General features: G+C 67.4%; 107 protein-coding genes and 1 tRNA gene (2 of these 108 running past the window's edge). 60 read left to right on the plus strand and 48 right to left on the minus strand.

Annotated features, from left to right (window positions below):
* Both ACEN9N_RS02045 and ACEN9N_RS02050 read left to right on the plus strand, forming a co-directional pair.
* Positions 1-888 carry the 3' portion of a DMT family transporter gene (locus ACEN9N_RS02045; protein ID WP_413335173.1) on the plus strand. The gene continues 75 nt to the left of window position 1, outside the view, so the window shows 888 of its 963 coding nt (coding positions 76-963); the start codon falls outside the window, past its left edge; the stop codon is at positions 886-888.
* 10 nt (positions 889-898) lie between these two features.
* Positions 899-1,693, plus strand: a complete 795-nt coding sequence (locus tag ACEN9N_RS02050; protein WP_007835469.1) for an SDR family oxidoreductase — start codon at positions 899-901, stop codon at positions 1,691-1,693.
* Positions 1,694-1,809: 116 nt separating this feature from the next.
* On the opposite strand, the gene ACEN9N_RS02055 is transcribed toward ACEN9N_RS02050, so the two are convergent.
* Complete coding sequence (locus ACEN9N_RS02055; protein ID WP_495656440.1) at positions 1,810-2,718, minus strand: DMT family transporter; 909 nt, start codon at positions 2,716-2,718, stop codon at positions 1,810-1,812.
* 108 nt (positions 2,719-2,826) lie between these two features.
* Here ACEN9N_RS02055 and ACEN9N_RS02060 point away from each other — a divergent pair, with 108 nt between their 5' ends.
* The 3 genes from ACEN9N_RS02060 to ACEN9N_RS02070 all read left to right on the plus strand — a co-directional run bounded on the left by ACEN9N_RS02060 (position 2,827) and on the right by ACEN9N_RS02070 (position 5,501).
* The gene (locus tag ACEN9N_RS02060; protein WP_042674383.1) at positions 2,827-3,810 is read left to right on the plus strand and encodes a quinone oxidoreductase family protein; all 984 of its coding nucleotides are present in this window, start codon (positions 2,827-2,829) and stop codon (positions 3,808-3,810) included.
* Between the two features lie 113 nt (positions 3,811-3,923).
* Positions 3,924-4,325 carry a response regulator gene (locus tag ACEN9N_RS02065; RefSeq protein WP_007838447.1) on the plus strand — a complete coding sequence of 134 codons (402 nt, stop codon included), beginning with the start codon at positions 3,924-3,926 and terminating at the stop codon, positions 4,323-4,325.
* Between the two features lie 180 nt (positions 4,326-4,505).
* Positions 4,506-5,501: a bile acid:sodium symporter family protein gene (locus ACEN9N_RS02070; protein ID WP_007838449.1), complete on the plus strand. Its 996-nt coding sequence runs from the start codon at positions 4,506-4,508 to the stop codon at positions 5,499-5,501.
* Positions 5,502-5,507: 6 nt separating this feature from the next.
* Here the strand turns inward: ACEN9N_RS02070 and ACEN9N_RS02075 are convergent, their stop codons facing one another.
* From ACEN9N_RS02075 to ACEN9N_RS02120, 10 genes are all read right to left on the minus strand, one after another.
* Positions 5,508-7,169 carry a Na/Pi cotransporter family protein gene (locus tag ACEN9N_RS02075; RefSeq protein ID WP_007838452.1) on the minus strand — a complete coding sequence of 554 codons (1,662 nt, stop codon included), beginning with the start codon at positions 7,167-7,169 and terminating at the stop codon, positions 5,508-5,510.
* Between the two features lie 64 nt (positions 7,170-7,233).
* On the minus strand, positions 7,234-8,088 hold the full coding sequence (locus ACEN9N_RS02080) for a phosphodiesterase (RefSeq protein ID WP_007838454.1): 855 nt from the start codon (positions 8,086-8,088) through the stop codon (positions 7,234-7,236).
* Positions 8,085-9,146, minus strand: coding sequence for an ABC transporter ATP-binding protein (locus tag ACEN9N_RS02085; RefSeq protein WP_495655267.1), 1,062 nt, complete (start codon positions 9,144-9,146; stop codon positions 8,085-8,087). Before ACEN9N_RS02085 ends, ACEN9N_RS02080 begins: the two co-directional genes overlap by 4 nt.
* A complete protein-coding gene (locus tag ACEN9N_RS02090; RefSeq protein ID WP_495655268.1) occupies positions 9,136-9,936 on the minus strand; it encodes an ABC transporter permease in 801 nt (266 codons plus the stop codon). The genes ACEN9N_RS02085 and ACEN9N_RS02090 overlap by 11 nt, the downstream gene beginning before the upstream one ends.
* A gap of 13 nt (positions 9,937-9,949) precedes the next feature.
* Positions 9,950-10,771: an ABC transporter permease gene (locus ACEN9N_RS02095; RefSeq protein ID WP_495655269.1), complete on the minus strand. Its 822-nt coding sequence runs from the start codon at positions 10,769-10,771 to the stop codon at positions 9,950-9,952.
* A 307-nt stretch (positions 10,772-11,078) separates the two neighbouring features.
* On the minus strand, positions 11,079-12,089 hold the full coding sequence (locus ACEN9N_RS02100) for an ABC transporter substrate-binding protein (protein WP_495655270.1): 1,011 nt from the start codon (positions 12,087-12,089) through the stop codon (positions 11,079-11,081).
* A 43-nt stretch (positions 12,090-12,132) separates the two neighbouring features.
* On the minus strand, positions 12,133-13,152 hold the full coding sequence (locus ACEN9N_RS02105; RefSeq protein ID WP_495655271.1) for a LacI family DNA-binding transcriptional regulator: 1,020 nt from the start codon (positions 13,150-13,152) through the stop codon (positions 12,133-12,135).
* 143 nt (positions 13,153-13,295) lie between these two features.
* Positions 13,296-13,811: a signal peptidase II gene (gene lspA / locus ACEN9N_RS02110; RefSeq protein ID WP_007830246.1), complete on the minus strand. Its 516-nt coding sequence runs from the start codon at positions 13,809-13,811 to the stop codon at positions 13,296-13,298.
* Entirely contained in the window at positions 13,811-16,660 is a 2,850-nt protein-coding gene (ileS, locus tag ACEN9N_RS02115; protein WP_007830248.1) for an isoleucine--tRNA ligase, read from the minus strand. Before ileS ends, lspA begins: the two co-directional genes overlap by 1 nt.
* A gap of 131 nt (positions 16,661-16,791) precedes the next feature.
* Complete coding sequence (locus ACEN9N_RS02120; protein ID WP_007830250.1) at positions 16,792-17,829, minus strand: bifunctional riboflavin kinase/FAD synthetase; 1,038 nt, start codon at positions 17,827-17,829, stop codon at positions 16,792-16,794.
* Positions 17,830-17,994: 165 nt separating this feature from the next.
* Here ACEN9N_RS02120 and ACEN9N_RS02125 point away from each other — a divergent pair, with 165 nt between their 5' ends.
* The 3 genes from ACEN9N_RS02125 (at position 17,995) to ACEN9N_RS02135 (ending at position 20,625) form a co-directional block, all read left to right on the plus strand.
* A complete protein-coding gene (locus tag ACEN9N_RS02125) occupies positions 17,995-18,555 on the plus strand; it encodes an HNH endonuclease (protein WP_007830252.1) in 561 nt (186 codons plus the stop codon).
* A 143-nt stretch (positions 18,556-18,698) separates the two neighbouring features.
* The gene (locus ACEN9N_RS02130) at positions 18,699-19,865 is read left to right on the plus strand and encodes a DUF3182 family protein (protein ID WP_495655272.1); all 1,167 of its coding nucleotides are present in this window, start codon (positions 18,699-18,701) and stop codon (positions 19,863-19,865) included.
* A complete protein-coding gene (locus tag ACEN9N_RS02135; protein WP_007830256.1) occupies positions 19,849-20,625 on the plus strand; it encodes an alpha/beta hydrolase family protein in 777 nt (258 codons plus the stop codon). Before ACEN9N_RS02130 ends, ACEN9N_RS02135 begins: the two co-directional genes overlap by 17 nt.
* A gap of 34 nt (positions 20,626-20,659) precedes the next feature.
* On the opposite strand, the gene ACEN9N_RS02140 is transcribed toward ACEN9N_RS02135, so the two are convergent.
* From ACEN9N_RS02140 to ACEN9N_RS02160, 5 genes are all read right to left on the minus strand, one after another.
* Positions 20,660-21,091, minus strand: coding sequence for a hypothetical protein (locus ACEN9N_RS02140; protein WP_413314301.1), 432 nt, complete (start codon positions 21,089-21,091; stop codon positions 20,660-20,662).
* Positions 21,092-21,243: 152 nt separating this feature from the next.
* Positions 21,244-22,032: an enoyl-CoA hydratase gene (locus ACEN9N_RS02145; protein ID WP_007830261.1), complete on the minus strand. Its 789-nt coding sequence runs from the start codon at positions 22,030-22,032 to the stop codon at positions 21,244-21,246.
* Between the two features lie 13 nt (positions 22,033-22,045).
* A complete protein-coding gene (locus ACEN9N_RS02150; protein ID WP_495655273.1) occupies positions 22,046-23,407 on the minus strand; it encodes an alpha/beta fold hydrolase in 1,362 nt (453 codons plus the stop codon).
* Between the two features lie 182 nt (positions 23,408-23,589).
* On the minus strand, positions 23,590-24,705 hold the full coding sequence (locus ACEN9N_RS02155; RefSeq protein WP_495655274.1) for an acyl-CoA dehydrogenase family protein: 1,116 nt from the start codon (positions 24,703-24,705) through the stop codon (positions 23,590-23,592).
* A gap of 12 nt (positions 24,706-24,717) precedes the next feature.
* Positions 24,718-25,899 carry an acyl-CoA dehydrogenase family protein gene (locus ACEN9N_RS02160; protein ID WP_007830272.1) on the minus strand — a complete coding sequence of 394 codons (1,182 nt, stop codon included), beginning with the start codon at positions 25,897-25,899 and terminating at the stop codon, positions 24,718-24,720.
* Positions 25,900-26,030: 131 nt separating this feature from the next.
* Between ACEN9N_RS02160 and purN the strand changes: the two genes are divergently transcribed.
* Both purN and ACEN9N_RS02170 read left to right on the plus strand, forming a co-directional pair.
* Positions 26,031-26,627: a phosphoribosylglycinamide formyltransferase gene (gene purN / locus ACEN9N_RS02165; RefSeq protein WP_007830274.1), complete on the plus strand. Its 597-nt coding sequence runs from the start codon at positions 26,031-26,033 to the stop codon at positions 26,625-26,627.
* A gap of 37 nt (positions 26,628-26,664) precedes the next feature.
* Positions 26,665-26,982, plus strand: a complete 318-nt coding sequence (locus ACEN9N_RS02170; RefSeq protein ID WP_007830276.1) for an I78 family peptidase inhibitor — start codon at positions 26,665-26,667, stop codon at positions 26,980-26,982.
* 69 nt (positions 26,983-27,051) lie between these two features.
* Here the strand turns inward: ACEN9N_RS02170 and ACEN9N_RS02175 are convergent, their stop codons facing one another.
* The gene (locus ACEN9N_RS02175; protein WP_007830278.1) at positions 27,052-27,285 is read right to left on the minus strand and encodes a DUF1653 domain-containing protein; all 234 of its coding nucleotides are present in this window, start codon (positions 27,283-27,285) and stop codon (positions 27,052-27,054) included.
* Positions 27,286-27,335: 50 nt separating this feature from the next.
* On the opposite strand from ACEN9N_RS02175, the gene ACEN9N_RS02180 reads away from it, so the two are divergent.
* The 3 genes from ACEN9N_RS02180 (at position 27,336) to ACEN9N_RS02190 (ending at position 31,849) form a co-directional block, all read left to right on the plus strand.
* Positions 27,336-29,189 (plus strand): M48 family metallopeptidase, encoded by a 1,854-nt coding sequence (locus ACEN9N_RS02180; RefSeq protein WP_007830280.1) that lies wholly within the window; start codon positions 27,336-27,338, stop codon positions 29,187-29,189.
* A 41-nt stretch (positions 29,190-29,230) separates the two neighbouring features.
* Positions 29,231-30,502 carry an RsmB/NOP family class I SAM-dependent RNA methyltransferase gene (locus tag ACEN9N_RS02185; RefSeq protein ID WP_007830283.1) on the plus strand — a complete coding sequence of 424 codons (1,272 nt, stop codon included), beginning with the start codon at positions 29,231-29,233 and terminating at the stop codon, positions 30,500-30,502.
* A 132-nt stretch (positions 30,503-30,634) separates the two neighbouring features.
* Positions 30,635-31,849, plus strand: coding sequence for a DesA family fatty acid desaturase (locus ACEN9N_RS02190; protein ID WP_007830285.1), 1,215 nt, complete (start codon positions 30,635-30,637; stop codon positions 31,847-31,849).
* Between the two features lie 176 nt (positions 31,850-32,025).
* On the opposite strand, the gene rpmG is transcribed toward ACEN9N_RS02190, so the two are convergent.
* From rpmG to trxB, 3 genes are all read right to left on the minus strand, one after another.
* On the minus strand, positions 32,026-32,199 hold the full coding sequence (rpmG, locus tag ACEN9N_RS02195; protein ID WP_007830291.1) for a 50S ribosomal protein L33: 174 nt from the start codon (positions 32,197-32,199) through the stop codon (positions 32,026-32,028).
* An 11-nt stretch (positions 32,200-32,210) separates the two neighbouring features.
* Positions 32,211-32,444, minus strand: a complete 234-nt coding sequence (rpmB, locus tag ACEN9N_RS02200; RefSeq protein ID WP_007830293.1) for a 50S ribosomal protein L28 — start codon at positions 32,442-32,444, stop codon at positions 32,211-32,213.
* Between the two features lie 183 nt (positions 32,445-32,627).
* The gene (trxB, locus tag ACEN9N_RS02205) at positions 32,628-33,587 is read right to left on the minus strand and encodes a thioredoxin-disulfide reductase (RefSeq protein WP_007830294.1); all 960 of its coding nucleotides are present in this window, start codon (positions 33,585-33,587) and stop codon (positions 32,628-32,630) included.
* A 180-nt stretch (positions 33,588-33,767) separates the two neighbouring features.
* On the opposite strand from trxB, the gene ACEN9N_RS02210 reads away from it, so the two are divergent.
* The 8 genes from ACEN9N_RS02210 to ACEN9N_RS02245 all read left to right on the plus strand — a co-directional run bounded on the left by ACEN9N_RS02210 (position 33,768) and on the right by ACEN9N_RS02245 (position 43,034).
* Positions 33,768-34,442: a Crp/Fnr family transcriptional regulator gene (locus tag ACEN9N_RS02210; RefSeq protein ID WP_007830295.1), complete on the plus strand. Its 675-nt coding sequence runs from the start codon at positions 33,768-33,770 to the stop codon at positions 34,440-34,442.
* 100 nt (positions 34,443-34,542) lie between these two features.
* Positions 34,543-36,975: a DNA translocase FtsK gene (locus ACEN9N_RS02215; protein ID WP_413314297.1), complete on the plus strand. Its 2,433-nt coding sequence runs from the start codon at positions 34,543-34,545 to the stop codon at positions 36,973-36,975.
* Between the two features lie 162 nt (positions 36,976-37,137).
* Positions 37,138-37,770 (plus strand): outer membrane lipoprotein periplasmic chaperone LolA, encoded by a 633-nt coding sequence (gene lolA, locus ACEN9N_RS02220; protein ID WP_007830299.1) that lies wholly within the window; start codon positions 37,138-37,140, stop codon positions 37,768-37,770.
* A 10-nt stretch (positions 37,771-37,780) separates the two neighbouring features.
* Entirely contained in the window at positions 37,781-39,073 is a 1,293-nt protein-coding gene (locus ACEN9N_RS02225) for a replication-associated recombination protein A (protein WP_007830301.1), read from the plus strand.
* 240 nt (positions 39,074-39,313) lie between these two features.
* Positions 39,314-40,243 carry a branched-chain amino acid ABC transporter permease gene (locus ACEN9N_RS02230; protein ID WP_007830303.1) on the plus strand — a complete coding sequence of 310 codons (930 nt, stop codon included), beginning with the start codon at positions 39,314-39,316 and terminating at the stop codon, positions 40,241-40,243.
* A 10-nt stretch (positions 40,244-40,253) separates the two neighbouring features.
* On the plus strand, positions 40,254-41,462 hold the full coding sequence (locus ACEN9N_RS02235) for a branched-chain amino acid ABC transporter permease (protein ID WP_007830305.1): 1,209 nt from the start codon (positions 40,254-40,256) through the stop codon (positions 41,460-41,462).
* 20 nt (positions 41,463-41,482) lie between these two features.
* A complete protein-coding gene (locus ACEN9N_RS02240; RefSeq protein WP_007830307.1) occupies positions 41,483-42,256 on the plus strand; it encodes an ABC transporter ATP-binding protein in 774 nt (257 codons plus the stop codon).
* A gap of 16 nt (positions 42,257-42,272) precedes the next feature.
* Positions 42,273-43,034 carry an ABC transporter ATP-binding protein gene (locus ACEN9N_RS02245; RefSeq protein WP_042672979.1) on the plus strand — a complete coding sequence of 254 codons (762 nt, stop codon included), beginning with the start codon at positions 42,273-42,275 and terminating at the stop codon, positions 43,032-43,034.
* A 9-nt stretch (positions 43,035-43,043) separates the two neighbouring features.
* Here the strand turns inward: ACEN9N_RS02245 and ACEN9N_RS02250 are convergent, their stop codons facing one another.
* Positions 43,044-43,502, minus strand: a complete 459-nt coding sequence (locus tag ACEN9N_RS02250; RefSeq protein ID WP_007830311.1) for a (2Fe-2S)-binding protein — start codon at positions 43,500-43,502, stop codon at positions 43,044-43,046.
* A gap of 11 nt (positions 43,503-43,513) precedes the next feature.
* Positions 43,514-45,709 carry a xanthine dehydrogenase family protein molybdopterin-binding subunit gene (locus ACEN9N_RS02255; protein ID WP_007830313.1) on the minus strand — a complete coding sequence of 732 codons (2,196 nt, stop codon included), beginning with the start codon at positions 45,707-45,709 and terminating at the stop codon, positions 43,514-43,516.
* Positions 45,710-45,864: 155 nt separating this feature from the next.
* Here ACEN9N_RS02255 and ACEN9N_RS02260 point away from each other — a divergent pair, with 155 nt between their 5' ends.
* The gene (locus ACEN9N_RS02260; protein ID WP_413314294.1) at positions 45,865-46,641 is read left to right on the plus strand and encodes a Crp/Fnr family transcriptional regulator; all 777 of its coding nucleotides are present in this window, start codon (positions 45,865-45,867) and stop codon (positions 46,639-46,641) included.
* Here ACEN9N_RS02260 and ACEN9N_RS02265 read toward each other — a convergent pair.
* Both ACEN9N_RS02265 and ACEN9N_RS02270 read right to left on the minus strand, forming a co-directional pair.
* Positions 46,613-47,590: a Bug family tripartite tricarboxylate transporter substrate binding protein gene (locus tag ACEN9N_RS02265; protein ID WP_413314292.1), complete on the minus strand. Its 978-nt coding sequence runs from the start codon at positions 47,588-47,590 to the stop codon at positions 46,613-46,615. The genes ACEN9N_RS02260 and ACEN9N_RS02265 overlap by 29 nt on opposite strands.
* A gap of 17 nt (positions 47,591-47,607) precedes the next feature.
* On the minus strand, positions 47,608-48,672 hold the full coding sequence (locus ACEN9N_RS02270) for a CDP-6-deoxy-delta-3,4-glucoseen reductase (protein ID WP_495655275.1): 1,065 nt from the start codon (positions 48,670-48,672) through the stop codon (positions 47,608-47,610).
* Positions 48,673-48,748: 76 nt separating this feature from the next.
* Here ACEN9N_RS02270 and ACEN9N_RS02275 point away from each other — a divergent pair, with 76 nt between their 5' ends.
* The gene (locus ACEN9N_RS02275) at positions 48,749-49,690 is read left to right on the plus strand and encodes an NAD-dependent epimerase/dehydratase family protein (protein ID WP_495655276.1); all 942 of its coding nucleotides are present in this window, start codon (positions 48,749-48,751) and stop codon (positions 49,688-49,690) included.
* 123 nt (positions 49,691-49,813) lie between these two features.
* On the opposite strand, the gene ACEN9N_RS02280 is transcribed toward ACEN9N_RS02275, so the two are convergent.
* Positions 49,814-49,898, minus strand: a tRNA-Leu gene (locus tag ACEN9N_RS02280).
* 42 nt (positions 49,899-49,940) lie between these two features.
* On the opposite strand from ACEN9N_RS02280, the gene cysM reads away from it, so the two are divergent.
* The 3 genes from cysM (at position 49,941) to ACEN9N_RS02295 (ending at position 51,704) form a co-directional block, all read left to right on the plus strand.
* Positions 49,941-50,843 (plus strand): cysteine synthase CysM, encoded by a 903-nt coding sequence (gene cysM / locus ACEN9N_RS02285; RefSeq protein WP_007830323.1) that lies wholly within the window; start codon positions 49,941-49,943, stop codon positions 50,841-50,843.
* A gap of 68 nt (positions 50,844-50,911) precedes the next feature.
* The gene (locus ACEN9N_RS02290; protein WP_007830325.1) at positions 50,912-51,487 is read left to right on the plus strand and encodes an NUDIX domain-containing protein; all 576 of its coding nucleotides are present in this window, start codon (positions 50,912-50,914) and stop codon (positions 51,485-51,487) included.
* Complete coding sequence (locus tag ACEN9N_RS02295) at positions 51,477-51,704, plus strand: sulfurtransferase TusA family protein (protein ID WP_056586429.1); 228 nt, start codon at positions 51,477-51,479, stop codon at positions 51,702-51,704. The genes ACEN9N_RS02290 and ACEN9N_RS02295 overlap by 11 nt, the downstream gene beginning before the upstream one ends.
* A gap of 70 nt (positions 51,705-51,774) precedes the next feature.
* Here ACEN9N_RS02295 and galU read toward each other — a convergent pair whose 3' ends face one another.
* Both galU and ACEN9N_RS02305 read right to left on the minus strand, forming a co-directional pair.
* Positions 51,775-52,665: a UTP--glucose-1-phosphate uridylyltransferase GalU gene (gene galU / locus ACEN9N_RS02300; RefSeq protein ID WP_007830327.1), complete on the minus strand. Its 891-nt coding sequence runs from the start codon at positions 52,663-52,665 to the stop codon at positions 51,775-51,777.
* Positions 52,666-52,767: 102 nt separating this feature from the next.
* Positions 52,768-55,647 carry a valine--tRNA ligase gene (locus ACEN9N_RS02305; protein ID WP_495655277.1) on the minus strand — a complete coding sequence of 960 codons (2,880 nt, stop codon included), beginning with the start codon at positions 55,645-55,647 and terminating at the stop codon, positions 52,768-52,770.
* Between the two features lie 105 nt (positions 55,648-55,752).
* Here ACEN9N_RS02305 and yaaA point away from each other — a divergent pair, with 105 nt between their 5' ends.
* From yaaA to ACEN9N_RS02355, 10 genes are all read left to right on the plus strand, one after another.
* Entirely contained in the window at positions 55,753-56,535 is a 783-nt protein-coding gene (gene yaaA, locus ACEN9N_RS02310) for a peroxide stress protein YaaA (RefSeq protein WP_413314287.1), read from the plus strand.
* Positions 56,535-57,377 (plus strand): 2OG-Fe(II) oxygenase, encoded by an 843-nt coding sequence (locus ACEN9N_RS02315; RefSeq protein WP_007830330.1) that lies wholly within the window; start codon positions 56,535-56,537, stop codon positions 57,375-57,377. Before yaaA ends, ACEN9N_RS02315 begins: the two co-directional genes overlap by 1 nt.
* Before the next feature lie 11 nt (positions 57,378-57,388).
* Positions 57,389-58,291 (plus strand): alpha/beta fold hydrolase, encoded by a 903-nt coding sequence (locus tag ACEN9N_RS02320; protein WP_007830331.1) that lies wholly within the window; start codon positions 57,389-57,391, stop codon positions 58,289-58,291.
* On the plus strand, positions 58,288-59,154 hold the full coding sequence (gene queF / locus ACEN9N_RS02325; protein ID WP_495655278.1) for an NADPH-dependent 7-cyano-7-deazaguanine reductase QueF: 867 nt from the start codon (positions 58,288-58,290) through the stop codon (positions 59,152-59,154). Before ACEN9N_RS02320 ends, queF begins: the two co-directional genes overlap by 4 nt.
* A 124-nt stretch (positions 59,155-59,278) precedes the next feature.
* Positions 59,279-60,184, plus strand: a complete 906-nt coding sequence (locus tag ACEN9N_RS02330) for an SDR family NAD(P)-dependent oxidoreductase (protein ID WP_007830334.1) — start codon at positions 59,279-59,281, stop codon at positions 60,182-60,184.
* A gap of 79 nt (positions 60,185-60,263) precedes the next feature.
* Positions 60,264-61,154, plus strand: coding sequence for a LysR family transcriptional regulator (locus ACEN9N_RS02335; RefSeq protein WP_413314284.1), 891 nt, complete (start codon positions 60,264-60,266; stop codon positions 61,152-61,154).
* A gap of 17 nt (positions 61,155-61,171) precedes the next feature.
* The gene (locus tag ACEN9N_RS02340) at positions 61,172-62,059 is read left to right on the plus strand and encodes a LysR family transcriptional regulator (protein ID WP_413314283.1); all 888 of its coding nucleotides are present in this window, start codon (positions 61,172-61,174) and stop codon (positions 62,057-62,059) included.
* A gap of 99 nt (positions 62,060-62,158) precedes the next feature.
* Complete coding sequence (locus ACEN9N_RS02345) at positions 62,159-63,313, plus strand: mandelate racemase/muconate lactonizing enzyme family protein (protein WP_495655279.1); 1,155 nt, start codon at positions 62,159-62,161, stop codon at positions 63,311-63,313.
* Positions 63,314-63,395: 82 nt separating this feature from the next.
* Positions 63,396-64,400, plus strand: a complete 1,005-nt coding sequence (locus ACEN9N_RS02350) for a Bug family tripartite tricarboxylate transporter substrate binding protein (protein ID WP_413314280.1) — start codon at positions 63,396-63,398, stop codon at positions 64,398-64,400.
* A gap of 297 nt (positions 64,401-64,697) precedes the next feature.
* Positions 64,698-65,405 carry an arylmalonate decarboxylase gene (locus tag ACEN9N_RS02355; RefSeq protein WP_495655280.1) on the plus strand — a complete coding sequence of 236 codons (708 nt, stop codon included), beginning with the start codon at positions 64,698-64,700 and terminating at the stop codon, positions 65,403-65,405.
* Positions 65,406-65,411: 6 nt separating this feature from the next.
* Here ACEN9N_RS02355 and ACEN9N_RS02360 read toward each other — a convergent pair whose 3' ends face one another.
* Genes ACEN9N_RS02360 through ACEN9N_RS02370 form a run of 3 tightly spaced genes read right to left on the minus strand, consistent with a single transcriptional unit; the run spans position 65,412 to position 68,754 of the window.
* Positions 65,412-66,773, minus strand: coding sequence for an MmgE/PrpD family protein (locus ACEN9N_RS02360; RefSeq protein ID WP_413314278.1), 1,362 nt, complete (start codon positions 66,771-66,773; stop codon positions 65,412-65,414).
* 18 nt (positions 66,774-66,791) lie between these two features.
* Positions 66,792-67,955 carry an acyl-CoA dehydrogenase family protein gene (locus tag ACEN9N_RS02365; RefSeq protein WP_007830338.1) on the minus strand — a complete coding sequence of 388 codons (1,164 nt, stop codon included), beginning with the start codon at positions 67,953-67,955 and terminating at the stop codon, positions 66,792-66,794.
* 16 nt (positions 67,956-67,971) lie between these two features.
* Positions 67,972-68,754, minus strand: coding sequence for a citryl-CoA lyase (locus tag ACEN9N_RS02370; protein WP_413314277.1), 783 nt, complete (start codon positions 68,752-68,754; stop codon positions 67,972-67,974).
* 107 nt (positions 68,755-68,861) lie between these two features.
* Between ACEN9N_RS02370 and ACEN9N_RS02375 the strand changes: the two genes are divergently transcribed.
* The 4 genes from ACEN9N_RS02375 to ACEN9N_RS02390 all read left to right on the plus strand — a co-directional run bounded on the left by ACEN9N_RS02375 (position 68,862) and on the right by ACEN9N_RS02390 (position 74,480).
* Positions 68,862-71,189 carry an acyl-CoA dehydrogenase family protein gene (locus ACEN9N_RS02375; protein ID WP_413314276.1) on the plus strand — a complete coding sequence of 776 codons (2,328 nt, stop codon included), beginning with the start codon at positions 68,862-68,864 and terminating at the stop codon, positions 71,187-71,189.
* Positions 71,190-71,332: 143 nt separating this feature from the next.
* The gene (locus ACEN9N_RS02380; RefSeq protein ID WP_495656441.1) at positions 71,333-72,112 is read left to right on the plus strand and encodes a tripartite tricarboxylate transporter substrate-binding protein; all 780 of its coding nucleotides are present in this window, start codon (positions 71,333-71,335) and stop codon (positions 72,110-72,112) included.
* Positions 72,113-72,115: 3 nt separating this feature from the next.
* Positions 72,116-73,618, plus strand: coding sequence for a class I adenylate-forming enzyme family protein (locus tag ACEN9N_RS02385; RefSeq protein ID WP_413314274.1), 1,503 nt, complete (start codon positions 72,116-72,118; stop codon positions 73,616-73,618).
* 181 nt (positions 73,619-73,799) lie between these two features.
* A complete protein-coding gene (locus tag ACEN9N_RS02390; protein ID WP_007830343.1) occupies positions 73,800-74,480 on the plus strand; it encodes a hypothetical protein in 681 nt (226 codons plus the stop codon).
* Here ACEN9N_RS02390 and ACEN9N_RS02395 read toward each other — a convergent pair.
* Positions 74,423-75,610: a DNA topoisomerase IB gene (locus ACEN9N_RS02395; RefSeq protein WP_495655281.1), complete on the minus strand. Its 1,188-nt coding sequence runs from the start codon at positions 75,608-75,610 to the stop codon at positions 74,423-74,425. The two genes, ACEN9N_RS02390 and ACEN9N_RS02395, sit on opposite strands and share 58 nt — an antisense overlap.
* A 147-nt stretch (positions 75,611-75,757) precedes the next feature.
* Here ACEN9N_RS02395 and ACEN9N_RS02400 point away from each other — a divergent pair, with 147 nt between their 5' ends.
* On the plus strand, positions 75,758-76,804 hold the full coding sequence (locus ACEN9N_RS02400) for a purine-nucleoside phosphorylase (RefSeq protein ID WP_495655282.1): 1,047 nt from the start codon (positions 75,758-75,760) through the stop codon (positions 76,802-76,804).
* A gap of 6 nt (positions 76,805-76,810) precedes the next feature.
* Here the strand turns inward: ACEN9N_RS02400 and ACEN9N_RS02405 are convergent, their stop codons facing one another.
* Positions 76,811-77,494 (minus strand): TIGR02117 family protein, encoded by a 684-nt coding sequence (locus ACEN9N_RS02405; RefSeq protein WP_495655283.1) that lies wholly within the window; start codon positions 77,492-77,494, stop codon positions 76,811-76,813.
* A 7-nt stretch (positions 77,495-77,501) separates the two neighbouring features.
* Positions 77,502-78,719 (minus strand): DNA polymerase IV, encoded by a 1,218-nt coding sequence (dinB, locus tag ACEN9N_RS02410; protein WP_495655284.1) that lies wholly within the window; start codon positions 78,717-78,719, stop codon positions 77,502-77,504.
* 138 nt (positions 78,720-78,857) lie between these two features.
* On the opposite strand from dinB, the gene ACEN9N_RS02415 reads away from it, so the two are divergent.
* Positions 78,858-79,697, plus strand: a complete 840-nt coding sequence (locus ACEN9N_RS02415) for an RNase A-like domain-containing protein (protein WP_495655285.1) — start codon at positions 78,858-78,860, stop codon at positions 79,695-79,697.
* Positions 79,698-79,721: 24 nt separating this feature from the next.
* Here the strand turns inward: ACEN9N_RS02415 and ACEN9N_RS02420 are convergent, their stop codons facing one another.
* The 3 genes from ACEN9N_RS02420 to ACEN9N_RS02430 all read right to left on the minus strand — a co-directional run bounded on the left by ACEN9N_RS02420 (position 79,722) and on the right by ACEN9N_RS02430 (position 82,441).
* The gene (locus ACEN9N_RS02420) at positions 79,722-80,342 is read right to left on the minus strand and encodes a hypothetical protein (protein WP_495655286.1); all 621 of its coding nucleotides are present in this window, start codon (positions 80,340-80,342) and stop codon (positions 79,722-79,724) included.
* A gap of 86 nt (positions 80,343-80,428) precedes the next feature.
* Positions 80,429-81,919, minus strand: coding sequence for a TRAP transporter large permease subunit (locus tag ACEN9N_RS02425; protein WP_495655287.1), 1,491 nt, complete (start codon positions 81,917-81,919; stop codon positions 80,429-80,431).
* On the minus strand, positions 81,920-82,441 hold the full coding sequence (locus ACEN9N_RS02430) for a hypothetical protein (RefSeq protein WP_007830359.1): 522 nt from the start codon (positions 82,439-82,441) through the stop codon (positions 81,920-81,922).
* Positions 82,442-82,443: 2 nt separating this feature from the next.
* On the opposite strand from ACEN9N_RS02430, the gene ACEN9N_RS02435 reads away from it, so the two are divergent.
* A complete protein-coding gene (locus ACEN9N_RS02435; RefSeq protein WP_237726052.1) occupies positions 82,444-83,100 on the plus strand; it encodes a putative glycolipid-binding domain-containing protein in 657 nt (218 codons plus the stop codon).
* A gap of 35 nt (positions 83,101-83,135) precedes the next feature.
* On the opposite strand, the gene ACEN9N_RS02440 is transcribed toward ACEN9N_RS02435, so the two are convergent.
* Entirely contained in the window at positions 83,136-84,089 is a 954-nt protein-coding gene (locus tag ACEN9N_RS02440) for a GlxA family transcriptional regulator (RefSeq protein ID WP_495655288.1), read from the minus strand.
* A 109-nt stretch (positions 84,090-84,198) separates the two neighbouring features.
* Between ACEN9N_RS02440 and ACEN9N_RS02445 the strand changes: the two genes are divergently transcribed.
* Entirely contained in the window at positions 84,199-85,203 is a 1,005-nt protein-coding gene (locus tag ACEN9N_RS02445) for an SLAC1 anion channel family protein (protein WP_478178530.1), read from the plus strand.
* Positions 85,204-85,206: 3 nt separating this feature from the next.
* Here the strand turns inward: ACEN9N_RS02445 and ACEN9N_RS02450 are convergent, their stop codons facing one another.
* Positions 85,207-86,064, minus strand: coding sequence for a class I SAM-dependent methyltransferase (locus tag ACEN9N_RS02450; protein WP_495655289.1), 858 nt, complete (start codon positions 86,062-86,064; stop codon positions 85,207-85,209).
* 78 nt (positions 86,065-86,142) lie between these two features.
* On the opposite strand from ACEN9N_RS02450, the gene ACEN9N_RS02455 reads away from it, so the two are divergent.
* Complete coding sequence (locus ACEN9N_RS02455) at positions 86,143-86,568, plus strand: helix-turn-helix domain-containing protein (RefSeq protein WP_007830370.1); 426 nt, start codon at positions 86,143-86,145, stop codon at positions 86,566-86,568.
* Here ACEN9N_RS02455 and ACEN9N_RS02460 read toward each other — a convergent pair whose 3' ends face one another.
* Positions 86,569-87,351: an IclR family transcriptional regulator gene (locus ACEN9N_RS02460; RefSeq protein WP_007830371.1), complete on the minus strand. Its 783-nt coding sequence runs from the start codon at positions 87,349-87,351 to the stop codon at positions 86,569-86,571. It lies immediately after the preceding gene.
* Between the two features lie 188 nt (positions 87,352-87,539).
* Between ACEN9N_RS02460 and ACEN9N_RS02465 the strand changes: the two genes are divergently transcribed.
* The 8 genes from ACEN9N_RS02465 (at position 87,540) to ACEN9N_RS02500 (ending at position 94,953) form a co-directional block, all read left to right on the plus strand.
* Positions 87,540-88,427, plus strand: a complete 888-nt coding sequence (locus ACEN9N_RS02465; RefSeq protein ID WP_495655290.1) for an amidohydrolase family protein — start codon at positions 87,540-87,542, stop codon at positions 88,425-88,427.
* Positions 88,424-89,938 (plus strand): sugar ABC transporter ATP-binding protein, encoded by a 1,515-nt coding sequence (locus ACEN9N_RS02470; RefSeq protein WP_495655291.1) that lies wholly within the window; start codon positions 88,424-88,426, stop codon positions 89,936-89,938. The genes ACEN9N_RS02465 and ACEN9N_RS02470 overlap by 4 nt, the downstream gene beginning before the upstream one ends.
* A gap of 17 nt (positions 89,939-89,955) precedes the next feature.
* Complete coding sequence (locus ACEN9N_RS02475; RefSeq protein ID WP_495655292.1) at positions 89,956-90,993, plus strand: ABC transporter permease; 1,038 nt, start codon at positions 89,956-89,958, stop codon at positions 90,991-90,993.
* Between the two features lie 35 nt (positions 90,994-91,028).
* Positions 91,029-91,982, plus strand: a complete 954-nt coding sequence (locus tag ACEN9N_RS02480; RefSeq protein WP_495655293.1) for an ABC transporter substrate-binding protein — start codon at positions 91,029-91,031, stop codon at positions 91,980-91,982.
* 21 nt (positions 91,983-92,003) lie between these two features.
* The gene (locus ACEN9N_RS02485; RefSeq protein ID WP_413332391.1) at positions 92,004-93,281 is read left to right on the plus strand and encodes an L-fuconate dehydratase; all 1,278 of its coding nucleotides are present in this window, start codon (positions 92,004-92,006) and stop codon (positions 93,279-93,281) included.
* Between the two features lie 18 nt (positions 93,282-93,299).
* On the plus strand, positions 93,300-94,076 hold the full coding sequence (locus ACEN9N_RS02490; protein WP_413332389.1) for an SDR family oxidoreductase: 777 nt from the start codon (positions 93,300-93,302) through the stop codon (positions 94,074-94,076).
* 29 nt (positions 94,077-94,105) lie between these two features.
* The gene (locus tag ACEN9N_RS02495) at positions 94,106-94,435 is read left to right on the plus strand and encodes an L-rhamnose mutarotase (protein ID WP_495655294.1); all 330 of its coding nucleotides are present in this window, start codon (positions 94,106-94,108) and stop codon (positions 94,433-94,435) included.
* A 77-nt stretch (positions 94,436-94,512) separates the two neighbouring features.
* Positions 94,513-94,953 carry a helix-turn-helix domain-containing protein gene (locus ACEN9N_RS02500; protein WP_413314252.1) on the plus strand — a complete coding sequence of 147 codons (441 nt, stop codon included), beginning with the start codon at positions 94,513-94,515 and terminating at the stop codon, positions 94,951-94,953.
* Between the two features lie 85 nt (positions 94,954-95,038).
* Here the strand turns inward: ACEN9N_RS02500 and ACEN9N_RS02505 are convergent, their stop codons facing one another.
* Together ACEN9N_RS02505 and ACEN9N_RS02510 are read right to left on the minus strand one after the other, a co-directional pair.
* On the minus strand, positions 95,039-96,196 hold the full coding sequence (locus ACEN9N_RS02505; RefSeq protein WP_056586547.1) for an alpha-hydroxy acid oxidase: 1,158 nt from the start codon (positions 96,194-96,196) through the stop codon (positions 95,039-95,041).
* A 112-nt stretch (positions 96,197-96,308) separates the two neighbouring features.
* Complete coding sequence (locus tag ACEN9N_RS02510) at positions 96,309-97,193, minus strand: LysR substrate-binding domain-containing protein (RefSeq protein ID WP_495655295.1); 885 nt, start codon at positions 97,191-97,193, stop codon at positions 96,309-96,311.
* 119 nt (positions 97,194-97,312) lie between these two features.
* On the opposite strand from ACEN9N_RS02510, the gene ACEN9N_RS02515 reads away from it, so the two are divergent.
* Complete coding sequence (locus ACEN9N_RS02515; RefSeq protein WP_413314251.1) at positions 97,313-98,974, plus strand: L-lactate permease; 1,662 nt, start codon at positions 97,313-97,315, stop codon at positions 98,972-98,974.
* Here the strand turns inward: ACEN9N_RS02515 and ACEN9N_RS02520 are convergent.
* Positions 98,952-99,560, minus strand: a complete 609-nt coding sequence (locus tag ACEN9N_RS02520) for a TetR/AcrR family transcriptional regulator (protein ID WP_495655296.1) — start codon at positions 99,558-99,560, stop codon at positions 98,952-98,954. The genes ACEN9N_RS02515 and ACEN9N_RS02520 overlap by 23 nt on opposite strands.
* An 85-nt stretch (positions 99,561-99,645) precedes the next feature.
* On the opposite strand from ACEN9N_RS02520, the gene ACEN9N_RS02525 reads away from it, so the two are divergent.
* Positions 99,646-100,080: a nuclear transport factor 2 family protein gene (locus ACEN9N_RS02525; RefSeq protein WP_495655297.1), complete on the plus strand. Its 435-nt coding sequence runs from the start codon at positions 99,646-99,648 to the stop codon at positions 100,078-100,080.
* A 21-nt stretch (positions 100,081-100,101) separates the two neighbouring features.
* Positions 100,102-100,545: a cyanase gene (gene cynS / locus ACEN9N_RS02530; protein ID WP_007830404.1), complete on the plus strand. Its 444-nt coding sequence runs from the start codon at positions 100,102-100,104 to the stop codon at positions 100,543-100,545.
* Here cynS and ACEN9N_RS02535 read toward each other — a convergent pair.
* Both ACEN9N_RS02535 and ACEN9N_RS02540 read right to left on the minus strand, forming a co-directional pair.
* On the minus strand, positions 100,539-101,297 hold the full coding sequence (locus ACEN9N_RS02535) for an SDR family oxidoreductase (protein ID WP_413314248.1): 759 nt from the start codon (positions 101,295-101,297) through the stop codon (positions 100,539-100,541). The genes cynS and ACEN9N_RS02535 overlap by 7 nt on opposite strands.
* Before the next feature lie 249 nt (positions 101,298-101,546).
* Complete coding sequence (locus tag ACEN9N_RS02540; RefSeq protein ID WP_007830406.1) at positions 101,547-102,140, minus strand: nucleotidyltransferase family protein; 594 nt, start codon at positions 102,138-102,140, stop codon at positions 101,547-101,549.
* A 120-nt stretch (positions 102,141-102,260) separates the two neighbouring features.
* On the opposite strand from ACEN9N_RS02540, the gene ACEN9N_RS02545 reads away from it, so the two are divergent.
* Positions 102,261-102,821, plus strand: a complete 561-nt coding sequence (locus ACEN9N_RS02545; protein WP_495656442.1) for a nucleoside 2-deoxyribosyltransferase — start codon at positions 102,261-102,263, stop codon at positions 102,819-102,821.
* A gap of 56 nt (positions 102,822-102,877) precedes the next feature.
* Positions 102,878-103,750, plus strand: a complete 873-nt coding sequence (locus tag ACEN9N_RS02550) for an alpha/beta fold hydrolase (protein WP_413314246.1) — start codon at positions 102,878-102,880, stop codon at positions 103,748-103,750.
* 30 nt (positions 103,751-103,780) lie between these two features.
* On the opposite strand, the gene ACEN9N_RS02555 is transcribed toward ACEN9N_RS02550, so the two are convergent.
* The 3 genes from ACEN9N_RS02555 to ACEN9N_RS02565 all read right to left on the minus strand — a co-directional run bounded on the left by ACEN9N_RS02555 (position 103,781) and on the right by ACEN9N_RS02565 (position 107,469).
* Positions 103,781-104,116 carry a DUF1161 domain-containing protein gene (locus ACEN9N_RS02555; protein WP_042672985.1) on the minus strand — a complete coding sequence of 112 codons (336 nt, stop codon included), beginning with the start codon at positions 104,114-104,116 and terminating at the stop codon, positions 103,781-103,783.
* Positions 104,117-104,139: 23 nt separating this feature from the next.
* Positions 104,140-106,377: an NADP-dependent isocitrate dehydrogenase gene (locus ACEN9N_RS02560; RefSeq protein WP_413314245.1), complete on the minus strand. Its 2,238-nt coding sequence runs from the start codon at positions 106,375-106,377 to the stop codon at positions 104,140-104,142.
* 150 nt (positions 106,378-106,527) lie between these two features.
* A complete protein-coding gene (locus ACEN9N_RS02565) occupies positions 106,528-107,469 on the minus strand; it encodes a LysR family transcriptional regulator (protein ID WP_495655298.1) in 942 nt (313 codons plus the stop codon).
* A gap of 117 nt (positions 107,470-107,586) precedes the next feature.
* Here ACEN9N_RS02565 and ACEN9N_RS02570 point away from each other — a divergent pair, with 117 nt between their 5' ends.
* Complete coding sequence (locus tag ACEN9N_RS02570) at positions 107,587-108,453, plus strand: oxidoreductase (RefSeq protein ID WP_478178536.1); 867 nt, start codon at positions 107,587-107,589, stop codon at positions 108,451-108,453.
* A gap of 9 nt (positions 108,454-108,462) precedes the next feature.
* Here ACEN9N_RS02570 and ACEN9N_RS02575 read toward each other — a convergent pair whose 3' ends face one another.
* Positions 108,463-109,095 carry an ABC transporter ATP-binding protein gene (locus ACEN9N_RS02575; protein WP_495655299.1) on the minus strand — a complete coding sequence of 211 codons (633 nt, stop codon included), beginning with the start codon at positions 109,093-109,095 and terminating at the stop codon, positions 108,463-108,465.
* A gap of 76 nt (positions 109,096-109,171) precedes the next feature.
* Between ACEN9N_RS02575 and ACEN9N_RS02580 the strand changes: the two genes are divergently transcribed.
* Positions 109,172-109,360: the 5' end (the start) of a hypothetical protein gene (locus ACEN9N_RS02580; protein WP_413315923.1), read on the plus strand. 579 nt of this gene lie beyond the right edge of the window; the window shows 189 of its 768 coding nt (coding positions 1-189); it begins with the start codon at positions 109,172-109,174; the stop codon falls past the right edge of the window.

Below are 109,360 nucleotides of genomic sequence, written 5' to 3' on the forward strand. Positions count from 1 at the left end.
CTCGCCACACTGGGCGCCATCGCATTCAGCGGCAAGGCCATCATCGTCAAGCTCGCGTACCGCTACGGCGTGGACGCCGTGACGCTCATCATGCTGCGCATGCTGTTCGCGCTGCCGCTGTTCGCGCTCATGGCGTGGTGGGCGGGGCGTGGCAAGCCGGCGCTCACCGGCCGCGACTGGATCGGCGTGATCGGGCTCGGTTTCTCGGGCTACTACCTCGCGAGCTTTCTCGACTTTGCCGGGCTGGCCTACATCTCGGCCGGCTTCGAGCGGCTGATCCTGTATCTCAACCCCACGCTGGTGCTGTTTTTCGGCTGGCTGCTGTACCGGCGCCATCCGACGCGACCGCAGGTGCTGGGCATGCTCGTGAGCTATGCCGGCGTGCTGCTGGTGTTCGGCCACGAACTCTGGACCGGCGGTGGCGGCAAGGGCGGCGGCGCGGCGGCCTGGGGCGCATTCCTGGTCTTCCTGAGCGCGGTGAGCTATGCGGGCTATCTGATCTACAGCGGCGAGTTCGTCAAGCGCCTCGGGTCGCTCAGGCTCGTGGGCCTGGCGACCACCGTGGCTTGCCTGCTGTGCATCCTGCAGTTCGTGCTGACGCGGCCGATGAGCGCGGCGATGCAGGTGGCGCCCGAGGTGATCTGGCTGTCGGTGCTCAACGCCACGCTGTGCACGGCGGTGCCCGTCCTCATGGTGATGATGGCCATCGAGCGCATCGGCCCTGCGGTGGCCGCGCAAACCGGCATGATCGGGCCGCTGTCGACCATCCTCATGGGGGTGGTCATACTCGGCGAGCCGTTCACCGCGTGGATCGCGGCCGGCACGGTGCTCGTGATCGCGGGCATCTTCGTTTTCACACGCAAGGGGCGCGAAGCCCCTGCACGATAGGAGCGACAACATGGATCTGGGTATCGCAGGCAAGACCGCGCTGGTATGCGGCGCGAGCAAGGGCCTCGGCTACGGCTGCGCCGAAGCGCTGGTGCGCGAAGGCGTCAACGTGGTGATCGTGGCACGCGGTGCCGAGGCACTGGAAGCGGCGGCGAAGAAGCTGGCCGAAGCGGCGGGTGCATCGGGCGCTGCGTTCGTCAAGCACGTGGCGGCCGACATCACGACCGAAGCCGGCCGCGCGGCGGTGTTCGCACTCGGCCACGACTTCGACATCGTCGTCACCAACGCGGGCGGCCCGCCGCCGGGCGACTTTCGCAACTGGGACCGCGAGGCCTGGATCAAGGCGGTCGACGCGAACATGCTGACGCCGATCGAGCTCATCAAGGCCACGGTCGATGGCATGGCCAAGCGCGGCTTTGGGCGCATCGTCAACATCACGTCGAGCTCGGTGAAGTCGCCCATCGACATCCTCGGCCTGTCGAACGGCGCGCGCAGCGGCCTCACCGGCTTCGTGGCCGGCGTGGCGCGCACGCCCATCGCGGCGCAGGGCGTGACCATCAACAACCTGCTGCCGGGCTCGTTCGACACCGACCGCCTCAAGGGCACGATGGCCGGCGCCGCGCAGAAGTCGGGCCAGGACTTCGACACCGTGTGGGAAGCCCGCAAGAAGAACATCCCGGCCAGGCGCTTCGGCACGCCGGCCGAGTTCGGCGCCATCTGTGCCTTTCTCTGCAGCATGCAGGCCGGCTACATGACCGGCCAGAACGTGCTGGCCGACGGTGGGGCCTACCCGGGCACGTATTGAGCTCGCCCCCAGGCTTCGCGCACTTCGTGTCGCTACTCCCACCCCCTACCGGGGGCAACACCAGCGGCCCGGCAAAGCCGGTTCCGCGGTGTTCGCTTGAAGAGGGCGTTGTTGAATCAGCGCCGTGACGACACCGCGATCCCGGCCACGATCAGCAGGAACGCCGCGCCGTGGTACCAGTGCGGCGGCTCGCGCAGGAAGGCTGCCGAAAGCACTGCCGCGAACAGCGGCGTGAGGTTCAGGAAGATGCTCGCCGCCTGCGGACCCGCGCGCTGCACGCCGGTGCCCCAGCAACGGTAGGCCACCACCGCGGGGCCGATGCCGATGAACAGCATCGCGGCAGCGAGCGGCCAGCCCAGGTCGATGTGGGCGGGCGTCATCGTCCATTCGCCGGCGGCCAGCGCGCCCGACCACGCGAGGCCGAACACCAGCTGTGCCATCAGGAACGCGGCCCAGTCCTGCCGCAGGGCCCTGGGCTCGTTCGTGCGTGCCAGCAGCCAGCTGTAGAAGGCCCAGGCGATGGTGCCCAGGATCATGTAGAGGTCGCCCGGCACCAGCCGCAGACCGAGCAGCTGCCGCCACTCGCCGCGGCTGAGCACCAGCAGCACGCCCGCCATCGACAGCAGCGCGCCGAAGATCTCGCGGGTGCTGACGCGTGCGCCGAAGAACAGCGTGCCCACCGCGAGCATCCACAGCGGCAGGCTGGAGCCGACCAGCGTGACGTTGATGGGCGTGGAGGTCTGCAGCGCGAGGTACTGGAAGGCGTTGTACAGGCCGATGCCGAGCAGCCCGAGCACGGCGTAGCGCTTCCAGTGCGCCCACACCGGGCTGCCGCGACGCAGCACCGGTGTGGCCAGCGGCAGCAGGAGCGCGAACGCGACGACCCAGCGCACGAAGTTCAGCGTGAGCGGCGAAACCAGTTCTCGCACCAGCCGGCCGACCACGGCATTGCCGGCCCAGAGCAGCGGAGGAACGACAAGCAGGAGGACGGTGGAGGGGGTAAGGCGCCGGTGCTGTGTCTGCATGGCGGCCGACTCTACCCGGGCATTGATGTCCCGCGCCGCCACGGGAAACCCAAACATGGCAGGATTCCCCTCCCTCTTCTTTTCCTGTGCGTGGAGACTGCAACGATGATGAGCAAAGCCGTCCGTATCGACCGCCATGGCGGCCCCGAAGAACTGAAGATCGTCGACGTGGAAGTCGGCGAACCCGGCCCCGGCGAGATCCGCATCCGCCACAAGGCCGTGGGCCTGAACTTCATCGACACCTACCAGCGCAGCGGGCTCTACCCGTTCCAGATGCCGCTGCAGCTGGGCATGGAAGCCTCGGGCATCGTCGAGGCGGTGGGCGAGGGCGTGACGCACCTGAAGCCTGGCGACCGCGCAGCCTATGCCAGCCCGCCGCCCGGCGCCTACTGCGAGTTGCGCGTGATGCCCGCCAAGTGCGTGTGCAAGCTGCCCGACGACATCTCCTTCGAGACCGGTGCGGCCATGATGCTCAAGGGCCTGACCACGCAGTACCTGCTGAAGAAGACGCTGCCGGCCGAAGGCCTGCAGGCCGGTGATTTCATCCTGTTCCACGCGGCGGCCGGCGGCGTCGGGCTGATCGCCTGCCAGTGGGCCAGGGCGCTGGGCCTGCAGCTCATCGGCACGGCCGGCAGCGACGCCAAGTGCAAGCTCGCGCTCGAACATGGCGCGGCGCATGCCATCAACTACAGCACCGAAAACTTCGCGGCGCGCGTGAAGGAGATCACGGGCGGCAAGGGCGTGAAGGTGGCATACGACTCGGTGGGCAAGGACACCTACGAAGGCTCGATCGACAGCCTGCGCCCCTTCGGCCTGCTGGCGGTGTTCGGCAACGGCTCGGGCCCGGTGCCTCCGATCAACCTCGGCACGCTGGCGTCCAAGGGCTCGCTCTACGTGACGCGGCCGACGCTGTTCACGCACATGGCCACGCGCGAAAGCACGCAGGCGATGGCCGACGACCTGTTCGCGGTGGTGCGCAGCGGCGCGGTGAAGATTCCGATCGGACAGCGCTATGCACTGGCCGACGTGCAGCAGGCGCACCGCGACCTGGAAGCGCGCAAGACCACCGGCTGCACGATCCTGACGCTCTGAATCCGCGGGCGCGGGGGGCGCCGGCCTTGTCCTACCCGGCGTGCGGTGTCATGCCTTCGACTTGTGCCGGGTGCAGTTTGTAGGCTGTGAGCACAGCGCAGAGGCAAGCCTTCATGACCACCGTTCGCACTTTCATCGTGGAAGACAACCCCACCATCCGCAAGAACCTCATGGGCGCGCTGCGCGAGGTCGCCCGGGTCGATCCGGTGGGCGAAGCAGAGTCGGAAGAGGAGGGCTCGCGCTGGCTTTCATGCAACCTGTCGGAATGGGACCTGGCCATCGTCGACCTGTTCCTGAAGGACGGCACAGGCTTTCGCGTGCTCGAGGCGTGCCGTCACCGCGGGCCGGCGCAGAAGATCGTGGTGCTCAGCAACTTCGCCACGCCCGATATGCGGCGCAGATGCGCCCTGCTCGGTGCCGATGCCGTTTTCGACAAGGTCACCGAGATCGAGGACCTGATGGACTATTGCCTGCGCCGCCGTCAGGCGCAGTTCAGTTCACCGGCCGCACACTGAGGCAGGGGCATTCTTTCGCCGGCCGGCAGCGATGCCGGGCTTCGTCGAAAATTGCGCCCAGGGCGCGAGGAGCACGCGCCGGGCTCCGCGAAGTGGCGACGAGATTCATGCGCGGAAATCACACATTCCCTTGCTGAGTCGGCCTGCGCGCTTGCGGCGTGCGGCGCCCAGGTTCCATCCATGTCCCGCTCCCGCTTCCTTCCCGACAACTTCACCTTCGCGCTGCTCTCGGTGGTGACCCTTGCCAGCCTGCTGCCCGCGAGCGGGAAGCTGGGGCATCTCTTCGAGCTGCTCACGAGCGCTGCCATCGGCCTGCTGTTCTTCCTGCACGGTGCCAAGCTGTCGCGCGAGGCGATCATGAATGGCCTCATGCACTGGCGGCTGCACCTGCTGGTGTTCGGCAGCACCTTCGTGCTGTTTCCCGTGCTCGGGCTGGCGCTCAAGCCGCTGCTGTCGCCACTGGTGACGCCAGGGCTCTACACCGGCGTGCTCTATCTCTGCGTGCTGCCCGCCACGGTGCAATCGGCGATTGCCTTCACGGCCATGGCGCGGGGCAACATGCCCGCCGCCATCTGCAGCGCATCGGCGTCCACCCTGCTGGGCGTGTTCATCACGCCGGTGCTGGTCAACCTCGTGGTGTTGCCGAATGGTGGCCATGCGAGCTCGTCGCTGGATTCGATCGGCCGCATCCTGCTGCAGCTGATGGCCCCGTTCGTGCTGGGGCACCTGCTGCGGCCGTGGATCGGCAAGTGGATACAGCGCCGTGCCGCAGTGCTGAAATTCGTCGACCAGGGCTCGATCCTGCTGGTCGTCTACACGGCGTTCAGCGCGGCCGTGATCGAGGGCCTGTGGAAGCAGGTGCCTGCCCATGCGCTGGTCGGGCTGCTGGTGGTGTGCGCGGTGGTGCTGGGGCTGGCGCTGAGCCTCACGACCCTGCTGGCGCGCAAGCTGGGTTTCGACACGGAAGACGAGATCACGATCGTGTTCTGCGGCTCCAAGAAGAGCCTGGCCAGCGGGATACCCATGGCCAAGGTGCTGTTCGCCTCTCACGCGGTGGGCGCGATCGTGCTGCCGCTGATGCTGTTCCACCAGATGCAGCTCATGGTGTGCGCCGTGCTGGCGCAGCGGTACGCGCGGCGCGGGCGCGAGGCGGCCCTGTTGAAGACCGCCGAGTAAGAGGCGCTACCCCTCGATCTTCCCGAGCCGCGATTCCCTGAGCCGGCTGGGCGCCAGCGCCCCGGCCGATTCCAGGATCGGATACGCGATCGAGCAGATGTGCGAGTTGATGCGCTTCAGGTCGCTGATCAGGTCGATGTGCAGCGAGCTCGTCTCGATGCTCAGCGTGGTGCGGTCCGACAGCCGGTCGAGGTGGGTCGTCGCATAGGCCCGCTCCAGGTCGCGAAAGCGCACCTTCTCTTCCAGGAGCTTCTGCGCGTCCCGCACGTTGCCGTTCAGGAACACGCTCATGCTCAGCCGCAGGTTGGCTACCAGCCGCCCGTGCAGCTCGACGATCTCCGCCATGCCGGCCTGCGAGAAGTTGCGCTGCGGTTTGATCTTCTTGTCCTCCACATCGATGATCACGCGCTCGATGATGTCGCCGATCTGTTCCATGTTGATCGTGAAGCTGATGATGTCGGTCCAGCGCCGGCTTTCCTCCTCGCCCAGCGCCTCGCGCGAGATGCGGGTCATGTAGTACTTGATGGCCGAGTACAGCTGGTCCACCGTGTCGTCGAGCTGCCGCAGCTCCTGGGCCAGCCGCAGGTCGTTGTGGCGGATCACGTCGAGCGTGCCGATCAGCATGGTCTCCACGATGTCGGCCTGGTGCAGGGCTTCGCGCGCCGCATTGGAGATGGCGAGCGACGGCGTCGACAGCGCCGAAGGATCGAGGTGGTGCGGCCGCGTGGTGCCGGCCGGCTGTTGCGGCACCGGCAGGATGCGCGTCACCAGCCTGGCGACCCATTGCGTGAGGCCGATGAACCCCACGCTGATCACCACGTTGAACGCCAGGTGGAACAGCACCACGCCATGCGTCTGGTTCGGCAGCTCCGGCTGCACGTAGCGGATCCACAGTCCGATGAAGGGGGCGACGATGGCCACGCCCAGCGCCTTGAACAGCAGGTTGCCCACCGTCACCTGCCGCACCGACACGGCCGACTTGGCCGTGGTCAGCACCGCCAGCAGGCCGCTGCCGAGGTTGGCGCCGAGCACCAGGCCGAGTGCTACGTCCAGCGGCACCACGTTCGACGTGGCCATGGCCGCGACCAGCAGCACCACCGCGAGGCTCGAATAGGCCACGATGGCCAGCACCGCGCCGACGGTGATCTCGAGCAGCACGTCGCTGCTGATCGACGCGAGCAGTGCGCGCACGGCCGGCGAGGAGAACAGCGGCTCGGTAGCCTCCACCACCAGCTGCAGCGCCAGCAGCATCAGCCCGAGCCCGATCAGCACGCGGCCGATGCGCCCTGCCATGGAGGCCGAGCGGCTGATGAACAGCACCACGCCCACGAAGATGAACATCGGCGAGAGCCAGGACAGGTCCGCCGAGAACAGCACCGAGATCAGCGCCGTGCCCACGTCTGCGCCCCGCATCACCGCCAGCGCCGCCGGCAGCGTGACCAGGCCCTGCCCGACGAAGGACGAGGTCATGAGCGAGGTGGCGGTGCTTGATTGCACCAGCGCCGTCACGCCGATGCCCGAGAGGGCGGCCGTGAAGCGGTTGCGCATGCTCTGGACGAGGATCTTGCGCAGGTTGGCGCCAAACACACGCAGCACACCGGTGCGGACCAGGTGCGTACCCCACACCAGCAGGGCCACGGCCGCCAGCAGATTCAGGAGATGCTTCATGGGGGGCGGGTTCTGTCCTTTTCGTTTTGGTTCGTTTCGCCCCCATTTTCCACAAGCGGGCGCTTCAGTCGATCAGGGCTCCGTTGTCGTGGAAAGGATATGGCCCTTCGAAGCTGCCGGAGGCCGCCAGGTGGGTGACCAGCCGGCGTCCGCGAGCGGACCAGGCGTGCACCCTGAAAGAAGGCGGCTCCAGTGTCCAGGCCGATTCGGCGTCGGGTGCGAGGTCGAGGCAGACCTGATGGGCCGGCGCCGGAGAGGTCGAGGCAATGGTGCCGCCGAAGCGCACGTCGATGGCCCGGTGCAGGTGGCCGCAGATCACGCGTTCGACGTTCGGGTGGCGTGAGAGCAGTGCCTCGAGCGCGTCGGCGCCCTGCAGCAGGCCGATCTCGTCCATGTGGCCGATCAGCGTTTCGAAGGGCGGGTGGTGCATGGCGACCACCACGGGCTCGCCGCGGCAGGCGTCCAGCTGCGCTTCGAGCCAACCCAGGCGCTTCTCGCACAGCGAGCCATGGCTGGCGCCGGGCACGCAGGTGTCGAGCGTGAGCAAGCGAAGGTCGCCGACGCGCACCGAATACTGGATGAAGCCGTCGGTGTCGGCACCCGTGCCGAGATAGGCGTGGCCGGGAAAGCTGCGGCGCAACTGGTCGCGGTCGTCGTGGTTGCCTGGCATCAGGTAGACCGGCATGGTCAGCGGGGCCAGCAGCCGCGCCAGATGTTCGTATTCGGCGGCGCGGCCGAAGTCGGTCAGGTCGCCGGTGATGACCACGGCATCGGGCTGCTGGCGCAGCGCCAGCACCGACTGCACGGCGCGCTCGAGGTACGGCGCGGTGTCGATGCGGCCATAGGCCAGCCGGCCCGGCTCGCGGATGTGCAGGTCGGTCAGCTGGACCAGGAAGGTGTTCTCTGCTGTTGTCGTCATGCGCTGGTCTCCTGCGACGTCATCAGGCGGTCGGGGTGGATGCGCAGGCCCACCGCGTCGCCCGGTCCGAACGGATTGTCGCGCCCTACGTCGACCATCAGCACGGGCTGGTCTTGAACACGCAGGTGCAGCTGCACGCGGTCGCCGAGGAAGGTACGGCGTTCGACGGTGGCGGCGCCCCAGCCTGGCAGGGGCGCACCGACCTCGATGTCTTCGGGCCGTACGAGCAGCGTCGCATGGCCCCGCCACGCCGACGGGCAGGGCAGGGCTGACCCTCCGAGTCGGACAACGCCTTGTGCGATGGCGTCGGCCTCGCGTTCCAGCCGGTTGACCCGGCCGAGGAACTCGGCGACGAAGGGGTGCGCGGGCGCACGGTAGAGGTCTTCGCCGCGACCCACCTGCACGATGCGTCCGGCGCGCATCACGGCGAGGCGGTCGGCAATGGCCAGCGCCTCCTGCTGGTCGTGCGTGACGTGGATGGCCGTGATGTGCAGGCGGCGCAGCAGCTCGGCCAGTTCGTCGCGCAGCGACTCCTTGAGCTTGGCGTCGAGCGCTGCCAGCGGCTCGTCGAGCAGCAGCACGCGCGGGCGCACGGCCACCGCGCGCGCCAGGGCCACGCGCTGGCGCTGGCCGCCGGAAAGCTCGGCGGGGCGCTTGTTCTCCAGTCCGCCGAGGCGCACGAGGTCGACCAGCTCGCCGACGCTGCGCTTTTCTTCATCGGGCGCCACGCCGCGAATGCGTAGCCCGTAGCCGATGTTGGCCGCGACCGTCATCTGCGGAAAGAGCGCATAGCTCTGGAACACCATGCCCACGCCGCGATGCTCGACCGGGCGCTGCGTGACGTCCTGCCCGCCGAACACGATGCGGCTGCCCGCGTCGGGCGATTCCAGGCCGGCGATCAGCCGCAGCAGCGTGGTCTTGCCGCAGCCCGAGGGGCCGAGCAGCGCCAGCACTTCGCCGGCTTCCACTTGCAAGTCGGTGGGCTGCAGGCCGCGCGTGCCGTCGGCGTAGGTTTTCGCACAGTTGGCGATGTCGATGGGAATGCGTTCAAGTTCCATGGCGTTTCTGCATCAGGTTGGCAAGGTACTGCAGAGCCCACAGCACCGGAAGAATGACGGCGAAGAAGACCAGCGTGTAGGCCGATCCGATCTCGATGCGCATCGAGGCATAGCTGTCGGCCAGGCCCACGGGCAGCGTGCGCGTGAGCGGCGTGTGCAGCATCCACGTGAGGTTGAACTCGCCCACCGACAGCGTGAACACCATCAGGCTGCCGGCCACGATGGCCGGGAACACCGCGGGCACGAGGATGCCCATGAATCGCTGGCGGAAGTTCGCACCCAGCGAGCGCGCGGCCTCCTCGAGCGCGAGCAGGTCGTCGCGCTGGAAGGCCGAGCTCACGGTGCGCACCATGAACGGCAGCGTGAACACCATGTGGCCCACGAGAATGAAGGCGAAGCTCTGGCGGAAGGCAGTGAGCTGGCCATAGGCAAGGATCAACGCGAGCGCCGTCGCAAGGCCCGGCACTGCGACCGGCAGCGTCAGCAGCTCCTCGAAGATGCGCGCCACGCGCGAGCGGCTGCGTGCCAGCGCATAGGCACAGGGCACGCCCAGCAGCACGGTGCCGATGACGCAGGCCACGGCCAGCGCGAGCGACCAGCCGACGGTGCCGCCGTAGTTCTCCCACACCTCGCCGAGCCAGCGCAGCGTGAGGCCGCTCTTGAGGCCCACGCTGTAGTTGTTGACGAGGCCCGCCATCACCGACAGCAGCATCGGCGCGATCATGAAAAGGCTCACGATGACCGTGACGGCGAGCAGGAAGGGCGCTTTGGCCTGGGTGTTGGTTCGCATGGTGCGTGGGCCCTCAGCGTGCGACGGGATTCGCGCCAAAGCGGCGCGCCACGAACAGCACCAGCCAGGTCACGATGCCCAGCGAGATCGACAGCGACGCGGCAAGCGCGAAGTTGGCGTAGTTGGTGAACTCGTTGTAGATGGTGATCGGGATCACCTCGAACTTGCTGGCCAGCGTGAAGGCCGTGCCGAAGGCGCCCATCGAGGTGGCGAAGAGGATGGCGCCGCAGGCCAGCGTGGTGGGTGCAAGCTCGGGCATCCACACGTCGCGCGCGACGCGAAGCCGCGAGGCGCCGAGTGAACGCGCGGCTTCTTCGAGCTGCGTGTTCATCGATTCGGCCGCTGCCGCGTAGGTCGCGATGGCGCGCGGCAGCGAGAAGTACAGGTACGCAAGGAACAGCCCGAGCAGGCCGTAGGCGAAGGTAATGCGTTCGCCGAACAGGCTGTCGCTGAGGTCGGCCACCACGCCTTGGCGCCCGCCGAGCAGGATCACGAAGAAGCCGATGATCACGCCCGGGAACGAAAGTGGCAGCGTGAGCAGCGAAAGCAGCACGCGCTTGCCGACGAAGGCATGGCGCGCGAGGTAGATGCCCACGGCCGCGCCCAGCACCAGCGTGGCCAGCGTCACGGCCACCGAGAGCGCGACGGTGTTGGCCATGCTCGTGAGGTAGCGCGCGTCGGTCAGCACCGCGAAGTAGGTGGACCAGCCCTTGTCGGCGGGCAGCGTGAGAAGACGCACGACCGGCAGCAGCCAGAAGGCCGCGAAGAAGGCAACCGCGGGTGCCACGCAGGCCAGCAGGCGCCAGCGTGGGTTCCAAGAGGTGTCGGACTTCATCTCAGTTCTTCACGTGGGTTGTTTGGGTTGCGGGACAGAACGTTCAGGGCGCGTGCACAGGCCACCGGGTACTCCCCTCCGCGAATGTCCCCCGCCTTCGGCTCCTCCTTAATTTCGCTGCGGGGAGCACCCGGTGCCCTGTGCACAGGGCACGCGGCTGGTTTGCGGCCGATCAACCAGTGCTCTGAACGATCACGACGGCGGGGTGCCTTGCGCAGCGAAATAAAGGAGGAGGCCGCAGGCCGGGGGACATTCGCGGAGCAAGGTACCCCGTCGGCGTGATCGAGCCCCGAACGAGCGCCGAGGCTTAGCGCACTTCCTTCAAATACTCATCAGAGAAGGCCTTCTGCGCGGCAGCCATCCGCCCGTAGTCCACGTTCTTGGCGCGGGCGTATTCGCTCGCCGGCAGGAACTGCGCTTCGATGTCCTTGGGCATGGCGCTCGCGCGCACCGGCCGCAGATAGGCCTTGGCCCAGATCGCCTGGCCTTCGTCGGACAGCGTGAAGTCGAGCACCTTCTTCGCATCGGCCGCGTGCGGGGCCTTGGCGACCAGGCTCATCACGTAGGGCACGGCCAGCGTGCCCTCGCTCGGGATCACGAAGGCGACGTTGGCCTTGTCCTTGTACTTGGCGCGGTAGGCGTTGAAGTCGTAGTCGAGCAGGATCGCGATCTCGCCCGACAGCACGCGCGCGTACGAGGTCTGCTTCGGCACGATGGGCTCGTTCTTCTGCAGCGCCTTGAAGTAGTCGATGGCCGGCTTGAAGTTGTCGAGCGTGCCGCCGCGTGCTTCGTTCACCGCCACCGCGCCGACATAGCCCACGAAGGCCGAAGCCGGGTCGAGGTAGCCGATCAGGCCCTTGTACTCGGGCTTGAGCAGGTCGGCCCACGACTTCGGGATCGGCTTGCCCTTGAGCGCGTCGACGTTGACCATGAAGCCGAGCGTGCCCGAGTGAATGGTGAACCAGTTGCCGGCCGGGTCCTTCAGGCCGTCGGGAATGTCTTTCCAGGCGGCGGGCTTGTAGGGCTCGACCACGCCGTCTTTCGCGGCCTGCACCGCGAAGGTCACGCCGAGGTAGGTGACGTCGGCCACGGGGCTGGCCTTCTCTGCGACCAGCTGCGCGAGCGACTGGCCCGAGTTCTTGTTGTCGGCCGGCACGGTGATGCCGGTCTTGGCCTTGATGGCCTTCAGCTGCGTGCCCCAGTCGGCCCATTCGGTCGGGCAGTTGTAGCAAATGGCGGTCTGGGCCATGGCGCTGCCGGCGGCGAGCGCGGCGGCCAGGATGCCGAGGCGAGCCAGGCGGTTGAAGCGAAGTGACATGGTGGGACTCCTTGGATGGATGTGGTCGGAGAACGAGGGAAGGTCAGGGAATCGCGGCGTTGTTGTCCTCGCGCGCCGAAGCGCACGACTCGCCGTCTCGGAAGGCATGGGGAAGCAGCAGGCTCGCGTCGGGCTGCAGCGTCGCGCCCCCGGCGATGGCCGGGATCAGCAGCTCGACGCTGTGGCGGCCGATGTCGCTGTTGGGCTGCGCGATGGTGGTGAGCGCGGGCGTAAGGTCTTCGCCGAGCGCGATGCCGTCGAAGCCGATCACGCTGAGATCGTCGGGCACCGCGAGGCCGCTCAAGTGCGCGGCACGGATGCTGCGGATGGCCAGCAGGTCGTTCGAGCAGATCAGCGCGGTGGGACGGCGGCGCGCCTGCAGCTGGCGCGAGAGCGCATCGACCGCGGTTTCGACGAAGGGCACTTCGATCAGCGCGGGCGCGGCGAGCCCGGCTTCGGCCATGCCCTTGCGGTAGCCGCGATAGCGCTGCTGCGCACGGTCCGACGCGGCGAGCGTGCCGCTGACCATCGCGATGCGGCGATGGCCCAGCAGCACGAGGCGCGCGACCGCATCGGCCACGGCGCCTTCGCTGTCGACCGACACGCAGGGGTGGTCCGCGTGGCGGTTGTAGGCCAGCACATAAGGCACCTCCGCCGCCTGGAGCCGGGGCAGCGCGGCCGATGTCGAAGGATTCGACACCACGAGGATCAGCCCGTCGACATTGCCGGCCAGCAGCAGTTGCACCGCGCGTTCTTCTTCATCGAGCCGGTAGCCGGTGGTGACGGGAATGATCGCGTAGCCGCCCGCGATGGCCGCGCGCGCGATGCCCTGCAGGCACTCGGCGAAGGTCGGGTTGAGCAGTGTGGGGAGCACCACGCCGAGCACACGGCTGCGCTGGGTGCGCAGCGTGCGCGCGCTGGCGTTCGGCACATAGTTGAGCTCTCGCGCCACGCGCTCCACGAGTTCGCGGGTGACGGGCGTCACCTTGCCGGGAAAGTTGAAGGCCCGCGACACGGTGGCCACGGAGACCCCGGCTTTGGCTGCAACGGCTTGGATGCTCATCGTGCGGTGTTCATGTAATCGATTACATTGGACCGCCGCAGTATGACTTTGTTATGACATCGCGAGAAAGCGGGGAGAAACCCTCGGACTTTCGCGAGAGGCAGACCCAAATAAGAAGGGGCCCGTAGGCCCCTGAGAAAAAGTTACTTGCCCCGGCGAACCCGCCGGATCTCGTCCAGGATCAGGCAGATGGCGCCCAGCGTGATGGCGCTGTCCGCGGCATTGAAAGCAGGAAAGTACCAGTTGCCGGCGTGGAAGCTCAGGAAGTCCACGACATAGCCGTGCATCATCCGATCGACCACGTTGCCGATGGCGCCGCCCAGGATGCAGGCCATCGAAAACGAGAACAGCTTCTGCCCGGCGTGGGACTTCAGCATCCATACGATGAACACCGCGGCGCCCACGCCGATCACTGTGAACAGCCAGCGCTGCCACCCCGAGTGATCCGCTAGGAACGAGAAGGCCGCCCCGGTGTTGTGCGCACGCACGACGTTGAAGAAGCCCGTCACGTACGTTGCATCACCGAGCTTGTAGTAGCCCAGGATTAGCGTCTTGGTGAACTGGTCGATGATCACGATGATCACCGCCAGCCCGAGCCAGGGCCAGATGCTGCTGCCGCCGCGTGAACGCGATGCCGACATGGAACGTGCCGCCGCCATCAGGCAACGCTCCGCGATTCGCCGGCGCCGAACAGGTTGCTCGTGCAACGGCCGCAGATCGTGGGATGCGCCGGGTCGTGGCCCACGTCGTCGCGGTAGTGCCAGCAGCGCTCGCACTTCTGCGCGGCGCTCGGCGTGACCACCGTCGACAGCGCGTCGCCGGCCGCCAGTTCGATGGCCGAGGCGATGAAGACGAACTTCAGGTCCTCGCCCAGGGTGCCCAGCAGCGCGAAGTCGTCGGCCGGTGCCGTCAGCTGCAGGTTGGCCTGCAGCGACGAGCCGACCTTGCCTTCGGCGCGCACGGCTTCGATGTCCTTGTTCACCGCGTCGCGGATCTCGCGGATGCGCGTCCACTTGGCGAGCAGGGCTTCGTCAGATGCGGGGAACTGGCTGTAGGTCTGCGCGAAGATCGATTCGCCCGGCTTGCCCGTGCCCACGATCTTCCAGGCCTCTTCGGCCGTGAAGCTCAGGAACGGCGCCATCCAGCGCAGCATGGCTTGCGAGATGTGCCACAGCGCGGTCTGTGCGCTGCGGCGCGCCAGCGAACCCGGGGCCGTCGTGTAGAGGCGGTCCTTCAGGATGTCGAGGTAGAAGCCGCCCAGGTCTTCCGAGCAATAGATCTGCAGCTTGGCCACCACCGGGTGGAACTCGTACACCTTGTAGTGCGCGAGGATCTCGGCCTGGAACTGCGAAGCGCGCGCGAGCGCATAGCGGTCGATCTCGAACAGCTGGTCGAGCGGCACCGCATCCTTCTGGATGTCGAAGTCGCTCGTGTTCGCGAGCAGGAAGCGCAGCGTGTTGCGGATGCGGCGGTACGCATCGACCACGCGCGCCAGGATCTTGTCGTCGCCCGCGATGTCGCCCGAGTAGTCGCTCGCGGCCACCCACAGGCGGATGATTTCCGAGCCCAGCTTGTTGCTGATCTCTTGTGGGTCGATGCCGTTCTTGAGCGACTTGCTCATCTTGATGCCCTTGGCATCGACCGTGAAGCCGTGCGTCAGCAGGCCCTTGTACGGCGCACGGTCTTCCAGCATGCAGGCGATCAGCAGCGACGAATGGAACCAGCCGCGATGCTGGTCGTGGCCTTCGAGGTACAGATCGGCCTCGGGGCCGGTGTCGTGGTGCACCGTGGGGTGCGTGCCGCGCAGCACGTGATAGAAGGTCGAGCCCGAGTCGAACCACACCTCCAGGATGTCGGTGCTCTTGGTGTAGTGCGGCGCGTCTTCGGCGCCGAGGATCTCTTCGACCGTCACGCGGCTCCAGGCCTCGATGCCGCCCTTCTCGACGATGTCGGCGGCCTGGTCGAGGATTTCCATGGTGCGCGGATGCAGCTCGCCCGAATCCTTGTGCAGGAAGAACGGGATCGGCACGCCCCAGCTGCGTTGTCGGCTGATGCACCAGTCGGGCCGCCCGGCGATCATGTCGTGCAGGCGGGCCTTGCCGTTCTCCGGGTAGAAACTGGTCTGTTCGATGGCGTCGAGCGCGGTCTGGCGCAGCGTCTTGGGTGCCTTGTCCTTGGTGAACACGCCTTCGCCCTCGTCCATGCGCACGAACCACTGCGCTGCGGCGCGGTAGATCACAGGCGTCTTGTGGCGCCAGCAATGCGGATAGCTGTGGGTGATGGTCTCGGTGGTCAGCAGGCGGTTGGCATCGCGCAGCGCCGCGATGATGACCGGCACGGCTTTCCAGATGTTCTGCCCGCCGAAGAGCGGGAAGTCGGGGGCGTAGCTGCCGTTGCCCTGGACCGGGTTCAGGATGTCGTCGTACGCCACGCCATGGGCGATGCAGGAGTTGAAGTCATCCACGCCGTAGGCGGGCGAGGAGTGGACCAGGCCGGTGCCGTCGGTGGCGGTGGCGTAGTCGGCCAGGTACACCGGCGACAGGCGCTGGTAGCCGGCGTCCACGTCGTACAGCGGATGCTCGAATTCGAGCCCGCCGAGCGCCTCGCCCTTGACCGTGGCCAGCACCTTGCCGTCGAGCGCGTAGCGCGTCATGCACATCTCGACCAGCGAGTTGGCCAGGATCAGCAGGCCGCGCTCGGTGTCGACCAGCGAGTACTCCAGCTCGGGGTTCAGGTTGATCGCCTGGTTCGCCGGGATGGTCCACGCGGTGGTGGTCCAGATCACGGCGAAGATGTCGCCGAGGATCGTGTGGTCGGTGCCGAAGGCCTTGAGCACCTTCTCGCGTTCGTGCGCCTTGAAGGCCACGTCGAGGGTCTGGCTCTTCTTGTCGGCGTACTCGATCTCGAATTCGGCGAGCGAGGAGCCGCAGTCGAAGCACCAGTACACGGGCTTCAGGCCGCGGTACACGAAGCCGCGCTCGATCACGCGCTTGAACGCGCGCAGCTCGCCGGCTTCGTTGGCGAAGTCCATCGTCTTGTAGGGATGATCCCATTCGCCCAGCACGCCCAGGCGCTGGAAGTCGGCCATCTGCTGCGCGATCTGTTCCGTGGCGTAGGCGCGGCTCTTGGCCTGCATCTCGTCGCGGCTGAGGTTGCGGCCGAACTGCTTTTCGATGGCGTTCTCGATCGGCAGGCCGTGGCAGTCCCAGCCGGGCACGTAGAGCGCGTCGTAGCCTTCGAGCTGGCGCGCCTTGGTGATCATGTCCTTCAGGATCTTGTTCACCGCATGGCCCATATGGATCTGGCCGTTGGCGTAGGGCGGGCCGTCATGCAGGATGAACTTGGGCGCGCCGTGGCGGGCGTCGCGCAGGCGGTGGTAGCGGCCCTCGTCATTCCATTCCTTCACCCAACCCGGTTCGCGCTTGGGCAGGTCGCCGCGCATCGGGAAGGGGGTGTCGGGCAGGTTCAGCGTGGAACGGTAGTCGGTGGAGGTGGCAGCGTCAGACATGTTGGGGTGCGAAACAGGGGGCTTCGACAGGCTCGGCCCGAACTGCCCGGAAAAAAAGGAGCGCGTCGGTGCGGGAGGTAAAGCCGTTCGCCCTGAGCTTGTCGAAGGGCGGCAGCACGGTGCGTGCAGGGCTAAATTCGATCGCGCGTGGTCTGGCGGTGGGTTTCGGCGTGGGTCGATGCAAAGAACGCACGTGCGTCGCGCCCATCCTTCGCGATGCCCGCAGTGAGGGCCTCGAGGCTGGTGTAGCGCAATTCGTCGTGCAGTTTGTGCAGGAGTTCCACGCGGACGATTTTACCGTAGGCCCCTTCGGCGCCCAGATGCGAGGGCCACTCAAGGCAATGCGTCTCCAGCAGAACCCGACCGGCGTTGACGTCGTTGGCGTCGAGCGAGGGCCGCACGCCGAGGTTGGCCACGCCCGGCAGCGGTTGCTCGGCCAGGCCGTGGACCAGCACCGCGAAGATGCCGCTGGCAGCCGGCTTCCAGTGCTTGAAGCGCAGGTTGAGGGTGCGAAAGCCATCGTCCTTGCCCGGCGAGGAGGCGCCCAGCGCGCGGCCCAGCTTGCGGCCATGGACCACGTGGCCCGAGATGGTGTACGGGCGGCCCAGCAGGGTGTGGGCGTCGGCCATGCGGCCTTCGGCCAGCGCATCGCGCACGGCGGAGCTGGACACCCGCAGGCCATGCACTTCGTAGCTGTTCATGCGTGCGACGTCGAAACCGCGGGCCTCGCCGGCCGCGTCGAGCATGGCGTAGTCGCCGGCCCGCTTGGCACCGAAGCGGAAGTCGTCGCCGACCAGCACGTAGCGCGCGCCCAGGCCGTCGATCAGCACGTTCTGGATGAACGCCTCGGGCGATTGGGACGCCAGCCGGCCGTCGAACGGCAGCACGATGGTCTGGGCCACGCCGCAGGCCGCCAGCTCGGTCAGCTTGTCGCGCAGCGTGCCGATGCGCGCCGGCGCCAGGTCGGGTTTCCTGGTGACGGCGGCGAAATAGTCGCGCGGGTGCGGCTCGAAGGTGAGCACGCAGCTCGGCAGCCCGCGGTGGCGGGCCTCGGTCTGCAGCAGCGCCAGCATGGCCTGGTGGCCACGGTGGACGCCGTCGAAATTCCCGATCGTGAGGGCGCAGGCCGGAGCTACGCCCGGGTGCCGGAAGCCGCGAAAAACCTGCATCGGTGAGTATCTTTTTGATAGCGCCTTTCGCCCGTCGAATGGGCGAATCAGGCCGATTTGTCACAAAGCCGGTATATTGTGACGCAGTGCGTGGTCTGGCGTGAGTCGCCGATGCACCCCGAGTCTCTGGTCTCTGCGTGGTTTTCTCGTTTCGAGGAGTCGTGTGTGAAGGTCTTGAAGCTGTCGGCCCAAGGGCTGCCCCAGTCATGGATTTCGCTGGAACAGGCGGTGATCCACTACGCGGCGGACGAAGTTCGCTGGGAAGTGGGCGCGCAGGTGGCGGTGTTCCGCGGCGGCCACAACGCGATCACGGGCGAGCAGTCGCAGATCGCGATCAACAGCATCATCGGCACCAAGGGCGTGCCGCGCATCAATCCCTTCACGCAGCGGCCCGGGCTCACCAACAGCAAGCTGTTCTCGCGCGACCGCAACGTTTGTGCTTACTGTGGCGGGCATTTCCATGAAGATGAACTCACGCGCGAGCACATCATCCCGTTTGCCCAGAGAGGCATCGACACCTGGATGAACGTGGTTACGGCCTGCAAGCCGTGCAACCACCGCAAGAGCAGCCGCACGCCCGAGCAGGCGAACATGCCGCTGCTCTACGCGCCCTACGTGCCCAGCCTCTGGGAAGACTTCATTCTGCGCAACCGCCGCATCCTGGCCGACCAGATGGAATTCCTGATGGCGCACCTGCCACAGAGTTCGCGGCTCCACGACGGCTAGGCCGAGGCGCTTCGCGCCAGACTGCTCCCACGCGCATCCGCTGCGCCCTCCGACCGGGCGCAGCATCGTTTTGCCGATCATGGCGGAACTTCTTCCTCCGTCGAGGAGGGGTGCACATGCGAGGAGGCGCGATGAGCATCGCCGTGAAACCGCTCCCCGGCTCCGGCCCCGAGGTGTCGGGTTCGTCCCGTCTGCCGCCAGGCCTTCGCAGCGTCGTGACCTGGGATGTGGACCCGCACGGCTACTGCACCGAGCACGAGCATGCCACGCGCGCCCACTTCGCACGGCGGCTGGCGGCCCTCAAGAGCTGCACTTTCGCGGGCGTCTACGATCCTCGGCAAGCCTACGGCAGCGTGCCCTACTTCGTGCCGAGCGACACCCTGACCGATCCGGCGCTCGTGCGCGCGACGGGCATCACCGGCGTGGACGACCTTTTCGGCGGGGTGGTGCCATACCCCTTCGTCGCCACCAAGGCGCTCACCCATCCGTTGATCGGTGCCGATGCTTCGCGGCCGGCGGGCTGGTCCCTGCGCTTCGCGACCGAGGCCGCGGAGGCGGTACTCCCCGGCTATTCGTGCTTCTCACGCGAAGAGGCGCGCAAGGCGGGGCGCATGCTGCTCGACGGCGGCCTCGCACGGGTCAAGCCGGTGATCGCGACCGGTGGACGTGGGCAGGTCGTCGTGGGAAGCGTCGATGCGCTCGACCGCTGTCTCGATGCCATGGACGAGACCGAGATCACGACCCGAGGCCTCGTGCTCGAGGAGAACCTCGACCGGCCGAGGACGTACAGCGTCGGACAGGTGAGCGTGGAGCACCTTGTCGCCAGCTATTGCGGCGAGCAGCGTTCGACCCGGGACAACGCCGGGCAGGAGGTCTACGGTGGCTCCGACCTCATGCTCGTGCGCGGCGATTTCGACAGGCTGCTCGCCGTCGTGAATCCGGCGCCGCCGCTTCGCCGTGCGATCGAGCAGGCGCGGAACTACCACCGGGCCGTGTCCGGCTGCTACCCGGGCTTCTTCGCCTCGCGGGTGAACTATGACGTGGCGCAGGGCATGGGCAGCCGGGGCGACTGGCGTTCGGGGGTGCTGGAGCAGTCGTGGCGCGTGGGTGGCGCCACGGGCGCGGAGATCGCGGCGCTCGAAGCGTTCCACGCGCATCCGAAGTGCGACCGCGTGCGCGCGTCCTCCTTCGAGGTCTACGGAGCGGCCGCGCCGCCCGCGGATGCCATCGTGGCCTACCACGGCATCGACAGCGAGATCGGGCGGCTTTCGAAATTCACACTGCTGACGCGACATGCCGACACGCCATAGCCTCATCGACATTGCCGTGGACGGCCAGCACATCCAGGGCACGCTGTTTGCCGCGTCGACCATGGTGCCCGGTGTGCTCCTGGTCCACGGCTGGGATGGAAGCCAGGAGCAATACCTGAAGCGGGCCAATGAAATCGCGGCGCTGGGCTGCGTGTGCCTGACTTTCGATCTGCGAGGGCATGCGCGCCACGCGGCGCAGCGCCTGGAGGTGACCCGCGAAGACAATCTGCGCGATGTGTTGGCTGCGTACGACGTGCTGGTCGGCCATCCGACCGTCGACCCCGGCGCCATCGCCATCGTCGGCAGCAGCTATGGCGGGTATCTCGCTTCGCTGGTAAGTGCCCTGCGGCCGGTGCGCTGGCTCGCGCTGCGTGCGCCGGCGCTCTACCGCGACCGCGAGTGGGACACGCCCAAGGGAAAGCTGAGCCGGTCCGACCTCGTGGCCTACCGCCGCTCGCTCGTGGGACCCGGCGACAACCGGGCACTGGCTGCATGCGCGGCCTTTGCCGGCGACGTCCTCATCGTCGAGTCGGAGGACGACCAGATCGTCCCCCACCCCGTGGTGGAGAACTACCTGGCTGCCTTCAAGCGGGTGAAATCGGTGACCTACCGCGTGCTTTCCGGCGCGGATCACGCGCTGTCCAAACAGGAGTCGCGGCAGGCCTACGGCTCGTTGCTGGTCTCGTGGATCACCGAAATGACGCTCGGAGCCCGGGCGACGGCGACCATCACGAAGCCGGTTGCCAGCAGTTCGGCCTGAGCAGGCGCGCGCCGCCAAGCCGAAAGCCGGCCAGCTACTTTTTCATCGCCTTGACTTCGGCCATGCCCTTGGCCTCGTCGGCCTTGGCCTGCTTCACGCATGCGGACTTCGCATCGCCCTTCTGGTCGTCGCATTTTTCCTTCGCGATGCTGTAGGCCGCTTCCACCTTGGCCTCGGCCACCTTGCGTGCATTGCTGTCGCTGGGCTTCAGCTTCTGGTCGAGTTCAGCCTTGGCGATCTTTTCCTTGCCCTTGGCCTCTTCGATGCAGACGTCCTTGGCGTTGTCCTTCATGGCATCGCATGCCGCCCGGTCGGCCTTGTAGTCGGCGGCGATCTTGTCGCGGCCAGCCTTGAGTTCGGCGATGGCGGGGTCGACGGAGGCCGGCGGTGGCGTGTTCACTTGAGCTTGCGCGGGCAGCATCGCAAGGAATGCGATTGCCGCGCAGATCTGCATGAGCTTTTCCATGATCAATCTCCTTGACGTCGGCATCGGATCTCCAGCAAAAGGCATGGGGGATCCGACACCGAAAATCCATCTTAGGAATCGAGGTCATGTAGGCGGTAGGACGCCTTTCGGTGCGGCCGTAAGCGCATGCCGACGGGCAGTGGACTTTCTTCTCAGCGCTTCCAGTCTGGCGGGCGTTTGTCGATGAAAGCTTGCACGCCTTCGAGTGCGCTCTCGTCCATCATGTTGCAGGCCATGGTCTGGCTGGCATCGGCCAGCGCGGCCTCGATGCCGGTTTCGATCTGTCGGTAGAACAGGGCCTTGCCCAGCGCTAGCGCCTTGCGGGGCTTGGCGACGATGCTGGCCACCAGTGTCTCGACGGCCGCGTCGAGCTCCTCGGGCGGCGCCACGCGGTTGACCAACCCCTTCTCGCGCGCTTCCCGCGCGTCGATGAAATCGCCCGTCACCAGCATCTCGAAGGCTTCCTTGCGGCCGAGGTTGCGCGAAAGCGTGACGCTCGGCGTGGCGCAGAACAGCCCCACGTTCACGCCGCTGACTGCGAAGCGCGCCTCGCTCGACGCCACCGCCAGGTCGCAGACAGCGACGAGCTGGCAGCCCGCCGCCGTGGCGATGCCGTGCACGCGCGCGATCACGGGCACCGGCAGCTTCTGGATCGACAGCATCATCGCGCCGCAGCGTTCGAACAGCTGCCGGTAGTAGCCGAGCGAGGGTGCGGCGCGCATTTCCTTCAGGTCGTGGCCCGCGCAGAAGGCCTTGCCCGCCGCCGCGATGACGACCGCGCGAATGCTGTCGTCTGCCGCGATCTCGCCGAGCGCCTGCTCGAGCGCGCCGAGCATGCCTTCCGACAGCGCGTTGAACGAGGCCGGCCGGTTCAGCGTCAGCGTGGCCACGCCGCGGCTGTCGCGCGCCTGCAGGACGAAGGGCGTGCTCGCGTCGTTCATGGCCGGCCTCGCTTCAGTAGGTCAGTTCGAGCACGGTCGTGTGCTCGCTCGCGGCCGGCCACGTGAGGCCCGTGATGCGCTCGCCGTTGAATTCACCGGTCACCGCGCGCGGGGCGCCACCGCCCTCGATGCGCAGCCGCGAGGTCGAAACGCCCGAGCCCTGGGGTGGCACACCTGTCGGAGGGCTCTTGCCGTCGAAGCGCATGGTGTCGCGCTGTGCGTCGAAGTAGCCGCGCGGCCGCGTGAACACGACGACCGCGCTGGCTCCGTTGTCGGCCGGAATGATGCGTTCCGGCCGCAGGTTCACGACGCTGCTGCTGCGCGGAAAGGGGCTGCGGTAGATGTGCGTGGTGCCGTAGCTCGGCGTGGCCAGGACAAATTCGTAGGCCGCGTCGCCGCGCGCCTTGAAAGGCCCCCAGCGGCCATCGGCGCCGACCGATTTGGTGAAGACGGCCTCGCCGAGCCGCACGCCGGTGGCAGGGTCGACGGCGTACACGGTGACCTTCGCGCCGTTCAGCGGAAGATTTTCCGCGCCGAGCGCACGGCCGTTGAGCACGACATCCGCCTCGGCCGCGACGTCGGTGCTGCGCGGCGCCTGCCCGGTCAGGAACTGCCAGGTCGCCGCGAACGCCGCGGGCGAGAACGAGGTTTCGCGATGATCGACGCGCGGCAGCACCACATTGGTCGCGCCCTTGAGCGCCGGCCCGTCGAAGCCGACGTTCGTCGGCTTGCCGGGCGCGCCGATCCACACGCCATCGGGCTGCGCATACTTGTCGTTGTTGTCCGAGCGCAGGGTCATCCACTTCACGCCCGGCGTGACCTCCTCGCCGTTCGGCCCCTTCGGCGCATTGAGCTGCTGCATGAAGCCGGACAGTCCCGAGAACTCGTTGTTCTCGCGGAAGCCCTTCACCACCCAGATGCCGTGCGCCGGGTTGCCGCCCAGCACCACATGGCTCACCACGGCCGCGCCGCCGCCGTTCTGCACGTAGTTGCGGATGGTGTTGCCGCCGCGCGAGTTGCCGATCAGCACGACCTTGCTGGCGCCGGTGGCCTTCAGCACCTTGTCGACCTCGGCCTTCAGGAACACCGCCGAATCGCCGGTCGAGCTGCGCCCGGCCTGGGCCACGGCGTCGTCGTCGCGCGCGACCGGGTTCGGCTGGTCGACAGCGAAGAGCCGCTCGCGCGGCCAGCCGTTCGACTCGAAACGCCAGATCGTCGTCTGCCAGAGCGCGGCCGAGTCGCCGTTGCCGTGCATGAACACGATGGGCGGGCGCTCGGTGTAGGAAGGCGTGGGAGAGGTGGCGCAGGCGGTCAGCATGGCGGCAGTGGTTCCGGTGACGGCCATGGCGACCAGAAGAGAGCGGCGAGTCTGCATGTTTCGTTCCTGGGGTCCGGGAGTGAGGGGCCAAGTGAAAACGCCCGCCGGCGCGAAGCGGGCGGGCGTTGGATGCTAGCGGAACACCGCGGAACCGGCTTTGCCGGGCCGCAGGGTGTTGCCCCCGGTAGGGGGTTGACGCAGCGACACGAAGTGCGCGCAGCCTGGGGGCGAGCCTTGTCCTAGGCGAAGACGCCGGCGGTGTCCTGCATGCGGGCCGACACTTCGCCCAGGTGGTGCAGCGTGTCGCCGAAGGTCATTTCCATCTGTGTGAGCTTGCGGAAATAGTGGCTGCCGATGTATTCGTCGGTCACGCCGATGCCGCCGTGCAGTTGCACCGAGTTCGCGGCCACGAAGCGCATCGACACGCCGAGCTGGTACTTGGCGCGTGCCAGCGCCTGGCGGCGTTCGTCCGCCGGGGCGTTGAGCTTGAGCGTCGCGTAGTAGCTCATCGAGCGCGCGAGCTCGAGCTGCATCTTCATGTCGGCGACGCGGTGGCGCAGCGCCTGGAAGGTCGAGATGGCCACGCCGAACTGCTTGCGCTGGTTCATGTAGTCGACGGTGACGGCCATGGTCTTGTCCATCACGCCGACGGCTTCGGCACAGGTGGCGGCAATGCCGACGTCCACCGCGTATTCGAGCGCGGCCAGGCCATCGAGCGTGACCAGCGTCGCATCGGCCTTGTCGAACACCACTTCGGCCGCGCGGCCGCCGTCCTGCGTGCCGTAGCCGCGGGCCTCGACGCCGCTGGCACTGCGCTCGACCAGGAAGAGGACGATCTTGCCGCCGACCTTGGCGGGCACCAGGAAGGCGTCGGCTTCGTCGCCCACCGGCACCACGCTCTTGGCGCCGGTCAGCGCATAGCCGTCGCCCGACTTGGCGGCCGTGGCCTCGCACACGTCGAGGCGCCAGCGTGCCTTGCGCTCCTGGTACGCCAGCACCACGATGGCCTGGCCGCCGGCGATGCGCGGCAGCCAGCTGTCCTTGGTGTCTGCGCCGGCATAGCCGCTGAGCACCGCACCGGCGATCAGCGTCTGCGCAAAGGGCTCCAGCACGATGCCGCGGCCCAGTTCTTCCATGACGACCATGCCTGCCACGGGGCCCATGCCCAGTCCGCCGTCGTCCTCGCTGATGTACAGGCCGCCCAGGCCAAGCTCGGCCAGCTCGTCCCAGGCCTCGCGCGAGAAGCCGCCCTTGGCCTCGATGCCGCGGCGGCGCTCGAAGTCGTAGCCCTTGTCGACCCACTTGCGAACGGCGTCGCGCAGTTGTTCCTGGTCGTCGGTGAAGTTGAAATCCATGTTCTTGTCTCCTCAGCCCAGAACCGTCTGCGCGACGATGTTGCGTTGCACTTCGTTCGAGCCACCGTAGATGGTGGTCTTGCGCATGTTGAAGAAGGTGGACGTCAGCGGCGCGAGCGCCGGGTTGCCGCCCGGGAAGTTGCCCTGCCAGCCGGCTTCCATCGCCTCGCGGATCAGCGGCAGCGAATACGGGCCGCCGGCCAGCATCATCAGTTCGCTGTAGCGCTGCTGGATCTCGCTGCCGCGGATCTTGAGCAGGCCCGCGACGTCGAGCGAGTTCTTGCCCGAAGTGGCGGCCGACAGCACGCGCAGCACCATCATCTCGAGCGCGACGATGTCGACCTCGAGCTTGGCGATCTCGTCGCGGAAGCGCTGGTCGTCGTAGACGCCTTCGCTCTTCGCGATGCGCTTGAGGCGCTCGAGTTCGCGCTTGGCGCGATTCACGTCGGCGATGTTGGTGCGTTCGTGCGAGAGCAGGTGCTTGGCGTAGGTCCAGCCCTTGTTCTCCTCGCCGATCAGGTTCTCGGCGGGCACTTCGACGTTGTCGAAGAACACCTCGTTCACTTCATGGCCGCCGTCGAGCAGCTTGATGGGGCGCACGGTCACGCCGGGCGACTTCATGTCGAGCAGCAGGAAGCTGATGCCCGTTTGCGGCTTGCCTTCGTTGCTGGTGCGCACGAGGTTGAACATCCAGTCGCCGTGCTGGCCGAGCGTGGTCCAGGTCTTCTGTCCGTTGACGATGTACTTGTCGCCCTTGCGTTCGGCCTTGGTCTTCACGGACGCGAGGTCGGAGCCCGAACCTGGTTCGCTGTAGCCCTGGCTCCACCAGACTTCGCCGCTGGCGATGCCGGGGAGAAAGCGCTTCTGCTGCTCGGCATTGCCGAAGGCCATGATCACGGGCGCCACCATCACCGGGCCGAACGGGATGATGCGCGGCGCGCCGGCCAGCGCGGTTTCTTCCTCGAACAGGTGGCGCTGCACGGCGGTCCAGCCCGGGCCGCCGAATTCCTTCGGCCAGCCGTAGCCCAGCCAGCCCTTCTTGCCGAGGATCCTGGCCCAGCCTTGCAGATCGTCGCGCGTCAGCTCGAGCGCGTTGTGCACCTTGTGCGAAATCTCTTGGGGGAGGTTCTCTTTGACCCAGGCGCGAACCTCTTCGCGGAACTTCTGTTCTTCGGGTGTGAAGCTCAAATCCATGCGTGCCTCGCTGTGTTGATCGGTTCACCGCAGACGCGGTGTGTCTCCGGAACCGTGAGTTTTAGCACGGTCGTGCTGTGAAACGGTGTCCGCGCCGCGACAAGCGTGGGCACAGATAATCCCGCCTTCCCATGAAGAACATCGTGATCCTGATCTCCGGCGGCGGCTCCAACATGGCAGCCATCGTGCGCGCCGCCGAGCGCGACCGCTGGGCCGAGCGCTTCGGCGCACGCATCGCCGCCGTGGTGAGCAACAAGGCCGAGGCCGGCGGACTGGCAATCGCCAAGGCGCACGGCATCGACACCGCAGTCATCCCGCACAAGGATTTCGCCACCCGCGAAGCTTTCGACGCAGCGCTGGCGACGGCGGTCGACGGCTACGCGCCGGCCCTGGTGGTGCTGGCGGGGTTCATGCGCATCCTGACGCCGGGCTTCGTCGAACGCTACGCCGGCCGGCTGGTGAACATCCATCCCTCGCTGCTGCCGGCGTTCCCGGGACTCCACACGCACCAGCGCGCCATCGAGGCGGGCTGCAAGGTGGCGGGCGTGACGGTCCATCAGGTGACCACCGAGCTCGACCACGGACCGATCCTGGCCCAGGCCGTCGTACCCGTGTTGCCCGACGACACGGCAGTCACCCTGGCCGGGCGGGTGCTGGCGCAGGAGCATCTGTTGTATCCGTGTGCTATTGCCGGGTGGCTGGCAGATACATCGAGTCACAATCGGTAAAGTTGTTTATATTCGCGGGTTTTCGGGAGCTTAGAAAGTGAAAACCCAATCGTTGCTGCTGGCCGTTGCCAGCGCCGCCCTGATGGCGGCCTGTGCCGCTCCGGCGCCCGCGCCCGCCCCGGCACCTGCTGCGCCGCCGCCTGAACCGGTCTACCAGTGCAACGCCGATGGCGCCCGCTTTGCCGTGGGCCAGCCGCTGACGCCCCAGCTCGAAGCCGCCGCCCGCGTGCGTGCAGCCGCCGGCACGGTGCGCGTGCTGAAGCCCGGCGACGCGGCCACGACAGAACTCAATGGCGGTCGGCTCAATCTCGACGTCGACGCCCGCAGCCGCGTGACGGACGTCCGCTGCGGTTGATGGAACCGGAATTGCTACGAAAAATGTAGCAGTTCATTCAGGCAAGGCGGGCATGCACTGCCTGCCTGGCTAGATCGGGGTGAATCTTTGCCGGGGCGTACCGTCGATCTCGACGGTTTCGCCGAACATGGCGGCCGGCCGGACCCAGAGGCCATGGGCGCCGTACAGGGCGCGATACAGCGTCATCGGCTCCAGCGTCTCGCTGTGGCGCACGGTGCCGATCACTTCGTATTCGCCACCCTTGTAGTGGCGGTAGCGGCCGGGGGGCGTTTCGATCAGGGGCGGGAGGTCTTCGTCGTTCAACGGGGCTTCTTTCTTCAAAAACTGTCGGGGCTTGATTTGACGGGAGTCGGATGGATCGCGCTGATTTTGTTCACCTGGTTCGACTGAGCGAGCACGCCAGCGCGGACGACGGTGCGCGCTATCGACGCAGCGTCGCGGCCTTTGCCGCGCTCGGCTACCTGTGGGTACTGGGCTGTCTCGGGCTTTCGGTGGGCATCATTGTCTGGGTGGTTTCCTCGATCGGGGGAGCGCGCTCCAATTTCACGCGGGGCTGGCTGCTGCTGTTCGCCCTGGGGCTGCTGTGGGCCACGCTGCGCGCGCTCTGGGTGCGCTTCGACGAGCCCGAGGGCGTGGAAATCCGCAGGGCCGACGCGCCGGCACTCTTCGAGGCGCTGGACCGCATCCGCGGCAAGATCAAGGGGCCGCCGGTCCACCACGTCTATCTCGATGACGAATTCAATGCCAGCATCCGGCAGGTGCCGCGCTTCGGGCTGTTCGGCGGCGCCGTCAACTCGCTGAGCATCGGCCTGCCGCTGATGATGATGCTCGACCGGCGGCGGCTGCTGTCGGTGCTGGCGCACGAATACGGCCATCTGCGCGGCAACCACGGCAAGCTGAGCGCCTGGATCTACCGCACCCGCCTGTCGTGGCTCAAGCTCGATGCCGACCTGCAGCGCAACGAGGGCGTGATGGCGCTGTTTTCGCAGGCCTTCTTCCGCTGGTACTTCCCACGCTTCGCGGCCAAGACCTTCGCGCTGGCTCGCCAGGACGAGTACGAAGCCGACCGCATCTCGGGCCGGCTGCTGGGCGCTTCCGTGGCGGCGGCTGCACTGACCGAGATCGCGATCAAGGGCAACTGGTACGCCAACGAGTTCTGGCCCTGGCATTGGGCCCGCGCCGAGCATGAGCCGCAGCCTCCGGGCCCGTTCGAGGCCCTGCGCAAGCGCGTGCATACGCCGCCCGGCGAAGACTTCGCCCGCCAGGCGCTGCGCGAGGCGATGCGCCGCGTCAGCGACCTCGAAGACACCCACCCCGTCTTGCGGGATCGCCTGGAGGCGCTCGACCAGAAGGCGGTCATGCCCGAGTGGTCGATGCGCCCGGCACTCGAGCTGTTGGCCGACGAAAAGCAATGGATCGAGCATTTCGACCAACAATGGCGCCGCGCCCACGCCTCCGACTGGAAGCAGCACCATGCACACCGGTCGCGCATCCGCGAGCGCATCACCGTGCTGGCCGCGCGTGGCGAGCGCAATACGCCCGACGAGATGGTCGAGTGGGCCGATTCCGAGCGGCGGCTCGATCCCGCCGCCCCCGTGCGCGTGCGCTACGAGAGCGCCCTGCAGATCGCGCCGGAGCATCCCGGCGCGCTGCGCGGGCTGGCCCAGATGCTGCCGGCGAGCGATCGCGAAGCGCGCCTTGCCGTGCTCGAACGGCTGCACGGCTCCGGCGCCGCCAGCCGCTGGTGGGCGGCCAGGAGCGCCGTGGCCTCGCTCGAAGATCCCGACGCGGGGCCGCACGATGAAGAGGCGCTGAAGCTGTGGCGCGGCCGTCTCAAGGAGGCGGAAGAGGCCGAGACGCGTGCTTGGGAAGAGATCACCGGCACCCCGGTCTTCAGCCAGATCTCGCGGCACGACCTGAACGATTTCGAGCTGGGCGAGCTGCGGGCCGACCTGGTGCGCTGCCTGCCTGCCTCGCGGGCCTGGCTGGTGCGCAAGAACCTGCACGAATTCCCGTGGCGCCGAGCCTATATCGTGTTCGTCGAGCTACCGGGGCTCGACGACGAAGACCGCTGGAACCTGTGCCGCCAGCTGGAGCAGACCCTCACGCTGCCGGGCGCCGCGCTGGTGCTGTGGGCTGGCCATTCGCCCAAGCTGGAAGACGTCGAGCGGGAGGCCTTCGGAGCCGTCTGGATGCGCGGCGCATAGCCCTTCGGACTGGACGGGGCGGCGGCTGAGACAATCGGGGGATGCACCCCAAAGCCCTGTTGGAGGCCACCGCCGATCTGGTCGGCCTTGTCCTGAAATTCGATCACCCGGCCGACCAGGTCGTTTCGCGGTTCTTCCGCGACCACCGCGAGTTCGGCCCGCGCGAGCGCGCGACGCTTGCCGAAACCGTCTACACCGTGCTTCGCAAGAAGCTGCTGTTCGATCACCTCTCGCCCTCGGGCAGTGGCTCGAAGGAGCGCCGCATGGCGATCCTGGGCTTTCATGGCCCGCGCGATTTTCTGAAGAGCGCGCTCAACGACACCGAAAAGCGCTGGCTCGACAACTGCGACGCCGTCAAGCCGGACGACCTGCTGGAACGCCATCGCCACAACCTGCCCGAGTGGTTGGTGGCGCCGCTCAAGGCGCAGCTGGGCGACGGCTTCTGGCCGCTGGTCGAAGCACTGCAGCAGCCCGCACCGCTCGATCTGCGCGTCAATGCGCTGACCGACAAGCGCGCGGATGTCAAGGCGGAGCTTGCGAAGGCTGCTATCAAATCGGAAGCGACCCCGTTCTCGCCCTGGGGCCTGCGCATCGACGGCAAGCCGGCACTGACCAAGCTGGACGCCTTTGCCCGTGGCGCCATCGAGGTTCAGGACGAAGGCTCCCAGCTGCTGGCGCTGCTGCTGGATGCCAAGCGCGGCGAGATGGTGGTCGATTTTTGCGCCGGTGCCGGCGGCAAGACGCTGGCCATCGGCGCGACGATGCGCAACACCGGCCGGCTGTATGCCTTCGACACCTCGGCGCACCGCCTCGACGCGCTCAAGCCGCGGCTGGCGCGCAGCAAGCTCTCGAACGTCCATCCGGCCGCGATCGCGCACGAGCGCGACGACCGCATCAAGCGCCTGGCGGGCAAGATCGACCGCGTGCTGGTCGACGCGCCCTGTTCGGGGCTGGGCACGCTGCGGCGCAATCCTGACCTGAAATGGCGCCAGTCGCTCAAATCGGTCGAGGAACTGACGGTCAAGCAGACGGCAATCCTGCAAAGCGCGGCGCGGCTCGTGAAATCGGGCGGCCGTCTGGTTTATGCCACGTGCAGCGTGCTGCCGGAGGAAAACGAGGCGATTGCGGAGGCCTTCGGCGCCGCCAACCCCGATTTCGTGCCCGTGGATGCGGCGGAGTTGCTGCAGGGCCTGAAAGTCGAGGGCTCCGAGGCGCTGTGCGCCGGCGGGGAGGGCGGCCGCCGCTACCTGCGGCTGTGGCCGCACCGTCATTCGACCGACGGTTTCTTCGCCGCGGCGTGGAACCGGAAATAGAGGCGGAACTCCAAACTAGGGTTAATCTGCGCTTTTCTTGAAGGTTTAAAGGCTTTGCTTTAGGCCTGCCGCTTTAAAATCGCGGGCTATCTAAAGGCTGCACCTTCGTGTGGCCATGGAGTACCTGACTCAATGTTGCTTCCTGACTCGGCCGTCCTGAATGCGGCTATCCAATGGCTCGGACACGGCCTGTGGGACCTCGCATGGTGGCAAGTCGTGCTGTACACGCTTGTCACCACGCACATCACGATTGCCGCGGTCACGATCTTCCTGCACCGCACGCAGACGCACCGGGCCATGGATCTGGGCCCGATTCCATCGCATTTCTTCCGCTTCTGGCTGTGGCTCGGCACCGGCATGGTGACGAAGGAATGGGTCGCCATCCACCGCAAGCACCACGCCAAGTGCGAAACCGTCGACGACCCGCACAGCCCGCAGGTCAAGGGCATCGACGAAGTGCTCTGGCGCGGCGCCGAGCTGTATCGCGCCGAGTCGAAGAACAAGGAAACGATGGAGCGCTACGGCCACGGCACGCCCGATGACTGGATCGAGCGCAACCTGTATACGCGCTACAGCTGGCAGGGTGTGGGCTTGATGCTCGTGATCAACCTGGCGCTGTTCGGCACGCTTGGCATGGCCGTGTGGGCCGTGCAGATGCTCTGGATCCCCATCACCGCCGCCGGCGTCATCAATGGCATCGGCCACTACTGGGGCTATCGCAACTTCGAGGCGCCGGACGCCAGCCGCAACATCATGCCCTGGGGCCTGATCATCGGTGGCGAAGAGCTGCACAACAACCATCACACCTATCCGACCTCGGCCAAGTTCTCGGTCAAGAAGTACGAGTTCGACATCGGCTGGATCTACATCCAGGTGTTCCAGAAGCTCGGCTGGGCCAAGGTCAAGAAGGTGCCGCCGAAGATGCTGATGGGTGATATCCAGCCCGTGGCCAACGAGAAGACGCTCGAGGCCGTCATCGCCAACCGCTATGAAGTCATGGCTGGCTATGCGCGCGAAATGCGCCGTGCCACCAGCCAGGAGCTGGACGCGCTGAAGACCAAGGGGGCCGACCTGTCGGTGCTCAAGGCTGCCAAGCGCTGGCTGCACCGCGACGACGACAAGGTGCCTGCCGCGGCCCGTTCGCATGTGGTGCAGGCCCGCGCCGCCCACCCCGTGCTCGACAAGATGGCCACGATGCGCGAAGAGTTGCGCCAGCTGTGGCTGAACACCTCCCAGTCGCGCGAGCAGCTGGCAGCCGATCTGGCAGCTTGGTGCCACCGGGCGGAAGCCAGCGGCATTGCCGGCCTGCGCGACTTCTCGACCCGCCTGCGCGCTGCACGCGCCTGACGCGAGCCACGCGCCAATCAAAAGGCCGGCTTGATTGCCGGCTTTTTTACGCCTGTCGTTTCTTGCGGCATGCTCCGCATTTCCGATGAGGGGAGGGCGAGAGCGAAAACTGCAGGCAACAAAAAACCCGCTGGGTAAGCAGCGGGTTTTTTGTTTGGGAGAACCAGAGGGCCGAATTACTTCAGCTTGATTTCCTTGTATTCGACGTGCTTGCGCGCCTTCGGGTCGAACTTCATGATCGACATCTTTTCAGGCATCGTCTTCTTGTTCTTGCTGGTCGTGTAGAAGTGGCCGGTACCCGCGGTGGATTCCAGCTTGATCTTTTCGCGTCCGCCTTTGCTCGTTGCCATGTTTCAGCTCCTTAAGCTTGGCCGCGTGCGCGCAGGTCTGCGAGCACGGCGTCGATACCGTTCTTGTCGATCAGGCGCAGTGCAGCGCTCGAAACGCGCAGGCGAACCCAGCGGTTTTCAGTCTCGACCCAGAAACGGCGGTATTGCAGGTTCGGCAGGAACCGGCGCTTGGTTTTGTTGTTGGCGTGGGAAACGTTGTTTCCGACCATCGGGCCTTTGCCCGTTACGTCGCATACGCGTGCCATGTGGACACTCTTTCTTGAACAGCTGGCACCGGCGCAATCGTGGCGATTGCAGGTGTTTTGCAGCTTGACCTCGCCAGAAAACGGGTGGCGGTACCCCGGCTTTGCCTGTATGCCAGGAATCCCCATGAGAGGGCCCTGTTTCGGCAAAGCCTTGGATTATAGCCCTTTTGGGGCCCGCACCGGTTACAGCGTGCCGTCCTGCTCCAGGAATCGCTGAGCGTCGAGTGCCGCCATGCAGCCGGTGCCCGCGCTCGTGATGGCCTGGCGGTACACGTTGTCCTGCACGTCGCCGGCGGCAAAGACGCCCGGAATGCTGGTCATCGTGGCGAAGCCCTGCAGGCCCGAGCGGGTCAGGATGTAGTTGTCCTTCATCTCCAGCTGGCCCTGGAAGATGTCGGTGTTGGGATGGTGCCCGATGGCAATGAAGCAGCCCTTGAGGTCGATCTGCTCGGTGGCTCCGCTCTGTGTGTTCTTGATCCGGATGCCCGTCACGCCCGAGTCGTCGCCGAGCACCTGGTCGAGTTCGTTGTGCAGCTTCAGCACGATCTTGCCTTCGGCGACCTTCTCGTTGAGCTTGTCGATAAGGATGGGTTCGGCGCGGAACTTGTCGCGGCGATGCACCAGCGTCACCTTGTTCGCGATGTTGGCGAGGTAGAGCGCTTCTTCGACAGCGGTGTTGCCGCCTCCGATCACGCAGACCTCCTGCTCGCGGTAGAAGAAGCCGTCGCAGGTCGCGCAGGCGGAGACGCCGCGGCCCATGAACTTCTGTTCGGAATCGATGCCCAGGTACTTCGCGGAAGCACCCGTGGCAATGATCAGCGAGTCGCAGGTGTAGGTGCCGCTGTCGCCGGTGAGGGTGAAGGGGCGCTTGCCCAGGTCGACCTTGTTGATGTGGTCGAAAACGATCTGCGTCTTGAAGCGCTCGGCGTGCTCCAGGAAGCGCTGCATCAGGTCGGGGCCTTGCACGCCGTGGACGTCGGCCGGCCAGTTGTCGACCTCGGTGGTGGTCATCAATTGCCCGCCCTGGGCGATGCCGGTGATGAGCAGGGGCTGAAGGTTTGCGCGGGCTGCGTAGACGGCTGCGGTATAGCCGGCCGGGCCGGAGCCGAGAATCAAAACCTTGGCGTGTCGAGGAGCGGACATGAGTAGAAAACCTAAGATATACGCTGCTTCAGCGTGTACATTTTCAGGGTGGTAGCGATATATATGGAGTATCACTGCCCGGTTCAACACCGGGTAAACGGTGTTTTCAATGCGCGCGATTGTAGTAATCCATCGGCTTGCTCTTCGGACTGCTCTGCGCGCTGTATCAGGGATTGATAAATGTCGATGCTTTCCAACCTCGAATTGCTTCGGCGCGTTCCGCTGTTCGCGTCGCTGACGGCCACGCAGTCCGCCAGCATCGCGGACGCGATCATCAAGAAGCGCTTCAAGCGCGCGGAGGTCGTGGTGGAGCAGGGCAAGAAGTCCGATGCGCTCTACATCATCCTGACCGGCCGCGCACGCGTCACCAGCGCCGACAGCCGCGGGCGCGAGGTCATCCTCGCCACGCTGCACCCCGGCGACTACCTGGGCGAGATGAGTCTCATCGACGACGAGCCGCACTCGGCCACGGTGCGCACCGAAATCCAGTGCGACGTGCTCATGCTGGGACGCGACGCTTTCGCGCGCTGCCTGCCCGAGAACTCCTCGATGGCCTACAACATCATGCGTGGCCTGGTGCAGCGCCTGCGCCATGCCGACCGCAAGATCGAGTCGCTGGCGCTGATGGACGTCTACGGCCGCGTGGCCCGCTCGCTGCTCGAGTTCGCCGTCGAGGACGGCGCAGGCAATCTCAAGGTGCGCGACAAGATTTCCCGCCAGGACCTGGCCAAGATGGTGGGCGCTTCACGCGAAATGGTCAGCCGTGTGATGAAGGACCTCGAAGAGCGAGGTTTCGTGCAAACCCTGGATGACGGGTCGATGATCGTCAAGGAACGGCTCCTGTCGTTGGCTTGAACCTCCAGGGCCGGGTCCGCCGCTGCCGGCGGTCCTGGCCTTTTGTTGTAGTGTTCGTGCTTCCGGCCCCCGCTTTTCCGGGCCGGGCGCCGTGTTTTTCATGACCTATTCGCTCAATACGCTTCAATCTTCTTCCGCCGCCGAGGGGCAACCCGTGCGCATGCGCGCCATGCGCTTCGCCCATGAGATCACGCTGATCGCAGGATTCGCGGCGCTGTTGTTCTGGCTGCTCGCGATGCTGAGCTTCACGCCTTCGGACGCCGCCTGGTCGACCTCGGGCACAGGGGGAGAAATCAAGAACTGGGGCGGCCGCATCGGCGCCTGGCTGGCCGATGGCAGCTATTACCTTGCCGGCTATTCCGTGTGGTGGTGCCTTTTCGCCGGACTGCGCGCATGGCTCTCTTCGCTGGCCAACTGGCTGCGCGGCGGCGAGCCTGCATCCGCCGAGCAACCGGCGCCGCGTGGGCGCTTCAATCGCAGCCGTCTTGCCTTCTGGTTTGGCCTCGTCCTGCTGCTGTGCGCAAGCACCATGCTCGAATGGTCGCGCCTGTACCGGCTCGAGGCGCATCTGCCGGGTTCCGGCGGCGGCGCGCTGGGCTATCTCGTGGGGCCGGCCAGCGTGCGCTGGATGGGCTTCACTGGATCGGCGCTGGTGGCCATCGCCGGCGGCGTGATCGGCTCGGCGCTGGTGTTCCGTTTCTCCTGGAGCCTGATCGCCGAGCGCATCGGCGCGCGTGCCTACTCGCTGTTCGAGTCGCGTCGCGAGAAACGCGAAATGGCAGCCGACATCGCCATGGGCAAGCAGGCCGCCCGCGAGCGTGCCGAGGCCGACGAACCAGCGTTCACGCGCGACGGCGCGGCCAGGGCGGAGCCCTCGCTGGTTTCGTCGTCAGGTGGCGCCTTCGACGACGAGGACGAAATCCATATCGAGCCGCGCCCCAAGCGCCGCCCGCCATCGCCGCCGGTGCAGATCGAGCCCGCGATGACCGAAGTGCCCAGGAGCGACCGCGTCGTCAAGGAGCGCCAGAAACCGCTCTTCAAGGAACTGCCCGACAGCAAGCTGCCGCAGGTCGACCTGCTCGACGCTGCGCAGGCGCGCCAGGAAACAGTGTCGGCCGACACGCTCGAGATGACCTCGCGCATGATCGAGAAGAAGCTCAAGGACTTCGGCGTCGAGGTGCGCGTGGTGCTCGCTTCGCCCGGTCCCGTCATCACGCGCTACGAGATCGAGCCCGCCACGGGCGTCAAGGGCTCGCAGATCCTGGGTCTTGCCAAGGACCTCGCACGCTCGCTCTCGCTGGTGTCGATCCGCGTGGTCGAGACGATCCCGGGCAAGAACTACATGGCGCTCGAGCTGCCGAACGCCAAGCGCCAGTCGATCAAGCTCAGCGAAATCCTGGGCTCGCAGATCTACAACGAAGGCAAGTCGATGCTCACCATGGGCCTCGGCAAGGACATCATCGGCAACCCGGTGGTGGCCGACCTCGCGAAGATGCCGCACGTGCTGGTGGCCGGTACCACCGGTTCGGGCAAGTCGGTGGGTATCAACGCGATGATCCTGTCGCTGCTCTACAAGGCCGAGGCACGCGACGTCCGCCTGCTGATGATCGACCCGAAGATGCTCGAAATGTCGGTCTACGAAGGTATCCCGCACCTGCTGGCGCCCGTGGTCACCGACATGCGCCAGGCGGCGCACGGCCTGAACTGGTGCGTGGCCGAGATGGAGCGCCGCTACAAGCTCATGAGCAAGCTCGGCGTGCGCAACCTGGCCGGCTACAACACCAAGATCGACGAAGCCAAGGCGCGCGAGGAGTTCATCTACAACCCCTTCAGCCTCACGCCGGACGATCCGGAGCCGCTGCGGCGCGAACCGCACATCGTCGTGGTCATCGACGAGCTGGCCGACCTGATGATGGTGGTCGGCAAGAAGATCGAAGAGCTGATCGCCCGTCTCGCGCAGAAGGCGCGTGCCGCCGGCATCCACCTCATTCTTGCCACCCAGCGCCCGAGCGTCGACGTGATCACCGGCCTCATCAAGGCCAACATCCCGACCCGCATCGCGTTCCAGGTGTCGAGCAAGATCGACAGCCGCACCATCCTCGACCAGATGGGAGCCGAGGCGCTGCTGGGCATGGGCGACATGCTCTACATGCCCAGCGGTACGGGCCTGCCGATCCGCGTCCACGGCGCCTTCGTCAGCGACGAGGAAGTGCACCGCGTGGTGGCCTACCTCAAGAGCCAGGGCGAGCCCGACTACATCGAGGGCGTGCTCGAAGGCGGCACGGTCGATGGCGACGGTGAAGGCGACCTGCTGGGCAGTGGCGACGGCGAGAAAGACCCGATGTACGACCAGGCGGTCGAAGTCGTGCTCAAGAACCGCAAGGCCAGCATCTCGCTGGTGCAGCGCCACCTGAAGATCGGCTACAACCGCGCCGCGCGCCTCGTCGAGGACATGGAAAAGGCCGGCCTGGTCAGTGCGATGAGTGGCAGCGGCCAGCGCGAAATTCTGGTGCCCGCGCGCGCGGCAGAGTAATTCGCCGCGCTGTGGTTCTCAAGATTCAGGTTACGTGCTGAAAGGCAATTTGCAAAAACGCCCATCGGCATTGCAAATCTTCATGAAGCCCTGCTGCTGCCGCAATTCGCGGCGGTTAGGGTCGATGCCAATGCCACAGCTTTTCCAAGCGAGGAATCCAAATTGAAATTGCGTCATTGGCTGTTGATCGGCCTCCTGAGTTCCGCCAACGCCTGGGCCGGCGGGCTCGAAAGCCTTGAAACCTTCGTCAGGACGGTCAAGTCCGGCCGCGCCGATTTCACCCAGACCGTGACCGCCCCGGCGCGCGAAGGGCAACCGGGCCGCACCAAGACCTCGAGCGGCACCTTCGAATTCCAGCGCCCCGGCAAATTCAAGTTCGACTACCAGAAGCCCTTTGCGCAGGTCATCGTGGCCGACGGCAAGACGCTGTGGCTCTACGACGCCGACCTGAACCAGGTCACGCAGCGCGCGCAGGCGCAGGCGCTGGGCTCCACGCCGGCGGCGCTGATCGCCGCGGCGCCCGACCTGAAGGCCCTGCAGGCCGATTTCACTCTCGAGGCCGCGCCGGAGCGCGATGGCCTGCAATGGGTCAAGGCCACGCCGAAGAACAAAGACGGCCAGTTGCAGAGCGTTCAGGTCGGCTTCCAGGGCGAGGCGCTGGCAGCGCTCGAAATCCTCGACAGCTTTGGCCAGCGCTCGGTGCTCAAGTTCGGCAAGGTCGAGGTGAATCCTTCGCTGCCGGCGAGCGTGTTCGACTTCAAGCCGCCGGCCGGCGCAGACGTCGTCAAGCAATAAACCCACAGGCTTGGCCACCACCGCCCACCAACCCCTTGCCGAGCGCCTGCGTCCCAGGACGCTGGGCGAGGTCATCGGTCAGCAGCACCTGCTCGGCCCGGGCATGCCGCTGCGAATCGCGTTCGAATCGGGCCAGCCGCATTCTTGCATCCTCTGGGGGCCGCCGGGCACCGGCAAGACCACCATCGCGCGGCTCATGGCCGATGCGTTCGACGCGCAGTTCCTGAGCATCAGCGCGGTGCTCGGCGGCGTGAAGGACATCCGCGAAGCGGTAGAGCGGGCCACTGCCGCGCGCGACGGACTGGAGCAGCAGCGCACCATCGTCTTCGTGGACGAGGTGCACCGCTTCAACAAGAGCCAGCAGGACGCCTTCCTGCCGCATGTGGAGTCGGGCCTCTTCACCTTCATCGGCGCGACCACCGAGAACCCTTCGTTCGAGGTCAACTCGGCGTTGCTTTCGCGCGCCGCCGTGTATGTGCTGCAGTCGCTCGGCGAAGACGACCTCAAGCAGATCGTGGCGCGCGCGCAGGCCATCCAGGCCGTGCCCGCCATCGACGCCGCGGCGGTCGATCGCCTCGTGGCCTATGCCGACGGCGATGCGCGCCGGCTGCTCAACACCCTCGAAACACTCGCGGTCGCGGCCCGCGCCGAAAAGCTCGACCACATCACCGACGAGTGGCTGCTGCGGGTGCTCGGCGAGCGCATGCGGCGCTACGACAAGGGCGGCGAACAGTTCTACGACACCATCAGCGCACTGCACAAATCCGTGCGCGGCAGCGACCCCGACGCCGCGCTCTACTGGTTCGTGCGCATGCTCGACGGCGGCGCCGATCCGCGCTACATGGCGCGCCGGCTGGTGCGCATGGCCAGCGAAGACATCGGCCTGGCCGATCCGCGCGCGCTGCGCCTGGCGCTCGATGCGGCAGAGGTCTATGAGCGGCTGGGTACCCCCGAGGGCGAACTGGCGCTGGCCGAGTGCGTGGTCTATCTCGCCATCGCTCCCAAGTCGAACGCCGTCTACAAGGCCTACAACGCGGTGCGCGCCCTCGTGAAGACGGACAGCACGCGACCCGTGCCCATGCACCTGCGAAATGCGCCCACCAAGCTCATGAAAGAGCTCGACTACGGCAAGGGCTACCGCTATGCGCACGACGAGGAGGGCGGTTTCGCCGCCGGCGAGCGCTACCTTCCGCAAGGGCTGGAAGGCCAGGTCTTCTACGAGCCCGTCGAGCGTGGACTCGAGATTCGCATCGCGGAAAAGCTGCGCGATCTGCGCCGCCGGAACGCCGAAGGCAACGGCTGATACTTGCTTGCAGCACGCTTGCAAAGCGTGCATGGCCCCACGCGCATACAGCATGACGTGAGCGGGTAAACCCCGGTCGCCGCGCACCAAATCGACGCTGGTGCATGACTACAATCCCGCCCACAAATCCGCCGGCGACACATGTTGGCTGGTTTTTTGCTTGTCAACCCAGGGGCGCCAAACCGGTGCCCGGCGGGTGAATGGCACCCCGCAACGGTGCAACACATAGGAAATCGCGTTATGGACATTTTGCTGCAGCAGATCATCAACGGTCTGGTACTGGGCAGCATGTATGCCTTGATAGCCTTGGGCTACACCATGGTGTACGGCATCATCAATCTGATCAACTTCGCGCACGGAGAAGTGCTGATGGTGGGGGCGCTCACGAGCTGGACCATCATCGGGCTCATGAAGGACGGCATGCCCAACACACCGGGCTGGCTGATCCTCCTCATCGCGTTGATCATTGCCTGCGTCGTCGCGGCAACCCTCAACTTCGTGATCGAGAAGGTGGCCTACCGGCCACTGCGCAACAGTCCCAAGCTCGCGCCGCTGATCACGGCCATCGGCATGTCGATCCTGCTGCAGACGCTGGCAATGATCATCTGGAAGCCGACCAACAAGGCCTATCCCAATCTCCTGCCCACCGATCCCATCCATGTGGGCGGCGCGGTGATCTCACCGACGCAGGTCATGATCCTCAGCGTCACGGCGTTCTCGCTCGTGGTGCTGATGTGGCTGGTCAATTACACCAAGCTCGGCCGCGCGATGCGCGCCACCGCGGAGAACCCGCGTGTGGCGGCGCTCATGGGCATCCGGCCCGACATGGTGATCTCGGCCACCTTCATCATCGGTGCCGTGCTCGCAGCCATTGCCGGTGTGATGTACGCGTCGAACTACGGCATCGCCCAGCACGCGATGGGCTTCCTGCCCGGCCTCAAGGCCTTCACTGCGGCCGTGTTCGGCGGCATCGGCAACCTCGCCGGTGCGGTGGTCGGCGGCATCCTGCTGGGCCTCATCGAAGCCATCGGCTCGGGCTACATCGGGACGCTGACGGGCGGCGTGCTCGGCAGCAACTACAGCGACATCTTCGCGTTCATCGTGCTGATCGTCATGCTCACGCTGCGTCCGTCCGGCCTGCTCGGCGAACGCGTGGCGGACCGTGCCTGAGGAACGAGCCATGAAAAACAGCAAGAACCTCGCCTTCTACATCATCGGCATCGTCGCCGTGCTCGCACTGCCCCTGCTGCTGCAGATGCAGGGCAACGCCTGGGTGCGCATCGCCGACATCGCATTGCTCTACGTGATGCTGGCACTGGGCCTGAACATCGTGGTCGGCTATGCCGGCCTGCTCGACCTGGGCTACGTGGCCTTCTTCGCGATCGGGGCCTACCTGTACGCGCTGATGGGCTCGTCGCACCTGAGCGAGACCTTCCCGTGGTTCGCACAGATGTTCCCGAACGGGCTGCACACCTCGCTGCTGATCGTGATTCCGCTGGCCCTTGCGGTGGCCGGTTGCCTGGGCGTGCTGCTCGGCGCCCCCACGCTCAAGCTGCGCGGCGACTACCTCGCCATCGTCACGCTCGGCTTCGGCGAAATCATCCGCGTGTTCCTGAACAACCTCGACCAGCCGGTGAACATCACCAACGGTCCGAAGGGCATCACCGCCATCGACTCCATCAAGTTCTGGGGCCTCGACCTCGGCAAGGCATGGAAGTTCGACGGCTTTTCGATCTCCTCGGTCTCGCTGTACTACTACCTGTTCCTGGCGCTGGTGATCGCCACGATCATCATTTCACACCGCCTGCAGACTTCGCGCGTCGGCCGTGCCTGGATGGCCATCCGCGAAGACGAGATCGCGGCCAAGGCAATGGGCATCAACACCCGCAACATGAAGCTGCTGGCCTTCGGCATGGGCGCCAGCTTCGGCGGCGTGTCGGGCGCGATGTTCGCGGCCTTCCAGGGCTTCGTGTCGCCCGAGTCCTTCAGCCTGATGGAGTCGGTGATGATCGTCGCGATGGTGGTGCTCGGCGGCATCGGGCACCTGCCCGGCGTCGTCCTTGGTGCCGTGCTGCTGGCCGCACTGCCCGAAGTGCTGCGCTATGTCGCCGGCCCGCTGCAGTCGCTGACCGACGGCCGCCTCGACGCCTCCATCCTGCGCCAGCTGTTCATCGCGCTGGCCATGATCGTCATCATGCTGGTGCGTCCGCGCGGCCTCTGGCCCTCGCCGGAACACGGCAAGACGCTGACCAGGAAGGGCGCAGTGCCCGTCGACCCGGCCCACGCGGCCGTGGCCCCCGGATCGCTGCAAACGCATGCGCCGGGCATCGATACGCCCGCCGACGAATTGCCGGGTGCGGCTTCGCGTCCCATGTCGATCAATCCCTGAACGCCGAAGGAAAAATCAACATGACGACAGACACCATCCTCGACGTCCGCGGCATTTCCAAACGCTTCGGCGGGCTGCAGGCCCTCTCCGACGTGGGCATCACCATCAAGCGCGGCCAGGTCTACGGCCTGATCGGCCCGAACGGCGCTGGCAAGACCACCTTCTTCAACGTGATCACCGGGCTGTACACGCCCGACAGCGGCACCTTCGAGCTGGCCGGCAAGCCCTACCAGCCGACGGCCGTGCACGAAGTGGCCAAGGCAGGCATTGCGCGCACCTTCCAGAACATCCGCCTCTTCGCCGAAATGACGGCGCTGGAGAACGTGATGGTCGGGCGCCACATCCGCACGCACTCGGGCGTGCTCGGCGCGATGTTCCGCACCGGCGGCTTCAAGGCCGAGGAAAAGGCCATTGCCGACCGCGCGCATGAACTGCTCGACTACGTCGGCATCGGCAAATTTGCTGACTACAAGGCGCGCACGCTGTCGTACGGCGACCAGCGCCGCCTGGAGATCGCCCGCGCACTGGCCACCGACCCGCAGCTCATTGCGCTCGACGAGCCGGCCGCCGGCATGAATTCCACCGAGAAGGTCGCGCTGCGCGAGCTGATCGACCGCATTCGCCGCGACAACCGCACCATCCTGATCATCGAACACGACGTCAAGCTCATCATGGGCCTGTGCGACCGCGTCACCGTGCTGGACTACGGCAAGCAGATTGCCGAAGGCACCCCGGTGGACGTGCAGAAGAACGAGAAGGTGATCGAGGCCTACCTCGGCACCGGAGGCCACTGACATGAGCACCGCAACCATGAGCGAACAAGAAACCTCGTCCACCGCCGCGCAAGCCAAGGCGGCCGGCAAGACGCTGCTGAAGGTCACCGGCCTGAGGGTCGGCTACGGCGGCATCCAGGCCGTGAAGGGCGTGGACTTCGAAGTGCGCGAAGGCGAACTGGTGTCGCTGATCGGCTCCAACGGCGCCGGCAAGACCACCACCATGAAGGCCATCACCGGCACGCTGCCGGCCGGAGCCGGCAACATCGAATTCCTGGGCCGCAGCATCAAGGGCCGCGGTGCGTGGGACCTGGTGGAAGAGGGCCTCGTGATGGTGCCCGAAGGCCGTGGCGTGTTCACGCGCATGACCATCACTGAGAACCTGCAGATCGGCGCCTACATCCGCAAGGACAAGGCCGCCATCGCGAGCGACATGGAGCGCGTGTTCGTCACCTTCCCGCGCCTGCGCGAGCGCAAGGACCAGCTGGCCGGCACGATGTCGGGCGGCGAGCAGCAGATGCTGGCCATGGGCCGCGCGCTGATGGCTCGCCCCAAGGTGCTGCTGCTCGACGAGCCGACGATGGGCCTGTCGCCGATCATGTGCGACAAGATCTTCGAGGTGGTGCAGACCGTGGCCTCGCAGGGCGTGACCATCCTGCTGGTCGAGCAGAACGCCAACCGCGCGCTGCAGCTGGCCGACCGCGGCTACGTGATGGAGTCAGGCCTGATCACCATGAACGGTGAAGCCAAGGCCCTGCTGAGCGACCCGCGCGTGCGGGCCGCCTACCTCGGCGAATAAGCAAGCCTCCTACCCCATTGCCGCCGCCGCAGCCTTGATGGCCTCGCGGATGCGGCCGTAGGTGCCGCAGCGGCACACGTTCTCGATGGCGTCGATGTCGGCGTCCGTCGGGTTGCGCGTGCGGCGCAGCAGGTCCACCGCCGCCATGATCTGCCCCGGCTGACAGAAGCCGCATTGAGGCACGTCGAGGTTCATCCAGGCCTGCTGCACCGGGTGCAGCGTGTTGCCGTTGGCCAGGCCCTCGATGGTCGTCACCTGGCGGCCGCGCACGTCGGACACGCGCACCGAGCAGGTCGTCACGGCCTTGCCGTCGACGTGGCAGGTGCAGGCCTTGCACACGTTGATGCCGCAGCCGTACTTCGGGCCGGTGATGCCGAGCTTGTCACGCAGCACCCACAGCAGCGCCAGGTCGTCGGGCGCCTCGACGTCCACGTTCTGGCCGTTCACCTTGAAAGATTGCACAGGCATGGCGGGTCTCCTCAGGCGGGGATCGGAACGTTGACGGGCGTGGGCAGCTTGCCCGGCGGGATCGGCGTGAAGTCGACCGGAAAGTTCAGCGGGAAGCTGCGCGGCTTGATGCCGGTGGCGCGCGCGTAGGCATTGGCGATGGCGCCCGAGCTCGCCGACAGGCCGACCTCGCCCAGCCCGCCGATGGCCTCGCCGTTGGCCGGCAGGATGATGACCTTCACGTCCTTCGGGTAGTGCTTCATGCGCGAGAAGTGGTACTGCGAGTAGCTGCCTTCCAGCGGCAGGCCGTTCTGGATGTGCAGCCCCGCCGACAGCACCAGCGCGATCGATTCGCACAGGCCGCCCTGGAGCTGCGCCTCGATGCCCGAGGGGTTGATCGGCGTGCCGACGTCGATCGCGATCGTGGCGCGCACCACCTTCGCGGCAGACGGCACCCGCGCGTCGATCTCGACGATGCAAGCTGTGAACGACTTCGACTCCTGGTGCACGCCCACGCCCTGCGCAAAGCCCGCCGGCATCGCCTTACCCCACTGCGCCGCCTCCGCCACCGCCTTGAGCACCGCGCGGGCGCGCGGCAGGCGCAGGTACTCGAGCCGGAAGGCGACCGGGTCCTTGCCCGCGGCGCGGGCCATCTCGTCGACCAGGATCTCTTCCACCAGCCGTGCGGGCTGGATGTGCACCGAGCGGTACGAGCAGGTGTTCATGTCCATCGGCACCGGCGTCAGCAGCTTGGTCGTGACGCCGAAGTTGTAGGGCGAGGTCACCATGGTCTTGAACATCACCTGCTCGATCGCGAAGTTGCCCACCGTCTGCGGGAAGGCATTGGGCAGTGCGATGGCGGCGGCCTCGAGCATGTTGCCGAAGCCGTGGCGCGTGTCCAGCCGCACGCTGGCGATGCGCTGCTCGAAGGCGATGACCTGGCCCAGCAGCATCGTGGCGCGTGCCTTCTGGTAGATCGGCGGGCGGATGCGCGTGTGGCGCATGTCGTCGGTGCGGTGGTACATCAGGCGGCAGGGGCGCCCCAGCGCCTTCGCCACCTGGATCGCCTGCAGCACCGGGTCCCAGAACAGGCGCCGCCCGAACGAGCCGCCCGAGGGCACCACATGCACGACAACCTTGTTTAGCGGCAGGCCCAGCTCGGCGGCCACTGCCTGCTGGGTGACGATGGGGCTCTGCAGCCCGGCCCAGATTTCGGCACGATCCGCTCGCACGTCCGCGATCGCACATTCGACTTCCATCGGGCAGTGCGCGGCCGGCGCGAACTCGAACTCGGCCTCGACCGTCAGCGCGCCCAGCGGCGGCAGCGCAAAAGGCAGCAGCGACGACTTCAGCTTGCTCATGATGGTGGCGTTCGACTCGCCGTCGAGCGGGCCGGCGCCCCAGGTCACGTCGAGCGCGTTCACCGCGGCCCAGGCCTGGCCGAAGGTCTCGGCCATCACCGCCACGCCCGGCGGCGTCGGCGTGATGCCGTTGGTGGCGGGAATCGGCACCACGCCGATCACGCCCGGCATGCCCATCACCGTGTTCAGGTTGTTGATGCCGACGAACTTGCCGTTGATGGTCGGCGGGCGCCGCACCATCGTCGGCTTGGCGCCGGGCACCGCCTGGTCGAGCGTGAACTTCTTGCGGCCGGTGACGATGTCGAGTGCGTCGAGCCGCGTCACGCGCTGGCCGACCACCGAGGGCGTGGAGCCCGAGAGCAGGCCGCCGAGGCCGCCCAGCGTCGGCATGCCGGCATGCATCGAACGCACGCTCGACGAGCCGCCGGTGAGCTGGTTCCAGATCAGCTCGGGGCTCGCGTCGGCCGATGTGACCTCGATCGCGCTCAGCGGCAGGCGCAGCTTGTCGGCCAGCATCATCGCGCTGGCCGTGGCGATGCCCTGGCCCACTTCGAGGCGCGGCAGCGCCAGGCGCACGCGGCCGTCGCCGGTGTTCGTCACCTTCACCAGCGGCATGGTCGGCAGGGACGTCAGCGTGACCGCGTCGCCGATGTCGATCAGGTCGGTGGTGTCGGGCGGGGTCATGGGCAGCAGTGCGGCCACCGCGGAGGCGGGCGCCGTGAGGGCACCGAGCCCAGCGATGCCAGCCGCCGCCGATGCCAGCGGTGCGGCCGTGGCGTAGCCCAGCACGTCGCGCCGGCGCAGGCCGTGCGCATCCCCGCCGTCCGGTCCGCGCGCGGGGCGCGGGTCCTTGTTCGAACGCTTCATCGTTGTCTCCTTGTTGTTTGGCGAACGCGGATGACTGTGGCACCATCGCCGCGCCGAAGATGTCGTTGCAACGACATTTCTTACGGTCCCCGCCGACCGGCGCCTGCGACGGATCGGCCGATGCGATGTCACGAGGGACGACAGCAGGAGGCGCGATGTCGAACGCGTTGGAGAACATGCTTCGCGAGAGCTTGTGGGCGCGCGCGCTCACGGACGACGAACTCGACCACGTCGTCCAGGAGTCGCACGAGCGCGTGGTGCCGGCCGGCGGCTTCGTCGTGCGGCGCGGCGAGCCGGCCGATCATTGGATCGGCGTGATGGATGGCCTGCTGAAGATGTCGGTGTCGCTGCCCGACGGGCGCGTCTCAACCTTCACCGGCGTGACCGCTGGAGGCTGGAGCGGCGAAGGCTCGTTGCTCACCCCCGGATGCTGGCGCTACGACGGCGTGGCGCTGCGGCCCACGCGCGTGGCTTGCGTGCCGCGGCGCAGCTTCGAGCGGCTGATGTCCACCAGCATCGACTTCAATCGGTTTCTGTTGTTACACATCAATGCGCGACTGAGCCTGTTCATCGGCCTCATGGAATTCGATCGGCTGCTCGGCCCCGACGCGCGCGTGGCGCGCTGCCTGGCCAGCCTGTTCGACCCCATCCTCTATCCGCGTGCCACCCGCTTCGTGCGGCTGAGCCAGGACGAGATCGGCCTCTTGTCGGCGGTGTCGCGCCAGCGTGCCAACCGCGCGCTGCATGCGCTACAGCGCGACGGCCTGTTGCGCATCGAACATGGCGGCGTGGAAGTGCTCGACCTCGCAGGCCTGCGCACGTACCAGAGCGGGGCGGCCGAAGCGGCGGCGGCCGTGGCTGCGGCCACCGACACGCAGGCCGCAGCGCCCCTGGACGACCTCGTCAGTCCACCTTCGCCCCGGTGGCCTTGACCACCTTCTCGTACTTGGCGAGTTCGCTCTTCATGAAGCTGCCGAACTGCTCGGGCGAGTTGCCGACCGGCTCGGCCAGCATCGAGGCGAAACGGGTCTTCGTTTCCGGCGCATTCAGCGCGGCGACGAAGGCCTGATTCAGCTTCACGACCACGTCGTGCGGCGTGCCGGCCGGCGCCACCAGGCCCCACCACGTGTCGATCGAGAAGCCCTTGAGCGTGTCGGCGATCGGCGGCACGTCGGGCAGCGCGTTGCTGCGCTGCAGGGTCGTCACCGCAATGGCCTTCAGCTTGCCCGAACGGATGTTCGGCGCCGCCGTGGCGAGGTTGTCGAAGTTGAAGTCGACCTGCCCCGAGATCAGCGCCAGCTGCGCCGGGTTGCCGCCGTTGTACGGAATGTGCAGCGCGAAGATGCCCGCTTCCTTCTTGAACAGCTCGCCCGCGAGATGGCCGGCGCTGCCGTTGCCGCCGCTGCCGTAGTTGAGCTTGGCCGGGTTGGCCTTGGCATAGCGGATCAGGTCGGCCACGCTGTTGATGTTCAGGCGCTTGGCCGTGTCGGCGTTCATCACCAGCACGTTGGGCACGCGGACCATCTGCGTGATCGGTGCGAAGTCGGTTGCGGCGTTGAACGGGATCTTGCTGTAGAGCCACGGGTTCACCGCGTTGGTGGCGGTGGCCGCGATGCCGATCGTCAGGCCGTCGGCGGGCGCCTTCGCCACGATGTCGGCGCCGATGTTGCCGCCGGCGCCGGGCTTGTTGTCGATGATGACCGGGCCGAGCGTGTCCTTGACGCGCTCGGCCAGGATGCGAGCAGTGTTGTCGATCGGGCCGCCTGCCGCGTAGGGCACGACGAGGCGGATCGGGCGCTGTTGCTGCGCCATCGCCTGGGTGGTGCCCAGCAGGGCCGCGACGCCGGCGAGCAGGGTGAGGAGGAAGTGTCTCGTCTTCATTGTCTTTTTGGGGTGTCTCAGGGAAGGGCCTTGTCGGCCTCTGTGGTGAATGCGTCGGCAAAAAATTCTTCTTCGGGCAGGCCCGCCAGCGCTACGTAATCGCGCTTGGCCGAGTCGACCACGATGGGCGCACCGCAGGCATAGACCTGGTAGCCCGACAGATCGGCGAAGTCTTCCAGCACGGCCTGATGGACGAAGCCGGTGCGGCCGGTCCAGTTGTCTTCGGGCGTGGCATTGGAAATGACGGGCACGTAGCGCAGGCTCGGCATCTGCGCCGTCTGCTCGCGCACCCAGGCGTCCATGTACAGGTCTTCGGGCCGCCGGCCGCCCCAGTAGAGCGTGGCGGGCCGCTCGATGCCCTTGAATTTCATGTACTCGAGCAGCGCCTTGATCGGCGCGAAGCCCGTCCCCGAGGCCAGCAGGATCATCGGCTTGCCGGAATCCTCGCGCAGGAAGAAGCTGCCGAAGGGGCCTTCGATGCGCAGGATTTCCTTTTCCTTCATCGTGCCGAACACATGGTCGGTGAACTTGCCGCCGGGCAGGTGCCGCAGGTGCAGTTCGATGCCCGTGCCGGGCTGGCCCAGCGTGTGCGGCGCATTGGCCATCGAGTAGCTGCGGCGCGCACCGTCGCGCAGGATGAACTCCACGTACTGGCCGGCGTAGAACTGCAGCGGCTCGCCGGCCGGCAACTGCAGGCGCACCATCATCACGTCGTGCGACAGGCGCGTGAGGCCTTGCACCCGTACCGGCATCTTGCGGATCGGCAGGGCGCCGGCCTCCGTGACCTGGCGCGATTCCAGCACCACATCGCTCCGGGCGTGCGCACAGCAGGTCAGCACGTAGCCGGCGAGCTGTTCCTCGGCGCTCAGGGCCTTGCTCTGGTGGGGGCCCAGCGTGACCTCTCCCGACAGCTTCTTGCACTTGCAGGAGCCGCAGGCGCCGTCCTTGCAGCCGTAGGGAAGGCCGATGCCCTGCCGGATGCCCGCCGCGAGGATGGTCTCGTCGCCGTGAACCATGAAATGGCGTCCACTGGGTTCGACGTGGATGGAAAAGCCCGCTTCATGCGGTGCTGTAGCAGTCATCGGTATTCTTCGAGGTGAACTCTTCGCGGGCCGTACGAAGCCCTGTGAGCAACTGAATTGGGACAGGAACAGGATTTTGCCTTCAATCAATAGCCCCTCCGGCGCTCTGCCAGCGCGGTTCCGGCGCGAGCGCCTGCTGATCGTCGGATGCGGCGACGTCGGCCAGCGCGTGGCGCGCGATCTGCGCGGCCGCATGCAACTGGTGGCACTCACTTCGTCGGCCGACCGCGTGGGCGCCCTGCGCGCTGCCGGCATCCGACCGCTGGCGGGCAATCTGGACGACGCGGCCACCCTGCACCGGCTGGCGGGCATCGCCACGCGGGTGTTGCACCTGGCGCCGCCCGCCCGCGATGGCGGTGCCGCCTGGTGGCGCGACCAGCGCACCACCGAGCTGGCGCGGGCATTGCGCCTGCGGTCGCTGCCTTCGGCTTTCGTCTACGGTTCGACCAGCGGCGTGTACGGCGATTGCGGCGGCGCCCGCGTCGACGAAACCCGCGGCGTGCGCCCCGCCCCGCCGCGCTCCCACCGCCGCGTGGATGCCGAACGCGCCGTGCGCTGGCTGGGCCGCAGCGCGGGCGTGCGCGCCAGCATCCTGCGCATTCCGGGCATCTACGCCCCTGACCGCGAAAACGGCACCCCGCGCGGCCGCCTGCAGCGCGGCACGCCGGTGCTGCGGCGCGAGGACGATGTCTACACCAACCACATCCACGCCGACGACCTCGCGCGCGCCTGTATCGCCGCGTTGTTTCGAGGCAAGCCGCAGCGCATCGTGCATGTCGCGGACGACACCGAGCTGCGCATGGGCGATTACGTCGATCTGGCTGCCGACCTCTACGGCATGCCGCGCCCGCCGCGCGTGGCGCGCGGCGACGCCGAGCGGCAGCTGCCGCTGCAATTGCTGAGTTTCATGGGGGAATCGCGCCGGCTGGACAACACGCGGCTGAAGCGCGAACTGCGGGTGCGGCTGGCGCACCCGACGGTGCATACGGGGCTGCGCGAGCAGACCGAGCCGAGATAAAGGGGGAAGGGGCCCATTCCAGGGACACCGTGGAACCGGCTTCGCCGGGCCATCAGTGTCGCCCCCGGAAGGGGGTTGGCGCAGCGACACGAAGTGCGCGAAGCCTGGGGGAGAGCAAAAGTGTGGTGCCCGGGGCCGGAATCGAACCGGCACACCTTTCGGTGGGGGATTTTGAGTCCCCTGCGTCTACCAATTTCACCACCCGGGCAGGGTTCTGAACGAAGCCCAAAATTATGGCACAGTGGCTGCCATGAATTATCCGACGATCGAAGACGCCATCGGCAAGACCCCCCTGGTCGCCTTGCAGCGCATCCACGCCGCAGAAAACGCCAAGCGCGGCAACGTGATTCTCGGCAAGCTCGAGGGCAACAATCCCGCAGGTTCGGTCAAGGACCGGCCGGCCCTCTCGATGATCAAGCGCGCCGAGGAGCGCGGCGAGATCAAGCCCGGCGACACCCTGATCGAAGCCACCTCCGGCAACACCGGCATCGCCCTGGCCATGGCCGCTGCCATCAAGGGCTATCGCATGGTGCTGATCATGCCGGAGGACCTCTCGATCGAACGAGCCCAGACCATGAAGGCCTTCGGCGCCGAGCTCGTGCTCACGCCCAAGAGCGGCGGCATGGAATACGCCCGCGATCTCGCCGAACAGATGGTGGCGCAGGGCAAGGGCCGGGTGCTCGACCAGTTCGCCAACCCCGACAACCCGCGCATCCACTACGAGACCACGGGCCCCGAGATCTGGGCCGACACCAAGGGCAAGATCACGCACTTCGTGAGCGCCATGGGCACCACCGGCACCATCACCGGCGTGTCGCGCTTCCTCAAGGAGAAGAACCCGGCAGTGCGCATCATCGGCGCACAGCCGGCCGAAGGTTCGCGCATTCCCGGCATCCGCAAGTGGCCTGCCGAGTACATGCCGAAGATCTACGACCCGAGCTGCGTCGATGAAGAAATCAGCGTGAGCCAGGACGACGCCGAAGAGATGTGCCGGCGCCTTGCGCGCGAAGAGGGCATCTTCGGCGGCATCTCGGCGGCCGGTGCGCTGTGGGCCGCGCTCCAGGTGGCGAAGACGGTGGAGAACGCCACCATCGTGTTCGTCGTATGCGATCGCGGCGACCGCTATCTCTCCACCGGCGTCTTCCCCGCATAAGCGGCAGGCAACCGCCGCAGCGCGCCATCCAGGTGCGTTCGTGGCCGGAAAGAAAAGAAAGAGACTTCATGCCCCACCCCAAGTTCTGCCAAGTCTGTGCCACGCCCCTCGAGTGGATCGCGCTGATGGAAGACGGCGGCCCCAAGGAGCGACTGCGCTGTCCCAACTGCGGCCACACGCACTGGAACAACCCGACCCCGGTGCTCGCGGCCATCGTCGAATACCGCGGCCAGGTGCTGCTGGCGCGCAATGCGGCCTGGCCCGGCAAGATGTTTGCGCTGATCACCGGCTTCATGGAGGCCGGCGAGACGCCGGAGGAGGGCATTGCGCGCGAGGTGAAGGAAGAAACCAACCTCGACATCAGCGCCGCGAAGATCGTCGGCGCCTACGACTTCCAGCGCATGAACCAGATCATCATTGCGTACCACGTGGTGGCCGATGGCGAGGTGAAGCTTTCGCCCGAGCTGGTGGATTACCGCCTCTATGACCTGCCCGACCTCAAGTGCTGGCCCGCTGGCACCGGCTACGCGCTGGCCGACTGGCTGCGCACGCGCGGCCATGAGCCCGTGTTTTTCACCGCGGCCGAGAACGAAGAGCGCCGCCGCGGCCTGAACCTGCCCCCGGAGCCGGGCAATGCAAGTTGATCGCGAGCTCGACACGCGCGGGCTGAACTGCCCGCTGCCGATCCTCAAGGCGAAGAAGTCGCTCAACGAGATGGCGAGCGGGCAGCTGCTGAAGGTGGTGTCGACCGATCCAGGATCGATCCGCGACTTTCAGGCCTTCGCACGCCAGACGGGCAACGAGCTGATGGCACAGGAAACCGTGGGCGGCGACTTCATCCACGTGCTGAAGCGGCGCTGACAAAAAGAAAAGAAAAGGGCCGCGTCAGCGGCCCTTCCTTCGTTCACGATGGAGCCCGAAGAAGAAGCGGCTACAGCTTCAGGCTCTTGAGGTATTCGCGAAACTCCGCGCCCACCTCGGGGTGGGCCAGCGCCAGTTCCACCGACGCCTGCAGAAAGCCTTCCTTGCTGCCGCAGTCGTAGCGGATGCCCTTGTACGAATAGGCGTAGACCGATTCCTTCTTCATCAGCGCGGCGATGCCGTCGGTCAACTGGATCTCGCCGCCCGCGCCCTTGGGCTGGTTGCGGATCTCGTCGAACACGCCCGGCGTGAGGATGTAGCGGCCGGCCACGCCCAGGCGCGAGGGCGCGTCTTCGGGCTTGGGCTTCTCGACCATGCGGTTGACCTTCACCAGGCCTTCCTCGATCACGTCGCCGGCCACGATGCCGTAGCGCTTGACGTGCGCCAGCGGCACTTCCTGCACCGCAAGCAGCGAGCCGCCGAGGCGGCTGAAAACCGCGGTCATCTGCGCCAGCACGGGCTGGCCGCCCTCGGGGCCGACCATCAGGTCGTCCGCCAGCAGCACGGCGAAGGGTTCGTTGCCCACAAGGTGCTCGGCACACAGCACCGCATGGCCCAGGCCCAGCATGCGCGGCTGGCGCACGTACGAGCATGTCATGTCGTCGGGCGACACCGAGCGCGCGATGTTGAGCAGCGCATCCTTGCCGCTGGCTTCGAGCTGGCTCTCGAGTTCGTAGGCGGTGTCGTAGTGATCTTCGATCGCACGCTTGTTGCGCCCGGTCACAAAAATCATGTCGCGGATGCCCGCGGCGTAGGCTTCCTCGACGGCGTACTGGATCAGCGGCTTGTCGACCACGGGCAGCATTTCCTTCGGCTGTGCCTTGGTGGCTGGCAGGAAGCGAGTACCAAAGCCTGCAACGGGGAATACGGCCTTGCGAATGCGGGTCGAGGAAGTGGACATGGGCAGTACAGCGTCTTTCTTCAAAGGGGGGTGCAGGATGATGTGACGGCGCGGCGCGAAACCGTTCTCAACATCCTAAACGCCTTCCCGGCCTCTCGTGTGTCAGCCAAGACGCACAAGCTGATCGCGCAAACGCTCCAGCATGGCCGTGAAGTCAGCCAGGCGTTTGCGTTCCTGCTCGATCACCGCTGGCGGCGCCTTCGCAACGAAGGCTTCGTTGCCGAGCTTGCCGTTTACCTTCGCGATCTCGCCTTCGATGCGCGCGATTTCCTTGCCGATGCGAAGCTTCTCGGCCGCCTTGTCGATCTCCATGTGCAGGCACAGGCGCGCAGCGCCGACCACCGCCACGGGCGCCGCCTCGGCCGCGGCCGACCACGAAGCCTCGTCGTCGAAGACCTTCACTTCCTTGAGCTTTGCCAGCGCCTGGAGCACCGGCGCCGAATCGCGCAGGAAGGCCGCGCCTTCGGCGTCGTCGGCCACCGCGTAGAGCGGCAGTCGCGTGGCCGGCGACACGTTCATCTCGCCACGCAGCGTGCGGCATGCATCGACCAGCGCCTTCAGCCGCGCCACGTGCGCCTCGGCCGCCTCGTCGATCTTCTCGGGCTGGCTCTTCGGATAGGCGGCGACCATGATCGACTCGCCCTCACGTCCTGCAACCGCCGATACCTTCTGCCACAGCTCTTCCGTGATGAACGGAATCACCGGGTGCGCCAGGCGCAGCAGCGTCTCGAGCGTGCGGATCAGCGTGCGGCGCGTGGCGCGCTTCTGCGCCTCGTCGCCGGTCTGGATCTGCACCTTGGCGATTTCCAGGTACCAGTCGCAGAACTCGTCCCAGGCGAACTGGTAGATCGCGGTGGCCACGTTGTCGAGTCGGTATTCCTCGAAGCCCCTGGCCACCTCGGCCTCGACGCGCTGCAGCTGCGACACGATCCAGAAATCGGCGCGGCTGAACTTCAGGTAGCCGTGGGCCTTGCCACCCACCTTGCAGTCTTCCTTCGTGTGTTCCAGCAGGCCGCAGTCCTGGCCTTCGCAGTTCATCAGCACGAAGCGCGTGGCGTTCCACAGCTTGTTGCAGAAGTTGCGATAGCCCTCGCAGCGCTTCGAGTCGAAGTTGATGCTGCGGCCCAGCGAGGCCAGCGACGCGAAGGTGAAGCGCAGCGCATCGGCGCCGAAGGCCGGAATGCCGTCCGGAAACTCCTTCTGCGTGTTCTTGCGAACGGCCGGCGCCGTCTCTGGCTTGCGCAGGCCCTGCGTGCGCTTGTCCAGGAGCGCGGGCAGCTCGATGCCGTCGATCAGGTCCACCGGGTCGAGCACGTTGCCTTCGGACTTGCTCATCTTCTTGCCATGCGCGTCGCGCACCAGGCCGTGGATGTACACGTCCCTGAACGGCACCTTGCCGGTGAAGTGCTTGGTCATCATGATCATCCGGGCGACCCAGAAGAAGATGATGTCGTAGCCCGTCACCAGCACGGTCGAGGGCAGGTACAGGTCGAGGTCTTGCGTCTTCGCGGGCCAGCCCAGCGAGGAGAAGGGCACCAGCGCCGCCGAGTACCAGGTGTCGAGCACGTCCTCGTCGCGCACGAGCTTCTTGCCGGGCGCCTTGGCCTGCGCGTCGGCCTCGGTCTCGGCCACGTACACCTTGCCATCCTCGTCATACCAGGCCGGAATCTGGTGGCCCCACCAGAGCTGGCGCGAAATCGTCCAGTCCTGGATGTTCTCCATCCAGTGGTTGTAGGTGTTGACCCAGTTCTCGGGCACGAAGCGCACCTCGCCCGACTTCACCACGTCGATGGCCTTCTGCGCGATCGACTGGCCATCGGCGCCGGGGCGCGTCATGGCCACGTACCACTGGTCGGTGAGCATCGGTTCGACGATGGCGCCCGAGCGCGCGCAGCGCGGCACCATCAGCTTGTGCTTCTTCACCTCGACCAGCAGGCCCAGCGCGTCGAGGTCGGCCACGATGGCCTTGCGCGCCACGAAGCGGTCCAGGCCGCGGTACTTCTCGGGGGCGTTGTCGTTGATGGTCGCGTCGAGCGTGAGTACGCCGATCATCTCGAGCTTGTGGCGCTGGCCGACGGCGTAGTCGTTGTAATCGTGCGCGGGCGTGACCTTCACCACGCCGGTGCCGAATTCCTTGTCGACGTAGTCGTCGGCAATGATCGGGATCAGCCGGTCGACCAGCGGCAGCTTCACGCGCTGGCCGATCAGGTGTTTGTAGCGCTCGTCTTCCGGATGAACCATCACGGCCGTGTCGCCGAGCATGGTCTCGGGCCGGGTGGTGGCCACGGTCAGCGTGCCGCTGCCGTCTTCCAGCGGATAGGCGATGTGCCAGAGCGAGCCGTCTTCCTCTTCGCTTTCGACTTCGAGGTCGCTCACCGAGGTCTTGAGCACCGGGTCCCAGTTGCCCAGGCGCTTGCCGCGGTAGATCAGGCCTTCTTGATACAGCTTCACGAAGGTGTGCGTGACCACCTTCGAGAGATCGTCGTCCATCGTGAAATATTCGCGGCTCCAGTCCACCGTGTCGCCCATGCGGCGCATCTGCTCGGTGATGGTGTTGCCCGACTTCTCTTTCCATTCCCACACGCGCGCCACGAAGTTCTTGCGGCCCAGGTCATGGCGGCTGAGCTTTTGCTCCTGCAGCTGGCGCTCCACCACGATCTGCGTGGCGATGCCCGCGTGGTCGGTGCCCGGCAACCACAGCGTGTTGTCGCCCTTCATGCGGTGGTAGCGCGCGAGGCTGTCCATGATCGTCTGGTTGAACGCATGGCCCATGTGCAGCGTGCCCGTCACGTTGGGGGGCGGCAGCTGGATCGCGAACGATTCGGCGCCTTCCTTGGGTTGCTGCGTGCCTCTGAAGCCGGCCTTGGCGTAGCCGCGCTTCTCCCATTCGGGGCCCCAGTGCGCCTCGATGGCGGCGGGCTCGAACGATTTGGAAAGGCTGTCCAGGCCAGGCTGGGCGGGAGAAGTGGTGGGTTCGCTCATGGGAATACGGAACGGCCCTTCAGGGAGCCGTGGGGAGGCAGGGTGGGATAGCCCGCGATTTTACCGGCGCGGCCCGGCGTCACGGCAGCCACTGATAATTCCGCCATGCTGTTCCTGCTTTCCCCTGCGAAGTCGCTCGACTACGACACTCCGGTTCCCTCTGAAATCCCCGCCACTCAACCCCATTTCGAATCTCCGCGCGGCCCCTCGGTCGAGCTGATCAGGCTGCTGCGCGAGAAGTCGCCCCAGCAGATCTCCGAGCTGATGCACCTGTCGGACAAGCTCTCCGCCCTGAACGTGGCCCGCTACCAAGCCTGGTCCGGCAAGAGCACCGAGAAGAACGCCCGCCAGGCCGCCTTCGCCTTCGACGGCGACGTCTACGGCGGCCTCGATGCCCGCACGCTCACCAAGGGGCAGTTGGCCTGGGCGCAGGACCACGTCTGCATCCTCAGCGGCCTCTACGGCCTGCTGCGCCCGCTCGACCTGCTGCAGCCCTACCGCCTCGAGATGGGCACGCAACTGGCCAATCGCCACGGCAAGGACCTTTACGCCTTCTGGGGTTCGCGCATCGCCGAGCACCTCAACGAGCGCCTCGCGGCCGACCGCACGCCGGTGGTCGTCAACGTCGCCTCGCAGGAGTACTTCAAGTCGGTCGACAAGAAGGTGCTCAAGGCCCGTGTGGTCGAATGCGTGTTCGAGGAGTGGAAGGGCGACAGGTACAAGATCGTGAGCTTCTTCGCCAAGCGCGCGCGCGGCCTGCTGGCCCGCTGGGCCGTGCAGCACAAGGCGGCGACGCCCAAGGCACTGGAAAAGTTCGACCTCGAGGGTTATGGTTTCGATGCAGAAGCATCGACAGCCGAAAGGCTGGTGTTCAGGAGGAAAGTCTGATGTCGCAACCGATCAGTCCGGAACTGCGCGAGTGGCTGGTGGCCCAGCTCGCGGCCGGGCACTCGGTGCCAGCGCTGCGCGCTTCCATGCGCGCGGCCGGCTGGCACGATGCCGCCGCCGACACGGCGCTGGCCCAGCTCGAGGCCGGATTCCCCAACGTGGAGGTGGCCCTGCCGCCCGTGCGCACCAAAATGCCCGGCCCCGACCTCGACGGTGCGCCGCTGTACCTCGATGCCGGCGACCGCCGCGTGCAGGTGCTGCAGACCATGCGGCATCCGCGTGTCGTCGTGTTCGGCAACCTGCTGTCGGCCGAGGAGTGCGAAGGCCTGATCGCTGCGGCGCGTGTTCGGCTCGCGCGTTCGCTCACCGTGGAGACCCGCACCGGCGGCGAGGTGCTCAACGTCGACCGCACCAGCGACGGCATGTTCTTCGAACGCGGCGAGAACGAGATCGTCGCGCGGCTGGAGCAGCGCCTCGCCACGCTGCTGCGCTGGCCGCTCGAATACGGCGAGGGCCTGCAGATCCTGCGCTACGCCCCCGGCGCGCAGTACCGCCCGCACTACGACTACTTCGACCCCGGCGAACCCGGCACGCCCACCATCCTCAAGCGCGGCGGCCAGCGTGTCGCCACGCTGGTGATGTACCTGCAGGAGCCCGAAGGCGGCGGCGCCACCACCTTCCCCGACGTGGGCCTCGAAGTGGCGCCGGTGCGCGGCTGCGGCGTGTTCTTCAGCTATGACCGGCCCGACCCCGTCACTCGCACGCTGCACGGCGGCGCGCCGGTGCTGGCGGGCGAGAAGTGGGTCGCCACCAAGTGGCTGCGCGAGCGCGAGTTCAAGTAAGCAAGAAGCCGATGAAAGTCACCGCCAACGGCCTGCAGATCGAAGTCGACGACACCGGAGGCGAGGGTCGCCCCGTGATCCTGCTCATCATGGGCCTGGGCATGCAGCTGGTCGCATGGCCCACGGGCTTCGTGCAGCAGCTGGTCGACGCGGGCTTTCGCGTGGTGCGCCACGACAACCGCGACATCGGCCTGAGCCAGGGCTTCGACCATGCGGGCGTGGGCAACGTCGTGTGGGAAACCATCCGCCATCGCCTCGGCCTGCCGGTGCGCTCTGCCTACACGCTGCAAGACATGACCCTTGATTCGCTCGGTGTACTCGATGCGCTGGGCATTGAAAGGGCCCACATCGTCGGCGCTTCCATGGGCGGCATGATTGCCCAGCGCATGGCCGCTACCGCACCGCAGCGCACGACCAGCCTTGTGAGCATCATGAGCTCCAGCGGCGCACGCGGCCTGCCCGGGCCGCGCCGCGAGGTGGCCTCCATGCTCATGCGCCGTCCGGTGGGCCGCGACGAGGCTGCGCTGGTCGCGCACAGCATTCGGCTGCTGCGGCTGATCCAGAGCCCCGCCTACCCGCAGAGCGACGAAGAACTGGCCGCGCGCCTCACCTTCAGCATGCGCCGCGCATACCGCCCGGCCGGGCTGATGCGGCAGATGCTGGCCGTCGGCGCCGATGCCGACCGGCCGCAGGTGCTGGCGCGCATCCAGTCGCCCACGCTGGTGCTGCACGGCGACGCCGATGCGCTCGTGCCCATTGCCTGCGGCGAGGACACCGCCAGGCGCATTCCCGGTTCGCAATTCGTCGCCATCCCCGGCATGGGCCACGACCTGCCGCCCGAGGTGTGCACCATCCTCGCCAACCACATTGCTCCGTTCGCGCATGCAGCGGAGGCCAGAAACGCCACACCATGAGCCACGACCCGAACTCCAACACGCCCGAGCAATCGCAGCTCGGCCGCGCCTCGGCCTACGCCGACCGCTACGACCCCACGCTGCTGTTTCCCATCGCGCGCGCCACGCAGCGCGAGGCCATGGGCATCAGGTCCGATGCCTTGCCCTTCTTCGGCGCCGACCTCTGGACCGCGTTCGAGGTGAGCTGGCTCAACCTGCGCGGCAAGCCGCAGCTGGCCATCGTGCACTTCACCATTCCGTGCGAGACGCCCAACATCATCGAGAGCAAGAGCTTCAAGCTCTATCTCAACAGCTTCAACAACAGCCAGTTCGCGAGCGCCGACGCGGTGCGCGAGCGCCTGCGCGCGGACCTGTCCGAAGCCGCGTGGCGCGGCAGCGACCAGTCGGCCGGCATCGGCGTGAAGCTGATGGCGCCCGACATGTTCGACCGCGAGCCGGTGCACGAACTCGACGGCCTCGACCTCGACCGCCTCGACATCGAGTGCACCCACTACCAGCCCGCGCCGGAGCTGCTGGGCAGCGATGCCACGCAGGTGCATGTGAACGAAACCTTCACAAGCCGCCTGCTCAAGAGCAACTGCCTTGTCACCGGCCAGCCCGACTGGGGCAGCGTGCAGATCCGCTACAGCGGCCCGCCCATCGACCAGGCCGGGCTGTTGGCGTACATCGTGAGCTTTCGCAACCACAACGAGTTCCACGAACCGTGCGCCGAGCGCATGTTCACGGACATCTGGAGCCGCTGCAAGCCGACCAAGCTCGCGGTGTATGCGCGCTATACGCGGCGCGGCGGGCTGGACATCAATCCGTTCCGCACGAGCTGGCCGCAGGCGCTGCCTGCGAACATCCGCACGGCGCGCCAATAGTCGTCCCCGGGGCCGCGCCGAAGGCCCTCTTCGGAAACCTGAAACCCGCTTTCGCTTCGCCTGTGGCATTCTGAAATATGCCCGCGAACCCGCGGTCGAAAGAACCTCCGGAGCACAGACAAACATGGTTGAAGGAAAAGTGGTCGTCGTCACGGGCGCGGGCGGCGGCATCGGGCGCGACATCGCGCTGGCCATGGCGGCCCACGGCGCGAAAGTGGTGGTCAACGACATCGGCGCCGCGCTCGATGGCGCCGGCGGCAGCGCCGGCCCCGCGCAGCAGGTGGTCGACGAGATCCGTGCGGCCGGCGGCCAGGCCGTGTCCAACACCGACAGCGTGGCAGATGCCGCCAGCGCGGCGCGTATCGTGCAGTGCGCGCTCGACAGCTTCGGCCGCATCGACGCGGCGGTCAACAACGCGGGCATCCTGCGCGACCGCTTCTTCCACAAGATGTCGGTCGACGAGTGGGACTCGGTGCTCAAGGTGCATCTCTACGGCGCCTACCACGTGAGCCGCGCGGCGGCCGTGCACTTCAAGGAACAGAACGCGGGCGCGCTGGTGCACATGACCTCCACCTCGGGCCTGATCGGCAACTTCGGCCAGGCCAACTACTCGGCCGCCAAGCTCGGCATCGTCGCGCTGTCGAAGTCGATCGCGCTCGACATGCAGAAATTCAACGTGCGCTCGAACTGCATCGCGCCCTTTGCCTGGAGCCGCATGATCGGCGCGATTCCCACCGACACCGACGAGCAGCGCGCCCGCGTCGACAAGATCAAGCAGATGACGCCGGCCAAGGTCGCACCTCTGGCGGTGTACCTCGCGAGCGAGGCGGCGGGTGCGGTCAACGGCCAGATCTTCTCGGTGCGCAACAACGAGATCTCGCTCATCAGCCAGCCGCGCCCGGTGCGCTCGATCCACCGCTCCGAGGGCTGGACGCCGCAGAGCATCGCCGAGCACGCCATGCCCGCGATGCGCGCGAGCTTCTTCCCGCTCGACCGCTCGGCCGACGTGTTCAGCTGGGACCCCGTCTGAGGACAAACCCGCAGGCGGGCGCGCACGGCGCCATTCGCCGGACAATGCGCGTTACTTTCCTTCCTCGCGCGCCTGACCGGTGAACCTGCATTTCGACCTGTTCGACCTGAAACTGTTCGTCTACGTGGCGGAGGCGCGCAGCCTCACGCGCGGCGCCGAGAAGGCCTGCATCTCGCTGGCCGCCGCCTCCACGCGCATCAAGCAGATGGAAGAGGCCGTGGGCGGCAAGCTGCTGCATCGCAGCGCGCAGGGCGTGAGCCTCACGGCCGCGGGGCAGGCCGTGCTCTACCATGCCAAGCGCGTGATGCAGCAGATGGAGCACCTGCGCTGCGACATGCAGGACTTCGGCAAGGGCATCAAGGGCCATGTGCGCGTGTTCGCCAATACCACCTCGATCACCGAGTACCTGCCGCAGAAGCTCGCGGGCTTCCTCACGCAGCATCCGGCCGTGCAGGTGGACCTGCGCGAATACCTCAGCGAAGAGATCGTGCGCGCCGTGGCCGACGGCGAGGCCGACATCGGCATCCTTGCCGGCGACGTGCATACCGGCGAGTTCGATGCTCGAGCGTTCGGGCGCAACCAGCTCGTGCTGGTGGTGCCGCTCACGCACCACCTCGCGGGCGCCCCTTCGGTGGCCTTCGCCGACACGCTCGACGAACAGCACGTGGGCCTGCACCACGGCAGCGCCATCCACCGCTTCCTGCAGCGCCGCGCCGAACTGGCGGGGCGGGGCTTCAACCCGCGCATCCAGGTCAGCAGCTTCGAGGCGATCTGCCTGATGATCGAGGCGGGCGTGGGCGTTGGCGTGCTGCCGTCGTCGTCGGCGCAGCGCCTCGCGATGGCCATGCGCATCTCCATCGTCGCGCTCAGCGATGCCTGGGCCGAGCGCGAACTCAAGCTGATCGCGCGCAACCGCGAGCAGCTGCCGGCCTCGGCGCGCGAGCTGTTCGACCACCTCGTCGCGCCCTGAAGGCGTTGTTGGCCGTCATGTCCGCCGACCTGAAGTCGCTGCGCCTGTTCGTGGCCGTGGCCGACCACGGCAGCATCAGCGAGGGCGCGAAGCGCTGCCACATCGCGCTTGCGGCCGCCAGCAAGCGCATCTCCGACCTCGAGGCCCGCGCACGGCTGCCGCTGCTGGTGCGCCATGCGCGCGGCGTCACGCTGACCTCGGCGGGCCACGGCCTGCTGCTGCATGCGCGCGCCGTGCTCTCGGCCATGGACCGGCTCGGCGCCGAGCTCGACGACTTCCAGAACGGCGTGGCGGGCGTGGTCAGCATCACGGCCAACGCATCGACCATCGCGCAGTTCCTCCCGGCGCAGATCGGCTCCTTCCTGCGCCTGCACCCCGTGCTCAAGATCGACCTGCAGGAGCGCGCCAGCACCGAGGTGGTCAAGGCCGTGCAGGCAGGGCTGGCCGATATCGGCGTGATCGAAGGCAACACGCCGGCCGACGGGCTCGAATGCCTGCCCTACCGCAACGACGAACTGGCCGTGGTGGTTGCGCGCGACCACCCGCTGGCGCGGCGCCGGCGCATCGGCGTGGACGAGGCGCTGCGCTACGACCATATCGTGGTGCGCGAAGGCACGGCGCTGCACCGCGTGCTGCTGGCCGCCGCACTGGAGGCGCAGGCGCCGCTCAAGGTACGCATGCAGGTCGGGAGCTTCGACATGGTGTGCCGCATGGTGGAGCAGGGCGTCGGTATCGGCGTGCTGCCCTATGCGGCGATCCTGCCGCAGTTGCAGATCCTGCGGCTGCGCTGTCTGAAGCTCGATGCGCCCTGGGCGGTGCGGCGCCACCTGCTGTGCGTGCGCAGGCAGCAAGACCTGACGGTCGCGGCGCGCTCGGTGCTGGAACACCTCGGCCTGCCGGACTGAGCACGAGGCTTCGCGCCGCACGAAGCCTTGCGTCCGCCAAAAACGAATTGTTCTCCCGCGGTGCGCGCGCAAAGATCGCGCAAACCAAAGGAGACACCCTTGAAGATCGTTCGCGTCAGCGCCACGCCGCTGAACATCCCCGTGACCATCGACGTGGTCGGCCTGAACAAGCAGACTTCGCTCTCGCTGTGCCTCGCCGAGATCGAGACCGACACCGGCCTCGTCGGCCACGGCATGACCGCCATCACCGAGGAGGAAATCATCGCCGCCGCCGTGCGCGAGGTGGCCGGCCCCGCGCTCATCGGCGAAGACCCGATGACCACCGAGCGCCTGTGGGAAAAGCTCTACTGGCTGCTCTCGCCGCGCGGCCAGACCGGCTATGCCAGCCACACCATTGCCGCGCTCGACATCGCGCTGTGGGACATCAAGGCCAAGGCGCTCGGCCAGCCGCTGTGGCGCCTGCTGGGCGGCGCACGGTCGAAGGTGCCGGTCTACGCCACCTTCGGCTTCGGCTTCTTCGAGCGCGACCAGCTCGCGGCCGCTGCGAAGCTCTGGGTCTCGCAGGGCTTCCAGCGCCTGAAGATGACGGTCGGCAACCACGCACTCGCACGCCGCGACGAGCCGCGTCCGCTCGACGAGGTGATCGCCGAGGACGTGCGCCGCGTGGCCGCCGTGCGCGAGGCCGCGGGCCCCGAGGTGAAGCTCTATGTCGATGCCAACTGCGGCCTCGACCTGTTCCATGCGAGCGAGCTCGCGCGCCGCATCGAGCCCTACGGCATCAGCTTCTTCGAGGAGCCGCTGACGCAGAACGACGTGCGCCAGATGGCCCAACTGCGCACGCGCACCACCATCCCGCTCGCCTGCGGCCAGAACGAAGGCCTGGCCTTCCGTTTTCGCGACTTGCTGGTGAACCAGGCGGCCGACGTGCTGCAGCCCAACGTCACCATCTCCGGCGGCTATTCGCAGTGCTTGAAGATCGCCGGCATGGCGCAGGCCTTCAACGTGCCCATCGACAACGGCGGCGCCTGGCCCTTCCACAACATGCACCTGCACGCGGGCGTGTCGAACGGCGGGCTGGTCGAGTACCACTACGTCGCGGTGCAGATGCTCAAGCAGATCTTCGACGGCCTGCCGGTACCCGACCAAGGCTGGCTCACGCTGCCCGAGACGCCGGGCCTGGGCTTCGCGCCCAACGCCGAGCGCGTGCGCGAGCTGGCGAAGCTGCCGACCTCGCACGGCAAGGGCAAGGCCTGAGCCTTCCGGGCAGGCGACACTTTCCTTCACGACCGGGCCGCGACAGACAGCCGGCGATTCCGATCCAGACAACGGAGACAAGATGAAAGCCAGACAAGCGATTCGCCCCGCGCGCCGCCATGCCTTGCGCGCAATGGCGGCCCTGGGCCTTGCGTGCGCGCTCGCGGCGCCGGCGGCGTGGGCCCAGAAATATCCCGACAAGCCGATCCGGCTCGTGGTCGGCTACTCGGCCGGCGGCGGGGTCGATGCGGTCGCGCGCCTGCTCGGCGTGCGCCTGTCGGCGGCGCTGGGCCAGCAGGTGCTGGTGGAAAACCGCACCGGCGCCACCGGCCTCATCGCGGCCGAGTTCGTCGCCAAGGCGCCGCCCGACGGCTACACGCTGATGATGGGTGACAGTGCCTTGCTGATCGCCAAGCTGCTGCAGCCGAAGATCGGCATCGACCCGCTCACGAGCTTCAAGCCGGTGGCGGGCGCCTTCATCTCGCCGCTGATGATCGTCACGGGCAACGACTTTCCGGCGAAGACGCCGGCCGAACTGGTGAAGGAACTCAAGGCCAACGCCGCGCGCTACTCGTACGCGACTTCGGGCGTCGGTACGGTGCAGCACCTGGGCTTCGAGATGCTCAAGCAGGCGACCGGCAGCTCGGTGGTGCACGTGCCGTACCGCGGCGCCGCGCAGATCGTGCCCGACGTGATCGGCGGCCAGATTCCCATCGGCGTGGTGAGCGCCACGGCCGGCATGGCGCAGGCCAAGGCGGGAAAGCTGCGCGCACTGGCGTTGATGAACACGGCCAGGCTCGAAGGCGCGCAGAGCGTGCCGCCGCTGGCCGATGCACTGCCGGGCTTCGACGTGGCGCCGCGAATTTTCGTGCTGGCACCCGCGGGCACGCCTAACGATGTGGTCGAGAAGCTGTCGGCTGCGGTGAAGTCGGTGCTCGATACGCCGGAGGCCGGGACCGCGGCTGCGGCGCAGGGCACGCTGCGCGCCTATGCAACGCCTTCGCAGCTTGGGAAGGACATGGCTGCGGAGATTTCTCGGTGGAAGAAGATCATTTCTGACCAGCACATCGTGGCTGAGGGGAACTGAGGTTTTCTGATCGTGGGGCGCTCACGCCGACGGGGTACCTTGCTCCGCGAATGTCCTCCGGCCTGCGGCTTCCCCCTTTATTTCGCTGCGCAAGGCACCCCGCCGTCGCGATCGTTCAGCAGAGCGCTCGAACCGCCGACACGGGCAGAGCGCCCACTGTGCACAGGGCATCGAGTGCTCCCCGCAGCGAAATAAAGGAGGAGCCCGAAGGGCGGGGGACATTCGCGGGGGGAGTACCCGGTGGCCTGTGCACACGCCTCGAACAAAGAGCACTCAACATCAATCGGAGCAACTGAAATGACGCAACCCCACCTGGGCCTGATCGTGCCCCCCGCAGCCGGCGCAGTGCCAGTAGATGGCCCGCTGCTCTACGGCGAACGCATCCGCTTCAGCGCGAGAGGCCTGGGCCTCGGCGAAATCTCCACGCGTGGTTATCTCGACGTCATCGATTCGGTGGTCGAGAAGGCCGTGGCGCTCAAGGACGAGGGCGTCAGCGCGGTCTCGCTCATGGGCACCTCGCTGAGCTTCTTTCGCGGCGCGGCGTTCAACCAGCAGCTCGAAGCCGAGATGGCACGCGCCACTGGACTGCCCTGCACCACGATGAGCAACGCCGTCGTCGGCGGGTTGCGGCATCTCGGCGTGCGGCGCGTGGCGGTGGCCACGGCCTACATTGACGAGGTCAACGTGCATCTGCGGCGCTACCTGGAGCAGAGCGACATCGAGACGCTGGGGCTCGAAGGGCTGTCGATTTCCGATGTGCAGGTCGTGGGGCAGGTGCCTACGCAGGTGCTGGTCGATCTGTGCATCAAGGTGTTCGATGCACAGCCCGGCGCTGATGGGGTCTTGATCTCTTGCGGGGGGCTGGTCACGCTCGACGCGGTGCGCGAAGTGGAGGCCCGGCTGCAGGTGCCCGTGGTCTCCAGTTCGCCCGCGGGCTTCTGGGACCTCGTCGGCACCGCGGGGCTCGATCCGCGCTTGTCCGGCCAGGGGCGCCTTTTCGCCTGATCTCGCTCAGCCCAGCCAGCGGCCCACGCGCGGCGTATCGGCCAACTGCCAGACACGCTCGCACAGCGCCTTCGCCTCGTCTGCCGTCACGCCTTCACCGTAGTGCGCGAGGCGCTGCATCTTGTCCTCGATCTCGGTGCGGCTCAGGCTGTTGCCGGGGTCGCCCTTGGGTTCGTCGACGCGGCCCTGCAGCGTGCGGCCGTCGGCGGTGTGTACGCTGACCTTGCCGATCCAGCGCGCGGGGTAGGCAGTGTCGACTTCGGCGTCGAGCTGCATCGTCACCTTGTCGCGGAAGGCCGAGACTTCGGGCGCGAGAAAGTCGCGGTCGAACTCGCCGAGGCCTGCGCGGCCGTGCACGGCAATGAGGCCCAGCACCGTGCCCATCGAGAACTTGCCCTGGTGCACGGTCGCGGGCACCGTCACGCGGCCCAGCACGTCGATGGCGCCCTGGTGCACGTACGTGGTCACGCGCGACACGTCGGCGGGCTTGAGCTTGTTCTGCGTCATCACCTGCAGCAGCGCGTCGGCGGCGGGGTGGGTGTGGCGGCAGGAGGCGTGGTACTTGAAGGAGGTTTCGGCCAGTGTCCAGCGTGTGCCGAGGCCATCGACGAGCTTCGCCGGATCGGCATCGCTCGACATGCCGACGCCCAGGCCCTGCGCGCCCTCGAGGATCTTCGCCGCGCCGGTGAAGCCGTCCTGCGCAAGGTAGGCCGACATCAGCCCGCTCGCCGCCGCGTGCGCGCAGTGCAGTTGCTTGGAGTCGGCCGCATCGCGCAGGAACTCCCACACACCGGCCGACTGCGTGCCGGCCGAGCCGAAGGCGTGCAGCATCTGCTGCGGCGTGAGGTCCAGCAGGCGGCCGACCGCTGCTGCAGCGGCGAGCGTGCCCGCCGTCGCGGTCGTGTGGAAGGTCTTGTAGTGCGAGCGGCCGAGGAATTCGCCGACTCGGATTCCGACCTCATAGCCCGCCACCACCGCGGTGAGCAGTTGCGCGCCGCTCGCGCCGACGCTCTGCGCCACGGCCAGCGCGGGCGCGATGACGACGGCGGCCGGGTGGAACACCGAGCCGTTGTGCACGTCGTCCTGCTCCACGAAGTGCGAGGCCGCCGCGTTGACGAGCGCCGCGAACACCGGCGAACTGGTGCGGCGCGAGATCAGCAGCTCGCTGGGCCCCTCGGCGGGGCCCATCATCTGCGCGAGTCGTTCGATGCTGCGCACCGGCCGTGCGGTGCGCGCGGCGAGCACGGAGCCCAGCCAGTCGAGCATCAGGTCCTCGGTGCGGCGAAGCACGGGGGCGGGGATGGCGTCGAACCTCAGCTCGGCGGCGAAGGTCGCGAGCACCTTGCTCGGGTGGTCCACAGCGTTCATGGCAATCGCATCCCTCATTTAGAACGAGCGTGGCAGGCCGAGCATGTGCTCCGCCACGTAGCTCAGGATCAGGTTGGTGGAAATCGGCGCCACCTGGTAGAGCCGCGTCTCGCGGAACTTGCGCTCGATGTCGTATTCGCAGGCGAAGCCGAAGCCGCCGTGGAACTGCAGGCAGGCGTTGGCCGCCTCCCAACTCGCCTTGGCCGCCAGGTACTTCGCCATGTTGGCCTGTGCGCCACAGGGCTGGTGCGCGTCGAACAGGCGGCAGGCTTCATAGCGCATCAGGTTCGCTGCTTCCACTTCGATGAACGCTTCGGCAATCGGAAACTGCACGCCCTGGTTCTGCCCGATCGGGCGGCCGAACACCACGCGCTCCTTGGTGTAGGCCGTTACCCGGTCGATGAACCAGTAGCCGTCGCCGATGCACTCCGCGGCGATCAGCGTGCGCTCGGCGTTGAGCCCGTCGAGGATGTACTTGAAGCCCTGGCCTTCCTCGCCGATCAGGTTCTCGGCCGGAATCTCGAGGTTCTCGAAGAACAGCTCGTTGGTCTCGTGGTTCACCATGTTCAGGATGGGCTGCACCGTCAGTCCCTTGCCGATGGCCTCGCGCAGGTCGACGATGAAGATCGACATGCCTTCGGACTTCTTCCTCACGTCGGCCAGCGGCGTGGTGCGCGCCAGCAGGATCATCAGGTCCGAATGCTGGATGCGCGAGATCCACACCTTCTGCCCGTTGATGACATAGCGGTCGCCCTTCTTCACGGCCGTGGTCTTGATCTTGGTGGTGTCGGTGCCGGTGGTGGGTTCGGTCACGCCCATCGACTGCAGGCGCAGTTCCCCGTTGGCGATCTTCGGCAGGTAGGCGCGCTTCTGCGCCTCGCTGCCGTGGCGCAGCAGCGTGCCCATGTTGTACATCTGGCCGTGGCAGGCGCCGGAGTTGCCGCCGCAGCGGTTGATCTCTTCCATGATGACCGAGGCCTCGGTCAGGCCCAGGCCGGAGCCGCCGTACTCCTGCGGGATCAGCGCGGCCATCCAGCCGGCCTTGGTGAGCGCGTCGACGAATTCCGCGGGGTAGCCGCGCGCCTCGTCGATCTTGCGGAAGTAGGCATCGGGAAACTGCGTGCACAGGTCGCGCACGGCGTCGCGGATGTCGGGGAAGTTCTTGTCGTTGGCGTTGTTCATTGTTTGCTGCTGCTCATCAGTCCCGGCGCGGGCCGCCGGCTTCCTTCTCCACGCGCTGCCAGATCTCGACCGCCATCGGATCGTCGATCTCCTCGAGGATGTGGCCCACGAGGCCGATGGCGCGCGCCATCACGCCGAAGCCGCGGATGATCTTCCACGGAAAGCCGAACTCGGCCGCGATCGCGCCGATGGCACCGGTCGCGTTGATCGGTAGCGATTTGCCCGACACGCGCTCGGCTTCCTCCTGCACCGCCTGCATCAGCGCGACATAGTGGCTCGACAAGCCGTTCTCCGCCGCGATCTGGAACAGCCGCGGCGTGCGCGGGTCGATGGGCTTGTGCAGCGGATGGCCCAGCCCCGGCACGATCTGCTTGCGCGCGCGATGATCGGCCACGATGTCCTTCGCCATGTCGGCGAGCGGGCGCGTGGGCTTCTCGCCGAAGGGAATTGCTTCGTAAAGCATCTTCGCCGCGCCCTCGGTGCTGCCGACGAACACCGTTCCCAGGCCGCAAAGACCCGCTGCCACAGCGGCTTGCAGCGCTTCGGGGGCGCCCGCATACGTGAGGCGCGCAGCCAGCGCGCTGGGTGTAATGCCGTGCTCCACCAGCGTGACGACGATGGCGTTGAAGGTGACGGATTCCTGCGGCGTCGGGATGCGGCCCGTGAGTTCCAGGAAGGCCATGTCGCCGAGGTTCAGGTGGCCGAGGATTTCCGAAGGCAGGTCGCGCCCGCGCACGGTGATCTTGTCCGGCGTGCTGTGGCCCAGCTCGGTGTGCAGGGATTTCTTGATCTTGGTCATGGCGCCGAATCTAGCCCTCCATCGCGCGAGGCGGCTGCGTGATTGCAAAACCCTCCCTTCGGCAAATGCGAATGCCGCCCGGCGGGGCCTTCTGTCACGCTGCGGCGATGGACTTCGAATCACTTTCGGCGATGCGCGAAGCGGCGCTCGACTACTTCGTTCGCAGCCGCGCCATCCAGCGGCGGCGCGAGCGTATGGAACAAGCTGATGCCGATGAGGCGCACGGTTGGCGCGCAATCGCCGAGCTCGGCTGGCCCGGCATGCTGGCTCCCGAATCGGCCGGCGGTCTCGCACTGGAGCTCGACGGCGCAGCGGAAATCCTGCGGGCCGCGGGCGAGCATGTGGCACCCGAGCCGCTGCTGGCCGTGGCAGGCCTCAGTGCGCTGCTGCTGGCGCGGCTCGGTACGCCGGGCGCGAACGCCTTGCTCGCCGAACTGATTACAGGCCGCAGCCTGCCCGCGCTGGCATGGCAGGAGAGCGCTGGCGACCTCAGCGCCGTGCCGCTGGCCTGCGGCTGCGAGCCGCGGCCCGGCCACATTGGCGGCGTGCTGCTGCAGGGCGAAAAGCTCATGGTGCTGCCCGGCGCGGCCGCCAGCGGCTGGCTGGTGTCGGCGCGCGGCGACGACGACGCGGTGCTGCTGTGGGTGCCGCGCGGCACCGAAGGCGTGACGGAGGCGCTGGTGCCGCTGGTCGATGGTGGCCAGGCCTCGAACCTGCGCTTCGAGCAGGTCGCCTTGCCGCCGGAGGCCGTGCTGGCCGAAGGGCCGGCTGCGCAGGACGCCTTGCGCCATGCACTCGCGGCCGGCCAGATCCTTCAATCCGCCGAACTGCTGGGTGCGGGGCAGGCCATGCTGGCGCAGACGCTGGCCTACCTGCGCACGCGCTCCCAGTTCGGCAAGCCCATCGGCAGCTTCCAGGCGTTGCAGCACCGTTGCGTCGACATGTTCATCCATCTCGAAGTGGCGCAGGCCACGCTGAACGAGGTGCTGGCGGTGGCAGGGCAGGGGTTGACGGTCGACCGGCTCGAAGCCGAGGCAAGCCGCGTCAATGCGCGCTGCACGGCCGCCGCGCTGCAGGCTTCGCGCACCTCGGTGCAGCTGCATGGCGCCATCGGCTACACGCAGGAGTGCGACCTGAGCCTGTTCTACAAGCGGGTGCTGTGCCTGTCGGCGTGGCTTGGGAATGTCAGTGCGCATCAGCGGCGGCATGCCGTGCTGGCTGGAGATGCCGAAGCGACCACGGGCGCGGCCACCTGGAAAGGCGAGTTCCCGCGCACGGCAGACTGGTCCACCATGCCCGAGGCCGAGTTCCGCCGCATGGTGCGCGCCTTCCTGCAGCAGCGCTATCCGCAGCAGCTGCGCTACCTCTCGCACCGCGCACGCTGGAGCGAGATGCGCGAGTGGTACCTCACGCTGTCGGCGCAGGGCTGGATCGCGCCCGCCTGGCCGCAGGCGCACGGCGGCATGGGCCTGCCCGCCGACAAGCTCATCGCGTGGATCGAGGAGCTGGAGCAGTACGGCGTGGCGCGCGCACCCGACCAGGGCATCGTGATGATCGGGCCGCTGCTCATCCAGCACGGCACGACCGAACAGCAGCAGCGCTTTCTGCCGCGCATCTTGAGCGGCGAGCATGTGTGGTGCCAGGGCTATTCGGAGCCCAACGCCGGCTCCGACCTCGCGGGCCTGCGCACCGAAGCCCTGCCCGCGCGCGATGCACAGGGCGATCACTTCGTGGTCAACGGCCAGAAGATCTGGACCACGCTCGCGCAGGATGCCAACCACATCTTCATGCTGGTGCGCACCGACAAGGAGGCGCGCAAGCAGGAGGGCATCAGCTTCCTGCTGTGCGACCTGCGCACACCGGGTATCACCGTCCGGCCGATCCGCACGCTGGCGGGCGAGCCCGAGTTCTGCGAAGTGTTCTTCGACAACGTGCGCGTGCCGGCCGAGAACCTCGTGGGCAAGCTGCACGGCGGCTGGACCATCGCGAAGGCGCTGCTGGGCTTCGAGCGCATCTTCCTCGGCAGCCCCAAGCAGTCGCAGTACGCGCTGGGTCAGCTCGCGCGGCTGGCGCAGGCGCGGCGCCTGTTCGCCGACCCGGTGTTCGCGCAGCGCTTCGCAGCGCTGCGGCTGGACGTGCTCGACCTGTCGGCGGCGTACACGGGCTTCGCGAACATCGTGCGTGCGGGCAAGCCGCTGCCGGCTTCGGTGTCGCTGCTGAAGATCTGGGCCAGCGAGACCTACCACCGCATCGGCGCGCTGCTGGTCGAAGCGGGCGACGAGCAGGGCGCCGTGGCCGGCGACCAGGTGCTCGACGGCCAGACCTTCAACGTGCTCGCGCCGCTCATCGGCTCCACGGCCGCAATGATCTACGGCGGCACCAACGAGATCCAGCGCAACATCCTCGCGCGGCAAGTCCTCGACCTGCCGGCGTGAGCGACGCAGCCGCCAAAGCAATTCATAACAGGAGACAACGCTCATGACCTCGATCGACTTTTCGCGCCGGCATTGGGTGGCCGCGCTGGCGGGCAGCGCGGCGCTGGCCGCCGTGCCCCATCGCGCCACTCGGGACGCAGGTCATCGTCGACAACCGGCCCGGCGCCAGCGGCTCGCTCGGCGGCGACGCGGTCGCGAAAGCACAGCCCGATGGCGCGACGCTGTTCTTCGGGGCGAGCCCGACCATCACCATCAACCCGAACGTGCAGCGCCACATGGCCTTCGATCCGATGAAGGACCTGACGCCCATCGCGCCGCTGGTGGACTACACCAACGTGCTCGTGGTCAACAACGAAGTCCCGGTGCACAGCGTGGCCGAGCTGCTGGCCTATGCGAAGGCACGGCCCGGCAAGGTGTTCTATGGCTCGGCGGGCGTGGGCGCGTCCAACCACCTGAGCGGCGCGCTGCTCGAGAAGATGACCGGCGTGCAGCTCACGCACGTGCCCTACAAAGGCAGTGCGCCCGCGCTCGCCGACGTGATGGCCGGCACCGTGACCATGATGTTCGACATCATCGCCACCTCGAAGCCCTTCATCCAGACCGGCAAGGTGCGCGCGCTGGCCGTCACCTCGCGCCAGCGCAACCGCATGCTGCCCGAGGTGCCGACGATGATCGAATCGGGCGTGCCGGGCTACGACGTGGGCGGCTGGTTCGGCCTGTACGGTCCGGCGCGCATGGACCCGGCGCTGGTTGCGCGCATGAACGCCGCCGTGCAGAAGATGCTCGCGCGCGAGGACATCGCGAGCCGGCTGCGCGAGCAGGGCTACGACGTGTGGTCCGGCGCGGCCGACCTGCTGGCGGCCAAGGGCAAGTCCGACCGCCAGCTCTGGGCGACCGCGTCCAAGGGCATCGAGGCGGAATAGCCGATGCGCCGCATCCACAGCCTGCTGGAAGAACGCGCGACAAGCACGCCCGATGCCGTCTTCCTCTTCGAGCCTGCGGGCACGACGACCTATGCCGCGCTGCAGGCGATGGTCGACGTTGCCGCGCAAGACCTGCTGGCCGCCGGTGTGCGGCCGACCGACCGCGTGGTGCTGGTGGCCGAGAACTGCGCGGCGCACATCGCGCTGCTCATGGCCTGCAGCCGCGTCGGTGCATGGTCGTGCGGTGTGAATGCGCGCATGTCGCCGGGCGAGATCGCTGCCATCGCCGAGCGCGCCGATGCCCGTGTCTGCTGCTTCACGGCCGCCGCCTCCGAAGCCGCTGAAAAGCATGCGCAGAGGGCCGGTGCAACGGCCGCGGCGCTCGGTGGCGTGATGCGCTCGGCCGTGCGTGCCGAAGCGCGCACCGAGCCCGATCCGGCATTGGCCGACACGGCCGCCATCATCTTCACTTCCGGTACCTCGGGCACGCCCAAGGGCGTGATGGTGTCGCACCGCGGGCTGCTGCACTTCGGCCGCGTGTCGGCCCAGGTGCGCGCCCTGGGCGAGCGCGACCGCGTCTATGCATTCCTGCCGATGACGCACATCTTCGGCATCGGCACGGTGTTGATGGCTGCGCTCACGGGCGGCGCAGCGCTGGTGCTGCGCGGCAGCTTCTCGCCGGCCGACGTGCTGCACGCGCTGGCGCACGAGCAGGTGTCGAACCTGCTCGGGCCGCCGACGATGTATGCGCGGCTGCTGGCGCACATCGAGGCGGAGGAGGCCACGCCGTGCTTTCCGCAACTGCGCTACGTCTACACCGGCTCCGCGCCGCTCGACCCGGCGCTCAAGCAGCGCGTGGAGCAGCTGTTCGGGCAGCCGCTGCACTATGGCTACGGGCTGTCGGAGTACGCGGGCTCGGTGTTTCTCACACGTACCGAGTCGCCGCGCGCCGACACCGCGGCGGGGTATGCGGTGGAGGGGGGCGAGGCCCGTATCGTGACCCTCGACGGCAACGACGCCGCACCCGGCGCCACCGGCGAGATCTGGCTGCGCGGGCCCGGCCTCATGCTCGGCTATTTCCGCGACACCGCCGCCACGGCGCAGGTGATGCGGCCCGGCGGCTGGTATGCCACCGGCGATCTCGGCCGCTTCGGCGAGGACGGCGCGCTGTTCGTGGTCGGGCGGCTGAAGGAAATGATCATCCGCTCGGGTTTCAACGTCTATCCGGCGGAGATCGAGGCCGTCGTCGGCCGCTTCGACGGCGTGCACCTGTGCGCGGTGGTCGGCGTGCCCGAGGCCGATGGCAACGAACAGGTCGTCGCTTTCGTCGAGCTAAAGGCCGGCGCGGTGCTCGATGAAGCGGCGCTGCGCGCGTACCTCGTCGAACACCTGTCGCCCTACAAGCGCCCGGCCCGCATCGAGGTGATCGATGCAATGCCCACCACCGCCAACGGCAAGCTGCTCAAGCGCGAACTGCAGGCGCGCTGCGGGCCGGCCGCGGGCTGATTTCAGCCGAAGATCGCGGCCTGCGAAGGCCTGAAGTTAGGGGCCGGGCCCTGTGCCGGCGCCATCGTAGGCACGCTCCTACACCCGGGGGGGGAGGTGGGGCCGATACTTGTTATTCCCCCTCGTTTCAGGAAGTACCCGTGACCGTGCCGATGAACCCGACGCCCGTGGCCGCTGCGAAATGAAGTCCTCGCCGAGTGCGCGCAGCTGGATTGCCGCCGGTGTGCGCCACGAATTGCTCACGCGCGCGCTGCCCGCCCTGCGGCACGACATGGCGGCACCTGTCTCGGTGGTCCGCATGGCGCTGCTGATGCTCAAGCGGCAGGTCGGCGCAGCCACCATCGATGCCGCCGCCTGCGAAGAGCGCGTGGCGCTGATCGACAACCAGGTGTCCGAACTGGTCGAGGCCATCCGCTCCCTGCGCGACTGGGAGCTGGCCACCACGGATGACGGCATCACCCGCAGCGCGCTGGTGGCGCAGTGCGTGGCCCTGATGCGCTCTGCCTTCGACCTGCACGGCGTGACGCTCGATGCGGACGCCTCGCTGGACCCGCAGGAAGACGAGCATCGCTGGCCCGCCGCGGCTGCGCTGCGCTACCTGTTCCTCGGTGCGCTGGGCTACCTGCACGACGGCGCGGCCGAAGCCGGGGCGATCCGGGTCGAGGCGGACGGCGCCAACGCACTGCGCCTCACGGCCCTGCCGCGCGAACCCGGCGGCACGCATGCCGTGCTCGACGCGCACCGTGCGCCGCGTGCGCTGGCCATCGACGCCGTCGCATTGCAGAACCTGGCCGAAGACCTCGGCTACGCCGTGGCGTTGGAAGGCGACAGCGTGCGCCTCGTGCTCGCGACCGGCAACTGAGTCTTTCCGCGTTTGCGCGCCGCATGGCCGCGCCGCTGCGCGCGCAGGAAGGCCAGCAGCCGCCGCTCGGCCGCATGCAGCCCGCGCGAGGGCTTGGTGGTGCGGTGCGCGGCGATCTTCTCGAACAGCACACCCGTGGCCTCGTCGCCATCCGAGAGCGCGCTGCCCAACGCCAGCACCGCCGGATGCACGTAGGCCTTCTTGCAGACCGCCGGCGTGTTGCCCAACTGCCTGGCGACGGCAGCCAGGATGTCCTTGGCGCTGTAGCGGCTGCCGTCGGCAGCGACGCGGCCCGGTTCGCAGGCCAGCAAGGTGAGCTCCAGCGCCTGCACCGTGCCGTGCCAGGTGCGGAAGTCCTTGGCGGTGAAGCGCTCGCCCTGCGCGGCCTCGGCCAGGTAGTCGTTCACGTCGGTGGACGAGATGCCGCGCAGTTCGCCGTCCTCGTCCTCGTACTGGAACAGCGCCTGCCCCGGCAGCTGCTGGCATTGCCGCACCACCCGGGCCACGCGCGGATCGTCGAGCTTCGCCTCGTGCATCACGCCGCTCTTGCCCCGGAAGCGCAGCCGCAGCGCCTGGCCCTGCACGGCGGCGTGCCGGCTGCGCAGCGTGGTGAGGCCGTAGGAGCCGTTGCTGTTCGCGTATTCCTCGTTGCCCACGCGCAGCAGCGTGGTGTCGAGCAGGCGCACCACCGCCGCGAGCACCTGGGTGCGGCCGGGCGTCTTGCGGCCTTTCGTCGACCGCAGGTCGCGCGCCACGCGGGCGCGGATGCGCGGCAGCGCGAGCGCGAAGGCTTCGAGGCGATCGAACTTGGTTTCGTCCTTCATCGAGCGCCAGTCGGCGTGGTAGCGGTACTGCTTGCGCCCGCGCGCGTCGATGCCTGTGGCCTGCAGATGGCCGTTGGGCAGCGGGCAGATCCACACCTGGGTGTAGGCGGGCGGGATGGCCAGCATGCGGATGCGCGCGATCTCGTCCACGTCGCGCAGCCACTGTCCATTGGCGTCGCGGTAGCGGAAACGCTCGCCGTGCTTCAGGCGGCGGATGCCGGGCATGCCGGGGTTCACGTAGACGAGGCCGTTGGCGATGGGCGTCGGCTTCAAAGGCGGCTTGGCAGGAGGGGAAGAGGCCGGCATGGGGTTTGCGTGGTGGCGCGACATCGCGCTTTTGCCAGCATCGACAATCGCCGGTTGTAGGACGCCGCAAGCGCCCTCGGTGCGGCAGGCGCGCTTGTGCGCCTGCGCCGCCTTCTTCTTCTTCTTTCCTCTTGAACGGGTTCCAGAATGACTTCTTCCAGGTCCACTCTTTTCACCGCCCGCTGGCTGGCGGTGCCTGCCGCAGCGCTGTTGTTCACGGCCTGCGCGTCCACCACTTCCACTCCGACCGCCTCGGCCCCGGGCGCGCCCGTGAAGGTCAAGGTCTTCGTCGCCGCCATGTTCGAGATCGGCCAGAACACGGGCGACCGCGCCGGCGAGTTCCAACATTGGTACGAACGCTACTGGAAGGGCGCCAAGCCCATTGCGGTGTCCGGTGCGCTGCAGCCTGTGTACTGCAATGCCGACGGCGTGTGCGGCGCGGTGCTCGGCATGGGCAAGGTCAACTCGTCGTCGTCGATGCAGGCGATCCTGCTGAACCCGCAGTTCGACTTCTCGCAGAGCTACTACGTGATTTCCGGCGTGGCCGGCACGCCGCCTTCGCGCGGCACCATCGGCGAAGTGAGCTGGGCCACCTGGCTGGTCGACTACGATCTCGGCCACCGCTGGGCCCCCGAGGAGAACAAGCCCGGCGAGCCGACCTTCATGCCGCGCAAGGGCTACGAGGAGTACCGCCGCTTCAAGCTCAACCCCGACCTCGTGAGCTGGGCCATGAGGCTCTCGGCCGACACGCGGCTCAAGGATTCGGACGGCGCGCGCAAGTACCGCCTGCGCTACCCCGATGTCGCGGCCCGCCGCGCGCCTTTCGTCGGCACCGGCACGCACATGACCGGCGACACCTTCTTCCATGGCCCCGGCATGTCGAAGCAGGCGCAATACATCGCCGGGCTCTACGGCGCCGACGACTACGTCATCACCGAAATGGAAGCCGCCGCCATCACCCTCGTGATCAAGCGCACGCACGGCACCGACCGCGTGATGAGCCTGCGCGGCGCGGTCAACTTCGACCAGGGCAGCCCGAAGGAAACCACGCTGCAGCACCTGGACCCGGCCCCGGGCGAAACGGCCGGCGGCTTCGCGGAGACGGTGGAGAACATCGAGCTGGTGGGCTCGCGCGTGGTCGATCACATCGTGACCAACTGGCCGAAGTGGCAGGGCGGCGTGCCGAAGCCCTGAGCGGGTTCAGGGCCGTGAAGGCTTCAGGTGCCATGTCACCGTGAAGTCGAACGGCGTCCAGCGGCTGACGGTGACGCCTGCCTGCCGCAGCCCGCGGCCGGTCCAGGTGTTGCAGGTCTCGAAGAGGTGATAACCGCCTTCGGCTTCGTAGAAGGCGTCGTCGTCGCCGTAGTGCGCGCCGGCGATGGGTGAGGCATGGCCCGAGGGCAGGGCGGCGCGCACGTAGCCGACCAGTTGTGCGTACTGTGCGTGCGAGAGCGGCAGGCTGTAGGCCCCGCGCGCCAGCTGTTCGCGCCGCAGGTAGCTCACATGCATCAGCGCGCGGTTGCCGCCCGACAGCGCCCCGAAGGCGTGCGCCGCCGTCAGGTCGCCCCAGGTGGGCGTGTTCAGGTAGAACTCGCGATCGCCCCAGCCGATGGCGATGAATTCGGCATCGGGCGGCGGCGCCCTGAAGTCTTTCAGCGGAAACACCTGCAGCCAGTCGATGGTGGCCGAGCGGATCGGGAACACGTAGTCGGTGTGCACGCCGTTGCTCAGCACCCAGGCCTGTACGTCGACCGGTGCATCGCTCGCAGGCCTGGCATTGGCGGGCCAGAACACCAGCGCGCAGGCCACGATCAAGTACAGGCCGATCAGCGCGACGAAGCCCAGCAGCGTGAAGGCGGTGCGGCGCAGCCAGCGTTTCGCCATGGCGCCGTCAGAACAGCGACGCGGTGGTCGACGCGGGCTCCGGCGTCGCGCGGTGCGCACCGGTCCCCGTGGGCGCGAGCGCCTCGGGGCTGCCCGCCTTCGCCAGCGCGCCCACGCGCACGCCCAGCAGCCGCAGCGGGCGCTCCAGCGGCACGCGCTTGAGGCACAGGCCGCCCGTGTGGCGGATGGTCTTCGCGTCGGACGTGAAGCGCTCGATGGTCTGGTCGCGCGTGGCGATCTTGAAATCGTCGTAGCGCAGCTTGATGCCGATGGTCTTGCCCACGTAACCCTTGCGCTGCAGATCTTCGGCCAGCTTCTCGCACAGGTGGGTGAAGATCGCGCCCAGCTCGGCGCGGTCGCGCACGGCGTGCAGGTCGCGGTCGAAAGTGGTCTCGCGGCTCATCGACACGGGTTCGCTCTCGGTCACCACCGGCCGGTTGTCGCGGCCCCAGGCCACCTCGTGCATCCACGCGCCCGTGGCCTTGCCGAAGGTGGCAACGAGCCAGTCGCGGTCGCGCGCCGCGAGCTGGCCCACGGTCTCGATGCCGAAGCGCTTGAGCTTCTCGTCGGCCTTCGGCCCGATGCCGTTCACCTTGCGGCAGGGCAGCGGCCAGATGCGCGTTTCGAGGTCGTGCTCGTAGACCACCGAGATGCCGTTGGGCTTGTTGAACTCGCTCGCCATCTTGGCGATGAGCTTGTTGGGCGCCACGCCGATGGAGCAGGTCAGGCCGGTGGCGTCGAAGATCGCGGTCTGGATCAGCCGCGCCAGCGAGCGCCCGCCGTCGCGCTGGCCTCCGGGCACGTCGGTGAAGTCGATGTACACCTCGTCCACCCCGCGGTCTTCCATGAGCGGGGCGACCTCCAGGATGATGTTCTTGAAGGCGCGCGAATAGCGCCGGTACTCGTCGAAGTCCACCGGCAGGATGATGGCCTGCGGGCACAGCTTGGCGGCCTTCATGAGCCCCATCGCCGAGCCGATGCCGAACTGCCGCGCGGGATAGGTGGCGGTGGTGATCACGCCGCGGCCCGTGTAGTCCTTCAGCAGCGGAAAGGCCGCGACCGGAATGTCGGCCAGCGTGCTGCCCTCGGGCAGGTCGCGGATGGCCTCGTCCACGCGCCGCCTGCCGCCGCCGATCACCACCGGCAGGCCCTTGAGCTGCGGATAGCGCAGCAACTCGACCGACGCGTAGAAGGCGTCCATGTCGAGGTGGGCGATGCGGCGCATCGGAGGGGATGTCGGGGGCTCGGAACTCACGTTGACGATTGTCTCGCGCTCCGGCGGTGTTCGCCTGCCGGGCGACTGCGTGCAAGAATGCGGCCGATTGCAGATGGACCCTCCGATGGCATGGGAAAGGGAAATGGCATGGATGACGAAGTCGAAGGCTTGAGCATCGCGCTGACGCCGGTGCAGATGGCCGCGGTACTGGGCGGGCAGGACGTGCCCGAATCCGCGAGCTGGAGCAACCGGCTCTGGGGCACCGTGGGGCTGGTGGGCGGTGTCGTGGAACTGGTCGGCGCCGGCGTGCTCTGCGTCGCACCCGAACCCACGATGGTGACCAAGGCCGGCTGCGTGGTGCTGGGCGTGCACAGCTTCGACACCATGGCGACGTCGGGCCGCCAGATCTGGACCGGCACGCCGCAGCGCACGGCCACCGCCGTGACCGTCAGCTCGGCGGCCGAGGCGCTGGGCGCTTCGCGCGACACGGCCGATGGCATCGGGCTTGCGGTGGATGTGGCGGTGCCGCTGGTCGTGGCATCGGCGCTGGGAGCCGCACGCATCGTCGCCGTGATGCGCGGCGGCCGCATCCGGCTGGCCGAGCACGAGGCCGCAGCGGGATCGAGGCTGGGCGGCCACACCATGGCGCGGCATGTCGGGCAGACCGACGCCCAATTGCTGGCCAGGGTGCGAACCGCCACCCGGCCGGGTCCCAGGGCCGTGTCCACCTTTGGCGACCTTGCCACCGCGGAGCGCGCGATCACCGAGACGCTGCGTGTCAACGCCGCCGCGGTGCGCGCGTGGTCGCGCGGGGCGGCCGCGGGCAGCAAGTCGCCGGAGCTGGAGCACGTGCTGAGCTACGTGGTGGGGCGCGGCGTGCAGTTCGGCAGCACGGCCGTCAATGACCTCTCCGGCGTGCGGATCATCCTCAAGATGGAAAGCTACAACGGCAAGCCGTTCTACATCCTCACGGCCTATCCGATCTGAGCGCCGCGGCGCGGCGCAGCAGGCCTACAGGAAAGAAGGGGCTTCGCCCGTCGTCCACACGTCGGCGCCGAGCTCGCTTGCAAGACGGGCCACGAGCTTCGCGGTGCGCTCGCGCAGCGGGGCAATGCGGGCCTGCAGGCCGGCCCTGGGCAGCGCAACGGCCTGGCCGGGTTCTTCGGAATCGGGGTCGCTTTCGCGGATGTAGAGCGTGCCGTTGCGAGCCCAGACCTCCACCGCCCAGCCCTGGTCCTGGTCGTCGTAGATATTGCCCTCGTCGTGCCCGGCCACGGCGACGAGGAAGTGGTCCATGGAAGAGAAGGTGTCGTACCAGGGGAAGGACAGGTGCACGTCCGCCTCCTCGTTGTCGAGCCGCAGGTCCATCCAGAAATACTGGCGTACCTGGTGGAGTTTCAATGCGTGCTGCCGGGCCAGCGCGGCCACCTGGCCGTAGTACGCGGCAAGCTCCGCCTCGTGCCCGATGGCCTCCGAGGTGCGCACTCGCAAGCGCTCGGCGCGCTGGAATTCCGGCAATGCGAGCGGCTCGGGCCGCTGGTACGGCGCAGCGTTGAACGCGTCCCACAAATGAAATGCGATCTCGGGCTCCAGCGAGTTGATCGGCTTGGCATCGGCGAACCAGGGTTCCACTTGCGCGCTCCTCTGAATGGTCGAGCGGACGATGTTAGCCCGCGTCGAAGGTCGTGTGCCGCGCGTTGTGCGGCACACCGCGAGTGCTATCTCTCCTCGGGTGGCGCGGTGCTGTCGCCGGCGTCGGGCGGTGCCATCTCGCGCATCAGGCGGTCCACTGCTTCATCGTTCATCGGCTCGGCCGGCGCGAGCGCGGTGGGCGAGGTGCGCAGCCAGCGCGTGGTGGCCGGCAGCGCCATCACCAGCGCGGTCACGGTGGCCAGCACCGCCAGGTAGGGCGCCAGCGCCCGTGCCACCGCGGCCACTGGCGGACGCGGCGCGGCCTGCCCGCGCGCCAGCACCAGCGCATAGCCGAAAGGCGGCAGCAGGAAGCCGGCCTGCAGCACCAGCAGGGTGAGCGTGGCGATCCAGGCCGCGTCGTCGAGCTGCGCGAGCACCGGCGGCATCACGATGGGCACGATCAGGAAGATCAGCTCGAAGGCGTCGAGCACGAAGGCGCATGCCAGCAGCACGGCAAGCACCACCAGGAGCCCGACCATGGGATGCCCCTGCAGCGCCAGCATGAGCCGCGCGATCAGCCCGTCGGTGCCGAAGCCGCGCAGCAGCAGCGAGAAGGTGGTGGCGGCCGCCAGCAGCGCATACAGCGCGCCGGTGAGCGCCATGGCGTCGTCGAGCACCTGCCACAGCACCGGTCGCGTGAGCTGGCGCGACACCACACCCCAGCCGAGCAGCAGCACGCAGGCGGCGGCCGCGCCCTCGACCGCGCGCACCTTGCCCAGCGTGACCAGCACGAGCAGCGCGCCGATCAGCAGGGGCACGAGCAGCAGCGTCCAGCCTTCGCGCCAATCCATCGGCTCGCACGGCGCCGCGGGTCGGGGCTTGCGCCGTGCGCCGAACCACGCGACCGCAAGCCAGCCGAGCAGCAACGCCGCCGCCGGCACCAGCGCCGCCTGCAGGATGTCCTGCGTGTTGACGATGCGGTTGGCTGCGCCGGCGGCAGCCGTGGGCAGCGCCAGCGCGCGCCCCATGTTCACGCCCTCGGTGTGGGCGCGCAGCATCGCGTCGCCGAGCAGCAGCAACACCAGCGAGGGCGGCACGATCACGCCCAGCGTGCTGGTCACGGCCACGAGCGCGGTGCGCCGTGCCGCGGGCAGGCCTTCGCGTGCCCAGCCCTTGCCGGCGGTGCGCGCGAGCATCAGCAGGCTGGCGCCGACCGAGCCGTTCATCGGCGCGAGCATCAGGCCCAGCACCATGCCGGCCAGCTCGGGTGCCGCGCGTGGCGCGACGAAGGCCAGCGCCTTGCGCAGGCCGTTGTACAGATGCTCGGCCAGCGCCAGCCGGTTGAGCAGCGCTCCCACCAGCGCATAGAGCGCCAGCGCCTGCAGCAGATCGTGCTCCAGCAGGCCGACGATGCGCCACGGCAGGTTCTGCAGCAACGCGACATCGAACGCGCCCAACGCCAGCCCGGCCGCTGCGCCCAGCGTGCACACGCCGAGCAGCACGGCATAGGTCGGCCAGCCGGTGGTCATCATCAGCGCCAGGGCCAGCGCGAGCAGGGCGAGTCCGAGCCAGGCCATCTATTGCCCGGGCAGTCGACGTTCGTGCCAGAGGTCGAGCACGCTTTGCACCGCCAGCAGCACCGCGAGCAGCAGCAGCGCCACCTTGATCATGAAATAGCCGGGGTTGAAGGTGTCGGGGAACAGCTCGAACGCGGCCACCGCGCGCAGCACCGGCACGGTGCCCGTCGCGATCAGGAACAGTGCCCACGGCAGCACGCACAGCGCCGCGCCGATGCGGCGCAGCCGCGCATAGCGCCCGGCGGTGTCGGCGGCCAGGTCGGGCCGCGCCACCAGATGCGCGCCGCGGCGCCCGGCATGCCGCAGCGCCACGGCCACGTACAGCGCGAACAGCCACTGCGCGAGGTCGTTGGCCTGCGTCGGTCCGTTGCCCGAGCCGGCCAGGTCGCGCAGCGGCCATTGCGCGAACAGCAGCAGCGCGATGGCGATGGCGAAGGGCATCGCCGCGCGGTCGACCCAGTCGAGCCCGCGCGGCACCGGTGGCGCGGGGCGGGTCTCTGGTGTTTCGGCCGGTGGCGTCATGCGTGGCGATCCTGTTCCCCGAACCTGACTTCCACCTGTGGGCGCCGCGGGTCATGGCTTGCGTGGTGGAGCATGCCGGTGCCATCATCCGCGCCATGCAAACCGTCGCCTCCATCCTCTGGCGCAGGCTCGATGTACCCGGCCACGACGCCTGCCGCCTCGAACGCAATGCTTCGGCCTGGCAACTCGATGGTGCGGCCGTGTTCCGGCTGGAAGACGGCCGCAACGGCCAGCTGCACTACCGCGTGCGATGCGACCTGCACTGGCACACCCAATGGGGCACGGTGCGCGGTTGGCTCGGCGATTCGGCCGTCGACCTGTCGATCGCCCGTGACGCGCACGGCCGCTGGAAGCTCAACGACGAGGCGGTGCCCGACCTGTCGCACTGCGTCGACCTCGACCTGGGCTTCACGCCCGCCACCAACCTGCTGCAACTGCGCCGGCTCAACCTGGCGAAGGGCGAGGGCGCCGACGCGCCGGCGGCCTGGGTCGACCTCGACGGCGGCGGCGTGCTGAGCGAGCTGATGCAGCGCTACGAGCGGCGCAGCGATACCGAATATGCCTACGAGGCGAAGCGCTTCGACTATGCGGCGACGCTGGGCGTGACGCAAGACAGCTTCGTGCGCGACTATCCGCGGCTCTGGGTCGCCGAAAAGTAATGCCGGAGCGCGAGTCGCGGTTCGCCTTCTCGTCGTCAGCCGGCGAAGCGCCTGCGGTATTCCACGAGGCTCACGCCCAGGCGGCGGCCGAACGCGCGCCTGAAGCCGTCCACGTTCGCATAGCCCACCGCATCGGCCAGCCGCTTGGCCGGCAGGTCTGACTCCTCGGCCAGGCGGCGGGCGGCGTCGATCCTCGCATTCTCGACAAACTCCGCCGGCGTGGTTCCGGTTTCGCCGCGGAAGATGCGCGCAAAGTTCCGCTCGCTCATGCCGGCGCGCAAGGCGAGGGCCGGCACGGACAGGTCGTCCTTGAGGTTCGCGAGCACGTGGTCCTGCACCTCGCGCATGCTGGAGCGCTCCGAGGTCTGTGCCGCCAAGTGGGCGCTGAACTGGCTCTGGCCGCCGGGCCGCTTGAGGAACATCACCAGCTGGCGCGCCACGCTCAGCGCGAGGTCGCGGCCATGGTCTTCCTCCACCATGGCCAGCGCGAGGTCCATGCCGGCCGTGACCCCGGCGGAGGTGAAGAGCTGGCCGTCCCTCACGTAGATCGCGTCCGCCTCGACGCTCGCTAGCGGGTAGTCCGACGCGAGGCGGCCAGCGAGCTTCCAATGGGTTGCCACGCGCTTGCCGTCGAGCAGGCCGCTGGCGGCCAGCACGAAGGCGCCGCTGCACACCGAGCCATAGCGCCGCACGGTGCGGGCCTGACGCCTGAGCCAATCCTGCAGTTGCATGTCGGTCGCCATGTCTTTCACGCGGGGGCTGCCCGCAACGAGCAGGGTGTCGATGGCGCCGCAATGCGTGGCCACCGTGGAATCGACACCCAGCCGCAATCCGCCGCTGCTCTTGAGCATGCCTTCCCCGGTGCCGATCACCTGGACCTGGTAGGCGCGCGGTTTGCCGAGCTGCTGCGACGCCTCGGCGAAGACGTCGGCGGGCCCGGCCACGTCGAGCAGCTGGAAACGGGGGAAAGCGAGGATGGCGACGCGCATGGCAGACAAGGCCCCGGGATTGGCGGAAAACGCCGTGAGTTGGCAAAAACGACGGTGGGAGTCTGGCGGAAAATACAAACTAATGCAAATCCAGACAAGGGCGTCCGACATGCAAAACCAAGCTCTGAATCCTTCTTCACCGGCCATTGCGTCGATCGCGCCTCGCGCGCAAGCCTCCGTGCGCAATCTCCCGGTCAACCTGTTCGCCTCGGTGATGGGCCTTACCGGACTGGCCCTCGCATGGCGGCTCGCGCACGACAGCCTGGGTGCGCCGGCCATCGTCGGCGAGGCCGTCGGGGCGTTCGCGCTGGGCGTCTTCGTGCTCATCTCGATGGGCTACCTGGCAAAGCTCGTGAGGCACCCGCAGGCGGTGCAGGCGGAATTCCACCACCCCGTGGCGGGCAACTTCTTCGGCACCATCGCGATTTCCATCCTGCTGCTGTCGGCCGTCGTGGCGCCGTACAGCGCGCCCCTGGCGCACCTCGCGTGGACCGTGGGGCTGCTCGCGACCCTGGTACTGAGCTTCGTCGGCCTGTCGAGGCTGCTGAAGGGGCAGGTGGATGCCTCGCTCGCCGTGCCGGCCTGGATCATCCCGGGCGTGGCCACGCTCGACATTCCCGTCACCGGCGCGCACATGCCGATGGCATGGGCGCCCGAACTCAATCTGGCCGCCGGCGCGGTCGGTGCGGTGCTGGCGCTCGTGCTCTTCACGATGATCATCGGCCGGCTGGTGCATCGCGACCCGCTCGCTCCCGCCATGGAGCCGTCGCTGATGATCCTGGTGGCGCCCTTTGCGGTGGGCTTTCTCGCGTACACCAACATCGTCGGCGAGATCGACCGCTTTGCCTCGCTGCTCTTCTACTTCGGCCTCTTCATGTTCGCGGTGGTCGCGCCGAAGGTGTTCCGTCGCGGCGCCACGTTCTCGCCGAGCTGGTGGGCGATCGGCTTCCCGTTGGCCGCGCTCGCCAATGCCGCGCTGAAGTACGCCGGGTCGCGCGCGAGCGAGCCGCTCTGGGTGATTGCCATGGCGCTGCTGGTCGCGCTCAACCTGGCGCTGGCGGTTCTCACGGTGAAGACCGTGCGGATTGCGCTCAACGGGAAGCTGTTCGCCTGAGCCTCAGACATGGGCGTTCGCCCCGCGCGCAACGACCATCCAGCAGGCCGCAGTCAGGCGGACCTCATCGCCGTGCACGTAGGGCTCGAAGGCGGCGCGCACCGTGTCGATGACCTGCACGCGCGTGCGCTCGTCAGCCTGCTGAAGGGCAAGGCCGACGGGACCGAGCCGGCTCAGGTAGCCGGGCAGCGCCGTCCCGGGCATCGTGCAGGGCACGTCGATGGGCTGGATGTCGATGCCGGCCCAGCCGCTCTCTTCGAGGATCGCATGGACCCGCTGCCTGTCCGCGAAGGCGAACTGGCCTGGCGCGTCCGGCCGGCGGGCAGGGAGGTACGGCAGCAGTGGTGCGGCGGCGCGCTCCGCGGTCGTCATGAACGGGTTCTCCGCCGCACTGCGCCAGGCGATGAACCGCAACTCGGCGCCTTCTCTCGCGGCCCGCAGCAGGTTCGCGAAGGCCTGCACGGGCTCGTCGAAGAACATGACGCCGAAGCGCGACATGATGCGGTCGAAGCTCGCGGGCTCCAACGCGTGGGTCTGCGCATTGGCGCAGATGAAGCGTGCCGGCGTGCCTTCGCGTTCGGCGCGGATCCGGGCGGCGGCGATCATCGGCTCCGAGATGTCGATGCCGACACAGCCGCCTTCGCTGCCCTGCCGCCGCGCGACGGCGAGCGTGGTGCTGCCCGTGCCGCAGCCAACGTCGAGCACACGGCTCGCGGGGTTGGCGGACACCGCTTCGACGAGCAGGTCTTCGAGCGGCTGGAACAGGCGATCGAGCGTGGCCTGCGCGTCGACCCAGGCGCGCCCGGCCAGGCCGTTCCAGAGCCTGGCCTGTTCGTCGCCGGGCTGTTGTGTGGCTTCCATGGTCGTTTCCTTGTGCTTGCCTTCGAGAGGCGGAAACCGCACTATGCAAGTTCAAGTCGACTTGAGGTCAAGAGGGTGATGAAGCATCTGGATATCGGCGAGGTCGCGCAACGCTCCGGCGTGCCCGCCTCCACGCTGCGCTACTACGACGAAAAAGGCCTCGTCGCCTCCACGGGCAGGCAAGGCCTGCGCCGCCTGTTCGATCCCGGCGTGCTGGAGCGGCTCGCGCTGATCGCGCTGGGGCGTGCCGCCGGCTTTTCGCTGGACGAGATCGCGCGCATGTTCGGGCCCGACGGGCAGCCGCGCATCGACCGGGTGATGCTCACGGCCAAGGCGGACGAACTCGACCGCACGATCCGCAGCCTGAGCGCCATGCGCGACGGCCTGCGGCACGCCGCTGTGTGCCGCGCGCCCAGCCACATGGAATGCCCGACCTTTCGCCGCATCCTCGAGGCTGCGGCGTCCGGGGCCATCGGCGGGCGAAGGAAGAAGGCCCCGAAGTAATCAGGCCGCGTTCGCCATCAACGACAGGTCGCGCGCCGCCTGCAGCATCAGCTCGCGCGCGCGGTCCAGCGACGGGATCGCATGGCGGTCGATGCGCCGGATGTACGGCGTGGTGAGCACCGCCAGCGCATGCCCGTGCGGGCCGAAGATGGGGCACGAGATGTCGATCACGCCGAAGTACTGCAGGCTCTCGCGCTGCCGGTAGCCCGTGGCGCGCACGGCCTCGAGCATGTGCTCCAGCTCGTCGGGCGGGATCTGCACCTCGCCGTCGAGCGCCACGTGCTCGGCCACCATCTGCCGGCGCCGCTCGTCCGATTCGCAGGCCAGCAGCACCTGGCCCGAGCCGGTGTCGAGCAGGTTCACGCGCGTGCCGGGCCGCACCGTCATGCTGCTCGCCGCCGGGCTGTTGACCTGCGCCACGATCTGGACGTTGCCCCGGTCGTACACGCCGAGGTGGCAGGACTGCTCGGCTTCCTTCACGTAGCGGTCCATCACCGGCAGCGCCTGCGTGACCAGCCGGTGGTTCGGCGGGTAGCGGTGCGCCAGGTCGAACATCTTCAGGCTCAGGCTGTAGCGGTCGCCGGCGAGCGAACGCAGCACGTACTGGCGCGCCACCAGCCGTTCGAGCATGCGGTAGATCTCGCTCGGGCCACGGTCCAGCGCTTTCACGATCTCGCCGCGCGTCAGGCCCTCGGGTTGGTCCGCCAGCAGTTCGAGGATGTCCAGGCCCTTGTCGAGCGCGGGTGCGCGGTAGCGGTCCTGGTCTTCGGTCGGCTTGCTCAAGATGTCTGGATGGATAGATTTGTTCACGTATGAATTTCAACAGCAGACCCATCTTTTTGCAAGTTTGGTTCTACGGGTAAGCACTCATCAAGTGGGCTTGACGTCAAAAGTTCGTCTGTAAATACTATGTTCACAAATGGACTAAGAGGCAAGACCTTCGGCAGGACTCCCGCTGCCCCGCGACCCACATGATTCAGCGCATCGACTCGCATCAGCATTTCTGGCGGCCCGCGCGCGGCGACTACGCGTGGCTGCGTGCGGACGTGCCCGCCCTGGCGCCGCTGGTGCGCGACTTCCTGCCCGAGCATCTCGTGCCGCTGCTGCAAGCACATGGCATCGGGCGGACCGTGCTGGTGCAGGCGGCCGACTCGGAAGCCGAAACGGATTTCATGCTCGAACTGGCTGCTGCGCACGACGTGGTTGGCGGCGTGGTCGGCTGGGTCGACCTGAGCCGGGCCGAGTCCGTCGCCTCGCTGGAGCGAATGGCGGCGCAACCCAAGTTCAAGGGCGTGCGGCCGATGCTGCAAGACCTGCCCCAAGACGACTGGATCGCGCACGCGCCGCACCCCGACGTGCTGCGGGCCATGGTGCGCCTGGGGCTGCGCTTCGATGCGCTCGTGACGCCGCGGCACTTGGCGCCGCTGCTGCAGTTCCTGCGCGAATGGCCGCAACTGCCGGTGGTGATCGACCATGCGGCCAAGCCGCCCGTGGGCAGCGCCGATGGCGAAGCCGTCGCTGCGTGGCGCCGTCAAATGCGCGAGATCGCGGCGCTGCCGCAGGTCTGCTGCAAGTTCTCGGGCCTCTGGACCGAGGCGCCGCCCTCCATGCACCGCGATGCGGATGTCGTCACCTACGCCGTGCGGCCGCTGTGGGAGCACCTGCTCGAATGCTTCGGCCCCGATCGCCTCATGTGGGGCAGCGACTGGCCAGTGCTCACGCTGGCCGGCGACTACGCGGGCTGGATCGCCCTCAGCGAGGCCTGCATCGGCGGCCTCGCGACCGGCGAGCAGGCCCACGTGTGGCACGGTACCGCACAGCGCTTCTACAACCTGCTATTGCATCGGGAAATCCCATGACGCAACCCATCGTCGTCCTGCGCGACCTGAGCAAGTCCTTCGCCGGCGTGCGCGCGCTCGACAAGGCGCAGTTCGACCTGCTGCCCGGCGAGGTGCATGCACTCATGGGCGAGAACGGCGCGGGCAAGTCCACGTTGATGAAGGTGCTGGCGGGCGTCTACCGCAAGGACTCGGGCGAGGTGCTGCTCGATGGCCAGCCCGTGGACATCTCGAGCCCGCGCGCGGCCCAGGCGCTGGGCATCGGCATCATCCATCAGGAGCTCAACCTGATGAACCACCTGAGCGCCGCGCAGAACATCTTCATCGGCCGCGAGCCGCGGGGGCGCCTGGGCCTCTTCATCGACGAGGAAGCGATGTGCGCCGAGACGCAGCGCATCTTCGAGCGCATGAACCTGCGCCTGGACCCGCGCACGCCCGTCGGCGAGCTCACCGTGGCCAGGCAGCAGATGGTGGAGATCGCCAAGGCGCTGTCCTTCGACTCGCGCGTGCTCATCATGGACGAGCCCACCGCCGCGCTGAACAACCAGGAGGTGGCCGACCTGTTCCGCATCATCGGCCAGCTCAAATCCCAGGGCGTGGCCATCGTCTACATCTCGCACAAGATGGACGAGCTCAAGCGCATCGCCGACCGGGTGACCGTGATGCGCGACGGCCAGTACATCGCCACCGTGCCGATGGCGGCAACGCCGATGGACTCGCTCATCGCGATGATGGTGGGCCGCCAGCTCACCGAGGTGGAGAACGACTTTCCCGACACCACGGGCAACGAGATCGTGCTCGAGGCGCGCGGCATCACGCGCGGCACGATGGTGCGCAACGCGAGCTTCGTGCTGCGCCGCGGCGAGATCCTCGGCTTCGCGGGCCTCATGGGCGCGGGCCGCACCGAACTCGCGCGCGCCGTGTTCGGCGCCGACCGCATCGACGCGGGCGAGGTGTTCGTGCACGGCAGGAAGGTGCACATCAAATCGCCCGAAGACGCGGTGGCCTGCGGCATCGGCTACCTGTCGGAAGACCGCAAGCATTTCGGGCTGGCCACCGGCATGGACGTCGAGACCAACATCGCGCTGCCGAGCATGAAGAAGTTCTTGTCGATGGGCCTGTTCATCGACCAGCGCGCCATCGAGGCGGCCGGCGAGCGCTACGTGAAGCAGCTCAGCATCAAGACCCCCTCGGTGCGCCAGCAGGTACGGCTGCTGTCGGGCGGCAACCAGCAGAAGATCGTGATTGCCAAGTGGCTGCTGCGCGACTGCAGCGTGCTGTTCTTCGACGAGCCCACGCGCGGCATCGACGTGGGCGCCAAGGCCGAGATCTACCGCCTGCTCAACGAACTGGCCGCGCAGGGCAAGGCCATCGTGATCATCTCTTCGGAGTTGCCCGAGATCCTGCGCGTGAGCCACCGCGTGCTCGTGATGTGCGAAGGCCGCATCACCGGCGAACTCGGGGGGCGCGAAGCCTCGCAGGAAAAGATCATGCAGCTCGCCACCCGGCGCGCAGCTGCCGCCACCGCATGACGACTGGAGACAACCCCTTGACGACCCCCACCGCCACCACCGCCGCGACGACCACCGATGCACCGGGCTTCTCGCTGAAGGCGCGGCTCTTTCGGCCCGCCACGCGCCAGAAGCTGCTGGCCTTTGCCAGCCTCATTGCGCTGATGGTGTTCTTCAGCTTCGCGTCGCCGCAGTTCCTGCAGACCGACAACCTCGTGAGCATCCTGCAGTCGACCGCCGTGAACGGCGTGCTCGCCATCGCCTGCACCTTCGTCATCATCGCCGCGGGCATCGACCTCTCGGTGGGCACGCTGATGACCTTCTGCGCCGTCATGGCCGGCGTGGTGCTCACCTACATGGGCATGCCGCTCGCGCTCGGCATCGCGGCCGCGATCTTCTTCGGTGCGCTGGCCGGCTTCGTCTCGGGTGTGCTGATCGCCAAGCTCAAGATCCCGCCCTTCATCGCGACGCTGGGCATGATGATGCTGCTCAAGGGCCTGTCGCTCGTGATCTCGGGCACCAAGCCGATCTACTTCAACGACACGCCGGACTTCCCGGCGATCTCGCAGGATTCGCTCATCGGCTACTTCATTCCGTCGCTGCCGATCCCGAATGCGGTGCTGATCCTGTTCCTGATAGCGATGGCCGCGAGCCTCGTGCTCAACAAGACCATCCTCGGGCGCTACACCTTCGCGCTCGGCAGCAACGAGGAGGCGGTGCGCCTGTCGGGCGTGAACACCGACTTCTGGAAGATCGTGGTGTACACGGTGAGTGGCGGCATCTGCGGCATCGCGGGCCTGCTGATCGCCTCGCGGCTGAACTCCGCACAGCCCGCGCTCGGGCAGGGCTACGAACTCGATGCGATTGCGGCCGTGGTCATCGGCGGCACCTCGCTCAGCGGCGGCACCGGCACCATCGTCGGCACGATCATCGGCGCCTTCATCATGAGCGTGCTGACCAACGGCCTGCGCATTCTCTCGGTCGCGCAGGAATGGCAGACGGTGGTCACGGGCGTGATCATCATCCTGGCCGTGTACGCGGACATCCTGCGCCGCCGCGGCAGCAGCAAGCAGTGAACCACCCGGATTTCCACAACCACAGGAGACTTCGCATGATCCAGAGAAGAGCAGTCGCAACCACGCTCGGTGCAGTCCTCATCGGCCTGTCGGGATTCGCACAGGCACAGCAGGCGCAGGAGATCTACATCCCGCTCGTGTCCAAGGGCTTTCAGCACCAGTTCTGGCAGGCCGTGAAGTCGGGCGCCGAGCAGGCTGCCAAAGACCTGAAGGTGAAAGTGAGCTTCGAGGGCCCCGAGACCGAGGCCATGGTCGACAAGCAGATCGACATGCTCTCGGCCGCGCTCGCCAAGAAGCCGCAGGCCATCGGCTTCGCCGCGCTCGACAGCCAGGCCGCGATTCCGCTGCTGAAGAAGGCGCAGGCCGCGAAGATCCCGGTGGTGGCGTTCGACTCGGGCGTGGACAGCGACATTCCCGTGACCACCACCACCACCGACAACAAGGCCGCCGCCGCGCTCGCCGCCGACAAGATGGCCGAGCTCATCGGCAAGAGCGGCGAAGTCGCGCTGGTGGTGCACGACCAGACCAGCCGCACCGGCGTCGACCGGCGCGACGGCTTCGTCAACCGCATCAAGTCGACCTACCCGAACATCAAGATCGTGAGCGTGCAGTACGGCGGCGGCGACCAGTTGAAGTCGACCGAGATCACCAAGTCGATCCTGCAGGCCTCGCCCAACCTCAAGGGCATCTTCGGCGCCAACGAAGGCTCCGCCATCGGCGTGGTCAACGGCGTGAAGGAGATGAAGCGCAACGGCAAGGTCGTGATCATCGGCTACGACTCAGGCAAGCAGCAGAAGAATGCGATCATGGAGGGCAGCATGGCCGGTGCCATCACGCAGAACCCCGTGGGCATGGGCTACAAGACGGTCGAGATGGCGGTGAAGGCCATCAAGGGCGAGAAGCTGCCGAAGGTGGTCGACACGGGCTTCTACTGGTACGACAAGACCAACATCGCCGACCCCAAGATCGCCTCGGTGCTGTACGACTGATCGCCTGCCCGCGAAGACCCCATGACCATTGTTCGCTCCATGCGCGTGCTCGACGTGCGCTTTCCGACCTCGCAGCATCTGGACGGCTCCGATGCGATGAACCCAGACCCGGACTACTCCGCGGCGTATGTCGTGCTCGAAACAGACCAGCCGGGGCTCGAGGGCCACGGGCTCACCTTCACCATCGGCCGCGGCAACGAGATCTGCTGCGCGGCCATCGAGGCGATGCGCCATCTGGTGGTGGGGCTGGACCTGGCATGGGTGGCGGAGGACATGGGGCGCTTCTGGCGGCACGTTACTTCCGACAGCCAGCTGCGATGGATCGGTCCCGACAAGGGTGCGATCCACCTGGCGACCGGCGCCGTGGTCAACGCGATGTGGGACCTGTGGGCCAAGTCCGAAGGCAAGCCCGTGTGGCAGCTCGTGGCCGACATGAGCCCCGAGGAACTGGTGCGCTGCATCGACTTTCGCTACATCACCGACTGCATCGGGCCCGATGAAGCACTGGCGCTGCTGCGCGAGGCCGCCGCTGGCAAGGCCGAACGCGTCGCCACGCTGCAGGCCGAGGGCTACCCCTGCTACACCACCTCGGCCGGCTGGCTCGGCTACTCCGACGAGAAGCTGCGGCACCTCGCGCAGGAGGCGGTCGACGCGGGCTTCAACCACATCAAGCTCAAGGTGGGCCGCGACCTGCAGGACGACATCCGCCGCCTGCGCGTGGCGCGCGAAGTGCTCGGGCCCGAGCGGCACCTGATGATCGACGCCAACCAGGTCTGGGAGGTCGGCCAGGCCATCGACTGGGTGCGGCAGCTGGCGTTTGCCAAGCCGTGGTTCATCGAGGAGCCCACCAGCCCCGACGACGTGGAGGGCCATCGCAAGATCCGCGAGGGCGTCGCGCCGGTGAAGGTGGCCACGGGCGAGATGTGCCAGAACCGCATCATGTTCAAGCAGTTCATCATGCGCGGCGGCATCGACGTGGTGCAGATCGACGCGTGCCGGCTCGGCGGCGTGAACGAGATCCTCGCGGTGATGCTGATGGCCGCGAAGCACAAGCTGCCGGTGTGTCCGCACGCCGGCGGCGTGGGGCTGTGCGAGTACGTGCAGCACCTGTCGATGATCGATTACCTCTGCATCTCGGGCACGCGCGAAGGCCGCGTGGTCGAGTATGTGGATCATTTGCACGAGCACTTCGTCGAGCCCTGCGAGATCCGCAACGCGGCGTACATGCCGCCGAAGGGTGCAGGCTTTTCGATCACGATGAAGCCGCAGTCGCTCGAGCAATACCGTTTCCGCGGATAGAGAAAGGCACCGCGCAACATGGACCTGAATCTGAAAGACAAGGTGGTGATCGTCACCGGCGGCGGCAGCGGCATCGGTGCAGCCATTTCGATGACGCTGGCGCAAGAGGGCGCGGTGCCGGTGATCTGCGGGAAGAATCCGCTCGACGCACCGTTCGAGGAGGCGCTGCGCGCCCTGCAGCCGCGCGCGCGCTTCTTCCAGTTCGAGCTGATGGAAGAGGCCGCCTGTGCCAAGGCCATTGCCGACACCGCCGCGGAGTTCGGCCGCATCGACGGCCTGGTCAACAACGCGGGCGTGAACGACAGCGTGGGACTGGAGGCGGGGCGCGAAGCCTTCGTCGGTTCGCTCGAACGCAACCTCGTTCACTGCTACGTGATGGCGCACTATTGCCTGCCGCACCTGAAGGCGAGCCGCGGCGCGATCGTCAACATCTCGTCGAAGACGGCCGTGACGGGGCAGGGCAACACGAGCGGCTACACCGCGGCCAAGGGCGCGCAGCTGTCGCTCACGCGCGAGTGGGCTGCATCGCTGTTGGAAGACGGGGTTCGCGTGAATGCGGTGATTCCGGCCGAGGTGATGACGCCGCTGTATCAACGGTGGATTTCCGCATTCGACGAACCCGACCGAAAGCTCGCCGAGATCACCGACAAGATTCCGCTCGGCCGCCGCATGACCACGCCGCAGGAGATTGCAGACAACGTCGTGTTCCTGCTGTCGGAGCGGGCCTCGCACACCACCGGGCAATGGGTGTTCGTGGACGGCGGGTATACGCACCTGGACCGGGCATTGACCTGATCTATTTCCTGATTTGACCGGAGCGACCCATGCGCCACTTTCTGGCTCTCGATTTGAAAGACGATCCTGCATTGATCGCCGAATACGAGGCTTATCACCGCGACATCTGGCCCGAGGTGCGAGCGCATCTGCATGCGCACGGTGTAACGGGCATGGAGATCTACCGGCTCGGCACGCGAATGGTGATGTGGATGGAAACTGACGATGCGCGCTACGACGCCCGGGCCATGGCGCTTGCAACGCAGAACAATCCAAAGATTCGGGAATGGGAAGAACTGATGTGGAGGTTTCAGGTACCCACGCCCTGGACACCTGAAGGAGAGAAGTGGACGGAGATGGCCAGGATCTTCTCGCTGTAATCAAAAGATTCAAGTTTTGATTCCGAGGAACTTAATAATCTTTCCCGCCGCTTACATTTGGTCGGCACAATGCCGCCATGCCAAATATCGCGTCCATCCTTAAATCCGAAATCTCCCGCGTCGCCCGCAAGGAAGTCCGCGCGGAAATCGAAACCCTCAAGAAGGCATCCGTCCATCACCGGTCCGCCATCGCCGCGCTGCGCCGGCAGGTGGTTGCGCTGGAAAAGGAGCTGCGCAACGTAGCCAAGGGCACCGCCCGTGGTGCACGTGCAAGCGAGCCCGATGAAGAGGGAGACAGCGGGCCGAAGCGCCGGTTCAGCGCTGGCCGATTGGCTGCGCATCGCACGAAACTCGGTATTTCCGCCGCGTCTTATGGGCAGCTGGTGGGTGTGTCCGGCCAGACCATCTACCACTGGGAACAGGGCAAGGCCCGCCCGAGGGCTGCGCAGCTGGAGAGCCTGGCTGCCGTGCGCGGGATGGGTCGGCAGGAAGTGGCGCAGCGGCTGGAATCCAACTAGCTGGCGGGCCCTTTCTTCAGGGCTCGGCAGGTCACGGTCACCGAATAGGCTTCAGGGGAAGTAGGCGCAAGCCATTGCGGGAGGCTCAGAAAGTGCCCGGCAGCAGGATGCTCGAATCGACCTCGTCGATGTTCGTGCGGCCACAGAAGGCCATCGTGATGTCGAGCTCCTTGTGGATGATCTGCAGCGCGCGCGTCACGCCTTCCTGTCCGTAGGCGCCCAGCCCGTACAGGAAGCTGCGGCCGATCATGGTGCCGCGCGCGCCCAGCGCGCGGGCCTTGAGCACGTCCTGTCCGCTGCGGATGCCGCCATCCATCCACACCTCGATCTCGCTGCCCACGGCCTCCACGATGGCCGGCAGCGCGGCGATGGACGAAGGCGCGCCATCGAGCTGGCGCCCGCCGTGGTTCGACACGATGAGCGCATCGGCGCCGCTGCTCGCCGCGAGGCGCGCATCTTCCACGTCCATGATGCCCTTGAGGATCAGCTTGCCGCCCCAGAGCTTCTTGATCCACTCGACGTCCGCCCAGCTCAGCGCCGGGTCGAACTGTTCGGCGGTCCACGACGACAGCGACGACAGGTCCTTCACGCCCTTGGCATGGCCCGCGATGTTGCCGAAGGTGCGGCGCTTCGTGCCCAGCATGCCCATGCACCAGCGCGGCTTGGTCGCGAGGTCGATCAGGTTCTTGATGGTGGGCTTGGGTGGCGCGGTCAGCCCGTTCTTGATGTCTTTGTGGCGCTGGCCGAGAATTTGCAGGTCGAGCGTGAGTTGCAGGGCCGTCACATTGGCCGCCTTGGCGCGCTCGATCAGGCGCTCGATGAAGTCGCGGTCTTTCATCACGTAGAGCTGGAACCAGAACGGATGCCGGTCGGTGTTGGCGGCGATGTCTTCCAGCGAGCAGATGCTCATGGTCGACAGCGTGAACGGAATGCCGAAGGCCTTGGCCGCGCGGGCGCCAAGGATCTCGCCGTCGGCATGCTGCATGCCGGTGAGGCCGGTGGGCGCGATGGCCACAGGCATGGCGGTTTCCTGGCCGACCATGGTGGTGCGGGTGGAGCGGCCTTCCATGTTCACGGCCACGCGCTGGCGCAGCTTGATCTTCTGGAAGTCGCTTTCGTTGGCGCGGTAGGTGCCCTCGGTCCATGCGCCGGAGTCGGCGTAGTCGTAGAACATCTTCGGCACGCGCCGCTTGGCGATCACCCGCAGGTCTTCGATGCTGGTGATCTTGGAAAGGTCTGACAAGGGCTGTCTCCTGAGCGGTTCTTGTGGGGGGCGAAGCGAATCGGCCATTATCTTCAGGCACCCCGACACGCCATCTGAAAAAAGCCGGCCCCGCTGCTGAAAAAATTTCAGTTCAGTCGCGCAGCGCCTCGCGCAGCCATTCGACGAAGGTTGCGCACTCCCGGCGCTCCATCGCGCCGGGCCGCCAGCACAGGAAGTAGGCGTTGGGCGAGGGTACGCTGCACGGCGACAGCCGCACGAGCCGCCCGCTGTCCAGCCATGCGCTGCCCAGCCGCAGGTGCATCAGCACCACGCCGAAGTCTTCGGCCGCCGCGTCGAGCGCCAGCCCCAGGTCGTTGAACTGGTGGCCCGTGGCCGGCTCGGGCAGGCCCACGCCGCAGGCCTTGAACCACGTGCGCCATGACTCCAGCGGCGTGCGCAACAGCTGGGCGCGCAACACCTCGGCATCGGTGGCGAAGCCGTCGAAGGGACCGTGGCGCTTCAGGTAAGCAGGGCTGCACACCGGCGAGACCTCGTCGGCCAGCAACTGGAAAAACTCGCGGTCGTGAAAGGGCCCGGTGCCGAAGCGCAGCTCGATGTCGGCCTCCTCGACCGTGGTGTTGCGCACCGGCGTGGTCACCTGAAGCATCAGCTCGATGTTCGGATACGCATCACGAAACCGTGCGAGCCGCGGCAGCAGCATCTGGCGCGAGAAGGTCGGCGTGACCGCCACGCGCAGCCGTCGCACCTGCGACTCGGGCTCGCGGCCGGGCACCTGCTGCAGCGCTGCGATGGCCTCGCGCACGCGCGCCAGGTAGGCCATGCCGTCGGCGCTGAGGCCGAAGTCGCCGCCCACGAAGAACTTGAGGCCCAGCAGCAGTTCGAGCTGGCGGATGCGATGGCTCACCGCGCTGGGCGTCACGCTGAGTTCGTCGGCGGCCAGGTTCACGCTGCGAAGGCGCGCGACAGCCTCGAAGGCCTGCAGGCCCTGGGTCGAGGGGAGACGCGGAGAAACCATCTTTTGTTGGCGGAGGGAGGGGGTTAGGATGGTAGCGAACGCTCTCGGTCACTCCTGGCGGACTCGCTTTGCCTCGCGTTGCCGGCTCAAAAAGATTCCAACAACAAGGAGACAAGCGCATGGTCTGGCAACAGGTTTACAACCCGTTCGGCAACATGATCGTATCGACGGCACTGGCCGCGATACCGGTGGTGGTGATGCTGGTGTGCCTCGGGCTGCTGCACGTCAAGGCGCACTACGCGGCGGGGCTGGGCCTGCTGAGCGCGGTGGTCATCGCGGTGTTTGCATTCGGCATGCCGGCCGACATGGCAGGCAAGGCGGCCTTTCTGGGCGGGCTCTCCGGCCTGCTGCCCATCGGCTGGATCGTGCTGAACATCATCTTCCTGCAGCAGCTCACGCAGCAGAACGGCAGCTTCCAGATATTGCAGGACTCCATCGCCGGCATCACCGAAGACCGGCGCCTGCAGCTGCTGCTCATCGCCTTTGCCTTCGGCGCCTTCTTCGAGGGCGCGGCGGGCTTCGGCACGCCGGTGGCCGTCACCGCCGCCATCCTCATCGGGCTGGGCTTCTCGCCGCTGGCGGCCTCGGGGCTCTCGCTCATCGCCAACACCGCGCCGGTGGCCTTCGGCGCATTGGGCACGCCGGTCATCACGCTGGCCAAGGTGCATGGCTACGACCTGATGGCGGTCACCGCGATGATCGGGCGGCAGCTGCCGTTCTTCTCGCTGCTGGTGCCGTTCTGGCTCATCTGGGCCTTCGCGGGACGCAAGGGAATGATGGAGGTGTGGCCCGCCATCCTGGTGACGGGCGTGTCCTTCGCGGTTCCGCAGTTCCTGGTGTCGAACTACATCGGGCCGGAGCTGGTGGACATCATCGCGGCCATCGTGTCGATGGTGTGCCTGGTGCTGTTCCTGCGTGTGTGGAAGCCGAAGAAGATCTGGACCTCGGTGTCGCTCAAGGGGCACGAGACCGATGGCGGCGAAGCTGGTCCGGCCGTGGCGCCCACGAAGCATGCGAGCGCGGCGGTGATCCGCGCCTGGACGCCGTGGCTCATCCTCACCGTGTTCGTGTTCATCTGGGGCCTGCCGGTGGTGAAGGCCTGGCTCAACGGCATCTTCGCGCCGAGCTTCCCCATCGACGGTCTGCACAACATGATCGAGAAGGTGGCGCCCGTGGTGCCCAAGCCCACGAAGGAGGGCGCGGTGTACCAGTTGCTGCTGCTCTCGGCCACGGGCACGGGCATCCTTGTCTCGGCCATCGTGGGCGGGCTGATCATGAAGTACAACCCCATCCAGCTCGTGGCCGCCTACGGCCGCACGCTGTGGCTGGTGAAGTTCTCGCTGCTCACCATCGTGCTGATGCTCGCGCTGGGCACGCTCACGCGCTACTCGGGCCTTGACACCACGCTGGGGCTGGCCTTTGCCAACACCGGCATGTTCTATCCCTTCTTCGGCACGCTGATGGGCTGGCTGGGCGTGGCGCTCACGGGGTCGGACACGGCATCGAACGTGCTCTTCGGCGGCATGCAGAAAGTGGCGGCCGACCAGCTGGGCCTGAGCCCCAACCTCATGGGCGCGGCCAACAGTTCGGGCGGCGTGATGGGCAAGATGATCGACGCGCAATCGATCGTGGTGGCCTCCACCGCCACGCGCTGGTTCAACCACGAGGGCGAGATCCTGCGCTACGTGTTCTTCCACTCCATCGCGCTGGCCTGCCTCGTGGGCCTCTACGTGACGCTGCAGGCCTACGTATGGCCGTTCACGGCGATGGTCGTGAAGTGATCGAATCGCCCAGCGCCTGAAGCAGCCGGCGCAGGTCGCCGACCGCTTCGCGCGCCACCGCCGCATCGCCCATCTGCGCCTTGACGATGGCGCCGTCGACACCCAGCGCGGCCGCCTGCGCGATGGCCATGCGCCGCGGCCCTCCAAGCGCTTCCGGCAGCAGGCCGGCGATCACCTCGACCATCTCGCGCTTGTGGCCCCGCGCGATGTCGCTGGCGCCCGCCACGCTCGTGCCCACCTCCACCACCGAGTTGATGAACGCGCAGCCGCGGAACACCGGGTCGGCGAACCACTCGGCCATGACGTCGGCCAGTATCTCCAGCGCCTGACCGTCGCCGATGCGCCGCTGCGCCCCGCGGCGGCCGAGCGCATCGACGAACCACGCCATCCACAGGCCATGCCGGTGGTCGAGAAAGGCGCGCACCAGGTCGTCCTTCGACGGGAAGTGCCGGTAGAAGGTGACCTTGGTGACGCCCGAGGCGGCAATGATGCGGTCGATGCCGGTGGCGCGGATGCCGTCTGCGTAGAAGAGGTCGTGCGCGGTGAGCAGGATGCGCTCGCGTGCGGGCAGTGCGGAGATGTCCATGGCGCGATTGTAGGCATGTAGACAGGTCTGTCTACATGTGGCACATTGCGGCGCATTCCCTTCACCACAGCACTGAAAGATCTCCATGGAATCCCGCCCGCCGCTGCCGCCCTTCACCCTCGAATCCGCCACCCGGAAGGTGCAGGCCGCCGAAGAAGCCTGGAACTCGCGCGACCCCGTGCGCGTGAGCCTGGCCTACACGCCCGACACCGAGTGGCGCAACCGCGCCGAGTTCGTCAACGGCCGCGAGCAGGTGGTGGAGTTCCTGTCGCGCAAGTGGTTGCGCGAACTCGACTACCGGCTGAAGAAGCAGCTGTGGGCCTTCACGGACAACCGCATCGCGGTGCGCTTCGAGTACGAATGGCACGACGACGCGGGCCAGTGGTACCGCAGCCATGGCAACGAGAACTGGGAGTTCGCGGAGAACGGGCTGATGCAGAGGCGCTTTGCGAGCATCAACGACCAACCCATTGCCGAGTCGGATCGCAAGTTCCGGTGGGCACGCCTGTTGCTTGCCTGAGCCCATTCAACAGGAGACCGCATGAACCGCAACGACGTCACGGAAAAAATCATCACCGTCAAGGTAAGCAAGGGCATCCAGTGGGCCGACGTGGCAAAGAAGGTCGGCCTCTCGAAGGAGTGGACCACCGCCGCCTGTCTCGGCCAGATGACGCTCGACGAGAAGCAGGCCAAGGTCGTAGGCAAGATCTTCGGCCTCACTCCCGAGGAGCAGAAGTGGCTGCAGGTGGTGCCCTACAAGGGCTCGCTGCCCACGCCCGTGCCGACCGACCCGCTGATCTACCGCTGGTACGAGGTCGTGAGCGTGTACGGCACCACCATCAAGGAACTGATCCATGAAGAATTCGGCGACGGCATCATGAGCGCCATCGACTTCAGCATGGACATCCAGCGCCAGGCCGACCCCAAGGGCGACCGCGTCAACGTGGTGCTGTCGGGCAAGTTCCTGCCGTACAAGACCTACTGAACGTACACCGCCGGGTGCGGCCTCTGCGCACCCGCCGGCCGCATCGTGCGGGCCGTGATGCCGTAGCCCTCGATGGCCCCGGCGATCGATCGCGCCACGGCATCCACGGGCACCGCGATGCGCCGGTTGGTGCGCATGCGCTCCCGGGCGTACGTGGCGGCGATGCGCTCTGCCAGCGGGTCGCCGGGGCCGTTCACGTCGGGGCTCACCACCGTCACGTGCAGGCGGCCGGCATGCTCCTGCCGCAGGCCTTCGGAGATCGCGTTCACCGCGTACTGCGTGCCGTGGTACACGGCCGAACTCGGCGACACGCCCTGCATCGCCACCGGCGCTACGTTCACGATGTGGCCCCAGCCCTGCTCCTGCATCGCCGGCAGCACGGCCGCGATGCCGAGCAGCGCGCCGCGCAGGTTCACGTCGATCATGAGTTCCCACTCCTCGATCTTGCGGTTCCACAGCGGCGACATCGGCATCACGCCCGCCGCGTTGACGAGCACGTCGATCTGCTCGTGCGTCTCGAGGGCGAACTCGGCAAAGGCTTCCATGTCGGGCCGATGCGTCACGTCGAGCCGCTGGAAGCTCGCGGTGCCGCCCGTGGCCTCGATCTCGGCCGCGAGTGCCGCGAGCCGGTCGGTACGGCGCGCACCGAGCACCACCTTGGCGCCGCGCCGCGCGAGCAGCCGCGCGGTTGCTTCGCCGATACCGCTGCTCGCGCCGGTGATGAGAACGACTTTTTCCTGGATTGCGCTCATGATGAAACTCCTCGTGCTGGTCGGTTGCCGTGGGGCGCACACAGAAGAGGGTGCACCGGGCATGGAGAGAAGTTTCGCGTCCGAGGGCCCCGAGGCGGTATCCGAATCGAACTCGGTTTTTGCCTGATCCTGCAAAACGCAAGGGCGGCGGGCACTTCCTACGGCGCGGCGTAGTGCTTTGGCTTTCGCGATGTAGCCACTGTGGCTTCTTGCTCAATCCACCGGCTGTCGCGCAGAGCGGGCGGTGCTTCAGGGCTGTGCGGCGAGGATCTCGACCTTGGGCCAGCGTCGCGCGAATTGCTTCTGCTCCACGCGCTGCCGGTACGTAGCGGCATCCGCGCGCACGGGGTTGTGCCGAACGCGCAGCCCGAACAGATCTTCCAGGCCGTGCGGCGCCAGCACGCGGATCGAGTCGTCGGCAGCCAGGGACACACCGACGCAGGTCGCGAACTCCGGCCATGTCGCGATGCCTTCCTCCAGCGAGGTCAGCGCGGCCACGACCTGTCCAAGGCTTTCCCGAAACCAGTGATGCACATGCGCCTGGTTGGTCACTTCCCAGCGATGCTCCGGCATCCGCATCGACAGCTGTTCCTGCAGGGCGGCCTCACCGAGCCGCGGCGGCTCGTCGGCATTGAAGTACACGACGTCGATGTCTTCCAGGGCCGAGGGCTCGCTGAATCCATGAAGCGAATCCCAGACCAGGCTGCGCACTGCCCCCGCACCGATGCACCACGCGCCGAGGTCCAACTCGCGCACCGCCGCCAAGGCGGCCATCAGACAGGGCGCGCCGCGCACCAGTTCGACGAGTCGCTGCGCGTGGCCGGGTGAAGAGGTGCGATGCATGGGCCGGCGACTGTAGCTCACCGCGGCGTGTGCGCCGACGCCGATCCATCGATCGGAAAATCTTCACGCATCGTGCTGGTGCATCTTGAGCCGAATCCAAAAAGCGAGGATGCTCGGCCGATGGAAAACAACCCCGATCCCTCGAGGCGCCCGCAGATCTATCTCGCGGGACCGGACGTCTTTCGTCCTGACGCGAGAGACCATTTCGTTCGGCTCGCCGCGGCCTGCGACGCACTCGGCCTCTGCGCACTGCTTCCGGCCGACGGCAACGAGGAGCCTGCGCCCGAAGCTCCGGAAATGCAGATCTGCAAGGCCAACATGCAGCGCCTTCGCAGCGCCGACGGCGTCGTCGCCAACCTCGCCTGCTTCAGAGGGCTGGAACCCGATTCCGGCACGGTGTTCGAGGTGGGCGCGGCGGTCGCGCTCGGGATTCCGGTGGTGGCCTACGGCGTGCCCGATGGGAGCTATGCGGACCGCGCGCGGGCGGCACTGTCGTGCGAAGCCGATGCGAACGGCGTGCTGCGCGAGAGCGGCTCCGGTATTGCCGTCGAAGACTTCGGCCAGCCGCTGAACCTGATGCTGGCCTGCTCGATCCACATCGAGGCGACGCCGGAAGCGGCGTTGAAGAAGATGGGTGAGGTGTTGGCTGTCCTCCGTGCGACAAAGGCTGGAAACTCCTGAGCGAAACTCCGGCCGCCAACCCCTAGGATGGCGTTCCCCTTTCACCGGAGCACCGCATGCCGACCACCGAGACGCACTTCGAATTGACCGCCAACGACGGCGTCACGGTGGAATCCCATCGCTGGCAGGGCGCGACGCAGCGCGCGGTCATCCAATTGGCGCACGGCATGGGCGAACATTCGCTGCGCTATCGGCACCTGGCGGACGCGCTGGTGCAGGCCGGCTACGTGGTGTATTCGAACGAGCATCGCGGCCACGGCAAGGGCGCCTCGGCGCGCGGCGAGCTGGGGGAGTTCGGCCCGCGCGGTTTCGCCGGGCTGGTGGACGACATGGCGCTGCTGAGCCGCCACGTGCGCGGCGTGCATCCGGGCCTGCCGCTGATCCTTGTGGGCCACAGCATGGGCTCGTTCGCCACGCAGTACTACCTCCTCGAGCACAGCGCACTGCTGGCGGGCGCCGCGCTTTCGGGCACTTCGGCGCTTGATCTGCTGGGCGCGGCGTTGCAGTCCGGCTTCAAGCTGGAAGACATGAACGCCGCATTGCCGGACGTTCGCACGCCCTTCGACTGGCTCAGCCGCGATCCGGCGCAGGTCGATGCCTACATCGCCGATCCGCTGTGCGGATTCACGGTCTCGGCCGAGGGCCTGGGGTCGATGTTCGCGAAGCTGGCCGAGCTGGCGCCGGACGCGATGCGAGGGCGCATCCGCCCCGAGCTGCCGCTCTATCTGTTCGTGGGCGACCAGGACCCGGTCAGCAACAAGGCCGAATGGTTCTACCCGCTGGTGCAGCGCTACCGCGAGGCGGGGCTGCGCGATGTGTCGTGCCACGTGTTCGGCGGCGCGCGCCACGAGGCGCTGAATGAAGTCAATCGCGATGAGGTCGAGGCGGTGCTGCTCGCGTGGATCGCACGGGTGGTGGGCAAGGGCTGAGCGCCGTTGCCGTCACCCCGTTGGCTGCTGCTACTTCCTGCAGTCGCCGCCGACGGACACGGTGCCGTCCTTGCACTCGGTGAGCATCGGCTCGCCCGGCCTGGGTGCCGGGGCCGAGCCTGCGCCGGACGCGGGCCCGGCGTCCTTCAGGTAGACGATCTTCTTGGTGCCGAGCTCGCAGCTGCCCACCACCTGCCCGTTCGCCGATGCGTTGGCATCGACGACGGTGACGGTGAAGCGCGCCACGCCGGCCGCAGCGATCTTCGACTCGATGCCGGTGCGCAGGGCCTCGCAGTCTTCGGCCCCGTGGGCCGCGCCAGCCAGCAGGGCGAGCGCGGCGGGGAGCATCGTGAACCAAGGCTTCATGGCTGCCACCCGCTCGATGCCCATCAGCCCTGGGCCGACGCCAGCGCCGCGTTGAGCGTGGGGCTCGGGCGCATCACGGCTTCGAACTTGGCGGGGTCCGCCAGGTAGTAGCCGCCGATGTCCACGGGCTTGCCCTGCACGGCGGCGAGCTCGTCGACGATCTTCTGCTCGTTGCTGGCAAGCGTGCCGGCCAGCTTCACGAACTGGGCCTGCAGTTCCTTGTCTTCCGTCTGTGCGGCCAGTTCCTGTGCCCAGTACATGGCCAGGTAGAACTGGCTGCCGCGGTTGTCGAGCTGGCCGGTCTTGGGCGACGGGTTCTTGTTGTTGTCGAGCAGCTTGCCGGTGGCGGTGTCCAGCGTCCTGGCCAGGATGGCGGCTTTCTTGTTGCCGGTTTTCAGGCCCAGGTCTTCCAGGCTCACGGCCAGCGCGAGGAATTCGCCCAGCGAGTCCCAGCGCAGGTGGTTTTCCTCCACCAGCTGCTGCACGTGCTTGGGGGCCGAGCCGCCCGCGCCGGTCTCGTACATGCCGCCGCCGGCCATCAGGGGAACGATGGACAGCATCTTGGCCGAGGTGCCCAGTTCCATGATGGGGAACAGGTCGGTCAGGTAGTCGCGCAGGATGTTGCCGGTGGCGCTGATGGTGTCCAGGCCGCGGACCACGCGCTCCAGCGTGTAGCGCATGGCGCGCACCTGGCTCATGATCTGGATGTCCAGGCCCGTGGTGTCGTGCTCGTGCAGGTACATCTTGACCTTGGTGATCAGCTGCGCCTCGTGCGGACGGTAGGCGTCGAGCCAGAACACGACCGGCATGCCGGAGTTGCGCGCGCGGTTCACGGCCAGCTTCACCCAGTCGCGGATCGCGGCGTCCTTGACCTGGCACATGCGCCAGATGTCGCCCTTCTCCACGTCTTCGCTCATCAGCACTTCGCCGGTGTCCAGGTCGGTGATGTTGGCGACGCCGTCCTCGGGGATCTCGAAGGTCTTGTCGTGCGAGCCGTATTCCTCGGCCTTCTGCGCCATCAGGCCCACGTTGGGCACGGTGCCCATGGTCTTGGGGTCGAAGGCGCCGTGCCACTTGCAGAAGTTGATGATCTCCTGGTAGATGCGGGCGAAGGTCGACTCGGGCATCACGGCCTTCACGTCCTTCAGGCGGCCGTCGGCGCCCCACATCTTGCCGCCGTTGCGGATCATCGCGGGCATGGAGGCGTCCACGATCACGTCGTTGGGCGAGTGGAAGTTGGTGATGCCCTTGGCCGAGTCGACCATCGCCAGCTCGGGGCGGTTTTCGTGGCAGGCGTGCAGGTCGCGCTTGATCTCGTCCTGCGTGCTCTGCGGCAGCGTGGCGATCTTGTTGTAGAGGTCGACCATGCCGTTGTTGACGTTGATGCCCAGCTCGTCGAACAGCTTGCCGTGTTTCTCGAAGGCTTCCTTGTAGAAGATCTTCACGCAGTGGCCGAACACGATGGGGTGCGAGACCTTCATCATGGTGGCCTTGACGTGCAGCGAGAACATCACGCCGGTCTTGCGCGCGTCCTCGATCTCCTTTTCATAGAAGGCCAGCAGCGCCTTCTTGCTCATGAACATGGAGTCGATGACCTCGCGGTCCAGCAGGGCGACCTTGGGCTTGAGGACGATGGCTTTGCCGCTCTTGGTGAGCAGTTCCATCTTGACGTTGCGCGCGCGGTCCAGGGTCATGGACTTCTCGCCGTGATAGAAGTCGCCGCCGTGCATGTGCGAGACGTGCGAGCGCGAGGCCTGGCTCCAGTCGGCCATGCTGTGCGGGTTCTTGCGCGCGTATTCCTTCACGGCCTTGGGTGCGCGGCGGTCGGAGTTGCCTTCGCGCAGCACGGGGTTCACGGCGCTGCCGGTGCACTTGTTGTAGCGCGCGCGGATGTCCTTGTCCTCGTCCGTGGTCGGGTTCTCGGGGTAGTCGGGGATCTTGTAGCCCTTGCCCTGCAGTTCCTTGATGGCGGCCTTGAGCTGGGCCACCGAGGCGCTGATGTTGGGCAGCTTGATGATGTTGGCCTCGGGCTTGAGCGTGAGCTTGCCCAGTTCGGCCAGGTTGTCGGGCACCTTCTGGTCGTCGCCGAGGAACTCGGGGAACTCACCCAGGATGCGGGCCGCCACGGAGATGTCGCTGGTGGCGACGTTGATGCCGGCCGGGTTGGTGAAGGCGCGGATGATGGGCAGAAACGCGTAGGTCGCCAGCAGGGGCGCCTCGTCGGTGAGGGTGTAGACGATGGTGGGTTGCTTCGAGCTCATGCGCTTGCTTCCGTAGATCCTGGGTTGTCGGGTTGGCTGGAACTTCCGGCAAGGACGAGGTGGATGTGTTTTCGCCGGAATCCCCGATTGTCGCCGGACCGGGAGCCGGTTCCGGCCCGGCCGGCCGGATGTCCCGGCTCGGCGGGCGTCTTAGCCGGGAAGCGAAGGCGCATGGCCGCCGGTTTCGGCGCTCTTCTCCAGCATTTCCCGCGCCAGGTCGACGAAGGCGCGCAGCTTGGGCGCCTGCGCCGCGCGGCGCGGAAAGTACAGGAACAGGCCCGGCTCCCCGAAGGCCGAGCACGGCAGCAGCTGGCGCAGGCGGCCCTCGCGCAGATCGGCACGCACCAGCGGCTCGAAGATGTAGGCGATGCCCACGTCAGCCAGCGCCAGGTCGCGGGCATAGAGCGCGTCGGTGACGCGCACCGTGCCCGGCACCTCGACCGAGACGTGGGCACCTTCCTTGTCGCGCAGGTCCCAGGCGTACACGCCGCCCGAGGTCACGAAGCGAAAGCCGATGCAGTTGTGCTGCTGCAGCGACTCGATGCTGTGCGGCTCGCCGGCGGTGGCCAGATAGCGCGGCGTGGCCACCATGATGGCCTCGAAGGGCGGCGTAAGCCGCACCGCCACCATGTCCTGCGCCACGGTGTGGCCCAGCCGGACGCCCGCGTCGTGGCCGCTGGCCACGATGTCGGCCAGCCCGTCATCGCAGGTGATCTCTATCACCAGCCCGGGATGGCGCAGCGCCATTTCGGCCACCAGCGGCGTCATTGCCAGCGGCAGGGCCACGTGGGGCGCGTTGATGCGCAGCACGCCGCCCACGCGCCCGAGCGCTTCACCGAAACGGTCCACCGCATCGCCGATCTCGCCCATCGCGGGTGCCAGCACGCCGACGAAGCCGGCGCCCGCCTCGGTGAGCCGTACGCTGCGGGTGGTGCGCGCGAAGATCGGCTGGCCCAGGTGGTCTTCAACGGCCCGCACCGCGTGGCTCACGGCCGAGGCGCTCATGCCGAGTTCGGCCGCGGCGGCGGCAAAGCCGCCGCGCCGGTGCACCGCCAGAACGATGGCGAGATGCGGGAGCAGGTTGCGGTCCATTCATGCATCGTATTGCATAGTGCATTCGATTTGGCCTATCTAGTCGATGAGTGGCAATGCTGGGACAGTCACGCCATGCCTTCAAGGCAACCCTTCCACCCTCAAGGAGCCAGCCTCATGTCCATCCCCGTCAGCATCTCTTCGCAAACCCGCCAGACCTGGTTCATCACCGGCGCCGCCTCCGGCTTCGGCCACGCCTTCGCCGAGCACGCGCTCGCGCGGGGCCACAACGTGGTCGCCACCGCCCGCGATGCCGGCCGCCTCGCCGACCTCGTGGCGCTGGCGCCCGAACGCGTGCTGGCCACGCCGCTCGACGTGGACGTGGCCGGCGCCGCCGAAGCCGCCGTCGAAGCTGCGGTGGCCCGCTTCGGCCGCATCGACGTGCTGGTCAACAACGCGGGCTACGGCGTGGTCGGCGCGCTCGAGGAAACCTCCGACGCCGATCTGCGCGCGCTGATGAACACCAACTTCTTCGGTGCCATGGCCGTCACGCGTGCCGCTCTGCCGGTGCTGCGTGCGCAGAAGTCGGGCGCCATCGTGAACATATCGAGCCTTGGCGGGCAGCTGTCGTTCGCGGGCTTCAGCGCGTATTCAGCCTCCAAGTTCGCGCTGGAAGGCGCCTCGGAAGCGCTGGCGCAGGAGGTCGCCCCCTTCGGCATCAAGGTGCTGATCGTCGAGCCGGGCCAGTTCCGTACCCAACTCGCGGGCAGCGGCATGCGCCACATGCCGGTGATCGAGGCCTACCAGCCGGTGGTGGGCGCCACGCGCGAGTTCGCGCACAGCATGCACAACACGCAGGCCGGCGATCCGCGCAAGGCCGCGGCGGCCATCGCCAAGGCACTGGAGGCCCAGCACACGCCGCTGCGGCTGCAACTGGGCGGCGATTCGGTCGACGCGGTGCGGGCCCATGCGCAGGCGATGCTCAAGGAAATGGAAGCCTGGGAAGCCGTGAGCCGCAGCACCGACTTCGACACAGCCGCCTGAAGGCTGGCGTCAGGCCAGCGGCAGTTCGATGGTGGCCGCTAGCGGCACGGTGTCGATGCGCGCCGCGCTGGCCACGATCACCGCCTGCCTCGCCTGCGCCGCGAAGCCCGAGAGCGTGGCCCACAGGCATCGCGTCGAGGGCATGTCCAGGCCGGCCGTCGGCTCGTCGAGCAGGACGAGCGGCCGGCCCGATGCCAGCCCGGCAGCCATCCACACCTTGCGCTTGGAGCCGGTCGAGAGCATGAACATCTTCTTGTCCAGATGCGGGGCCAGCGAGAAGCCGTCGGCGATGGCCTGCCACTTCGCCTCGTCGAAGCCCGCGTCGCCCTCGACGAGCGAAGCCGTGCATTCGCGCGCGCTGAGCTGGTCGAAGCGGTCGGTCAGGGGATCGACGAAGAACACCTGGCGGCGGTACGCCTCCGGCACGGCGTCGAGGCTCGCGCCCGCCAGCGTCAGCCGGCCGGATGCGGGCAGCGTGCCCGCGATCACCTGCAGCAGCGCCGACTTGCCCGAGCCGGTGTCGCCATACAGCAGCGTCACGCCCGCGCCGACGGATGCGTTCCAGTTCGACACCAGCGCGGGCTGATCGGGATAGGCAAACCGCAGCGCATCGATCTGGAGGAGGGGAGAGGATGGTTTCATGGTCGCGCCCGACTTTATCAAGCGGCGCGTACGAAACCCGCCCGGCGCCCCCGGGCCATGGCTACCATTCGGCTCCATGAAAAAGCTGCTGCTGCTTACTCTGTCGTTCGCCGTCCCCGTGCTCGCCGCGCCCTCGGCCCAGGTGTTCGACGCCGTGAAAAAACCCGAATCGCTCGATGCGCAATGGCGCGCGCGCCTGTGCGCCCTGCTGCCGCAGCCCTGCGACGTGCAGCAACTCGGCCTGTACCGCCCGCGCGGCGCCGCG

The sequence above is a fragment of the Variovorax sp. Varisp46 genome, from assembly GCF_059491885.1.

What these genes read in the sequence shown, in the direction of transcription:
- purN (WP_007830274.1), top strand. Translation starts at nt 26,031, where the DNA reads ATGAAGAACATCGTGATCCTGATCTCCGGCGGCGGCTCCAACATGGCA.
- ACEN9N_RS02350 (WP_413314280.1), top strand. Translation starts at nt 63,396, where the DNA reads ATGAAAGCCAGACAAGCGATTCGCCCCGCGCGCCGCCATGCCTTGCGC.
- ACEN9N_RS02295 (WP_056586429.1), top strand. Translation starts at nt 51,477, where the DNA reads ATGCAAGTTGATCGCGAGCTCGACACGCGCGGGCTGAACTGCCCGCTG.
- ACEN9N_RS02155 (WP_495655274.1), bottom strand. Translation starts at nt 24,705, where the DNA reads ATGGATTTCAACTTCACCGACGACCAGGAACAACTGCGCGACGCCGTT.
- ACEN9N_RS02240 (WP_007830307.1), top strand. Translation starts at nt 41,483, where the DNA reads ATGACGACAGACACCATCCTCGACGTCCGCGGCATTTCCAAACGCTTC.
- ACEN9N_RS02395 (WP_495655281.1), bottom strand. Translation starts at nt 75,610, where the DNA reads ATGCCGGCCTCTTCCCCTCCTGCCAAGCCGCCTTTGAAGCCGACGCCC.
- ACEN9N_RS02065 (WP_007838447.1), top strand. Translation starts at nt 3,924, where the DNA reads ATGACCACCGTTCGCACTTTCATCGTGGAAGACAACCCCACCATCCGC.
- ACEN9N_RS02070 (WP_007838449.1), top strand. Translation starts at nt 4,506, where the DNA reads ATGTCCCGCTCCCGCTTCCTTCCCGACAACTTCACCTTCGCGCTGCTC.
- ACEN9N_RS02120 (WP_007830250.1), bottom strand. Translation starts at nt 17,829, where the DNA reads ATGCAGGTTTTTCGCGGCTTCCGGCACCCGGGCGTAGCTCCGGCCTGC.
- ACEN9N_RS02485 (WP_413332391.1), top strand. Translation starts at nt 92,004, where the DNA reads ATGACCATTGTTCGCTCCATGCGCGTGCTCGACGTGCGCTTTCCGACC.
- ACEN9N_RS02365 (WP_007830338.1), bottom strand. Translation starts at nt 67,955, where the DNA reads ATGAACAACGCCAACGACAAGAACTTCCCCGACATCCGCGACGCCGTG.
- ACEN9N_RS02320 (WP_007830331.1), top strand. Translation starts at nt 57,389, where the DNA reads ATGAAAGTCACCGCCAACGGCCTGCAGATCGAAGTCGACGACACCGGA.
- ACEN9N_RS02400 (WP_495655282.1), top strand. Translation starts at nt 75,758, where the DNA reads ATGACTTCTTCCAGGTCCACTCTTTTCACCGCCCGCTGGCTGGCGGTG.
- ACEN9N_RS02135 (WP_007830256.1), top strand. Translation starts at nt 19,849, where the DNA reads ATGCCGACACGCCATAGCCTCATCGACATTGCCGTGGACGGCCAGCAC.
- ACEN9N_RS02160 (WP_007830272.1), bottom strand. Translation starts at nt 25,899, where the DNA reads ATGGATTTGAGCTTCACACCCGAAGAACAGAAGTTCCGCGAAGAGGTT.
- ACEN9N_RS02560 (WP_413314245.1), bottom strand. Translation starts at nt 106,377, where the DNA reads ATGAGCTCGAAGCAACCCACCATCGTCTACACCCTCACCGACGAGGCG.
- dinB (WP_495655284.1), bottom strand. Translation starts at nt 78,719, where the DNA reads ATGCGCCGCATCGCCCACCTCGACATGGACGCCTTCTACGCGTCGGTC.
- queF (WP_495655278.1), top strand. Translation starts at nt 58,288, where the DNA reads ATGAGCCACGACCCGAACTCCAACACGCCCGAGCAATCGCAGCTCGGC.
- ACEN9N_RS02515 (WP_413314251.1), top strand. Translation starts at nt 97,313, where the DNA reads ATGGTCTGGCAACAGGTTTACAACCCGTTCGGCAACATGATCGTATCG.
- ACEN9N_RS02455 (WP_007830370.1), top strand. Translation starts at nt 86,143, where the DNA reads ATGAAGCATCTGGATATCGGCGAGGTCGCGCAACGCTCCGGCGTGCCC.
- ACEN9N_RS02290 (WP_007830325.1), top strand. Translation starts at nt 50,912, where the DNA reads ATGCCCCACCCCAAGTTCTGCCAAGTCTGTGCCACGCCCCTCGAGTGG.
- ACEN9N_RS02150 (WP_495655273.1), bottom strand. Translation starts at nt 23,407, where the DNA reads ATGCAGACTCGCCGCTCTCTTCTGGTCGCCATGGCCGTCACCGGAACC.
- ACEN9N_RS02550 (WP_413314246.1), top strand. Translation starts at nt 102,878, where the DNA reads ATGCCGACCACCGAGACGCACTTCGAATTGACCGCCAACGACGGCGTC.
- ACEN9N_RS02255 (WP_007830313.1), bottom strand. Translation starts at nt 45,709, where the DNA reads ATGAAGCGTTCGAACAAGGACCCGCGCCCCGCGCGCGGACCGGACGGC.
- ACEN9N_RS02425 (WP_495655287.1), bottom strand. Translation starts at nt 81,919, where the DNA reads ATGGCCTGGCTCGGACTCGCCCTGCTCGCGCTGGCCCTGGCGCTGATG.
- ACEN9N_RS02060 (WP_042674383.1), top strand. Translation starts at nt 2,827, where the DNA reads ATGAGCAAAGCCGTCCGTATCGACCGCCATGGCGGCCCCGAAGAACTG.
- rpmB (WP_007830293.1), bottom strand. Translation starts at nt 32,444, where the DNA reads ATGGCACGCGTATGCGACGTAACGGGCAAAGGCCCGATGGTCGGAAAC.
- ACEN9N_RS02360 (WP_413314278.1), bottom strand. Translation starts at nt 66,773, where the DNA reads ATGAACGCTGTGGACCACCCGAGCAAGGTGCTCGCGACCTTCGCCGCC.
- ACEN9N_RS02405 (WP_495655283.1), bottom strand. Translation starts at nt 77,494, where the DNA reads ATGGCGAAACGCTGGCTGCGCCGCACCGCCTTCACGCTGCTGGGCTTC.
- trxB (WP_007830294.1), bottom strand. Translation starts at nt 33,587, where the DNA reads ATGTCCGCTCCTCGACACGCCAAGGTTTTGATTCTCGGCTCCGGCCCG.
- ACEN9N_RS02190 (WP_007830285.1), top strand. Translation starts at nt 30,635, where the DNA reads ATGTTGCTTCCTGACTCGGCCGTCCTGAATGCGGCTATCCAATGGCTC.
- ACEN9N_RS02470 (WP_495655291.1), top strand. Translation starts at nt 88,424, where the DNA reads ATGACGCAACCCATCGTCGTCCTGCGCGACCTGAGCAAGTCCTTCGCC.
- ACEN9N_RS02250 (WP_007830311.1), bottom strand. Translation starts at nt 43,502, where the DNA reads ATGCCTGTGCAATCTTTCAAGGTGAACGGCCAGAACGTGGACGTCGAG.
- galU (WP_007830327.1), bottom strand. Translation starts at nt 52,665, where the DNA reads ATGTCCACTTCCTCGACCCGCATTCGCAAGGCCGTATTCCCCGTTGCA.
- ACEN9N_RS02375 (WP_413314276.1), top strand. Translation starts at nt 68,862, where the DNA reads ATGGACTTCGAATCACTTTCGGCGATGCGCGAAGCGGCGCTCGACTAC.
- ACEN9N_RS02095 (WP_495655269.1), bottom strand. Translation starts at nt 10,771, where the DNA reads ATGAAGTCCGACACCTCTTGGAACCCACGCTGGCGCCTGCTGGCCTGC.
- ACEN9N_RS02510 (WP_495655295.1), bottom strand. Translation starts at nt 97,193, where the DNA reads ATGGTTTCTCCGCGTCTCCCCTCGACCCAGGGCCTGCAGGCCTTCGAG.
- ACEN9N_RS02570 (WP_478178536.1), top strand. Translation starts at nt 107,587, where the DNA reads ATGTCCATCCCCGTCAGCATCTCTTCGCAAACCCGCCAGACCTGGTTC.
- ACEN9N_RS02340 (WP_413314283.1), top strand. Translation starts at nt 61,172, where the DNA reads ATGTCCGCCGACCTGAAGTCGCTGCGCCTGTTCGTGGCCGTGGCCGAC.
- ACEN9N_RS02490 (WP_413332389.1), top strand. Translation starts at nt 93,300, where the DNA reads ATGGACCTGAATCTGAAAGACAAGGTGGTGATCGTCACCGGCGGCGGC.
- ACEN9N_RS02330 (WP_007830334.1), top strand. Translation starts at nt 59,279, where the DNA reads ATGGTTGAAGGAAAAGTGGTCGTCGTCACGGGCGCGGGCGGCGGCATC.
- ACEN9N_RS02230 (WP_007830303.1), top strand. Translation starts at nt 39,314, where the DNA reads ATGGACATTTTGCTGCAGCAGATCATCAACGGTCTGGTACTGGGCAGC.
- ACEN9N_RS02370 (WP_413314277.1), bottom strand. Translation starts at nt 68,754, where the DNA reads ATGACCAAGATCAAGAAATCCCTGCACACCGAGCTGGGCCACAGCACG.
- ACEN9N_RS02185 (WP_007830283.1), top strand. Translation starts at nt 29,231, where the DNA reads ATGCACCCCAAAGCCCTGTTGGAGGCCACCGCCGATCTGGTCGGCCTT.
- lspA (WP_007830246.1), bottom strand. Translation starts at nt 13,811, where the DNA reads ATGGCGGCGGCACGTTCCATGTCGGCATCGCGTTCACGCGGCGGCAGC.
- ACEN9N_RS02575 (WP_495655299.1), bottom strand. Translation starts at nt 109,095, where the DNA reads ATGAAACCATCCTCTCCCCTCCTCCAGATCGATGCGCTGCGGTTTGCC.
- ACEN9N_RS02565 (WP_495655298.1), bottom strand. Translation starts at nt 107,469, where the DNA reads ATGGACCGCAACCTGCTCCCGCATCTCGCCATCGTTCTGGCGGTGCAC.
- ACEN9N_RS02390 (WP_007830343.1), top strand. Translation starts at nt 73,800, where the DNA reads ATGAAGTCCTCGCCGAGTGCGCGCAGCTGGATTGCCGCCGGTGTGCGC.
- ACEN9N_RS02545 (WP_495656442.1), top strand. Translation starts at nt 102,261, where the DNA reads ATGGAAAACAACCCCGATCCCTCGAGGCGCCCGCAGATCTATCTCGCG.
- ACEN9N_RS02245 (WP_042672979.1), top strand. Translation starts at nt 42,273, where the DNA reads ATGAGCGAACAAGAAACCTCGTCCACCGCCGCGCAAGCCAAGGCGGCC.
- ACEN9N_RS02540 (WP_007830406.1), bottom strand. Translation starts at nt 102,140, where the DNA reads ATGCATCGCACCTCTTCACCCGGCCACGCGCAGCGACTCGTCGAACTG.
- ACEN9N_RS02090 (WP_495655268.1), bottom strand. Translation starts at nt 9,936, where the DNA reads ATGCGAACCAACACCCAGGCCAAAGCGCCCTTCCTGCTCGCCGTCACG.
- ACEN9N_RS02270 (WP_495655275.1), bottom strand. Translation starts at nt 48,672, where the DNA reads ATGACTGCTACAGCACCGCATGAAGCGGGCTTTTCCATCCACGTCGAA.
- ACEN9N_RS02450 (WP_495655289.1), bottom strand. Translation starts at nt 86,064, where the DNA reads ATGGAAGCCACACAACAGCCCGGCGACGAACAGGCCAGGCTCTGGAAC.
- ACEN9N_RS02145 (WP_007830261.1), bottom strand. Translation starts at nt 22,032, where the DNA reads ATGAACGACGCGAGCACGCCCTTCGTCCTGCAGGCGCGCGACAGCCGC.
- ACEN9N_RS02445 (WP_478178530.1), top strand. Translation starts at nt 84,199, where the DNA reads ATGCAAAACCAAGCTCTGAATCCTTCTTCACCGGCCATTGCGTCGATC.
- ileS (WP_007830248.1), bottom strand. Translation starts at nt 16,660, where the DNA reads ATGTCTGACGCTGCCACCTCCACCGACTACCGTTCCACGCTGAACCTG.
- ACEN9N_RS02555 (WP_042672985.1), bottom strand. Translation starts at nt 104,116, where the DNA reads ATGAAGCCTTGGTTCACGATGCTCCCCGCCGCGCTCGCCCTGCTGGCT.
- ACEN9N_RS02305 (WP_495655277.1), bottom strand. Translation starts at nt 55,647, where the DNA reads ATGAGCGAACCCACCACTTCTCCCGCCCAGCCTGGCCTGGACAGCCTT.
- rpmG (WP_007830291.1), bottom strand. Translation starts at nt 32,199, where the DNA reads ATGGCAACGAGCAAAGGCGGACGCGAAAAGATCAAGCTGGAATCCACC.
- ACEN9N_RS02520 (WP_495655296.1), bottom strand. Translation starts at nt 99,560, where the DNA reads ATGGACATCTCCGCACTGCCCGCACGCGAGCGCATCCTGCTCACCGCG.
- ACEN9N_RS02525 (WP_495655297.1), top strand. Translation starts at nt 99,646, where the DNA reads ATGGAATCCCGCCCGCCGCTGCCGCCCTTCACCCTCGAATCCGCCACC.
- ACEN9N_RS02415 (WP_495655285.1), top strand. Translation starts at nt 78,858, where the DNA reads ATGGATGACGAAGTCGAAGGCTTGAGCATCGCGCTGACGCCGGTGCAG.
- ACEN9N_RS02055 (WP_495656440.1), bottom strand. Translation starts at nt 2,718, where the DNA reads ATGCAGACACAGCACCGGCGCCTTACCCCCTCCACCGTCCTCCTGCTT.
- ACEN9N_RS02430 (WP_007830359.1), bottom strand. Translation starts at nt 82,441, where the DNA reads ATGACGCCACCGGCCGAAACACCAGAGACCCGCCCCGCGCCACCGGTG.
- ACEN9N_RS02265 (WP_413314292.1), bottom strand. Translation starts at nt 47,590, where the DNA reads ATGAAGACGAGACACTTCCTCCTCACCCTGCTCGCCGGCGTCGCGGCC.
- ACEN9N_RS02215 (WP_413314297.1), top strand. Translation starts at nt 34,543, where the DNA reads ATGACCTATTCGCTCAATACGCTTCAATCTTCTTCCGCCGCCGAGGGG.
- ACEN9N_RS02480 (WP_495655293.1), top strand. Translation starts at nt 91,029, where the DNA reads ATGATCCAGAGAAGAGCAGTCGCAACCACGCTCGGTGCAGTCCTCATC.
- cysM (WP_007830323.1), top strand. Translation starts at nt 49,941, where the DNA reads ATGAATTATCCGACGATCGAAGACGCCATCGGCAAGACCCCCCTGGTC.
- ACEN9N_RS02050 (WP_007835469.1), top strand. Translation starts at nt 899, where the DNA reads ATGGATCTGGGTATCGCAGGCAAGACCGCGCTGGTATGCGGCGCGAGC.
- ACEN9N_RS02080 (WP_007838454.1), bottom strand. Translation starts at nt 8,088, where the DNA reads ATGACGACAACAGCAGAGAACACCTTCCTGGTCCAGCTGACCGACCTG.
- ACEN9N_RS02075 (WP_007838452.1), bottom strand. Translation starts at nt 7,169, where the DNA reads ATGAAGCATCTCCTGAATCTGCTGGCGGCCGTGGCCCTGCTGGTGTGG.
- ACEN9N_RS02085 (WP_495655267.1), bottom strand. Translation starts at nt 9,146, where the DNA reads ATGGAACTTGAACGCATTCCCATCGACATCGCCAACTGTGCGAAAACC.
- ACEN9N_RS02315 (WP_007830330.1), top strand. Translation starts at nt 56,535, where the DNA reads ATGTCGCAACCGATCAGTCCGGAACTGCGCGAGTGGCTGGTGGCCCAG.
- ACEN9N_RS02440 (WP_495655288.1), bottom strand. Translation starts at nt 84,089, where the DNA reads ATGCGCGTCGCCATCCTCGCTTTCCCCCGTTTCCAGCTGCTCGACGTG.
- ACEN9N_RS02180 (WP_007830280.1), top strand. Translation starts at nt 27,336, where the DNA reads ATGGATCGCGCTGATTTTGTTCACCTGGTTCGACTGAGCGAGCACGCC.
- yaaA (WP_413314287.1), top strand. Translation starts at nt 55,753, where the DNA reads ATGCTGTTCCTGCTTTCCCCTGCGAAGTCGCTCGACTACGACACTCCG.
- ACEN9N_RS02465 (WP_495655290.1), top strand. Translation starts at nt 87,540, where the DNA reads ATGATTCAGCGCATCGACTCGCATCAGCATTTCTGGCGGCCCGCGCGC.
- ACEN9N_RS02140 (WP_413314301.1), bottom strand. Translation starts at nt 21,091, where the DNA reads ATGGAAAAGCTCATGCAGATCTGCGCGGCAATCGCATTCCTTGCGATG.
- ACEN9N_RS02260 (WP_413314294.1), top strand. Translation starts at nt 45,865, where the DNA reads ATGTCGAACGCGTTGGAGAACATGCTTCGCGAGAGCTTGTGGGCGCGC.
- ACEN9N_RS02500 (WP_413314252.1), top strand. Translation starts at nt 94,513, where the DNA reads ATGCCAAATATCGCGTCCATCCTTAAATCCGAAATCTCCCGCGTCGCC.
- ACEN9N_RS02100 (WP_495655270.1), bottom strand. Translation starts at nt 12,089, where the DNA reads ATGTCACTTCGCTTCAACCGCCTGGCTCGCCTCGGCATCCTGGCCGCC.
- ACEN9N_RS02385 (WP_413314274.1), top strand. Translation starts at nt 72,116, where the DNA reads ATGCGCCGCATCCACAGCCTGCTGGAAGAACGCGCGACAAGCACGCCC.
- ACEN9N_RS02355 (WP_495655280.1), top strand. Translation starts at nt 64,698, where the DNA reads ATGACGCAACCCCACCTGGGCCTGATCGTGCCCCCCGCAGCCGGCGCA.
- cynS (WP_007830404.1), top strand. Translation starts at nt 100,102, where the DNA reads ATGAACCGCAACGACGTCACGGAAAAAATCATCACCGTCAAGGTAAGC.
- ACEN9N_RS02495 (WP_495655294.1), top strand. Translation starts at nt 94,106, where the DNA reads ATGCGCCACTTTCTGGCTCTCGATTTGAAAGACGATCCTGCATTGATC.
- ACEN9N_RS02535 (WP_413314248.1), bottom strand. Translation starts at nt 101,297, where the DNA reads ATGAGCGCAATCCAGGAAAAAGTCGTTCTCATCACCGGCGCGAGCAGC.
- ACEN9N_RS02210 (WP_007830295.1), top strand. Translation starts at nt 33,768, where the DNA reads ATGTCGATGCTTTCCAACCTCGAATTGCTTCGGCGCGTTCCGCTGTTC.
- ACEN9N_RS02235 (WP_007830305.1), top strand. Translation starts at nt 40,254, where the DNA reads ATGAAAAACAGCAAGAACCTCGCCTTCTACATCATCGGCATCGTCGCC.
- ACEN9N_RS02105 (WP_495655271.1), bottom strand. Translation starts at nt 13,152, where the DNA reads ATGAGCATCCAAGCCGTTGCAGCCAAAGCCGGGGTCTCCGTGGCCACC.